Origin of the sequence: Neisseria sp. 27098_8_112 (assembly GCF_041433235.1) — a bacterium.
Classification (GTDB): Bacteria; Pseudomonadota; Gammaproteobacteria; order Burkholderiales; family Neisseriaceae; genus Neisseria.
The window spans coordinates 1-114,142 of record NZ_JAPWBB010000002.1 but is presented as its reverse complement, the minus strand read 5'-3'; the positions used below and the strand labels follow the sequence as shown (position 1 = coordinate 114,142).

The following is a 114,142-nucleotide window of genomic DNA, read 5'->3' as shown; positions in this document are numbered from 1 at the left end:
CATGTCGTCTTTTTTTGTAGGGTTTGAAATGAAAGTTTTTGGCGCATGATACCTGAAACTCTGTGTTTTTGTGAGAAAATATGCGCTTTCGGTATTGGAAGACAGTCAGACGGCCGGTAAGCGGCTGTCTGACGGAAACGGTATGAGTGTGAAAGAACGGTATCAAGAGACGGAAGTTTTTTCTTTGGATTATGAGGGCAGGGGTGTTGCCAGAGTTGGTGGGAAGACCGTATTTATTGGCGGTGCACTGCCTGGGGAGCGTGTAACGTTTGTCATACATAAAGAGAAAAAACAGTTTGCAGAGGCTCAAGTTGAAAAGGTTTTGAAGGCTTCTTCCGAACGTGTCGAACCAGCCTGTTGCTATTTTGATACATGTGGCGGCTGTTCGCTTCAACATGTTTCTTTCAGAGCGCAAGTTGCGTTAAAGCAACGGATTTTGGAAGAACAGTTGGAACGGATAGGTAAGGTCAAGCCGGAAATAATTTTACCTCCTTTATATGGTTACTCCTGGTATTATCGCGATAGAGCGCGTTTAAGTGTTTCGGTGGATAAGCAAGGCCGTCTGAAACTCGGTTTTCAGGCCAAAAAAAGCCATGATGTTATCAATATCCGCCATTGCCAGATTTTGCCTAAACATGTGTCCGATAGATTGCCTGATGTCCGTAATTTGCTGCAAAAGCTGCATGATGATGGTGTAAAAGTGAAATTTGTTGAGTTTTATTGCGGAAAAAATGTGACGGTGCTCAACATTCGTTTCGTAAATCAACCGTTTGGACAAATATTAAGCGAATTGCGTAATTGGTTTGATAAGATATTGTCGGGTACTGAAAAGGCATGGCAAATATGGTTGCAAGATCATGCTGAGTCCTTGCCGTTTTACCCTGAGAGCGCGCCTGCTCTGAACTATACTTTTGCTCAATTTGATGTGGAAATGCCTTACAAACCCGGTGATTTTACGCAGATTAATGCGCAATTGAACGAAGTGATGGTGGCAAGGGCTGTCAGACTTTTAAACCCTCAAAAAGGGGAGCGGATTGCCGATCTGTTTTGCGGTTTGGGAAATTTTAGTTTGCCGCTGGCAAAAAGTGGCGCATCGGTTGTCGGTATTGAAGGTGCCGATTATTTGGTCGATAGGGCAAGGGAAAATGCACGCCTGAATCGTTGTGCCGAGAATATGACGTTTTCTGTTGCAGACTTGTTCGATACCGATGAAAAGACTGTTGAGTCGTGGGGGCAGTTTGACAAGATGTTGCTGGATCCTCCGAGAAACGGGGCTTATGCTGTTGTCAAATCGCTACACAAGCCGTTTTTGCCTCAGAAGATAGTGTATGTTTCGTGTAATCCATCAACATTTGCACGAGATGCCGGTGTCTTGGTTGATAAGGGCTATAAGTTTAAGGTGGCGGGAATCATGAATATGTTTGCACAAACCTCGCATGTTGAATCCATTGGTGTGTTTGAGTTGTAAATTGGTATCAAGTCCTTTATGTGGGTAGGGTTTCTAATGTAAAAATGGGTGCGTTCATGTTATCATCATTCGTTTGGGGAATGAATAACGTTGAAGTTGCGTGTAAAGCAACAGATGTTAATAAATGCAGTTTGCAGCACAAGACTGGGAGGTGTTCTTGAACTATCAACTTTTAACTATTTTTTTGCTGGTGCTTTTTTTGCTGGTGTTGGTTTTTGTTCGTCATAAACAAAGTAACAATTCAGACAAACAAAGCGCGCATGCATCAAAAAGCGGCCGTACATCTGCTGCTCATACAGCCTCCTCTGAGGATGGAAACGACTGGATTGAGAAAGTCAACCAGACAGTTTCCAATGCGGATAATCAAGACTGGGAATGGGGCGGAAGCGGCTCAAACGATGCAACAGCTTCTGTTTCCGCACAAGAAGTGGATCCGCTGACCGAATATCAGGTTTATAAACAGTTTGGCTATGAGAGCAAAGCAGCAGAGTCTTTGGCCGGTTATCTCAATACTTTGGAAGACGGCGCTCCGGAAAAGCTGGTTCATGAATTAATCGGTTTGAATCTGCGGGTCGGTAATATCGACATGCTGGCGGATACACTTGAGCGTCATAGTGCCTCACTTTCAGAAGACAGCGTAGCCGAATACCTGAAAGCCGGTCTGGCTTTGGACTCTACTAACCTGCGCCTGCGTGTTTTTGCCGAGCGTTATCTCGGTTGGAATATGCAGGAAGTCGATCGTCAAATTGGCGAGCAAAGCGGTTTGGAAGTTGCTTCCGACGGACATATTGCCTTTGAGAACGATTCGGTTGAACGTATTGTCGTTCCTGGTATGGGCAAACATGCGCCTATCGTATTAGGTAAGAAAGATTTTGGCGAAATTAGCCCTGAAGAGATGGGTGCGGTTATTGGTTTTGCCAAACCGGAGCGCAGTGCAAAAATCCTGAAAGACAAGATCAGCTACGAGACTGCTTTGCATCAATACAATAAAGCAATCCAAACTTCTGCGAAGCCTGCTGGTCTCATTATCGATGCCTTGCGTCTGGATTATCAGAATGAAGAAGTAGGGCAGTTTGCCAAGCATCTGTGGAAGCTTTACCACTCTCTGGGTCAATATGGCCGTCAAGTAAAAGAACGTATGCTTGGTTGGGGTTATAGCCTTGGTTATCACGAAATTTTTGATGATTTGGAAAAAGGGCCGTCTGAACAGCAAATTAAAGAGATTGGCTTGAAACGCGGTTATATCCAGCCAAGTTCTTTGCAGATGAAAGCCAAATATCGTGAGTTGGTTCAAAAAGACTCTTCAGTCATCAGCGCGAGCTCTTCACCTGCAGATGAAGCCGTGAAAGAAGTCGAATCTTTGTTGGCCTATGGTCAGTTGGATTTGGCCATCGGTACTTTGGAACAGGCTGTTTTGCAGTATCCTCAAGAATCGCAGTTGTACATTATCTTGTTTGATTTGTACGAACGCGTTGAAGATTGGGGACGTTTGGAACAATTTCTGCGCTTGTTGCGTGAGCGTGTTGTCAGCCTGCCTGAAGAGGTTGTCTTGGCAATGAGCCGTCTCTTGCAACGAATGAACCAATATTCAAAAAAATAAGATAATCGTAGAAAGTACGAGTGATGAATAATCATTTACCAAAAATTAAAACCATACGGGTTATGTTACAGGAGATGGGTGAGCAACAGCAGGCGGTATTCCGTATGGCATTTAAAATGCACAATACGACGAATTACGTCATCGTTTCCCCTGATTCTGATGAAAAACCGGATTTGGTATTGGTTGATACCGATACTCCGGCAGGTGTAGAAGCTTGGAAAGAGTCGAAGAAAACTTATCCGGAAGTACCTGTGGCTATGTTTTCTTCCGAGTTGCCGACAGTAACGACTCCTTATTTGGCTAAGCCGGTCAAATTTGATACTTTGTTTCCTGTTTTGCGCAGCCTGGCTCAAGGCGGTAATGTTTTTGAGCCGTCTGAGCAACAAGCGGCTGAAGAGAATAAAAGACAATCAAATTCCGATGGCACTAGAAAAGCAACCATTCGCCGATTTAATCCAAATAAAGGCTTGTTGGGCGCGCTGAAATTTGCCAGTCAAGGACATCAAGATGTTGCTGTCTTGCATGAAGGCAAGCCGATATTAATCGTGTTTCCTAGTATTCAGCGTGTACTGTTGACAGTCAGTGCCAATGAGTTGGAGAAATTGTGTAAGAACGATAACTTGGCTGTCGTGTGTAAGGCTGTTCCTGATAATCCTCAATGGAAAGAAAAAGCCAAAGTCACCATTATGTCATGCTTGTGGCAAATGGCTATTTGGACTGCATCAGGCCGTCTGATTTATCCGATGACGCCGCAAACTGTTTTTACACTCAAGCGGTGGCCAAACTTAACCCGTTTGGCACATGTTCCGGAATCTATGCGTCTGTCGGCATTTCTGACAAAAACGTCTGTTAATCTGAACATCCTCTATAAAGTTATGCCTTTAGAAATGCCTGATATTTTGAACTATTTATCGGCAACATATATGACCGGCTTTTTGGCGACAGATACAGAGTTTGCAACTGATGCGAACAATACGCCTTCATTGAACGAACAGATTGATGTGAATAGCAAAGACGTACCTGAAACAGCAATGAGCAAAGAGGCTCAAAAAATTGCCGGTCCGTCGAAAGAACAACCTCGCGGCCTGTTGCAACGCCTGATGCGTAAGTTGCTGGGTAAATCGTAAAGGACACGTCATGAAAGAAAATAAAATTATCTTTACCGGTCCTGTTGGCGTAGGTAAAACCACTGCAATTTCAGCTTTATCTGATGAACCACCGGTTCAAACCGATGCATCCGCATCCGATATGACACTTGTCCGCAAGGGGTACACGACTGTAGCGATGGATTACGGTGTCATTCATTTGGATGAGGAAACCAAGGTCCATCTTTATGGTACGCCTGGTCAGGAGCGTTTTAATTTCATGTGGGAAATTCTGAGCCAAGGCAGTATGGGTTTGGTGCTTCTTTTGGATAATACAAGAAGCAATCCATTGAAAGACTTGCAATTCTTCTTGGATGCATTCCGGGAATTGCTGAAAAAAGCGCCTTTGGTTGTAGGGGTAACGAAGATGGATATCCGATCCTTACCAAGCGTGGATGTTTATCAAAAATATTTAGCACAGAATAATTTTAATGTACCGGTTTTTGAGATTGATGCGCGTCGAGAAGACGATGTAAAACAATTGGTTACTGCCATGTTGTTCTCAATTGACCCCGGATTAGAGGTATAAGATGGAAGCGACACTTTCTTTACAAGCAAATTTATATCCTAAGATTACACCGGCGGGTGCGTATTATGCTGTTTCAAATGATACGCCCAGTGCCAGCAGAACTTTATTGTATGGCCTGTTGCGTGCAGAGCCGTCTGAAACCATCAGCAGCGAAAAAATCTTGGCATGGGCGGATACCAGCGACATCAATACTGCTTTGAACCTGCTGTATCGCCTCCAACGCTTGGAATTTTTGTATGGTGATGAAGAAATCAGTACAGACGATATCCATTTGACTGACGAGCAATTGCCTACATTGTTGGAACAGTTGTCCAATTCTGGCAAGGCTTTATTGGCTGATGAAAATGGTTTGTATTTTGCCAATGCCAATTTCCATCACGAGGCTGCGGAAGAGTTGGGCCTTTTGGCGAGTGAAGTAGCCAAAATGGAAGACAAACACCGTCTTTTGATTCGCAATAACCTGCATATCAATAATAGTGCATGGGGTATTTGTGATCCTTCAGGCCAAAGTGAATTGACCTTTTTCCCCCTGTATATTGGCATGACCAAGCTGATTTTGGTAATTGGCGGAATGCCTGACTTAAATAAAGAGGCTTTTGTTACTTTGGTTAAAGTGCTGTACCACCGATACGGCAGCCGTTGATTTTTGCCTGACCGATATTTATTTTAGAATGGAGCGACTATGCAACAACTATTAATCTCTGTATTAAGCGATTTGAACAATACCTCTGCTGATATCACTGCTTCTGCAGTTATTTCTACAGACGGCCTGCCGATCGCAACCATGCTGCCTTCCCACCTGAATGCAGACCGTGTAGGTGCGATGTCGGCAACGCTTTTGGCATTGGGTAATCGTTCCGTACATGAGTTGGCTTGCGGTGAGTTGGATCAGGTAATGGTTAAAGGTAAAAATGGCTATATTCTGTTGAGTCAAGCAGGTGAAAATGCAGTGTTGGTATTGATGGCAAAAGAAAGCGGTAAATTGGGCTTGATTTTGTTGGATGCGAAACGTGCGGCCAAACAAATTGCTGAAATCTTATAAAGTTTTATAAATTAAAAAGATATAAAATATTTTTGTTTTTATATAGATTGTTGCTTGACAAGTTTCTGATATTTTCTATATAATTCTATCTTTGATTCCCCGATAGCTCAGTCGGTAGAGCGACGGACTGTTAATCCGCAGGTCCCTGGTTCGAGCCCAGGTCGGGGAGCCAAATTTTAAAACCACCATCTTGTATGGTGGTTTTTATTTTATCTATTTATTGGTATTTTAAACATATTAATAATGCGTGGTGAGATGGTTGCAGTTAATGCTTTAATTTTCAGACGGCCTACCAGCATATTTAAATATCTCATTTATTTTTTTAAGCTATACATAATATTTATAGAAGAAATAATATCTTATTGTTATCTATGGAAAACGCACATACATTACATTCTTCACCACGCTTTCGGTTCGCATTAAAAAATGCGGCATGGCATTTGTTGATTAGTCTGATTTTGGCAGGATTGGCCGCTTTGTTGGTATTTGGAGTTTGGTATCCTTATCCGTATGCCGAACTGACAGGCGGATTGGCTTTATATAAACTGGTTATTTCAGTAGATATTGTTTGTGGCCCGTTGCTGACTTTGATTCTTGCCAGTCCGAGCAAAAAACTTAAAGAGAGGATTGTTGATTTTTTCTTAATCGGCATGATTCAGCTGGCTGCTTTAATTTACGGTTTGTACAGCGTATCTCTGGCGCGTCCAGTGGTTGCCGCATTCGAAACCGATAGGATGAATGTGGTAACTGCTGCAGAAATTGATGTAAATGATTTGAGCCATGCTCCGAAGGATTTGCAGGATTTATCTTGGTTTGGCGTACGCCGTGTTGGATTGCGTGAAGCGATGAGCCCGGACGAAGCTAACCAAAGCCTAGATTTGTCTTTGAAAGGCATTGAACCGAGTATGAGGCCTTCTTGGTGGTTGCCAGATTCGCAGCAAGAGCGTGAGAAAATCCGTAAGGCAATGAAACCGTTGTTTGTTTTGGCAAAAGCCCGTGGTATGAATGAGGACTCAATTTTGGAAAAGGCTTCGCTGAGAAATGATGGGAAAGAGTTGTATTTCTTGCCATTTACCAGTGCACGAAGTAAAGAATGGGTTGTGATATTGAATGATCAGACAGATTTCTTGGGTTATGCGCCGATTGATGGTTTTATCAAGTAAGAAAAGGCCTTCTGAAAGCTGGTAAGTGATGGTATAGGCTGTTTTTAAAAGAAAATATGCTGTCAGATTTTGCCTTTCTTTCGTCAAACTGATAAACTGTTTGCCATTGTTGTTGATCGAGGCATAAATTTTTCATGAAAGACGCAGAGCAGAGTAGTTGTTATACCGCTTCTTTCTCTTTATTTATGCCCGAAATTTGGCAGTCTGTCCGTTTTAAGCGGAACGGCTGCCTTTTTGTATTTTAAAGGAACGCAATCATTATGAATTTCAGTTGGTTGGCCGAGCCGCATACTTGGATAGGCTTTGCCACGCTTCTGGTTTTGGAAGTTGTTTTAGGTATTGATAACCTTGTTTTCGTAGCGATTTTGGCAAACAAGGTCAAACCGTCGCAACGGGATAGGGCGCGGATAACAGGCTTGGGTTTGGCTGTCGTTATTCGGATTTTCATGCTGGGCTTTATGGCGCACATCATGACACTAACGCGTCCTTTGTTTGAGCTGGGTGGTCTGGAGATTTCCGGTAAAGACATGATTATGTTTGCCGGAGGTATTTTCTTGCTTTATAAAGCGACTACCGAGCTGCACGAACGCCTTGAAGGCCACAATCAATTTGCTGTTGCTGAAGGGCAGAAGAAGCATTCTTCTTTTTGGGGCGTTGTGGCGCAAATCTTGATTTTGGATGCGGTTTTCTCTATCGATTCTGTTATTACGGCAGTGGCGATGGTGGATCATATTGTGGTGGCAATGGGTGCAGTGGTTGTGGCGATGACTGTGATGATTTCTGCCAGCAAACTGTTGACTGCCTTTGTGGACAAGCATCCAACCGTTGTGATGTTGTGTTTGGGTTTCTTGTTGATGATTGGTTTCAGCCTGATTGCGGAAGCCTTCCATTTCCATATTCCGAAAGGCTATTTGTATGCAGCGATCGGCTTCTCGATTTTGATCGAGCTGTTTAATCAGGTTTCGCAAAAGAATGCCCGCAAAAATGACTACATCAGCACTTCTTGGCGTAAGCGCACCGCTGAAAATGTGTTGGGCATGATGGGTATCCGCGAAAGCATTTTGGCAAAAGCAGGCGATAATGGCGGCGATGACGAGCATTTTGAAGAAAACGAAAAATCCATGATTCGCAGCGTACTGACTTTGGCGGAGCGTCCGATTATGGGCGTGATGATTCCGCGTCGGGAAATCGAGAAATTGGATATTTCCCAAAGTCGGGAAGAACAAAATGCGCAATTGAAAAATACGCCGTATAGCCGTTTGTTGGTTGTCGGTAAGGCAGGTGTAGATGAGCCTTTGGGCTATATCAGTAAAAAAGATTTGCTGAACCAGCTGCTTGAATCGGGAGAAATCAATATTCAGACGGCCTTGCGTCAACCATTGATTTTGCCAGACAGTACGACGGCATTGAATGCGATTGAATTATTCCGTCAAAGCAGCGCGGATTATGCCTTGGTGGTGGATGAGTTTGGTGCGGTGTTAGGCATGGTAACCATGAAAGATTTGTTGGAAACCATTGCCGGGGAATTCCCCGAGGAATTCGAGCGTGAGGAAGAAGAAGCTGCTCCAGCTAGTCAGGATGAAACGCTGTCTGTGGATGGTGCATTGGAGTATGTGGAATTGGCTTCTCAGTTAAATCTGCCTGTTCAAGAGGAAGACGCGGACTTTCATACCGTTGCCGGCTTGATCATGGAAGAATTGCAAAGTATTCCTGATGTGGGCGATTTCATCGATTATCACGGCTGGCGTTTTGAAGTGGTTGAAAAAGACGGACAACGGATTGCCCGTGTGAAAATCAACCGTTTGCCGGAAGAAGAATAAGTAAAGTCTAATATAGTAAAGGCCGTCTGAAAATGTTCAGACGGCCTTTTTATTTATTCAACTTTAGTTGCCATAATGTCCTGAGCCTAAAATCCGGTGTGAATGTGCGCCGGTTGCATAGTGGGGATTGCTCGGAACTTGATTGCACCAACAGGCGGCAAGCCAGGCAAAAGCGGCAGCTTCGACCCATTGCGGGTCAAGATGGAGCTTGGCTGTGCTGTGCAATTTGGTGTCGGGAGAAAACAGGGTTTCCAAGTCTTGCATCAAAACCGGATTACGGATGCCGCCGCCGCAGATATAAAGATTATGAATTGCCGGAGCAGCTTGTTTGGTCGCATCAAAAATGGTTTGTGCAGTATAAAAGACCAATGTGCGTATCACATCTTCCGGTTTTTCATTACCTTTCAGACGGCCTTGAAGCCAGCTTAGAGAAAACAACTCTCGGCCTGTACTTTTCGGATAAGGGCGGCTGAAGTAAGGATGGTCGAGCAGGGAAGCGAGCAGGTCAGGGAGGATTTTGCCTTGTGCGGCTTTATACCCGTTTTTGTCGTAAGGCTGCTGCCAAATATGTTGCATCCATGCATCCATCAGCATATTGCCGGGGCCGGTATCGAAGCCGAAAGAAGGGCTGTCGGGCGGGAGGATACTGATATTGGAAATACCACCAATGTTGAGTACGGCGCGGGTTTCATTCGCATCTTGAAACAGCGCTTCGTGAAAAGCAGGGACGAGGGGCGCACCTTGACCGTTGCAGGCAAGGTCGCGGCTGCGGAAGTCACCGACCGTGAAAATGCCGGTCAGTTCGGCTAACAGGGAGAGGTTGACCAGTTGAATGCTGTAACCGTGTTCAGGCGCATGGCGGATGGTTTGTCCGTGGCAGCCGATCGCGGCAATGTCTTTGGCCGACAGGTTTTGTTCTGCCAATAGTTGCTGGACGGTTTGGGCGTATAGGCGGCTGAGTGTTTGCGCCAGGATATTGCTTCTGTGCAATTCATTTTCGCCTATGTCTTGCAGTGCCAACAATTCTTGGCGCAGGCCGTCTGAATAGGGTAGAAAGCTGTGGGCAAGGGCGCGTTGCCATTGCTTGCCCTGCATTTGAATCAGTACGGCATCGGCACCGTCCATGCTGGTTCCGGACATGATGCCGATATAGTATTGGGGTTGCATTTCGGTTACAGAAAGAGAAGGTAAAACGACATTTTAACGCCTTTTGACGTTTTTACGGGAATTTCGGCATTTAATGTAAATAGTTGGTGCAAGAAAGATTACAAAAAGGTTAAAATAACGCGACTCAACATGTTTTCCAAAAGGAAACTTTCCATGGCTCAAACTCAGTCGAGTGCGAACTTGAAGCTGATTAATACGGTTTTTGCCGCTATGCTTGTGAGCATGGTCGGCTATTTTATTTATTGGGGCCTGGGTTATACCCACTACAACCACTCCGGCCTGTTTATCCTTGCTACCTTTTTCGGCGTCTTTATGGCGTTTAATGTGGGTGGTAACGATATTGCCAACTCTTTCGGTACAAGTGTCGGTTCCGGCACTTTGACCATTCCGCAAGCCTTGCTGATTGCGGCAGTATTTGAAGTCAGCGGTGCAGTGATTGCCGGCGGCGAGGTAACAGATACCATCCGTAAGGGTATTGTCGATTTGAATGGCATGCATCTGGATCCGATGCAGTTTGTCTTTATTATGATGTCTGCGCTTTTGGCTGCAGCATTGTGGTTGCTTTTTGCATCGCGCAAAGGTCTGCCGGTTTCTACGACACACGCCATTATTGGCGGTATTGTCGGTAGTGCCTTGTGTATGGCGGCATTGAACGGTGTGGATTCCGTTGCGCTGATTCAATGGGACAAGTTGGGCGAAATTGCCTTGTCTTGGATTTTGTCTCCGGTATTGGGCGGCATCGTTTCCTATCTGTTGTTTTCACGAATTAAGAAAAACGTTTTGGACTACAACTCTTGGGCCGATAATACGCTCAAAGGCATCAAGTTGGAGAAGAAAGCCTATAAAGAAGAACACCGCCTGTTTTTTGAAGCCTTGAGTGAATCTGAAAAAGTCGAATACGCCACCAAAATGGCGCACGATGCCCAAATTTATGATGAGCCGGACTTTGATCCCGAAGAGTTGCAGTCTGAGTATTATCGCGGTCTGTACCGCTTTGACAGCCGTAAGGGCGAAGTGGATTCTTACAAAGCCCTGCATTCTTGGGTGCCGTTTATTGCTTCTGTCGGCGGCATGATGATTGCGGCCATGCTGATTTTCAAAGGTCTGAAAAATCTGCATTTGGGCATGAGCAACGTCAACAGCTTCCTGACCATTTTCATGATCGGCGCGGCTATTTGGATGGGTACGTTTGTATTTGCCAAAAGTTTGAAACGCAAAGATTTGGATAAATCGACTTTCCAAATGTTCTCATGGATGCAGGTATTTACCGCCTGCGGTTTTGCATTCAGCCATGGTGCGAACGATATTGCCAATGCGATTGGTCCGTTTGCCGCGATTATGGATGTGCTGCGTACCAACAGCATTACCGCTCAAAACGCCGTGCCGCCAATTGCCATGTTGACTTTCGGTATCGCTTTGATCGTCGGCTTATGGTTTGTCGGTAAAGAAGTGATTAAAACCGTAGGCACCAGCTTGGCAGAAATGCACCCAGCGTCAGGCTTCTCAGCCGAGCTTTCTGCTGCCGCCGTCGTGATGGCCGCATCATTTATGGGCTTGCCTGTTTCCAGTACCCATATTTTGGTGGGTGCAGTTTTGGGTATCGGCTTGGTTAACCGCAATGCCAACTGGAAATTGATGAAACCGATCGGCCTTGCTTGGGTTATTACCTTGCCTGCCGCTGCCGTTTTGTCTGTTGTCAGCTATTTGGTTTTGCAAGCCGTGTTTTAATTGATTATTTTATTTCAAAAGGCCGTCTGAAAGATATTTCAGACGGCCTTTTCTTATGTTCATTAAGAGGAGATTTTGGTTTGTTATGAACAAGCAAAGCTATTTTTAATCAGCCTACTATAAGGTTAAGACAGTAAAAAAGCCCCCAATTCATCGACGTTAAAGATGTCGTATTGAATTGGGGTCTCTATTTATTTAGTGCAAGCCTTATCAGGCCGTCTGAACATTATTCGGCAGCTTCGTTGGTCTCAGCTTGTACAGGAGCCGCTTCTGCTTCTGCAGTAGCCTTAGCGGCTTGGCGTTCGGCTTGTGCAGCCAATGCCTGTTGAACGGCTGGGTGCTGTTGGGCGATGGTTTGTTCTTCTGCGCTGACTTCGCCTTTGAAGCGGTTGTTCAAGTCAAAACGTTTGCCACCGCGAGCCAGGGCTTTCAGATAGCGCGGACGGCGGCAGTGGTTGGCCAATACGCGTGCAATCAGTGCAGGGTCGTATTGGGGCAGGGCGGCAACCAAGTCTTGGTCGATGCCGACGGCCAACGGTTTGAATCGTTTGAATACATCATATTTGCCGTAAATGTGGTCGGCAATCATGTCTGTCTGTTTTTTCTTGCTCATAGTTTGGACGGCAGATTTCAGCGCAGCGCCCAAAGCGGTTTCTTGTGCCATTGCGGTTGTATTCCTCTAATATAAATCCGTATTTTCGTCATACGGCAATAAGGTGCTATTGTAGTATAAAGACTGTGATTTGGCTAAATTTTTCTGAGAATATTCAGAAATAAACGGTTATTTTTCCAATTTGGCAATATCTGGCGTATCAACCACTACGTCGGCATTTTGTGCACGATGGCGTAAGGCGTGGTCAATCAATACCAATGCCAGCATGGCTTCTGCAATCGGAGCAGCGCGTAATCCGACGCAGGGATCGTGGCGGCCGTGTGTGGCAAGTTCGACAGGGTTGCCCTCTATATCAATACTGCGGCGCGGTGTGGCGATGGAACTGGTCGGTTTGATGGCAATATTCACATGAATGTCTTGTCCGGTACTGATACCGCCCAAGATGCCGCCTGAGTGGTTGGATAGAAAACCTTGAGGCGTGAGCTCGTCGCCGTGCTCGCTGCCGCGTTGCGTTACGCTATTAAAACCTGCGCCGATTTCCACGCCTTTGACGGCGTTAATACCCATCATGGCATAGGCAATTTCTGCATCGAGGCGATCAAAAACCGGTTCGCCCAAGCCGACAGGGACGTTGGCTGCTTCGATATGAAGTTTTGCGCCGATAGAATCCAATGCTTTGCGCACGCTGTCCATATAGTTTTCTAAGTCTTCAATTTGGCTTTGGTTTGCGGCAAAAAAAGGATTTTGGGAAATATATTCGTAACCTTCAAACTGGATTTCTTTTTCGCCGACTTGGGTAACGTAGGCGGTGATTTCCGTGCCGAATTTTTTTTTCAGCCATTTTTTTGCAACTGCTCCGGCGGCAACGCGGGCAGCGGTTTCTCGGGCGGAACTTCTACCACCGCCGCGATAGTCGCGTGTACCGTATTTGTGCCAGTAGGTGTAATCGGCATGTCCGGGGCGGAAGCTGGTGGCGATATTGCCATAGTCTTTGCTGCGTTGGTCGGTATTGCGGATTAGGAGGGCAATGGGTGTACCGGTGGTTTTGCCTTCGAATACGCCGGAGAGGATTTCGACTTGGTCGGCTTCGCGGCGCTGGGTAACGTGGCGGCTGGTGCCGGGTTTGCGGCGGTCAAGGTCAAGCTGGATATCCGCTTCGCTCAATTCTAATCCGGGCGGACAGCCGTCAATGATGCAGCCCAAGCCTGCGCCGTGGCTTTCGCCGAAAGTGGTAACGGTAAAGATTTGTCCGAAGGTATTGCCTGCCATAGGGATACTCTTTTGAAATTGGGTTTGGAAGTTTTTTGCTTATTTGGATAATTCTCAGGCCGTCTGAACAGTGAAACGAGAATCTTTGACTTCGTTGTCACATCTGTTCAGACGGCCTTTTGAGATGACTGCTTAGTTCAATTTACCGTGGCACTGTTTGTATTTCAGGCCGCTGCCGCAAGGGCAGGGATCGTTGCGGTGAACAATCAGGCCATTTTGTGCAAGCGCTTCAGGGCTGAAGTCTGTGCCGTCAGGATCGAATGCTTCGGTAACCAAATCGGTTTGCGATTGACCGAGCAATTCTTCCATATCAGGCGCATCGGAGTGGACGGTTTGAACATCGCTGACGCTTTGTGCGGCAGTGTGGTCGTATTCACTGTTGCGCTCGATTTGAACGGCAGTCAGTAAAGCGGCAATGTTTTGTTTGATACCGCGCCACAGGTTTTCAAACATGGCGAAAGCTTCGCGTTTGTATTCCTGTTTCGGATTTTTCTGAGCATAGCTGCGCAGATGGATACCTTGGCGCAAGTAGTCCATAGCGGCGAGGTGTTCGCGCCATTGGTTGTCGATAACTTGCAGCATAACATTGCGTTCGAAGTCTGACATAGCCTGTTTGCCGACCAATTCGACTTTTTCGGCATACTCGTCTTCGATGCGCTTGATGAGGCGTTCTTTAATGTCTTGGTTGTCCAAAGTGCTGTCTTCTTTCAGCCAGCCTTTAATATCGACATGGAGGCGGAAATCGGCGGCAAGTTGGTGTTCCAGTGCCGGAATGTCCCATTGTTCTTCCATGCTGTCAGGCGGGATGTGGTAATCAACCAAGTCGCTGATAACGTCGGCGCGGATTTCGCGGGTCAAATCGCTGACGTCTTTGCTGGTCAGGATTTCGTTACGTTGATGGTAAATCACTTTACGTTGGTCATTGGCAACGTCATCGTATTCCAAAACCTGTTTACGCATATCGAAGTTGCGGCCTTCGACTTTACGTTGTGCGCCTTCGATTTGACGGGTCAGCAGACCGTGTTCGATGGCGACGCCGCGCTCAGGTGCCAGGCGGTTGAGGATGGCGGCGGCACGGTCGAGTGCAAAGAGGCGTAGCAATGGGTCTTCAAACGACAGATAGAAACGGCTGGAGCCGGGGTCGCCCTGACGGCCGGCACGACCACGCAACTGGTTGTCGATACGGCGGCTTTCATGGCGTTCTGTACCGATAATGTGCAAACCGCCTGCGGCCACAACTTGGTCGTGTTCGGCTTGCCAACCGCTTTCAAGGGCGGAAATTTGCGCTTGTTTTTGCTGTTCGCTCAGGGTTTCATCGGCGTGGATGGCTTCGATTTGATGTTTGAGGTTGCCGCCCAAGACAATATCGGTACCGCGGCCGGCCATGTTGGTGGCAACGGTAATCGCGCCGACTTTACCGGCTTGAGCCACAATCAATGCCTCGCGCTCGTGTTCTTTGGCGTTCAGAACGTTATGCGACAGACCTGCTTTATGTAATAAGTCAGAAACCAGTTCGGAGTTTTCGATGCTGGTTGTACCGACCAAAACCGGTTGGCCGTTTTTATGGCATTCGGCGATATCTTTGACAACGGCTTCAAATTTTTCTTCGGCTGAGCGGAAGATTTGGTCGTTGAAGTCTTTACGTTGGACAGGACGGTTGGTCGGGATGATGACGGTTTCGAGGTTGTAAATGCTTTGGAACTCGAAGGCTTCAGTGTCGGCCGTACCGGTCATACCGGACAGTTTGCTGTACAGGCGGAAGTAGTTTTGGAAGGTAATAGATGCAAGCGTTTGGTTTTCGCGTTTGATTTCTACGCCTTCTTTGGCTTCAACGGCTTGGTGCAAGCCTTCGGACCAGCGGCGACCGGCCATCAGACGGCCGGTGAATTCGTCCACAATCACGATTTCACCGTCTTGAATGACGTAGTGTTGGTCTTTGTGGAACAGGGTGTGCGCACGTAATGCCGCCATGAGGTGGTGCATCAGGGAAATATTGGCGGCAGAGTAGAGCGAATCGTTTTCCTGTAATAAGCCCATTTGGGTCAGGATTTGCTCGGCGTGTTCGTGACCGGCTTCGCTCAGGATAACTTGGTGTGCTTTTTCATCTACCCAGTAATCACCTTCGCCTTCTTCGGTTTCTTGGCGGATAAGGTGGGCTGGAACGGCATCCATCACGCGGTAGAGCTGGATGTTGTCATCTGCCTGGCCGGAAATAATCAGCGGCGTACGTGCTTCGTCGATCAGAATGGAGTCCACTTCGTCGACAACGGCAAAGTTCAATTCGCGCTGAACTTTGTCGTATTGGTCGGTAACCATATTGTCGCGCAGGTAGTCGAAGCCGAATTCGTTGTTGGTGCCGTAAGTAATGTCGGCACCGTAAGCGGTTTGGCGTTCGAAAGGTTGCAAATCGGCTACGATCACGCCGACGCTCAAGCCTAAGAAATTGTACAACGGCTCCATAATGCCTGCGTCACGGGAGGCGAGGTAGTCGTTGACGGTAACGACGTGTACACCTTTTCCTGACAATGCATTCAGGTAAACGGCAAGGGTGGCCACCAATGTCTTACCTTCACCGGTACGCATTTCGGCGATTTTGCCGTTGTGCAGGACCATACCGCCGATCAGTTGTACATCGAAGTGGCGCATGCCCAATACGCGGCGGGATGCCTCACGGCAGACGGCAAAGGCTTCAACCAAAATATCATCTAGCGTTTGTCCGTCAGCGAGGCGTTGTTTGAATTCGGCGGTTTTGGCCTGTAAATCTGCGTCGCTCAACGCTTTCATCTGTTCTTCGAGTGCATTGATTTTAGCAACGGATTTACGATATTGTTTCAGCAGGCGGTCGTTGCGGCTGCCGAAGATTTTCTTAGCAATGTTTGTCAGCATGAATAATTCCTGCGCCTTGATATAATAGTGGGCGAAATTGGGATTTTAACACAAGCGCTTGTATAACGCGGTAATGCTGTTTGAAATAAAGGTGGTTTTGCTGTATTTCAATTGTAATTATTTGGTTAACTTACTGAAAGGCCGTCTGAAATATATGGATTTAGCACAATTGGGCAAGCGCGACCACTTATTGGCGGGCTTGTTGCAACAATCGCAACAATGGCAGAAATTGGATGCAAAAATCAAAACGGTTTTGCCGGCCAACCTGCATCCGCATTTTCAGACGGCCTGTATTGAAGACGGAAGACTGGTTTTGCTGGCCGCCAACAATATGGCTGCTTCGCGTTTGAAAATGATCCTGCCTGCCATGTTGCCCAAGTTGCAAGCATTGCATGACGGAATACGGGAGGTGGTGGTCAGGGTGGTCCCCAAACCTCCTCCTCAGCCGAAAACCAACAGCTTGCGATTGAGCGAGGCTGCTTTGGACAGCTTCGATGCGGCTGCGGCCAAATTGGAAGGCAAGCATCCCGAATTGGCAGCGGCATTGGCAGAATTGGTACGCAAGCACAGCCGCTAAAATCATGCCGAATGAGATTATGGTTAATAAATGTTAAAACTTATTTCATTTGACCGATAGCATCTAATACTAAAGAAATACGACCTAAACAGTAACTGTTTTCTTTTAGGTAAACTGATGTAAACTTGGCCTGAAATTTTGATTTCGTGTGAAGTTTGTAGCAAAATAACGTCTGAATTTCTTATCACTCTGCGTGAATAAGTTTAAGTTTGACATTTGCCTTTGTTAATATATTCGCGCGGGTTCTATTAATAGAACTTAACAAGACTCTCATCATTAGGAGATACATCAATGAAAGCTTATCTGGCTCTGATTTCCGCTGCCGTTATCGGCTTGGCTGCATGCTCTCAAGAAGCTGCAAAACCTGCTGAAGCACCTGCTGCTTCCGCTGCTTCTGAAGCTGCTCCTGCAGAAACTACTGCACCTGCCGATGCCGCTCCTGCCTCTGAAGCTGCTCCAGCCGATGCTGCCGCTGCTCCTGCTGCCGGCAACTGCGCAACTACTGTTGAAGCCAACGACGCTATGCAGTTCAACACTAAAGAAATCCAAGTAAGTAAAGCTTGTAAAGAATTCACCATCACTTTGAAACACACTGGTACCCAACCTAAAGAAAGCATGGGTCACAACATCGTCATCGGTAAAGCCGAAGACATGGACGGTATTTTCAAAGACGGTGCCGGTGCTGCTGCAACTGACTACGTTAAACCTGACGACGCACGCGTTGTTGCCCACACCAAACTGGTTGGCGGCGGCGAAGAAGCTTCCCTGACTCTGGATCCTGCTAAATTGGCCGGCGGCGAATACAAATTCGCTTGTACCTTCCCAGGTCACGGCGCTTTGATGAACGGTAAAGTTACTTTGGTTGACTAATCCGCCTCAAGCTCGAAAACAGACAGCCTGCCTTGTGCAGGCTGTTTTGTTATAATCTGGAAACATTAATTTAAGAATAAAACCTCAAAACCATGAATCCGTTTGAAACCAAAAGCGTTACTTTTGCCGAACCCATTGAAATGCTGTACGCCTGCCACGGCAAAGTGCGCCGTTTCTGCAATCAGGTTGCCATGTTGTCGGACTATATCGCCGAAAACGGCTGCAATCAGGTTGTTTTGCAAACCATTCGCCAAATTGCCCAGTATTTCAACGTTGCCGCGCCGTTGCACCATGAAGACGAAGAAGAAAACTTCTTTCCGCTTTTGTTGCAATATGCGCCGCAAGCTCAAGAAAGCGTTGACGAGCTGTTGCGCCAACATGTCAGTCTGCATAGCAACTGGGACGGCGTAGCAGCTGAATTTGCCAAGCTTGAAGCAGACAATGCCTATATTCCTGATGCCGAAGCATTCAAACGTTTTGTCGCAGGATATGATGTTCATCTGGCGATTGAAGAGCCGCTGTTTGATATGGGCAAAACCTTTATCCCCAAAGAAAAATTGACCGAAATCGGCGAAATTATGGCCGCACGCCGCCGCAAATAAGGCCGTCTGAAACAATCGTCTTAAGGAATACACTATGCTGACCCCAAAAAGTTGCGATTTGTTCAATATCCCTTTTTTCCAGTTTTCCCAGCTTAAAAAATACCAGCCTGAAAGCATTCCGCAAATCAAGGCAGACTATAAAGAAAACTGGCAGGTATGGCAGCAGCTGATCCAGCAGGTTGCCGCCGAATTGGGTGCACCGTTCGCGCCGCCGCATATCGAACGCTGGTGTAACGGCTGGCAGGTACGCGCTCATTTCTTTGCGTATTTCAAATACGAACAATATAAAAATTCCGCAGCGATTTTATCGATTTTGCTAAATCGCCGCCGTTTGAGCGTCAGCTTGGACTGGCATTGCTATAAAGCCGATGTTTCCCCCATTGCACTGCCTGATTACAACCGTTGGCTGGATAATTTTGACACTGAAAAATACGCTTCATTCGATATGTGGCACGGTGCGGAAAGCGAATATGATGATTATCGTACCATCTCCCAACAAAGCGACGGCGATAGAAAGCTTCGAGACGACAAAGATTTCTTCTGTATCGGGAAACACATCGAACGCGATGATTTGGGCAAGCAGGATGTCGCGAAATGGATAGTGGAAACAGTGGAAGACTTACTGCCGCTGTATGAAGCTTGCCATGGAAAATAACTCAGAATACCGAAAGGCAGACTGCCCATTCAGTATATTCAAATGAACTCAAGGTCGTCTGAAAATCATATTCAGAACGTTTCAGACGGCCTGTTTCTCAAAGTGAACAAATATGACCGAGACCCAATCCCTAGAGCTTGCCAAAGCGCTGATTTCCCGCCCATCCGTTACGCCGGATGATCAAAACTGCCAACAGCTGCTGGCCGAACGCCTGCAAAAAATCGGTTTTGCCGTAGAAGAGCTTCATTTTGGCGACACCAAAAATGTTTGGTTGCGCCGCGGTACGCAGGCTCCGGTGTTCTGCTTTGCCGGACATACCGACGTCGTGCCAACAGGCCCCGTTGAAAAATGGGATTCGCCACCGTTTGAACCGACCGAGCGTGAAGGCCGTCTGTATGGCCGCGGCGCGGCGGATATGAAAACCAGCATTGCCTGTTTCGTTACCGCCTGCGAGCGATTCGTTGCCGAATATCCCGATCATCAAGGCAGCATTGCGCTCCTGATTACTTCCGACGAAGAGGGCGATGCGCTGGACGGTACGACCAAAGTCGTTGATGTGTTGAAAGCGCGCGGCGAGTTGATTGATTACTGTATCGTCGGCGAACCGACTGCCGTGGATAAACTGGGCGATATGTTGAAAAACGGCCGACGCGGCTCGTTGTCGGGCAATCTGACCGTCAAAGGCAAGCAAGGCCATATTGCCTATCCGCATTTGGCAATCAATCCCATGCATACTTTTGCCCCGGCCTTGTTAGAGTTGACACAAGAAGTCTGGGACGAGGGCAACGAATACTTTCCGCCGACCAGTTTCCAAATTTCCAATATCAACGGCGGCACAGGCGCGACCAATGTGATTCCGGGCGAGCTGAACGTCAAATTCAATTTCCGTTTCTCTACCGAGTCCACCGAAGAAGGGCTGAAACAACGCGTTCACGCCATTTTGGATAAACACGGTGTGCAATACGATTTGCAGTGGTCTTGTTCAGGCCAACCTTTTCTAACCCACGCGGGCAAACTGACCGATGTGGCGCGCGAAGCCATTGCCGAGATTTGTGGCGTTGAAGCTGAATTGTCCACTACCGGCGGCACTTCGGACGGACGCTTCATCAAAGCCATTGCCAAAGAACTCATCGAGTTAGGCCCGTCTAACGCGACCATCCACCAAATCAACGAAAACGTACGTTTGGAAGATATTCCGAAACTGTCGGCAGTGTATGAAGGTATGTTGAAACGTTTGTTGAAGTGAAAAAGGCCGTCTGAAAAAGTAGGATATTAGCCTGATAAAATGGTGTATATTTTTCTTAAGTAATACTGCGATAACAATTAGTTGATAAGGAGAAAAATTGAAGTACGATAATTTTTTCTTTCCTGCAGATGATCTGGCTACTAGTTGCCGTTTTTATCAAGATGTACTGGATTTGCCCGTTAAATTCGACTTTTCCGAAAGCGGTATGGTTGCTTTTCGGGTGGGCGAAGAAGAAGCTGCTATTATTCTTAAAGAGCGGAAAAAATTTCCTAATATGACGCCTGCCGTGTGGATTGAAGTGGATGATGTGCGGGCGAAGTATGCGGCGTTACAGGGTAGAAATATCCGTTTTCTAAGTGAACCTTTCCGTATTCGTACCGGATGGGCTGTGGAATTTTTTGATCCGTCGGGTAATCGTTTGGGGTTTGTTGATTATCGGGAGTAAATGCAGATGATTACTCTGCCTTCTTTAGATGCGCTTCCAGCAAAGTGGAATGAAATCCGAGAACTATTGGAAACAGACTTTTCCGCCGACCTTGAAGCCCTGATACACGAGCGGTTTACGGAACACAAAGCCAAGCAGTTCGAGCAGGATTTTATTGACTGTATCGGTTGCGCGCCTGAAGAATATGTCCGTATCCGCCGAGCTATCCGACTGTTGGAAACGCGTTATCCTGAAAGTCCGCACGAACTGACTGCGGCTGCGGTTGCTACGCCGTTGGGCGAGATGTTGGCGGTGTTCGGCAGTAAGGGTTTGTGTCTGCTGGAATTTGTCGGGCAGAAGCATATGGAACAGGAAATCATGGCTGTCCAAAAAGCTTTGCACGGGCAGTTTATTTTCCAAGAAAATGAGCAAACGCAACTTTTACGCCAAGAATTGGATTTATACTTTCAAGGCCGTCTGAAAGTTTTTGCGACACCTTTGGAAACGATAGGTACAGCTTTTCAGCAGCAGGTGTGGAATGCGCTGCTGACCATTCCTTACGGCGAAACGCGCAGCTACAAGGAGCAGGCGCAGCAGTTGGGTAATCTTAAAGCCATTCGCGCTGTTGCCGCTGCAAACGGGCAGAATAAGGTGTCTATCTTGATTCCCTGTCACCGCGTTATCGGCAGCGACGGCAAGCTGACCGGCTACGCAGGCGGTTTGAATCGCAAACAATCGTTGCTTGCTTTGGAGCGAGGCGAGGTTCAGACGGCCTTGTTTTGATAGAGGATAAGGGGCTGCACTATTAGCAGGCTTCGCACGTTAAAAAAAATTGAGCAGCAGAAGGTCGGTGGAAGCCCGACGAAATCTGCATGGAGAAAAATGTTGGGCAACGCCCACGCTAGAAAAAAGAGAAATAAGACATGAGCCTGAAAAACCGCCATTTTTTAAAACTTTTGGATTTTACGCCGGAAGAAATCACTACCTATCTTGACCTTGCCGCCGAATTGAAAGCTGCTAAAAAAGCAGGGCGCGAGGTGCAGCGGATGCAGGGAAAAAACATTGCCCTGATTTTTGAGAAAACATCAACCCGCACCCGTTGCGCGTTTGAAGTGGCCGCGCGCGATCAAGGGGCAGGGGTAACTTATCTGGAGCCGTCTGCCAGCCAAATCGGGCATAAGGAAAGCATTAAGGATACGGCGCGTGTTTTAGGGCGGATGTTTGACGGTATCGAATATCGCGGTTTTGGACAGGATGTGGTGGAAGAGCTGGCCAAGTATGCAGGCGTGCCTGTGTTCAATGGTTTGACCAACGAGTTCCACCCGACCCAAATGCTCGCTGATGCGCTGACGATGCGCGAGCATAGCGACAAGCCTTTGAACCAGATTGCGTTTGCCTATGTCGGCGATGCGCGGTACAACATGGCCAATTCGTTGCTGGTGTTGGCTGCGAAACTGGGCATGGACGTGCGTATCGGTGCACCGAAAAGTTTGTGGCCGTCTGAAAACATTATCGAGACAGTGCAGGCTGTTGCCAAAGAGACCGGCGGACGGATTCTGTTGACGGAGAATGTGCAGGAAGCCGTGAAAGGCGTGGATTTTATCCATACCGATGTGTGGGTCAGCATGGGTGAGCCTAAAGAGGCGTGGCAGGAACGTATCGATTTGCTGAAAGATTACCGAGTTACGCCCGAATTAATGGCCGCGGCTGAAAATCCGCAAGTCAAGTTTATGCATTGCCTGCCTGCTTTCCATAATCGTGAAACCAAAGTCGGCGAATGGATTTATGAGACATTCGGCCTGAATGGTGTGGAAGTAACGGAAGAAGTCTTTGAAAGCGAAGCCAGCATCGTGTTTGATCAGGCAGAAAACCGGATGCATACGATTAAAGCGGTGATGGTAGCGGCATTGGGCGATTGATTGTTACGCTCAACATTGCTTACTGCTTGATTTAATAGAGATTGAATAAAGGCCGTCTGAAAGAAAGACTTTCAGACGGCCTTGTCGTTTGCTGATAAGGTTTATTGCCAAATTAAAACCTTAGGTTCCGGGGTAACTTGATAGCCTTCTTGACGCAATAGTTCGATTAAGCCTTTTTCGCTGGGTAAATGGGCAATACCGACGGCAAAGAGGGTGCTTTGTTTGGCGGATTGCTTGCGGATTTCAGGCAGCCATGCCAAGTTGCGGCGGATCAGGAGGTCGTTTTTCAGCCAATCGGACATGGCTTTGGCGTACTTGGTATCAACAAGTTTGAGGGTGCGTTGTTCGGTTTCTTCCAAAAGTGGAATGAGTTCTTCAAAGCGGCCGCCTGAATAGGCTTGATGGAGTTTTTTGATATCTTCTGTTTCTTCTTTATTGGTTTTAATGCTGGCTTTCAGAAAGTTGAGCATGGTTTCTTCAGGCTGGGCTTTGAAGATCGCGGTAACATCGTCCAAGCTTTCTAATGAACCACGCGGTTTGTTGATATTGACTGCTGCGTTGGTCAGCAACATATCTGCACCGGTTTCTGCGCTATATCCTTGGGGAAATGCGCTGCCGGCAAAAACCAATGCTGCCCACGGGTGGAGTTTGTCGGCAATTCTGGCGATGGGTCGGCTTTCTTCATTTTTTGAATAGATTTCTTGTAAAAGACGGAAATCTGCTTTGCCAAGCTTGCGGCTGAGCGGTTCGGTACTCATGACTTCTTTGAAGTATTTTTGATACATTTTTTTTGTTTCCGGACTGCTGTCCGGCAATGCGTCAACTTCTGTGGTCAGTTGGTTGGTGGATTGCAACAGTTTGAGGGCATCGGAAGACAAGGTCTGATTGGTTTTCCCCATGTGGATGGTGCCGAACAGATAGGAGTCTGGTTGGCCTTCTTTGCTGATTTTCCAAACATTGCTGGTCAGTTTAGGCTGCTGCCAGTTAAGTTCGGCAGGTTTGCTTTCGGGTGAAGTTGCAGCGGGTTTGCAGGCGCCCAGGGTGAGGACAGTCAATGGTACAAGCAGGCAGGCAAGCAGTTTTTTCATGTTTTTCCTTATTGTGGTGTGCGGTAGGCAAGGGCAATTTAGAAATCGAGCAGGTTTTGAACCGGATATTCGCCCGTGTCGGGCTTTTCTGTTTTGCGGTTGCGGATTTTGGCTTTCCTGAGGGATAGAAGGTGCATGACTTGATGCTTTTGGCTGTCGGTCATCTGGAGCCAGTACAAGCGCTCTTCCCGGCTGCGCAGGCAGCCTTTGCAATAACCTTTGGCATTGGCTTCGCAGACGCCGATGCAGGGGCTGGGAATGGGGAAAAAATCAGGTTGTTCCATATTTTAAAAGCGTTTGAGACAAGAGACCGGACAAACCAAAATTGCAGACTGCATTCGTATTTGTCTACACACGATCGGTGTATCCAGCAGGGTTCCTAATATCCAATTGAGTTGATCATTTCAATAAGTTTATATCTGCCACCCTAGGCATAAAAAACCTAAGAGAAACCATAAATATATCGCAGAAGAGGTCAGTATCTTCCCTATTGTCAGATTTTTCCAATAAAACCCAAGTAAGAACATTATAAAAATTAAAGGAATTCCAATATAAATATAATATTTAAGCGAACCTAATTCACTGAACACGTTTATAACAGAATAGAGACCGATAAATCCACCTGACCAAAAAACAATTATTGCCGGCCCTAAAAAAATAGCCGTTATTAAATGAGGGAGCAGTATGATTTTTATCCATTCTTTATATTTGTTGTTCATTTTAATCTCAATTACTGCAATGGTATCGTATCGATTCAAATGGGGGGAGCAAAGTATACAGTAACATCTCCAAGAGCAATTACGGTATGTTTGACAGAATCATGTTTTAATACATATTTGGAGTTCCGCTATATTTTGATTTTCAGACAACCTATGTTCAGCCCCAACTATCTGCATTTTATGACTTAATCAGTTTGCGCAAAGACTGATTGTTGTATTTGATATCGGCAATCAGCCGGTCATATTGGTGCATTCTACGGAGCGAGCGGGTAATCAGATAGACCGAGAAAATAATCAAGCTGATGTTCATCAGACTGACCAGTACGAGCAAAGGCCAAACATCAACGGCCTCGTACCATTTCGATGTCGCAATCAGCGCACTGAAAATAGACAAAGGGAGTGCGAAAACGGCAATGCCCGTACGCATGATAGCAAGTGCCGTGCGTTTTTCAGCAAGGAGAAGCTGTACTTGATTGATGCTGAGGATATCGTTTTGCTGTTCGGTAACCATAGGATACGCGCCTATACAAATTAACTTTGAATTCTGATAAAGCGGAAAGTATGGTTTTATGTTACCCGAAAGTATTGAAAATAAAAACAAAGGTCGTCTGAAAATTTTCAGACGACCTTATATATTGCGTTCCATCAGGGGCGCATATTCTTAATTCTTGTAAAGCCCCTTAACTCTAGCCAGTGAAGGGGCTTAATCATGTTTATTTTCTATACCGTCAATCCCGAACCCTTATCTTTCCCGAAAGCATACATCTTGAAAGTGTTCAGGGATAAAGACAACGAATCCCAATGCATCAAAACAGTTTGTTTCCCTATCCGCAATCCGACTTTGAAACAAAAAACCGAAAACGAAGCGTATGAATGCGGCAGATTGTTTGTAAAAGAACTGATGGATAAGGAATGCAACCGTGAAAGCCTTGGAATATAAAGCCGTGGCGGTAGGCGCAGACATGGCGGCCGCGTCAGCGGACGGCAAGGCTGCGACAACCGCCGAAGGCTGCCCCCCTAGGCTAATAGGGGGGGAGCAAAATAAAACCCCTAATCCGAAGGGTGCGGAAAAATCGGATAACCAAGATTTTAAGTTTGAATATTTCAGTCATTTCGTATCGGATGGAAAAGGCAAATTCATTGAAATACCGTTAAGAAGAGGAAGGGATGACGGCGCATTTATTGACCAAATCACTTTTACGATTCACGAAGACAGTTTGCCGAAAGTAACAGGCAAAGGATTGGTATCCGATACGGAATTTGTTGTGAAGTATAGCGAGCTGTTAGAAGAAATTTTCGGTTTTGGCATTACCCAAAAATTACCGTTCAAAGGAAAGTTTTTCTATAAAAGCTGTTACCAACTAGGCCCGGATAACGTCGAATATGGCAAGGTTCATTATGGCGGTCAGCGAGAAACAATGCTAGTTGAATTGAATGGTACAGGTTGTCAGGCTGCTATACCCGGTTGGGAAAACCGACTGTATGAGTTTTTAAGTAAGTGCATACGTCCAAAAATTACCCGTGTTGATGTGGCCCATGATTTTTTTAACGGCGAATACACACCCGATCAAGCATTACTTGATCATGACAACGGTCATTTTGACGTTCATAACATGAGGCCTAAAAGCGAATGTCGAGGTACTGCATGGCGCAATGATGATGGTAGCGGCAAAACCTTTTATGTAGGTAAACGCGGCAATTCAAAATTCACTCGCGTTTATGAGAAAGGAAAACAATTTGGCGATGTCAATAGTCCATGGGTCAGGTTTGAAACTGAATTTCGTGCGGGCGATATAGAAATTCCCTTAGATGTTTTGCTTTATCCCGGTTCGTATCTTGGCGGTGCTTATCCGATATGTACGGCGATATTCAAAACAGAAGCCAAGCGGATGGATGCCAAGACAGAAACAGTAAATTTATCTTTCGATCACAAACTGTTCCATGCGCGTAATCAGGTTGGAAAAATGGTTAATTTCCTCCGCGATATAGGCTGGGATGATACAAAAATCGTCGATGAACTTGTAAAAGGCATTGAAGGTTATCCCAAAGGGTTACAACCTGAACAATACGATTGTAGAGATCAGACACAAAAGATTCAGTATATACACGAAGAGCAAAAAGCAATTGATGATTTGAACATGCAAACATTACTTGATGATTTGCTTGATGAGAAAGAAACCGCATTCCCACAAGATAGGGAAAAACAACACATTAAAGACATCGAACTCGAAGAGAAAATTATTTCAAATTTTTTAAACAAGTAAAGGAAATTCAAAATGTTTGAGCAAAGCCAAGTAACCACGTATTCAGCAACCCTTTTGGGAGCAAAACAATTCAAAGGCGAAATCGACGGTAACAAAATCGATTCTTGCACTGTTTTGGTAGCCAGCCCTATGCCTTCAAACGGCAATGCCGTAGGCTTTACCGCGGCAAGCATGAAATTTGGCGATAGCCATAATTTCGACAAGCTGAAAAATCTTAAATTCCCATGCGCGGTTGACGTAACCGTTGCAATGGAATCAACAGGTAAAGGCCTTGTTCCAAAATTGCTTGATTTCCAAGTTAAAGGCGCAGCGCCCAAAGCCTAAGAAAGGCTGAATCATGAGTAAGTATCAGCAAAAATTTATTGTACAAGAACTCGAAAACCATGAATTTATCTATCCCGATCCATTCGGCGATATTGGCTTTACGCCTAACATTAAATCTGCCGGTCAATATGAAAGTTATGAAGATGCTTTCAGTTCGGCGATTGAAGAAATCGGCGGCGAATTTTTAATTTTTAGTTTTTATACAAAAGAAGATTAAGTTTAAGAGGCTCGGCGGGCGGTCTCTAAAACCTTCACATAGCCCGCTAACACATTTTTTTAAACATTTCGTTAAGGAAAACATCATGAAATTGATGAACACTTGCCGTAAATACGGCGCAAAACTGGCCGTTGTTGCCGCAGCTCCTCTGGCTTTCGCTACTCAAGCATTGGCCGAAGTACCTGAAAGCGTTAAAACCGACTTGGCTACTGCCAAAACTGACGCATTATCCGTTGCGGCCATCGTACTGGGTATTATCGCTTCAATCTTTGCTATCCAGCTGATCCGCCGCGTATTGCGCTAATTTGAAGCATATTTCAGACGACCCCTTAAAGGTCGTCTGAATACTAATTGACATGAGTATTTAATAATGGGCTACCAAGTCGGAAATAATTGTTATGCAACCCGTCAGGATGCCGAAAACGTCTATTTCAGTTTAGTGCCTCCCAAAATTGGCGATGACGGAAAGCTATATCAGCTCAATTTTAATAAGTTTGGCTGGAAATATGGGGAACAGATTTTAAAAGCTGAATTGCCAGAATGTAACCCAATAGACAGCATGAAGGACGGATCCTATATAGGCTGGTCAGTTGTTGCCATCATGGCAGCGGTTTGGGGTATTAGGTTGATATGGCAGAAATTAAGGTAAAACCATGATGGATTTTTATTTTTATCTAGGTGTGTTTGTTCCGGTCGTGGTGGGCTGGATGATTTTTAAATAGGTAATGATATGGAAGATGATTTTGAGTATGAACAAGGAGCTAGTTATGGCGGGGCAGATTATGGCTTCGGTGACTTTATGGAGCCTGACTCTGATCATGAAACGCATGAAGAGTATATGGATAGGGTTTGGTCAGATGGTTATGACCAACATCAGGATTATTTAAATTTCCTTATTGATGCCGGTCTTATGCCTGAAGATAGTACGGTTGAAGACATGATAGACAGTGGTTATGGTTCGTTTTAATGAAGAAGCGATATAATCTAACTTTCAGCAACCATTACGAAAGTTAGTATTATGTTTATTAGAATTTTTAATCTTGTTTTTGTTCTTCTCTATTTATTGTATTTTTTAAATATTATTTTTATTCCTAATGAAATTAGATATTTCATGATGGTATCTTATCTAGTTATAAATTTATTAGGTTTTATTCAAAATAAATTTAAATCTAATAATAAATTATCGGATAACGATGATTTTTATTTAATGAATACAAGTCCAAAAAAACCGAGTCCATCAGATCCTGATATGGTTAAGTTCATGGCTGATTTAAATAGATCTATAGAAGAGAAGAAGGAAATAGAAAAAGTACGAAATGAATAAATTAATTTTGTTTTTCTTCTTTTTTTTGGGAAGTTCTTATTTATTTGCTGGCGATATTAATATTAAAGGTAAATCAGTTACTTATAATGGTCAGCATACAGCACACTGGGATAAGCAGCCTTGGAATAGGTCTGTTTCTGATAATCTATATCGTAAATTTCAAACGGAAGCTATGAAGGCTCGCTATGAAGGGTATTTGGCAAAACAAACTGTAAATGCAACGGTTGAAGCCCAAGTATCCCGAAAAGCCGTCCTTTCTGGCGCATTCGGTCTAGTTAAAAGTGGCGCAAAACTAGCCGTTTCAAGTCGAGGCAATCTCTACATAGGCGGCGCACTGCTTGCCTACGAAGCTTATCAAGCTGTTAAATCCCCAATTGAATCTGCTGGCTACAAATATGATGAAAAATCTGAAGAATTCCTTAAATATTGGGATAATAAATTGTGCATTTGGGATAGAAGGGGCGAATATCCAAATGAAATATATAAAGAATATGAATGTACAGGTGTTGATTCTTCAATCATCAGAGCATATAAACTCGGAGGAAAAAGTAGGTCTGAAGCAGAATTTTTGATGCAATCGAAAATGGAAGCGATGGCTAATAATTATTGGCCTGAACGTAGGCAATATTTAGTTGATGATGGCAATAAAGAATATCTTAAATATAATGTTAGTAAATGCTTATTCGATTTAAACGGCGGAAGTTGTTCAGTTTCAAATGGTAGTGATTCACGTAGCTCTATTTCTTTCAAATTGAAAGAAGGTACATTCCCTACAGTCTTGGATTCTCAAGAATTCCTAAAAATCGCAACCCCATCAATAGATAGTAACCCCACGCCATTTGTAGAAGGCACAGGCAAACCAGAATATAACGAAAAAGTATCAGTCCCTGCCGGTACTGTTGTAACAATTGGCCCTGTCACTCCCGAAAACGGTAAACCGGTTCAAATTACCATAACTTTCGGCAAAGACTCCAACGGCAATACAACGGCAGAAGTCGCAACTACTCAACGTCCTGATTTGACACCGGGCGGATCTGAAGCACCCAATACAAAGCCTGATCCAGATCCTGCGCCTAATCCTGATGGAAAGCCCGATAAAAAACCTGATGATAAGCCTGATAAACGTCCAGATGATAAGCCTGATCCGGATGATGATCCATCTGATAAAGATAAAAGAAAAGAAGATAAAAAAGATGACAAGAAAGAAGAATCAAAAGGCTTACTTTGTAATGTTTTCCCTGACATATTAGCTTGTTCAGAAAAAGGCGATGTAGAGGAACAAGAAGAACCTTTCAAAATTCCTCATACAAATAACGATACAACATTTAGCCCTGATTTCTTTCTACCCGATAATGGTGTTTGCCCTGCTCCAAGAACTGCAACCTATTTGGGCATAACCACGGAATTTAAATATGACATGATTTGTAATTTTGCCGAAATGATCCGATTCCTTGTGATTGGTATCGCTGCGGTAGCAGCAGCATATATCATGTTTTCAAGTAGAAAGGATTAAAGCATGAAAGCTGCGTTTTTCGCCATATTACAAAGGCTATTAACCTATATTGTTGCAAAAGTATTTATTGCCCTTGGCATTAGTTTTGTAACTTATACAGGTTTTACAGTTGGATTAGGTTTTATAAAAGACTACGTAAAAAATCAGTTCAACTCAATGCCGTCAGACATTCTTCAAATTGTCATGATGGCAGGTTTCGGCCATGCATTAGGTCTGATATTCGGTGCATTTGCATTTAACGTTGCCATGCAAAGTATCAGCAAACTATCCTTTATTCCAGGGGGAAAAGCTAAGTGATTATTTTACAAACTGGTGTACCAGGTAGCGGAAAAACTAGCTCTGTCGTCAATATGCTTATGACAGACGAAAGCTACACACATTTTACTGATAAAGACGGAGTAAAGAAAAAACGTCCATTGTTCGTCAACGGCATTCCTGAATTGAAGATAGAACATGAAGAACTTACAGATGAACAAATTAAAGAAAAGCCATTTCAAGATTTTCTCCCTTATGGCTCGCTCGTCATCATAGACGAAGTGCAAAGGCTGATGGGCACACGTTCAGCAGCTTCAAAAGTACCTCCATTTATAGAAGCTTTGGCATTACATCGACATCATGGTTTAGATATTGTCCTGATTACTCAACATCCAAGTTATCTTGATAGTTTCGTAAGAAAGCTCGTTCAAAGGCATATGCACGTTTCAATCAAGCCAGTGGGACGTAAGCTTTACGAATGGAACGAATGCGTTGACCAGCCCGATAGCAGCGTAAATATTGCTAAAGCCATTGAGCGGACGTTTGTAGTTCCTAAAAAGTCTTTTGGCATGTACAAGTCTGCTGAAGTGCATACTAAGCCGAAACGTCGCATTCCCAAAAGCCTGATATTCGTTGTCCTGTTTATTCCCCTTTTAATAGGCTTCACGCTTTACACGATAAACAACATGAGCAAACGATTTAGCGCGGATGAACAGCAAACAACGTCAACAATAGCCGCATCCGATGTAGATGGCGTAGAACCAAAAACTAGTCCTGCGACTGCCGATATAGGGCAAAATCTCAAACCTGAAGATTTTGTACCTACACTCGTCGAAAAACCCGAAAGCAAACCCATCTACAACGGCGTCCGCCAAGTCAAAACATTTGAATACCCTGTTGGCTGTGTCGATGGCGGCAAAAGCGGATGTACCTGTTACTCAAGCCAGGGCACACCGCTGAAAGAAATCACAAAAGTCATGTGCAAAGACTACGTCAAAAATGGCTTGCCGTTTAACCCGTACAAGGACGAGCATCAAACCGTACAACAGCCACAAACAGCACCGCAGACAGCCTACGCGCCTGAAAATGGACAAGTGCTTACGATGGGCGGTAAAAGCCCTCAAAATCTGATGTATGACGGCTATGTTGAAGCAGGCGAAACAACAGGATTCCAAAACGGTGCAAAGGTCGGCAGTTAAGAGATATTTATTTAATTGTTGATGTAGCCTAAGCGGAATCAACGGTTAAATAAATATCAACGGGGTGCGGGAACTCCCGCCTTTTTGAAATTGGGTAAATTAAATTGAAACCTGTAAATCGTTTTAATTAAGACGGTTTACAGGTTTTTGTTTAAGCGCAAAACAAAAGCCTGGGCGGTTTAGACAGTATAACGACCAGAGTTAAAAACTGAGGAAAAGATATGTCGAACCGTCCAATTACCTTAAAGATTGAATATCATCATAGCCGTATCAGGCTGAATAAATAAGGAAAATGAAATGAATGTAATAGGTTTAGACGTATCTAAAGACACGATAGACGCAACATTGATTACAACTAAAGGAAACAAAGACTATATAAAAATATCAAATAATACAGAAGGATTTGAGAATCTGATTAATTGGATAAAAACAAAAAGAATCAGAAAAATTGCCATAAGTATGGAAGCAACAGGCATTTACTACGAACAGGCGGCAGAATATTTGAGCGCACTCTATACCGTTTATGTAATTAATCCCTTGAAAATAAAAGAATACGCAAAAAGTCAGTTTAGCCATACCAAAACAGACAAAGCAGATTCAAAACTTATCGCCGAATTTGCAAACCGACACTTAGACAAACTGACACCGTTTAGGCCGTCTGAAAATCCAATACTCTATAAGTTGGTTAATCTGCTGCAACAACTCAAGGAACAGCAAAAAGAAACACAAAACAGGTTGCATACTGCAAAAGACATCTACATAAAATCAACCCATGAAGCAATCATAGAACTACTTGAAGAAAAAATAGATCAGACATCAAAGCGGATAGATGGCATGATAAAACAGAAAGAAAGCCTAAATATCGAATATCAAAACCTGCAAATCATACCGGCAATAGGAAAAGAAACCGCAGTGATCCTACTAAGACACTTGACAGATAAGAATTTTGAAACAGCGAATAAATTTGTAGCCTTTGCCGGTCTAAGTCCAAAAATTGAACAATCAGGGACAAGTGTCAATAAAAAAGGCAGATTGAGCCGATACGGACACCGCCAATTAAAACGGGCTTTGTTTATGCCTGCCCTTGTTGCCTACCGCATGAATGCATTTCCTCAACTTGTAAGCAATTTGGAAGCGGCAAAAAAGCCTAAGATGATAATCATTGTTGCACTAATGCGGAAATTGGCAAAAATCGCCTTTTATATACACAAGACTAAAAAACCGTTTGATAAAGCGCGTCATCAGACGGTTTAACAATTTCATACAAAACAAAACGGCTGTAAAAACAGCCGTTCTTTGTCGTTTCTGTTGAAAATGCAATAACTAAATACCTATTAAAAACATAAACATAAGAAATTAACTTATTTTAATAATTGACAGGCCAATATATCATCTTTTCCATTCCTGTTTATACGGTTTGTGAGTATTTGGCTTTGGTTTCTTTATGGCGCAAATGGTAGTCGAATACCATGGCGATGTTGCGGATCAGGAAACGGCCCTTCGGTGTAACGGTCAGACCGTGCGGTTTGAGACGAACCAGACCGAGGGTTTCCAGTTGTTTCATGTCTTCCAGCTCGACCGCGAAATAACGGCTAAACGGAATGCCGAACACGCTTTCGTAAATTTGATAATCAAGCGAGAAGCGGCACATCAAATCTTGAATGATGTTACGGCGCAGGATGTCGTCTTGATTAAGCTGGTAGCCGCGCATGATGGGCAGGTGTCCGGCGTCGAGTGCTGCGTAATAGGCATCGATGTCGCGCTCGTTTTGGGAGTAGGTGCTGCCGATTTTGCCGATAGAGGACACGCCGATCGCCACCAAGTCGCAGTCGGCATAGGTCGAGTAGCCTTGGAAGTTGCGTTGCAGGAAGCCTTCTTTGAGGGCGATGGAGAGTTCATCGTCAGGTTTGGCAAAGTGGTCCATACCGATGAAAACGTAGCCGCGCTCGGTCAGGGTTTGAACGCAATATTGCAGCATATCGAGTTTTTCTTCGCTGCCGGGGACGACATTGGTGTCGATACGGCGTTGCGGTTTGAAGATATGCGGCAGGTGGGCGTAGTGGTAAAGGGCAAGGCGGTCGGGATCGAGGGATAAGACCGTATCGATGGTGGTTTTGATGCTTTCGGTGTTTTGGTGCGGCAGGCCGTAAATCAAATCGACGCTGACCGATTTAAACCCGGCTTCACGCGCGGCATCAATCACTTCTTTGGTTTCTTCATAACTTTGAATGCGGTTGACGGCTTCCTGCACTTTAGGGTCAAAGTCTTGAATACCGACACTCATGCGGTTGAAACCGAGTTTGCCCAGTTTGAGGACGGTTTCGCGGCTGACTTTGCGCGGGTCGATTTCGATGGAGTATTCGCCGTTGGGAATCAGCTGGAAGTATTTGCGGATCATGTCGAATACGCGTTCGAGTTGGTCGTCGCTCAGGAATGTGGGCGTGCCGCCGCCGAAGTGGAGTTGTGCAAGCTGGTGTCGTCCGCCCAAATGCGGTGCCAGCAACTCCATTTCTTTTTCCAGATATTGGATATAGGCATCGGCACGGCTTTTGTCTTTGGTAATGATTTTGTTGCAGCCGCAGTAGTAGCAGATGGTATTGCAGAAGGGGATGTGGATGTAGAGCGAAAGGGGTTTGTTGAGCGCGCCCATGTTGCGCAGGTTTAAAGCTTGGATATATTCGGCTTCTTTAAAGCCTTCATGGAAGCGGTCGGCGGTCGGATAGGATGTATAACGTGGACCGCTTGATGGCAAACTGGCAATCAATTCGCGGTCGAATTCCGGTAATTCATTGTTTGTGTTGGTGTTATTTGAGATGGGGATGATTTTCATGGTCGGGGCTTGTAGTATGAAGTAAGGAAATTAGGGAAAATTTTAGTCAAAATTTCGATAGTTTGGTAGAATGCCTCATAATGATATGCCGACTTTGACATGGGTCAATAGTTATTCGGCTTAATCAGGGATTGAGAGAACTAAGCAAATTAAAGGTGCGTTATGGCCACACACAATGCAACACATCAAATGAAAACCTTGTGTTCCACATGTTCTTTACGCGAGCTGTGTTTGCCTGTAGGACTGATGCCTAACGAATTTTCACAATTGGACGCGGTTATTCGTCAAAGCCGCCGTCTGAAAAAAGGTGAATACCTGTTCCGTGCCGGCGAGCCGTTTACCTCTTTGTTTGCCATCCGTGCGGGCTTCTTTAAGACAACAGTCGCCAGCCAAGATGGACGAGATCAGGTAACCGGCTTTTTTATGTCGGGCGAGCTGATCGGTATGGATGGGATTTGTTCCCATATTCACAGCTGTGATGCTGTGGCTTTGGAAGACAGCGAGGTATGCGAGCTTCCGTTTACACATATTGAAGAACTCGGTCAGGATATTCCCAGCCTTCGTTCTCACTTTTTCCGCTTGATGAGTCGTGAAATTGTCCGAGATCAGGGCGTTATGTTGCTTTTGGGCAATATGCGCGCTGAAGAGCGATTGGCAGCATTCTTGCTCAACCTGTCTCAGCGACTCTATTCACGAGGCTTCGCCGCCAATGATTTTATCTTGCGGATGTCGCGTGAGGAAATCGGCAGCTATTTGGGGCTGAAGCTGGAAACAGTCAGCCGCACCTTGTCTAAATTCCATCATGAAGGCTTGATTTCGGTTGAACACAAGCACATCAAAATCTTAGATGCGACAACCTTGAAGAAAATGGTTTCCGGTTGTTCGCACGCTATCTGAATCTTAGGCCGTCTGAAATATTTCAGACGGCCTTTTAACAAGAATTAAAGAATAATTGTTAAGTTACGCAAGTTATAGTCAGATATTAAATTGAAAAATCTTCAACAACCGGCGTGTACAGAATGCGGTCGACTACTTCTCTGGTCAGTTTCGGTGCAAACATCTGGATAAAGTCATACGCGTAACCGCGCAGGTAAGTATCCGAGCGTAAGGCTATCCAAGTGGGCGACGGTTCAAATAAGTGCGCCGCATCAATCAGCTGTAAATCTTGATCAACCGCGGGATCGTACGCCATTTTGGCCATCAAACCAACGCCCAAGCCTAAGCGTACATACGTTTTCAATACATCCGTATCGGCAGCCGATAAGGCAACATCAGGTTGCTCGATATGCGCTTTATTAAATGTACGCGCGATACTGCTGCCGGAATTAAAAGCAAATTCGTAAGTAACCAGCGGAAAAGAAGCCAAATCTTCAAGGCTTAAAGGATTGCGGCAGTCCAAAAGAGGGTGGTCGTGTGGAACAATGACGGCATGATTCCATTCATAGCAGGGCAGCTTGCCCAACTCAGGATGATCGTCAATGCGTTCAGTAATAATTGCCAAATCAGCTTCGCCGCTGCTGACCATTTGCGCAATGGCAGAAGGGCTGCCTTGTTTGATGGTCAAATTGACCTTGGGGTAGTTTTTCACAAATTCCGCAACGATTTTAGGTAATGCATAACGCGCTTGGGTGTGCGTCGTGGCAATGGTCAGCGAGCCGCTGTCGTGATCGGTAAACTCGCTGCCGATATTTTTAATGTTTTGTACATCACGCAAAATCCGTTCTGAAATCTCTAATACGGCTTTGCCCGGTTGCGAAACGGAAACCACACGCTTGCCGCTGCGGATAAAAATTTGGATACCCAATTCTTCTTCAAGCAGGCGGATTTGTTTGGAAATGCCGGGCTGGGATGTAAAAAGCGCATCGGCAGCCTCGGAGACATTCAGATTGTGCCGGTAAACTTCAAGGGCGTAACGTAATTGTTGCAGTTTCATGGTGACAGTATCGGATACGTTGTTATTGTGGATTTTGTGCGACAAACGGTCTGTAATTTAACATATTTTGCCCGGTTTTGCCCCGAGTTTTGAAAATGGTTGTTTTTAATGAAAATATCTTTTAATGATATGAAAACAGGAAATTCAGGAAAGAAGAGGGAAAGGGGTTTTGTTGTTTTTGTACAACTTTAGGTAGGTGAATTGTCTGATTTTGCCCTAAATTAATGACACAAGATTGATTTTTCGGCATGATTAACTACTAGGAAGCAGGCACTTCATGATTGTTTGAAGGCATCGAGTATTGACAGTTTGCCTTGCGCTTCTTTATAGTGCAACCTGATATATCCGATTTGCCGCTGTTTTGATACTGCGGCCTGTATATTGGTACTTTGCAGCGGTTGCTTTCCTAGTCCGCCGCATAACAATTTGATGAGGGAATAAAATGACCAAACAGCTGAAATTAAGCGCATTGTTCGTTGCCTTGGTTGCCTCTGGCACCGCTATGGCCAGCGAAGCGCACACCAAACACGGTTACACCGTAAGCAGCCAATCTCAAGAAATCGTCCGTAACAACTACGGCGAATGCTGGAAAAACAGCTACTTCGACAAAGCTACCGAAGGCCGTGTTGAATGTGGTGACCGCGAAGCAGTTGCTCCTGTACAACAAGCTCCTGAGTATGTTGATGAAACTGTTTCCCTGTCTACTAAAACTCTGTTCGGCTTCGACAAAGACAACCTGCGTCCTGAAGCTCAAGAAAACCTGGACGCTTTGGCTCAACGCCTGAGCAACAAAAACGTAGAAACTGTACGTGTTGAAGGTCACACTGACTTCATGGGTTCTGAAGAATACAACCAAGCTCTGTCTGAGCGTCGTGCTAACGTAGTGGCTAACTACTTGGTAGGGCGTGGCGTTGCTTCTAGCAAAATCTCTGCAGTAGGTTTGGGCGAATCTCAAGCTCGCATGACTGCTACTTGTGAAGCTGAAGTTGCTAAACTGGGCAAAAAAGTTTCTAAAGCTAAGAAACGTGCTGCTCTTATCGCTTGTATCGAGCCTGATCGCCGCGTTGACGTTAAAATCCGCAGCGTTGTTACTCGTCAAGTTGCTCCAGGCCAAACTATCGAAGGTCAAGGCGAATTGCCTGCTACTGATGAAGGTTGGATCCCAGCTCCTTACAATGGCGTTCACGGTTACGCTAAACCTTAATCGGTTTGTGAAAAATGCCCTGCGATATGCGGGGCATTTTTTTATGGCTTGTATTTGAGTAATCAAGATAATTCGTGATTTCAAAATAAGAAGGGCCGTCTGAAAGATTTATTTTCAGACGGCCTTTTATTAAAACAGTTTAGTTTGGCCTAGGCCATTTCCATACGCACATGGCTGCCAGTATCGTACAGATTAAAAAGATAATACTGGATAAGCCATGCCAAATGCCGAATGTACCGCCTACTAGAGACAAGAGCCAGTTATCCAGCCCGTACTTGTGTGCCTCGATAACCGGCGTAACCAAAAGATGGTTGCAGGCTAAGAGTAGCCAAAGCACCAAGATCCACCAAGAAAGTGAGGCCAGCGGTTTTCTTAAAAAGGCATAGGCTGCGCCAAAAATAACTAAGCCACATAGTGCTGTAATCGCAAATAAAATGCCGGCAATTTCTCCTGCCTGCATTTTGGGCAGGATGCGGAACAGGATAGGGGCAGTAACATAGCCTGCTGTCAGCTGCATACCAAGCCACATGGCGGCAGCGGTTTGGATAATTTTGTACAGTAGATTCATTATGCTTCTCCTGGGAAGATTTCACTTTCTTTGATTATGGTGTTTTTAGATACAACAAAAGGCCGTCTGAAAATGTTTTCAGACGGCCTTTTGTTTATTTAGATATATTGTACGGCAATGATGTCATATTCACGCACGCCACCGGGTGCTTGAACTTCTGCAATGTCGCCTTCTTCTTTGCCGATTAGGGCGCGGGCAATGGGGGAGCCAACGTAGATTTTGCGTTCTTTGATGTCTGCTTCATCTTCACCGACGATTTGGTAGGTAACTTGTTCTTCAGTTTCCAAATCTTCCAGTGTCACAGTTGTGCCGAATACGATTTTGCCTTCGGCGTGGATTTCGGCAGGGTTGATGATGTGCGCCATAGAGAGTTTGTGTTCCAACTCGGCGATGCGGCCTTCGATAAAGCCTTGACGCTCTTTGGCGGCTTCGTATTCTGCGTTTTCAGACAAGTCGCCGTGCGAACGTGCTTCGGCGATGGCTTCAATGACTTCTGGACGTGCTACGCTTTTGAGGTGTTGAAGTTCTTGTTTCAACAATTCTGCACCACGGACGGTCAAAGGGATTTTTTGCATTGAGTTCTCCATGAAAGCATGATGATGCTTTTAAAATTTTATCCGGCCACACGCGGTAGCCGGATTGGAAATAAAAATACAAGCCGCCAAAGCTTGGCGGCTTGATGAATAAATAAGTAATGCCTGTATTCTACCAAATTCTGCCGAAACCGCAATGATTAAAACGGATTTTCAGTAAAGTGTTGTTTTCTGTCTATTTTGTTTTTTCAGACGGCCTGAAAACTAAATATTGAAGTATTTCAAAGCTGCATGGGAAAAACGGTTTCTTAAATGAATGTTTTTGATTAAAATGTCTGATGCTAATTCGTAATAATTAGTCTGCTTTAACTATATAAAGAGAATATATGGAAACAAAACCAACTTCCCAAAATGAACAACAGGCTAACCGCCGTTATTTGACTGTTTGGCGATGGCATTTTTATGCCGGACTTTTGGTTGAGCCGTTTTTAACTCTGCTGGCTGTTACAGGGTTGGGAATGCTGCTATTTGCCAATATTACCGGTAAAGAAGGCGAGCGGATACATGTTACGCCGCAGGCAGTGGTTCAGCCTTTGTCGGCTCAGGCTGAAGCTGCCAGACAGTTTGTGAATCCGGAAACTGCCTCTGTGGTGCAATATATTGCGCCGCGCGCAGATGATATGGTTGCCGTATTCCGCGTAAACAATGACGATAAAGCCACTATGGTTGCTGTTGATCCCTATACAGCAAAAGTTGTGAATACGATGCCGCGCGGGCAAGGCTGGTATCACACGATGGATGAAATTCACGGCGATATTATGCTAGGGGCGACAGGTGACTACCTGTTGGAAACCGCTGCGTCGCTAACCATCATCATGATTGTGACCGGTATTTATTTGTGGTGGGTAAAACAGCGTAGTCTGAAGGCTGTTTTTTTGCCTAAAGCAGGCAAAGGTCGTTCTTGGTGGCGCAACCTGCACGGTGCATTTGGCTCTTGGGTTTCTTTGATTTTATTGCTGTTCTGCCTGTCGGGCGTTGCTTGGGCAGGTATTTTGGGCGGTAAAGTGGTTCAGGCGTGGAGCCAATTTCCTGTGGGTAAATGGGGTGTGGAGCCTAATCCGGTATCTTCTGTACCAACCCATGGTGATGTGCTGAACGACGGTAAATCCAAAGAAGTGCCATGGATTTTGGAACTGACGCCTATGCCGGTTTCTGGTACGACAATGGGCGAAAACGGTATTAATCCGAGTGAGCCGATGACGTTGGAGACGGTTGACCGCTTTGCGCGCGAAATTGGCTTTAAAGGTCGCTATCAGCTTAATTTGCCTAAGGGTGAGACCGGTGTATGGACGCTGTCACAAGACTCAATGAGTTACGATATGATTAGCCCGACTGCGGATCGTACGGTACACATTGATCAATACAGTGGCAAAATCCTGGCTGATATTCATTTCGATGATTACAACTGGTTTGGTAAATTCATGGCGGCAAGCATTGCTTTGCATATGGGTACACTGGGCTGGTGGAGCGTGCTGGCGAACGTTTTGTTCTGCTTGGCGGTCATCTTCATCTGCGTCAGCGGCTGTGTGATGTGGTGGAAACGCCGTCCTTCAGAAGCACATGGTTTGGTTCCTCCTGCACAGAAAATCAAATTGCCGGTATGGTGGGCAATGGCTGTGCCACTTCTGATTTTGGCTGTGATTTTCCCAACAGCCATTGCCGCAATCGCTGTTATTTGGATTTTGGATACACTGTTGTTGTCGCGTATTCCGACATTGGCAAGATGGTTTAAATAACCGCCTGATGTGATTAAAGGCCGTCTGAATCTTTTGTTTTAGACGGCCTTTTGTATAAAGGTTAAAAGAGGTAGGGAAGTTACGATTCTGTTTAAGTTTATGCGTGAGATGTGTTTTGTGATTAGCTTGCAGGATTGTGTAAGAAAGACAAGGAGTTTTTGTATAAAAACAAAAAACCCACTTCATTGAAGTGGGTTTTTGATGAAGGCTATTAACCTTTGCGAGCAGGCAATTTTTCTTTAATGCGAGCTGCTTTACCGGTCAGGCCGCGCAAGTAGTACAGTTTGGCGCGACGTACGTCACCACGGCGTTTAACTTCGATTTTTTCTACGGTAGGAGAGTACAGTTGGAAAGTACGTTCTACACCTTCGCCGCTAGAGATTTTGCGAACGATGAAGTTGCTGTTCAGGCCACGGTTGCGGCGAGCGATAACAACACCTTCGTATGCTTGCAGACGGCTGCGAGAACCCTCAACCACGCGTACAGATACGACAACGGTGTCGCCTGGAGCGAATTCAGGGATTTCTTTGTTCAAGCGAGCGATTTCTTCTTGCTCTAATTGTTGAATCAAGTTCATTTGTTTTTCCTAAGTTATGATTGGATTTCCTGTTGCTCTTGCAAGATTTCTTTTAAGAGGCGGGATTCCTTTGGGATTAAACTGCGCTTTTCCAATAAATCAGGTCGGCGCTCTAAAGTGCGTTGTAGAGATTGTTTCAATCGCCACTCGGCAATCAAGCCATGATTTCCTGAGCGTAAGACATCGGGAACGATCATGCCTTGGAATTCTACGGGTTTGGTGTAATGAGGACAGTCTAAAAGGCCGTCTGAAAACGAGTCTTGTTCGGCTGACTGTATATCGCCCAATACACCCGGAACCAATCTTAAGACGGCATCCATCAACATCATGGCGGGTAATTCGCCACCCGAGACGACAAAGTCGCCAATGCTGATTTCTTCGTCCACACTGCTTTGTAGCAGTCTTTCATCTATGCCTTCATAGCGTCCGCATAGAAGAACAAGATGGGGCAGTTCGGCAAGTTCTGCGGCTTTTTTATGTGTCAGCGGCTGACCTTGCGGACTGAGATAAATTACTTTGGCAGGTTTTTGCGCGTTTGCTTTGGCTTCTTCAATTGCCGCTTGAAGCGGCGGTGCCATCATAATCATTCCCGGACCACCTCCGAAGGGGCGGTCATCAATATAGCCAAGTTTGTTGTCGGCAAATTTTCGGGGATTGATGGCTTGAAACTGCCAAAGATTTTGTTTTCTTGCTCTGCCTGTAACGCCATATTCGACAATGCTGTCGAACATCTCCGGGAAAATGGTGATGGCTTGAATCAGCATCAGTAGTCCAAACCCCAGTCGGCGATAATGGTTTTGCTGTCGGTATCGACAGATTCGATATAGTTGGAGACAAAGGGAATCAGGACTTGTCCGTGTTCGCCTTTAATCATCAAAACATCATTTGCACCGGTTTCCATCAGGTTGCTGACTTTGCCGAGGACGATGTTTTCTTTATTGATGACGGTCATGCCGACTAAATCTGCCCAGTAGTATTCGTCTTCCTCAGTAGGGGCGAATGACTCTCTGGGGATTTCGATGGTATAGCCGCGCAAGGCAAAGGCTTGGTCGCGATCGTCTATACCTTCAAATTTGACCTGAAGTTCGCCATTGACAATTTTACCTGCCTCAAGCACAACATCCAGGGTTTTGCCATCCTTGCACAACTGCCACTCTGGGTAGTCCAGCAGGCTGTCGGTATATTCGGTGTTGGCGGCAATTTTAAGCCAGCCTTTAATGCCGAATACGCCTTTGATGTAGCCCATGGCTACCCGTTTTTGAGTGTCTGTCATGGTCGTTTTAGCTGATTAAGCAGCGATTTTTTGCTCTTTAATCAGTTTGGCAACTGCGTCGCTAACTTTTGCGCCTTGAGCAACCCAGTGGTTGATGCGGTCTGCGTCGAAACGTACGCGTTCTTGTTTTTCGTTGGCAACGGGGTTGTAGAAACCTACGCGCTCGATGAAGCGGCCGTCACGACGGTTGCGAGAGTCAGTTACGACTACGTTGAAGAAAGGGCGGTGTTTTGAGCCGCCGCGAGCCAAACGGATAACTACCATTTTGAGTCCTTTTGAAAAATGCGGATATATAGAAACCGCTAATTTTAGGATATTTCACACGGGTTATGCAAGTTTTTATTTGTTTTTGTTGCTGTTTTGCCATTCGATCAAATCGAGGCCGGCTTGATACAGGCCGCGGTCGGTTTCCGATGGGGTGACGGTAAATCCTGATTTTTCAGCGAGTTTGAGCATCGGTGTGTTTTCTTTGAGGATTTCCGCATTCATGGTTTGGTAACCTTGCTGTGTGGCAGTTTGGATAATGAGGCTCATCATTTTGCCGGCCAAGCCGGTTTTGCGTGCTTCAGGCGCTAAAGTAATGCCGAACTCGCACTCATTGCGATTGATGCGGCTGTAGCGGCTGACTGCAACAATACGGCCGTCTGAAGCGAAGGCTGCCCATGCACATTCGGTATGGAAATCGGGACGGGTCAGCCGTGCGAGTGTGGGCAGCGGCAACTCGTTGGTATGGGTCATGAAGCGCGTATAGCGGTCGGTCGCGGGTAATTGGCGGACAAATTTTTGTTTGGCTTCGGCATCTTCAGGCTCTAGTGCGCGGATGTGCAGTGTGTTGCCGTCGGGAAGGGTAAAGGTCTCGGTTTGGCTCGGATAGGGTGCGAGTACGTTTTGTATCTCGGGCGTTTCAGTTTTAGGGTGCAGCAGTTCGGACGCAGCTTCGCCGGTGTTGCGTAGAAACTCGGCTGCGGCCGGATTTTTTTGTTGGAGGTAGGCGGCGGCACTTTGCATTTTAGCGGCGGCCTGTTCTAAGGTTTGGACCGCTTTTTTGGGGATTTTGGTTGTTGGTGCAACAGGTTTTTCTACGATTTCGGGAATGATGGCGCTGCTGTATTGGCTGCCGTTGTAGTTGAGGATAATGTCGCCGATATGCTGGTTGTTGTGGATAAGCGTGTTTAGGGAATGCAGGAATTGATTGAGAACGGACGTGTTGTCGAGTTCTGCAAATTGGCTTAAATGCTGGATATCAAGCGTGGTAAAAGGAGGTAATGAGGCTTCGGTTTGGCCGTTGTAATGGGCGGTAAGGATGTTGTCGTAAATGGCATGGCGGCTGAATCGGAATTGGACGGCATTGTGTTTTTGGGTTTGGCACGGAGGCAGGTATAGGGCTTCCGCCATTAGTTCGGTTTGGCCGGACGCAATGGCTTTATCGATACTTTTGCTTTTGGGTGTTTTCAGACGGCCTGTTTTTACTGGAGCAGGGGTATTTTGCACCTGTTGCAAATAGGCGGTTTGATTGCGGAAATAAAGTGTCAGCAGGGCTTCTTCCGGCGTGTTAAACCTAGTCAGACCGTCTGAAAAACGATAGCTGACGAGAATGGGCTTGCTGGTTTTTTGTGCCAAATTATCCAGAGTTTGATGAATGCTGTACGCATCCGGCGTATCTGGCGAAATAATGCCGAGTAGGGCTTGAGTATGAGGATTTTGTAATTGTTCGAGCGCCAGGCGGTGGATGCGTGCAGGCGTGGGGTTGCTGCCGATGCAGCCTTGTCGGATGGATGGTACATCGGTTGGAAGGTTGAGGGTCAATTGGCAGGCATCGGCGGTGCTGCGCAGCCATTCTATCGGCGTATCGGACAATATGGTGGGGTGGGTAATGACGGGAATGCCGGAAAGGTGGGCTTTTAGGGCTGCTTCCAGTTCGGCGTTATTGAATACCGGTTGGAAATTGCAATGGCGGCTGAGGCTGCGCAGGATGGCTTTGTCTGTGTCGTCGGTGTAGTGTGTGGACAACAGGATAAGCGGAGTGTGGCGTGTAAAGTGGCGGATGGCACTGAACAGCTCGCGTTGGTTTTCGGCCGGATTATAGTGGATCACGGCAACTTTGGTATGGCGGTTGTGACCGAAGCGGTTGAGCCAGTCGGCGGATGTGGTGGGGCTTATATCATAGTTGAGGCTGATGTGGCGTGATACGCCTTGGTGTAGCGTATTCAGCAGGTGGTTGATGTTGCGGCTGGCGGTGCTGTGGCCGGTTAGTAATGCGATATGGCCGGCCGGATAGTCGGTTTGGGTGCCGATATTGAGGTTGAGTGAGGGGAGTTGGATGCCTGCGCTGTTGCACACGGTAATGTTTAATTCGTCACCGTGATATTTTTGAATGATGGAACGGGCGTTTTTGCAGGATTCGGGTGGCAGATTTTCCCAATCTTGAATCAGGATAATGTGGCGCAGGTCTTTTTTACGGCAGGCTTTGAACAGCGAGTCGTAATGGTCGGGGGGGATAACGGCAACAACCAAATCGGCTTGGCCCGGGATTTTACTGAGGCTGGAGTAGGAGGGAATACCTGCGACACTGCTGTGTCGAAGATTGACGGGGGTGATTTTGCCTTGATATGAGGAACCGAGCAGGTGGCTGAAAATGCGTTCGCCAAGGCTGTGCGGACGTTCGCTGGCGCCGACGAGGATGATGTGTTCAGGCATGAAGAAGTAGCCGGTTTGGACGGTTGCACTCATGATGGTTCCTTATTTGTGTTTTTGGCCGTCTGAAAAGTTTCAGACGGCCTTATTTTTAGACTTCTTTTTTGTCTCCGGCTTTCTTTTTGGGAAGGATAAAACGCATCCTCAGGCCGTTGGGTTTGACATTTTCAGCAATGATTTTACCGCAGTGTTGTTCCATAATGTGCTGTGTCAATGCAAGCCCTAAACCTGTACCGGGTTTGTGTGCGCTGGAGTCGGCGCGATAAAAGGCAGTGAAAATATGCGAAAGCTGCATTTCATCGACACCAGGCCCGTTGTCGGTAACATCGATAATCCAGTTTTTGCCGTCTTGTCCGATATGGGTTTGAATGGTGCTGCCTTCCGGACTGTAATTGATGGCATTGCGGATCACGTTGTCAAAGGCACGGTATAGATAGCCTTCGTTGGCGCTGACTACGGCATTTTCAGGGATTTTTGGGTCAATGCTCAGGGTAACGCTTTGGTTGTTTTGGTGGGCAATGCTTTGGTTGTCCTCAATCAAGTTGGTCAGGAAAGGAACGAGTTTGAGGTTTTCTTTTTCCAAAGGAATATTGGAAGTTTCCAAGCGAGAGAGGGTCAACAATTCGCCGACCAAAGTATCCATGCGCACCAGTTCGCCTTCAAGGCGCTTGAGATATTGCTCTTGTTTCTGCGGCTGAGATTGAATCAGGCCGACAATCGCCTGCATACGCGCCAGCGGCGAACGCATTTCATGCGAAACGTGGTGGAGCAGGTGGCGCTCTTTGGCAACAAGTTTTTCAAGCTTTTCGGCCATTTTGTCGAACTGTACGGCAAGGTGGGACAATTCGTCGTCACGGTCGTCAACTTGTTGGGAAATGCGGGTTTCAAGTTCGCCGTTAGCCACTCTGTCCATGCCGCCACCTAAAATTTTAATAGGCTTGGTGATGTTGTTGGCAAGGATGTATGCCATCAAGAGCCCCACAACGATGATAAAAGACAGAATGATAAATTCGTGCCAAATAGGCGAAAGCGGCAAGCCGGGAATGAAGAGCGGGCTAGGGAGGCGTTGAGCCTGATGATTGTCCCAGCCTTTAATAAAGAAGAGGTATTCTTCGCCGAAACGGTCGTATTCGATGTGTGCCAAATCAGATTCGGGGTTGTTGATGGCAAAGATACGGGCGCGCTCAATGGAGAGGCTGTCGATGTTTCGGCCTAAAATATCTTTTTTATCGTCGCCGGTAATCACATAAACGGCATTGGAAACCGGATTGTTTTTCCATTCGGAAAGAATTTCGCGCGCACCGCTGTCTCCGCGTGAGTTGAATGCGGAAATAATGCTGCTCATCAATGTGGTTTCGATGGTGCGGCGTTGGTTGAATTGGTTTTCGGCAAGGGTGTTTTGTACCAGCCAAAATGAAAAACTCGCCACAAAGATTGCGCAGACGATGACTGCGCAAAATGTGGCGAAGATGCGTTGAAACAGTTTCATTGATCTGTTTAATCTTTAATTTTTAACAAACAGGTAGCCTAAGCCGCGTACAGTTTGAATCAGGGAAGCATCGCCCAATTTGTGGCGGATGCTGGAGATGTGTACGTCGATGCTGCGGTCAAATTTAGCCAGTTTGCGGTCGAGTGCCTCGATAGACAGGGTCTCTTTGCTGACAACTTGTCCGGCGTGGCGCATCAAAACTTCGAGCAGATTGAACTCGGTGCTGGTCAATTCAAGCGGAGTGTCTTTGATGCTGGCTTGGCGTTTGGCAGGGTAGAGGACAACGTCGCTGACAGAAATGCTGTTAGGCGCGTTGTTTTGTTCGTTGCTGTGTTGTGCACGGCGTAAGATGGCGTTGATACGCGCCAAGAGTTCGCGCGGTGTGCATGGTTTCGGTACGTAATCGTCCGCACCCATTTCCAAACCGATAATGCGGTCGATGTCGTCACCTTTTGCAGTCAGCATGATGATGGGTACAGTGCTTTGGGTGCGTACGTTTTTCAAAACGTCCAAACCGTTCATTTTAGGCATCATGGAGTCTAATACGACGACATCGTATTGTCCGGTCAGAATTTCTTGAACGCCGGCTTCGCCGTCAGGAACGCTGTGGACGTTGAGGCCTTCGGCAGTCAGGTATTCGGTCAGCAATTCGGTCAAGAGGGCATCGTCATCTACGAGTAATACGCGACTCATGGAATTTCCTTTTCGTGATTGTATGCGCCGTGGCACTAAATAGGCGGTGCGGCGATTAAAATAGAGTTGTATTCAATCTTAACATGCAATCTGCTTTTGTTGATAGCGTAATTTTCTGTGCTTTTGCGCTTTTTTGCATAGAAACTTGTCGCTCTTTACATTTTCAGACGGCCTGTAAGGACAAACTGACAATTGAGTGAGTTTTGTTTAGGGTTTATCACATGATTGGGCAGTTTGGTGTTTCGGTGCATTGATGAAATCTTTGCAATCGGACAAAAGTTTGGGCAGCAGAGGGGCGAATACCGGATGGCTGCGTATTTTGTCGGCGTAGAAATACATCATATACGGGTAATAATATTGCACTGCCTGCATCCATTGCGCACCTTCTTCTTTTTTGCCTTGTCGGTATAGGTAGAGACCGACTTGATAGGCGCTGGAGTAGGGGCGGTAGGTCAGGGCTTTGAGTGCGGCTTCTTCTGCCCACGGGCGGATGTAGGTATCGGTCGGGTCTGCACGTTTGCTCAAGCTCAAATCGGCGTAATAGGCAAGCATGGGGCTTTCTTTGGAAAGTCGTTGCAAGCCGTCGATTTTGTTTTGAACCGTTTGCTGATCATCGGTTTTCCCTACACGGCTATATTGGGTCAGATTTTGATATTCCCAGCTGAGGTTTGCCATGCCGATTAAAATCGATAAAGCAGCTATACCGCCTACCCATTGTCTGATTCGGGTAGATAAAAGGCCGTCTGAAACATCTTTCGGATAAGAGGGTGTCAACGACAGAATCAGGCTGAATACAGTGAGGAAGTAGATATACCAAAGAGGATATTCAAGCATGCTGTGGCAAAGGCTGACGGAGGTGGCAGTCAGTAAAAACAGGGAAGCTGGCGTTTGGTTGCGTCCCGATAGTCGCCATACGGCTGCAAGCAGGGTTAAGGTTGCGAGCAAGGTGCCGGCAATGCCCATTTCGGACAGCAACTGCATGACGATATTGTGCGAATGGGTAAACAGTACGCCGAGGATATTGTTGGGGAAATATTGTTGCTGGGCATTGATCAGAAAGGTTTGCTGGGCAAAGCTGTTCCAGCCATGGCCGAACCAAGGTGCGGATTTAAAGGCAATCCATGCTTTGCTCCATTCGATTTGGCGCATGGAGCCTTCAAAGCCGCTGGTGCCTGCTCGTTCGACAGCGGTTTCGTATTTGATGTTGCCAAACAAATCCAACAGGCTGCCCATGCCGAATTGGAAAGCGGCGGCCAGGATGGCGGTCAGAAGGAAAATGCACAGTGCGCGTTTGTGTTGGAAACAGGTACGCCAAAACCATAACGGCGTAATCAGGAATAGGGCGGCAATGTAGCCTAAGATGGTGCGCGAGTTGACAAGGCCGAGGGTCGCAGTCAAAGCCAATACGAACAGAAAACCTGCTGCATTGGATATTTTGCGCACCGTCCATAAATAGGATGCCGCCAAAATGCCCCACATTAAATAATGTCCCAAATGATTGCGCTGGCCGAGTTGGCCGTTTACGGTGCCGTTGCTTCGGGCAATAATGCCGTTCAACCACTCTACGTTGGACCAGCCTTTAAATTGCAGCCAGACGATGGCGACCTGTATGGTTGCCCCTATCAATAAAGACCAAGCAAAGATACTGACGACACGTTCCTGTCCGTAAGCTGCTACCCAGCCTCGCACCGACCATGCGCCCAGTGCCAAAATGACAAAGGTCCAGGCAGTAATATCGCTCATGCCGGGGTAGGTGGAATGCATGAGGCGCGCTTGGAGCGACCAAAATGCGGCCATGGCAAATAAGCCGATACTGAGTGCAGGGAGGCGAATATTCAGCAGGCCTTTGTGTGCGCTAATCAGTGTCAGTACCAATGAGCCGCTCAGAGAGATGGCTTCTAAATAAAAGCTGGGCAGTGGGCCGACTCGGTAGAGTGAGAGAAAAGGGACGGCGCAAATCCAAAGAAAACTGAGCCATAAAGGCCAAAAGGTTTTTACTGAAGATTCAGTCAGGCCGTCTGAAAGTGTGTGGTAGGTCATTTTGATGTGTGTTTTTGTTGTTTGATAAATGCAAGGCAGCCGAGGAAAAAGGCAATACACAATAATACGGAAACGGCGGCGCAAATCCGGCTGGCGACGGCTGTGTCTGCCAGGCGCATACAGGCTTCGGCAAAGTAAATCAGAATCAGCATGGAGCTGTATTGATAAGTGTAGATGCGTTTTTTCAAAATGCCGGTCAACGGCAGGCACAGGGGCAGGGCTTTCAGGGCCAGCCATGAGCCGCCTTCGCGCAATGGAGCGATCCACAATTCCCATGACAAGGAAAGCAGAATCAGCAGGATAAGGCTTATGGAAGTTGCAAGATAAGGTAATGGGGAGCGTGTATTGTTCACAATATTGAGGGCGTAAAGCCGTACTGGAAAACTTAAAATTATACCGCTAAAAAGGCAGGGTAAGCCAAGAATATTGCTTAAAGATGCTGAAGAAAGGATTTATTGTTTTTTCTTCAAACGAATGAAACTTTATCTTGTTTTATAGTCTTATTAATATATATATTTAATAAAGATTGTGTTATTATTATAGACGCTTTATCTCAGGAGGATAGAAAACCATGAATCGCGTTGCTGATGTTATCCGTGATGATATTAAAGTAATGACAGCCTATCAGGTTGCCGATTTGCCGGAAGGTTTTATTAAGTTGGACGCCATGGAGTGTCCGCATCATCCTTTCGCCGGGTATGAATCTTTATTATCGGAATGGGCGGACTTGGCAAAGCAGGCACCGATTCATTTGTATCCCCATACTGCCAAGAGCGGTATTTATGGAGAATTGAGGGAGGTTTTCGGTATTCCCGATAAGGCGGAAATCGCATTGGGCAACGGCTCCGACGAGCTTATCCAATTTTTGACTATGCTGGTTGCCAAACCAAATGCGCAGGTATTGGGTATTGAGCCAAGTTTTGTTATGTATCGTCATAATGCCGTGCTTTATGGCATGGAATATGTCGGCGTTCCCTTAAATCCGGATTTCTCTTTAAATCTTCCTGCCGTTCTGTCTGCGATTGAGCAACATCAGCCGTCATTAATTTTTATTGCCTATCCCAATAACCCTACCGGCGTGTGCTTTAAGCGGGAAGAAGTGGAGGCGGTTATTCGTGCGGCTACCGGCATTGTGGTTGTTGATGAGGCATATGGAGCGTTTCATCATGACAGTTTCCTTCCTTGGGCGGGAGAAGTTGAAAACCTGGTTGTAATGCGCACCATCAGTAAAATCGGCTTTGCAGGCTTGCGGATGGGATATGCAGCGGCAAGTCCAAGCATTATAGGTGAACTGGCCAAAATCCTTCCGCCTTACAATATGAATCAATTAAGCTTGGCAGCGGCAAAATTCTCATTGAAACATCATCCAATCATTCAGCAAAACATTGATACATTAAAAAACGAGCGTTCGCGCGTGCTGAATGAATTGTTGAAATTAAACCGTTTGGAAGTTTTCCCGAGCGAAGCCAACTTTATTACCGTTCGCGTTCCTGATGCGAACGAGTTGTTTGAAACATTGAAGCAAAACCGCATACTGATTAAAAAACTGCATGGCAGCCATCCGCTTTTGGATCAGTGTGTCCGCATAACCATAGGCTCGGCAGCGCAAAATGATGCCGTCTTGGCGGTTATTAGAAACCTTTACCCCAATCTTTGATTTCAAGGAAACTACCATTATGAACAAAGCTCAACTGCATTTGACCAATTTTCTGTTACTGGTTGAAGAAGCCGGCTCATTAACCAAGCTTGCACGTGCGTGCGGTTATGAAAACTCCGCCTCTTTGTCTCAGCTCAAACGCCGTTTGGAACAACAAGCAGGCGATGAGTCTGCACGCGGCATTCGTCCGAGCCTGGCTGCGAAGTTGGAATCCGGTATGCGCAAACGCAAAGGCTGGCTGAACCGTGACCACAGCAAAGACCAAGAAAAAGCAGCAGCGGTTGAAGCGGCGCGTTTGGAAAAACAAACTGTCGAAGCAGTCGAAGCTGGTGTTTCAACCGAAGGCCGTTTTGTTACCGTTACCCGCAATACCTGCGAAACCCAAATTACCGTCAGCCTCAATCTTGACGGTACCGGCAAATATCGCTTGGATATCGGCGTTCCTTTCCTTGAGCATATGCTTGCCCAAGTGGCGCGTCATGGTTTGATTGACTTGGATATTACCTGCAAAGGCGATTTGCACATTGACGACCATCACACGGTTGAAGACATCGGTATCGTGGTGGGTCAGGCCCTGAAACAGGCGCTTGGCAATAAAACCGGCATTACCCGTTACGGTCATGCCTATGTTCCTCTGGATGAAGCGTTGAGCCGTGTGGTTATCGACCTTTCCGGCCGCCCTGGTTTGGTGTACAACATCGACTTTACCCGCGCCCTGATCGGCCGTTTTGATGTTGATTTGTTTGAAGAATTTTTCCACGGCCTTGTGAATCACAGTATGATGACCTTGCACATCGATAACTTGAGCGGCCGTAATGCACATCATCAAGCCGAGACCGTTTTCAAAGCCTTCGGCCGCGCTTTGCGCATGGCGGTCGAATACGATCCACGCATGATTGGTCAAACGCCTTCTACCAAAGGCACGCTGAGTGAAGAATCTGTTCAAGAAGAAGCGGAAGCCGCGTCTGAAGAATAAGGCATCGTGTGAATGAATAAAGGCCGTCTGAAACCGATCGGGATTTCAGACGGCCTTTTATTATTTGTCTTGTATGGTGGCAATATTTTGTTTTAAACCATCTTTTGCTACAATCATTCTTATTATTATATTAATCATTAAATGTTTTCAGACGGCCTGAGGAGAAGCAATGAAAGTAGCGATTGTCGATTATGGAATGGGAAACCTGCACTCAGTATTGAAATCTGTTCAGGCGGCGCAGGTCTTGTCCAAGCAAAATGCCGAGGTTTATCTGACTTCGCGGCCCGAAGAAGTGATGGCGGCGGATAAGGTTATCTTTCCGGGGCAGGGCGCCATGCCGGATTGTATGTCGGCGTTGAAGGCAAGCGGTTTGGGCGAGGCGGTTTCAGACGGCCTGAAAAACAAGCCGTTTTTTGGAATTTGCGTAGGTGCGCAATTATTGTTTGAACACAGCGAAGAAGGCGATACAGATGGTTTGGGCTGGTTTGAAGGGCAAGTAAAACGGTTTTTGCCCAATCAAACCGATGCACAGGGAGGCCGTCTGAAAGTGCCGCATATGGGTTGGAATACAGTGCGCCAAACCCGTCCGCATCCTTTATTTCAAGACATTGGGCAGAACGAGTATTTCTATTTTGTCCACAGCTATTATTTTGCACCGAAAAATGAAGAGATTGTTTTAGGCGTCAGCGAATATCCGAGTGAATTTGCCTGCATTGTCGGTAAAGATAATGTGTTTGCCACACAGTTCCACACGGAAAAAAGCCATCAGGCAGGATTGCTGCTGCTGCGTAATTTTTTAAATTGGCAGATTTGAGGTTTTTAACATAAATCTGCTAAAAATCGCTAATTTGTGTAAAATATACTGAAATTGAATAGAGGAGAAAAAAATGCTGTTGATACCTGCCATTGATTTGAAAGAAGGACGCTGTGTTCGCTTAAAACAAGGCTTGATGGAGCAGGCGACGGTGTTTTCCGATTCGCCGGCAGAGATGGCGTTGCATTGGCGCAATCAAGGCGCACGCCGTTTGCATTTGGTTGATTTGAACGGCGCATTCGCAGGCGTTCCTCAAAATTTTCCGGCGATTAAAGAAATTTTGGCCGCCGTAGCCAAAGATATTCCGGTACAGCTTGGTGGCGGTATCCGTGATTTGGGCACCATTGAAAAGTATTTGGATTTGGGGCTGACCGATGTGATTATCGGTACGGCCGCGGTAAAAAATCCTGAATTTGTGCGCGAAGCATGTAAGGCATTTCCGGGTCAGATTATCGTCGGCTTAGATGCCAAAGACGGTATGGTGGCGATAGACGGTTGGGCAACGGTAACGGAGCATCATGTCGTCGATTTGGCCAAGCGTTTTGAAGACGATGGCGTCAACAGCATTATTTATACCGATATCGGTCGCGACGGCATGATGAGCGGCGTGAATATCGAAGCTACTGTCAAATTGGCCCAATCCGTGAATATCCCGATTATCGCTTCCGGCGGCTTGACGAATTTGGACGATATCCACGCATTGTGTGCCGTTGAAAAAGAGGGTGTGAGCGGTGCGATTACCGGCCGCGCAATTTATGAGGGAAGTATTGATTTCGCACAGGCACAAAAACTGGCCGATTCTTTGGCTTAAGTGTGTCGGATTATGCGGATAAGACCTTTCAGGCCATTAAAACGCAGCGGCTGACGCAGCACACAAAAATGCACTCAAAGGGATTGCCTGTATAGGTCATGGGTTTATATCTGTTTGAAATAATTATAAAAACAACCCAATCGATATTTTATTAAGGGATTAGTATGCTTGAAGCGTTTGTTTTGGGTTTTTGGATTATCTGGTCATCCGACCGCGAAGTGTATCCGCTAAGCGAAAGTTTGTGGTTTACACTGATTGCAGTAATACTGCGACAGCTGACGGCGTTTGATTTGCCGATTATCGATACCTATTGGATGATTTTCAATGGGATAGTGTGGGCATTTGCCGGTTTGATTTTTTCCATCGTCGGCCGCATCGACAGCAATTTCATTATTTCCTGTGTTTTGGCGATGATAGCCGGCATTGGTTATTTTCAGCTGTTGCAACATTTGCCGGATTGGTTGGGCAAATTTTTGGCCTGACGGTTTCAGACGGCCTGATAACGGATAAGAGGTATTGAGTATGGCATTGGCAAAACGAATTATTCCTTGTCTGGATGTAAAAGACGGTCGCGTGGTAAAAGGTGTCAACTTTTTGGGCTTACGCGATGCAGGCAATCCGGTTGACGTTGCCAAACGCTACAACGATGAAGGCGCGGATGAGTTGACCTTTTTGGACATCACTGCTTCCAGCGACAATCGCGACACTATTTTGCACGTTATTGAGGCAGTCGCATCACAAGTTTTTATTCCATTAACAGTCGGCGGCGGTGTGCGTACGGTTGCCGATATCCGTCGTTTGCTTAATGCCGGTGCCGATAAGGCCAGCATCAATACGGCTGCCGTAACTAATCCTGATTTGGTCAACGAAGCGGCCGGTTTTTTTGGTTCGCAAGCGATTGTTGTTGCCGTGGACGCCAAAGCGGTCAACCCTGAAAACACCCGTTGGGAAATCTTTACCCATGGCGGACGTAATCCGACCGGTTTGGATGCGGTGGAATGGGCTGTTGAAATGCAGCGGCGCGGTGCGGGCGAGATTTTGTTGACCAGTATGGATCGGGACGGTACCAAGCAAGGTTTCAACCTGCCTCTGACACGCGCGGTCAGCGAAGCGGTCGATATTCCGGTCATTGCTTCCGGCGGCGTCGGTTCGGTTCAACACTTGGTGGACGGCATTAAAGAAGGGAAAGCCGATGCGGTATTGGCCGCCAGTATTTTCCACTTTGGCGAAGCGAGTATCCGCGAAGCGAAACTGGCTATGCGTGAAGCAGGAATCGAAGTGCGTTTGTGATTGCTATCCAAAGGCCGTCTGAAAATATGGGAGAAAAACGCGAATGTCGAACATAAATGAAACGCTGCTGAATGCCGTAAAATTTGATGAAAAAGGTTTGGTTTGCGCGATTGCCCAAGATTGGCAGACACACCGTGTGCTGATGGTTGCATGGATGAACGCCGAAGCCCTGCAAAAAACCGTAGAAACCGGGTTTGCCCACTATTACAGCCGTTCCCGCCAAAAACAATGGATGAAGGGCGAAGAGTCAGGGCATACGCAAAAAGTACACGAATTGCGCTTGGATTGCGATGGCGACGCAGTGGTCATGCTGATTGAACAAAATGGTGGCATTGCCTGTCATACAGGGCGCGAAAGCTGTTTTTACAAAGTTTGGCGAGACGGCGCATGGCAGACAGTCGATGCCGTGTTGAAAAATGAAGAAGCGATTTACGGACATAAACATCCTTAAGGCCGTCTGAAAGAAAATAAGAGAAACCGACCATGACCGATACTATCCTTACCCAAATTCAAAACGTCATCGATTCGCGCAAAGGCGGCGATCCCGATGCCTCTTATGTTGCCCAACTGCTGCACAAAGGCGAAGACAAGATTCTGAAAAAAGTCATCGAGGAAGCGGGTGAAACCTTGATGGCTTCTAAAGATGGCGGTGGCGAACATTTGGTTTACGAAGTGGCGGATTTGTGGTTTCACACCATGGTTTTATTGGCGCATCACGGATTGCGCGCCGAAGATGTGGTCAACGAGCTTGCGCGCCGTCAAGGTTTGTCGGGATTAGTGGAAAAAGCTTCTCGCAAAGAATCTTGAATTTATATTACAATCCCGTATTTGACCTGTTTCAGAATCCGTCTCTTGGGGCAAAAACGATTTCCCTTTTTTGGTTGAAACTCGTTACGCCCGTTTTCAGACGGCCATTGGAGCCATTATGGATAATTGTATTTTCTGCAAAATCGCAACCAAAGATATTCCGGCACAAACCGTTTACGAAGACGACGAGATGCTTTGTTTCAAAGACATCCGTCCTGCCGCGCCGGTGCATCTGCTGCTGATTCCGAAAGTGCACTTCGATTCACTGGCACATGCCACTGTCGAACATCAAACCCTGTTGGGTAAAATGATGTTGAAAGTTCCTCAAATCGCCCATGAGGCAGGTTTGACCGACGGTTTCAAAACCCTGATCAACACAGGCAAAGGGGGCGGACAAGAAGTCTTCCACCTGCATATCCATATTATGGGTACGCCCGCATAATTATTATCTCTTTTTAAATTAAACAAATTCAAGGATTTATCATGGGTAGCTTCTCTCTCTGGCACTGGATTATCGTACTGATTATCGTCGTTTTGGTATTCGGTACCAAAAAATTGCGCAACGTCGGCAAAGACCTCGGCGGTGCAGTGCATGACTTCAAACAAGGCCTGAATGAAGGTACAGACGGCAAAGATGCCAAAAAAGACGAAGTCATCGAACACAAAAAAGACGAAGACAAAGCATAATCCATGTTTGATTTCGGTTTGGGCGAATTGCTGCTGGTCGGCGTTGTCGCCCTGATAGTGTTAGGCCCCGAACGTCTGCCGCAAGCCGCGCGCACGGCCGGGCGTTTGGTCGGCAAATTGCAAGGATTTGTCAACAACGTCAAGCAGGAACTCAACACTCAGGCTGAGTTGGACGAATTGCGCAAAGTGAAGCAGGAATTTGAAACCGCTGCATCTGAGTTTCGCGACGGTATAAAAGACTTGGGCAATGATGCACAAAAAAATCTGAGCGATATTTCAGACGGCCTCAAGCCGTGGGAACGCCTGCCCGAACAAAAAACGCCAGCTGATTTTGGTGTGGACGAGTTCGGTAATCCTCTGCCTGATTTGGCGCCAAGCAGCACTGAAAATGAAAGTGCGGCCCAAGTTCCTGAAGAGGGTGGGGCAGCGCAAACTCAAGAGCCTGTCGGGGCTGAAAATGCCGAGTCCGAGCAAGACCGCGCTTGGCGTGAGTATTTGACCGCATCGGTTTCCCCCGCACCGACGGTTGAAGTCAGCTATGTCGAAGCCCCTATCGCCGATGTTCCTCCGCTGCATACGACATCTCTGCGTAAGCAGGCGATGAGCCGCAAACGCGATATGCGCCCGAAATTCCACGCCAAGCCCAAACTGCGCGTCCGTAAGTAAAAAGTGAGTCAACCGGTGTCCGAACCTCAACACGAACAACCCGTCCAACCGCTTATCGAGCATCTTCTCGAGCTGCGTCGCCGTATGATGTGGATCGTCATCGGTATTGTTGTCTGCTTTTTGGGTATGATGCCGTTTGCCCAGCAGCTCTATACCTTTGTTGCCGAACCATTGATGGCCAATCTGCCTAAAGATACCAGCATGATTGCGACCGATGTGATTGCGCCGTTTTTTGTGCCGGTCAAGGTTACTTTGATGGCGGCGTTTCTGCTGTCGTTGCCGCACACGCTGTATCAAGTCTGGGCGTTTGTCGCCCCGGCTTTATACCAAAACGAAAAGCGTTTGATTACGCCGCTGGTGTTGTCCAGTGTGACGCTTTTCTTCGTCGGTATGGCGTTTGCTTATTTTCTGGTATTCCCAGTGATTTTTAAATTCTTGGCCGGTGTAACCCCTGTCGGCGTCAATATGGCGACCGACATCGACAAATACCTGTCCTTTATTTTGGGCATGTTTGTCGCATTCGGAACGACGTTTGAAGTTCCTGTCGTTGTGGTGTTGCTTGCCAAAATGGGCATTGTTTCGACTGAACAGCTTAAGAATGCGCGTCCGTATGTGATTGTCGGTGCGTTTGTCGTGGCCGCAATCATCACGCCGCCTGACGTAATTTCTCAAACCCTGCTTGCTGTTCCGCTGATTCTGCTCTACGAAGCAGGCATTTGGTTTAGTCGTTTTGCCAAAGTGAAAACGCAGCAGGAAGATGAAGATACACCGCAACCACCGGCAGAAGTTTAAGAATTAAGGCCGTCTGAAGAATTTTTCAGACGGCCTTTGTTTGTATCATGGCACTTTCAGAGTTTTTAAGAAAAAGTATGATGAATGTTCGGGAAATCGTAAAATATTACCGCCCCAAATTCTTTTGATGTGACTAAAAATTTCGACCGAAGATTTTGCCTCAATCGAAGCAGTAATGCGTATGAAGCCGACCGCGAAAAAATAAACCATTTTTTGAGAAAATTTATTTTGTTTTTTGTTTCACTATTTGCAACTCTTTTTCACTTTTTAAAAAGCGACGTCACCGTCGCTTTTTATTTTACTAATTACATATGACCAGCTCGCCGCTTGTTTTACCGGTTTTGTCTCTGCCAACCGTATAGGCAAGCTCAAGCTGTGTGATGCGGAAGTCTTTGAACAACTCCCTTATATCTATAATTTGCGAGAATCAGGCGGGTTTGCTCGTCTAATTCGATCGGTGCGGGTGCAGTTGCTTCGTTAAATTCACTAATGCCTCGTCTAGGCCTGCCAAGCTCGCCTGCATGTCTTCTATTTCGGTTTGCAGGTCTGCAATGGTTTCGCGGCGTTCGGAAATGCTCGGCAATTCTTCGTTTCCCCATTTTGAACCGATGGCGGTTTCAATGGTTTGCATAATTCGGCTGTGAACCGCATCGGGGACGAAGTAACAAAGTGTGCTTAATGTACGGTCTTCTCCATGGCTGAAAAAATTGCCTGATAAGAATTCGCCGTGTGCCGCGCGGAAGCCGGAGAAAATCCAGTTTTCGCGCAATGTACCGTATTCCTTTCTGCCTATTGTGTGGGTTTCAAGCTCATTTAAAGGCATATTGTTGTAACTCGGTATTTTAATCGCGGCGTTTTCGCCGAAACCGCGCCGTTCGCTCGTCAAGAGGTCAATCAAAATCTGTTCTGCCTGTTTGCTCTCGGCGGCAATATGTTCTTTCAGTAATAGGCTGAAATCCGTCTTGCTTACGGGCATATCGCGCAAGCGTTTGATTTCGCTTTTCAGTTTTTCAATTTGCCCCGCCACATCTTCACGTTCCTTACGGATTGCGGCGGCCTGATTTTGAAAGGCTTGTAGTGCAGATTTTGCAGATTCAATGGCTTTTGTTTTGTTCATGGTGTTTGGTCTTTCATCGGTAGTTCGTCAAATGAATACAGGCTTTCACGGCCTGATAATAGGTTACATCGGGATGTTGCTTTTGATATTCTCGGGCTAAATAATCCAGCTTTTGCGATTCGTTTTGGAAGATTGGCAGTTTGGATTCGGAAAAATCAATATCCATTTCAAATGTGATGTATGGTGTGGATATTTCAGAAAAATTCAGCGGTTCCATACCTTTAACAGCTGGATTATTCAAAAAGGCAATGTGATTCAGTTTTAGGCCGCTGGGAAAGGGGTCAAACCCTGCTGAAACGTGCCTATACATGCCTTTTCTTACCATGCTCAACAATTCTGCAGTAATAAAGGCATTGGCATACAGATTTTTGCCGTCAAATTCCAATTCATGAACTAGTCCAAGCGTCTTTAACCCTTTGGGGAATTTCCCAATTTCGCGGTATTCGCCATGCCCGATAAACAAAGCGGCGCGGCCATTGGTGCGGCTGTTGTGTTCGTCGGCAATATCTTTCAGCATTTGCGCGGAAAACTGGCGACGCCGTCCTTTAGAATCCCAGTGCGTTCCCACACGGAAAATCTGAAAGCGTTTCAGAGATAAATTCATTTCAACCTACTTTTAAAATTCGGTAGACTTGTTGCAATGAAATACCGTATTTAGAGGCTAATTCACCACGCGAATAATTACCTGTTTCAAAATCGGAAATGATTGAAAGACGGCGTTCTTCGGACGAATTTGAATGCCCGCTTCTAAAGTAAATCAGTTGTCCGCCAAAGGTTTCAGATATGCCGTCCGAAACGGCCAAAGCTGCCGCAGCAACAACCGATTTAGGAACGGCGCGCTGATTTAAAACTTCGGTTACTTTATCGGCAATGTAGGTTAAAACTTCATCACCTTTGATATTTGTTCTTGATTTACTGCCCATTTTCAAATTCCTGTTTTGAGAATTAAAGTTTCCCCGCCGCCTGTAATATTCAAGCCATGAATCGGGTAGATGGCCGCTGCATTTTTGTCAGAATGCCTTGCCACTAATTTATTAATACAAATTAAAATCCGCCAAAGGCTTATTCTTTTAATCTATCCCTATCTTCTGAAATCATCGGATAGTCAGTTGTTCGATTGGGGGTACAAAAAGCGTATTGCCGGAATTCCTAGAGAATCAGCGCAATGCGCTTTTTCTCTTTTATTTCAAATAAAAATCCAAGCGTTCGCGCAATGCCGAATTTAATGATTGCCCATTGTCGTATTCGCTGAATTCAACGCATGTTTCAGGCATTTCCGCAAAATCCAAAGCGTGAACAAACAAAGCACGGTCACGCGGCATCAGGCGGCCTTCCCGTATCAGGTTCTCAACAAATTCCGCATTATCCGCATGCAGTTTGCCCCATTTTTCCCTTGCCTGTTTGTCATGGAAAGCCGCTAATTCCGCCTGTGCTGTTTTAGCCCGAATTTCCGCTTCACGTCGGGCATTTTGTGCTGCTTCTAAGTAGTTGTTCATCAAAATTTCCCTTTCCTATCGCTACTTAACGCATATTAAAGCGATATTCAGGCGATTGCGTTTTAAAGCGCATTAAAAAAACAGCCCATACCGTTTTCAGGTATGGGCTGTTTATACAATCCGGATTATTCGCAATTCCAAGACAGGCTTTGTTCCAGTGTTTCGGCGGCAAAATGCAGCGTGTTGAATAACTGTTCTTCCCGCTTGTCGCCGCCGTGTGAATAGCAGGACATAGCCGCCAACATATCGGCAATATGCGCTATCTGCTGGTATGCCGCTTCATTCAGCTTGTAAATATTATTTTGGCCGTCATACAGGCATTGCGGCGCATCGGAATCTTGGAAGTTTTTCAGGGTATCGGTTTGAGAGGTTTTCATGATATGGCCTTTCTATTCTTATCGGTTGATACCGCCTTTCCGTTCCTACGCGGTGGGGCGGCAGACAAAGGGCAAGGAGTAGGAAACCGGCAGAATAGAACCGGTGGGCAGATGCCCGCCTTGCCCCTGCCTACCATAAGAAAAAGGCACACTAGGGGAAATGCAAACGTAAAAAATCCGCATCTTGTTTGGGCTGAAGCCAAACCAATCAGGCGGTGTTTGCCTATTCTGTATCAGCTTCCTACGGCTGGCTGCTCTATTGAAAGCAGCGGGTTCATTATTATGCGCTTGCGCTGAAAAGTCAAGCGGTATTTTGCAGCAAATTTGAAAACGCTCGCTGGAGAACGTTTTGGGGAATGTTTGGGAGGCAAATATTTGCCGACGTCGGCAAAGATTCAAATGCGACGATGCCGTCGCATTTCGTTTTACCTGCAACTTTTTCTGACGTCAGCAAAAGTTCAAATGTATAACGCTGGTGTTACGTTTCCTGATTTGGCTGTAAGTATGCAAAACGGACGCTGGCGTCCGTTTTGATACGCCAATCAAAACAAATTACCCGATGTCGGCACATTTGACCTGTTTGCCTTGTATTTTTGGAACTGCTTAAATCCGCCGTTTTCAGGCCTGTTTGCATTCAGACGGCCTAAGTTGCGTTTTGTACATTTCCCATCGGTCAGGCGCGTTCCTGACCGACTTAAAAACGATTTTGCCGTCGGTTTCGGATTGCAAATCGAAAAGGAAAGCGCAAAAGTTGCGCCGGTGCAACTTTTGCTTATCTCAAACGGCTGTTTCACGCGTCTGAAGCGAAACCGCATTCAAGTTTTTAGCCGTGAAAATTTTCCGACGTCGGAAACTTTGGGCAATCTATTTTAAAAATGGACGTCATGTCCATTTGTAGGCTGTGATTATTGTCGGAAATTACCATCCGGCGGGTATTTGTCCAAATGTGCCGCCGGCGGCACATTTCAAATATACCAAGATGCCAAAATGCACGCCGGCGTGCATTTTAGGAAACGGTTTTGCTCTTGCAACCATGTTGTTACTAATTTTCGCATTACTTTTGGTATATCAATCTTTCCCGACGTCGGGAAAGATTGGGCGGTAATCCGCCAAAGTTGCGATGTCTCAACTTTTGAAATATCTGCGCATTCGCATATCGTTCAGGCAGGATTTTTAAGAATTGCCGACTTTGGCAATTCTTGCCCGGCAAAATGGACGATACCGTTCATCTTCAAAAAATACATAAAAATATCCGGTTCGTAGATGTCGGCGAAATTTCCAAAATTCCTGACGTCAGGAATTTTGGAAAAGTAACGACGTCGTTACTTTTGATATATCGTCTTGGAAGTCAATCTTTCCCGCTGGCGGGAAAGATTGAAAAGCGACGCCGGCGTCGCTTTTGAAGCCAAATTCAATAAGTATTTGATTTTTATATATCCAAATGTCCTGACGTCAGGACATTTGGAAAAAACCGCTTCAAAACGGTCGACGTCGGCCGTTTTCAAATGCGACGACGTCGTCGCATTTGCTGCCGAAATATCCAAAACAAAAGTTCCGACGTCGGAACTTTTGCAAAAGGCCGTCTGAAATCGGGGCTGTTACCGTCTTTCAAATGTGACACCAGCGTCACATTTGACATGTTTGCCGTGTATTTTGGGAAAACTGCCTAAATCCGCTGTTTCAGGCCTGTTTGCATTCAGACGGCCTGTTTGCTTTTTTAAAGAGTATTAATGTTTGCCAGAATATGGCTGACTTATATTTGTCCCGTTGTATTAATACCCATTAAAGGAACAGACATGAATCAAATGCAGGTAAAAAACGAAGCGGCAAACATCCAATCGGTAAAATTGGACTACCCTATCCGTATTCACACGGCAAACGGTGAAAAACTGTTGGAATCGTTGCCCGTCCGCCGTTTGACCGTGGGCGATTTGCGCGCGGTTGCCGGTTTGAAAACCGATGCGGAACAGGAACTGGCCATGATGACTCGTATTACGGGCTTGGTGCCGGAAGACTTGGATTTGCTGGATTTGGCCGATTATCAGAAATTGCAGCTCTTTTTTCGCAATTCCGCAGGTGGAACCGGCGGAACTGAATAAAGCGGTTTCTGATTTGGCGTGGTGGTACGGTTGGCCGCCTGAAGTGATGTACCGCATGACTTTAGCGGAATTTAACGGCTGGCTGGAACAGGCAACGCGCCAAATCAAAGCAGGATATGTGAAATCATGATGTTTTCGGGCGGTTGGCGATAGCCAATGCGCCCGAAAATACTATGGAGAACAGGTAGGCAGCCAAAGCGGTTGCCGGAGATGCGCAGATTAAGGCAAACAGGCCGATAAAGACGGCAAAAACAGCGGAGAAAACAGGGCTGGCCGCATCAAACAGGCCTGAAAATATCCAGATAAACAGTCCGGCATTGAAAAGGCAAAAGATTACCTTGCCTGTGATTTCGACATAGTCGGAAAAATCCAAAGGCAGATTGTCTGTTTCGGTATGGCCGTCTTCAAACTGATGTTGTGTTGTCATGATTTTGCCGTCCTTTCCATCAATTAATTTTCCAAACAGGAAGCTGAAATGTCAAGTGAATTAGCAGTCAGTGTTGTTATCGGTGCGGGTATCCGTGCAGGTTTTTCTTCAATTTTCGGACGTGCGAAGAATACCGTTAAGGAATTGGGAAGCGAAATCCAAAACGTAACACGCAAGCAGGAATCTTTGGGCAAGTCTATTGCCAAAGGTTTGGCAACCGGAAAAAGCAGCTTAGGGGCGATGCGCGCCCAATACGATTTATTGGGCAAGTCCATTGAAAAAGCGCAGGCAGCTCAAAGAAAGCTGAATATTGCGCTTGGAAAGCAGGAAAAAGCCAAGGCATACCGAAGCGGCTTGCGAAGCGAGATGATGGATACTGCCGGTCATGGGGCGGTTGCCGCTGCACCCATTATTTCGTCGGTCAAAATCTTTCTGAAAGAAGAATCTGCCGAAACCGATTTAAAAATGGCCATGCAGAAATCAAACGGCAGTTTTGGTGCATTTGAAACGGTTCGCAGGGAGGTCGTGAAACTGGGAAAAGAATTGCCGGGAACAACCGCAGATTTCTTCCGCCTTGGAAAGGCTTTGAAATCCCAAGGTTTATCAGATTCTTTGCTGACAAACGGAGGTTTGCATACATCTGCAAAGCTGAATACCGTGATGCAGATGAATCAAGAGGAAGGCGGCGCGTTCTTTGCTAAATTGATTGAAGCGCGGGGGTTGAACGAAAGTGAATTTGCCAAAGCCGCAGATATAACGCAGCGGGCTTATTTCGGTTTCGGCATGAATAAAGAAGACATGTTCGAATCGATGAAATACAACGCGCCAACGATGAATATGCTGAATCTCAAAGGATTGGGCAATTATGAAAAGATGATGGCCATCGAAGGTATGGGCGCACAAGTCGGATTGGAAGGCAGCCAGTTCGGTACAAATTTTTCCATGATGCTTGACCAAATGGCAGCAGGACCGAAACAGCTTGCTATGGCCAAAAGCGGTATGAAAAAAATTGCCAAAGATATTTTGGAAAAATCCAATGTTGATTTTGAATTTTTCGATAAGTCAGGAAAATTCAAAGGCTTGGAAGGCATGATTTCAGAGTTGGAAAAGCTAAAAAAAATCAAACAGGAACAGGGAGACGAAGCCGCTTCAATTGTGGCTGACGAATTGTTCGGAGCGCAAGCAAAACGGACGGCCTTAACTATTGCTGAAAAAGGTCGTGCCGGTTTGGAAGCGAATCTGAAGCTGATGCGTGAACAGGCCGATTTAGATTCACGGATTGCCACGAAAACCGCAACTTTAGGGGCTGCTTTGGAAAGTTTGGGCGGTGTGGCCGAACATACGGCGGCTATTTTCGGCAGTGCTTTTGCACCTGATATTCAAAAATTTGCCAAAACCGCACAGGATTTTTTGGAAAATACTTTCCAGCCATGGCTTCAGCAAAACAAAGAACTGATTAAAACAGGCGCGGGATTATTTGCAGGTTTGTTTGCAGGGAAATTGGCTGTTTTAGGCCTTGCCTACGGGTTTAGTATGCTGATGATGCCCGTTCGTTCAGTAGGTATTGCCTTTGCCAAATTAAGTGCTTCATTCCGTCTTGTTCAACTAATGCGATTGGGTAAAGTCGGAAAAATGCAGATGTTTTTAAGAATGTTCGGAATGTCTGCCAAAACAGCAGCAAAAGCAAGTTCTTTGCTCTCTGCAACATGGCGCGGTGTGCTTTCCGTCGGTTCCCGTTTCCTTGGGGTCTTTAAAGGATTAGGTACTGTTTTAATGCGCGGATTGCCGTTGTTTAAAGCATTTGGACAAGGTTTGCTTGCCGGTTTTGGCGGCATGTTTAAAGTTTTTGGAATTTTTGCGCAAACAGTCGTTTTGAAACTGGTAAGATTTTTGCCTATGTTGAGTAATGCCTTTTTGATGTTGGGGCGGACATTATTGATGACACCGATCGGATTGGCATTTACCGCAATGGCAACAGCTGCATATTTGCTTTATACCAATTGGGATAGTGTTGTCGGCGGTGCTAAATTATTGTGGCAGGATTTAGGGAACTTGGTAGGAAATGTTGCCAATTCGGTAAGTATGTTTTTTAGTGCTGCATGGACAAATATTCAGGCTTTTTTCAGCAGTGGCATAGTGAACATATCTGCCCAAATTCTGAATTGGTCACCTATTGGATTATTTTATCAAACCTTTGCCGCCGTACTGAATTGGTTTGGCGTGACCTTGCCCGCAACATTTACCGGTTTTGGGCAAATGTTGATTACCGGTCTGATTAATGGAATTAAAGCTAAAGCAGCAGAAGCCATTGCGGTAATGAAGAATTTTGCGGCAAGGCTTCAGTCAGGATTTACCATTCCCAACAGAATACATTCCCCAAGTCGTGTATTTATGCAGTATGGCGGCTTTTTAATGGACGGCCTGAATATCGGATTAAAACGAGGGCAAACTCAACCTTTAAGCCAAATGAGCCGTTTATCAAACAAACTGCAAAATAGAATTGAAAATGCCGATTTGTCAGAAACTGCACTTCGATATTCTCAATTATCACAAGCTAGGCAAGATAAAGAAGCGGGCATACAAGGGCAAAGTATAGGTTCAAATGCTGTTACTATCTATTTCAACCCGACATACAATGTGAACAGTCAGAATTTTAATCCTAATGAAGCTGCAAAAATGACGATGCGTGATTTTGAAGATTTAATGAAACGCTATCAACACGACTTACAGCGTCGAGCTTACTAAAAATGACAAAGATGGAGCGGACAGCGATGGAGACAAAGCCGGCGCGCCCCTACCTCCCCATCAACGGCAACGGCGAACTCCAACCGGACGCCGAACGCCGAATCCTAGACATCGCCATCGCCGCCCTCAAAAAAGGACTCTGACAACAAAAAACGGACGATAAAAAACCGTCCGTTTTTTGTTTCACTATTTGCAACTCTTTTTCACTTTTTCCATCCCGCCTCATCCCCCATCATCCCACTTCTTCCCATTTATCTCATCATTCCTATATATTTATCTCATTGGGTTTCATGCGTAACAGTCCCTCATGCGTCTGGCTGGGCAATTTACGTGACTGGATGACGGAGCAGGAAAAAAACGGGGAAAAATATTCCATCGTTACTTGTTCCGCACTCAAGCATCACTATCGCGATATTCTGCGTGGTGCGGAAGGGAAGGTGGCTTTTATTCATCTGACTCCGCCTCAAGCAATCAATCTTGAACGTATGCTGTCGCGTCAGGGGCATTATATGAAAGCCGGAATGCTGGATTCGCAGCTGGAGATTTTGGAAGAGCTGGGTGCGGATGAGTACGGCGTTAAAATTGACAATCCGGGTTCGCCTGAAGCCGTTGAGGCAGATATTGTGAACTGGGTGAAAGCGCAAGGCTTGATTTAGTAATGATCAGAAATGGAAAGGCCGTCTGAAATATTTCAGACGGCCTTTTTCGATGGGATTTAGAATGTTTTTTGCGAGTCAAGCAATAAGGTAACCGGCCCATCATTGCAAAGGGAAACCTGCATATGGGTTTGGAATCTGCCGGTTTCGACAGTTAATCCATGTTCGCGTAGAAGTTGTGCAGTGTATTTATAAAGTTTATCCGCTTGTTCGGCAGGGGCAGCATTGGAGAAGGACGGACGGCGGCCGCTGCGCGCATCGGCGTAAAGAGTAAATTGGGAAACCAATAATATCGAGCCGCCGACATCTTTGAGCGATAAATTTAATTTGCCGTTTTCGTCTTCAAAGATACGCAGATTGGCGGTTTTGTCTGCAATGTATTTGGCGTCTGTTTCTGTATCGGTATGGGTAACGCCGAGCAATATCATAAATCCGTTGTCGATTTTGCCGCAGGTTTCGCAGGAGTTTTCGGACAAAACGTCAACTTTGGCTTGGGTAACTTTTTGGATAACAGCGCGCATGATGTTTTTGAATAAAAGAAGTTTGTAAAAAAGGGCGTAAAAGACACGCCCTTTGGGTTGGAGTATGGTTTCAGATGGCCTGAAACCATTGAATCAATTTACGGATTAATGCCGTTTTCTTTTAAGATGCGTTCGATCTGATTCTCGACTTTTTCTCGTTTGACAGCTTGGGCAATCTGATTGCGCACCAGTTCAAAAGGTTCGGCATTAGGATTACGCTCTACTGCGCTGAGTTTAAACAGATAAAAACGGTTTTCCATCTGAATCGGCTCATGTGTTACATCGCCTCGGTTCATGTTGGCAAAAGCGGTAGCCAGTTGAGGAGGAAGCTGCTGTGGAGAGATGAAGCCATCGAACTCTTGTTCGGGGTTAGGATAGCGTTTCATCAGTTCTTCAAATGACAAGCCTTTGAGCAACAGTTCTTGCGCGGCTCGTACTTCGTCGGCTGAAGCAAAGCTGACTTGTTGCAGCTTGATAATGCGTGTTTGCTGGTCGTAGAAGCGGCGCAACTCGGCATCGTCAACTGCGGTTTGACGTTCTAGATAAGCAGCGTATTGGTTGGCATAGAACTCAGCTTCAACGTTTTTAAACTGATTCTGCACTTCTGCATCTTTGTCCAAACCGGCTTTGATGGCTTCATTTTTCAAAATTTCCAAAGTCTGCAAACGTGTAACCACATCTTTGCGGATTGCCTGACCATCGGGTTTGGCAGTCTGGTTGGGATGTTGATCGGCCTGTCTCAATACTTCGGCGACCATGCTGTCGATACGGGCGGGATCGATATCAGGTGCTTTGGCGGTTGCTAAGCTCACGGTTGACAAGGCGAGGATAGCCAAAACGGCAGTTTTGGGCTTGATGTTCATGTGAGTTCCTTATTGCCCGCCGTTATCACGGCGGGCACGTTATATTATTTGTTGACTTTGATGCTGGCTTTTTTCAGCAATGATTGAATGGCCGCATCAACACGGGCTGCCTGTAAGTCGTTGCCAATCTCGTTTTTAGAGGCTTCGTAAGAAGGTACAGTAACGTTACGACGGTCATTGACGTAGAAAACGGCGTACAAATTACCGTTTTGCAGTGGAGTTTTAGTGTACGCACCTTTTTTCAGGTCTTTGATAGCTGCGTAAAGCGGAGGCGCTGATTCTTGCAAATCTTTAAGCGGGACATAAGCTTTAGGGATGCCGCCGGCTTTTTTGGCCGCTTCGTCAATTGAGTATTGGTTCAATACTGAAACAAAGCTTTTTTTCGCGTCCAAATCGGCAATGGCTTTTTGGGCATTGCTGCTGCTGTCGGTTAAGATTTCACCCAGTTGGACTTCCTGAGTACCTTTATAGAAGTTGCTGAAGTCGTTGTAAGCGGCTTTGACATCTTTTTCTTGAACAGGATATTGACGGACGATATGCGCCGCGAAAGCTTGGCCTAACAAATCATTTTCGAAAACTGCCCATTCGGTTTTGAATGTGGCTTTTTTATCTGCGCCTTGCTTGGCGGCATCAGCACGCGCTTGTTCCAATGCTGTTTTGAATTCTGCGCTTTGATCCAGTTTTAATTTTTTGGCTTCTTGGGTAACAACAGTGCTGATAACTTGGCGTTCAGTCAGCATTTGACGCAATTCAGGAGTGTCTTGAACGTTCGGGTTGCTGGCGCGTACGGAAGCAACTTGGTCATCGATAACGCTGCTGTCGATGGCTTGGCCGTTGACAGTAACCAAAGTTTGGGCAAACAGGGTGCCGGAAGTCAGGGCAAGTATCAAGGCTGAAGCAAAGTAGGTTTTTTTCATCGTATTTCTCTTTATAAATAATGATTGGAAATCAAAGTTTGGGCAGTAATCTTAATGGAAGTATTCGTCCGGCGTGGCCGCTTTGATGCTGAGCGCATGAATCAGGCCGTCTGAAAACAAGTCCTGCAAAAGCTGCTTAATCATACGTTGCCGCTGGAGGCGGCCAATGTTTTCAAATGCGTTGCTGACCACCAATATCGCATAATGCCCGCCGCCTTTATTGCCGGCATGGCCGGCGTGCAGATGGCTCTCATCTTCAAAATTGAAGAACTCAGGCTCAAGTGCCTGCAGGCGTTCTTCAATCATTTGACGCATATTGCTCATTTGAACACGGCTTTAAAGGGTTTGATCAAGACTTCGGCGTATACGCCGGCATCGACGTAAGGGTCTTGTTCGGCCCATTCTTGTGCGGCGTCTAAAGACTCAAATTGAGCCACAATCAGGCTGCCAGAAACGCGTTCCGGATTATCTGGTAAAGGATTGGGGCCTGCAGTCAGCAGACGGCCTTGCGCTTTCAATTCTTCTAAGCGTGCTAAATGAGCAGGGCGTGCTGCCATGCGTGCTTCGTGGACATCTTCGGCATCAGTGGCCAAAAGCATGAAATATTCCATTATTGATTCTCCTTAGGCTGGAAACGCATCAGATACATACCCTGTGCGATGGAAAAAATGATTGTGAAACCCAATGTGCCGAACAGTTTGTAATTGACCCATTGGTCTGGAAAATACGTAAAGACAAAGAGATTGGCAGCTCCCATAAAAATCAGGAAGCCAATCCATGCATAAGTCAGGCGCGTCCATACAAAATCAGGAAGCTGCATTTCTTTACCCATCACGGCTTTTAGCCCGTTTTTACCGGCAAGATGACTAAACAGCATGACGATTGCGCCGATCCAAAACAGAACGGTCGGTTTCCACATGATGAAGCGGTTGTCTTTTAGCAAAATCGTTGCACCGCCAAAAAAGACAATCAAAATCAGGCTGATCCATTGCATGGTGTCCAGCTTGCGGTGTTTCCAAAAGGTCAGCGCAGCTTGGACAATGCCGACTACAACCGCAACAGCCGTTGCGGCAATCATGTCTTTGGTGATGATGTATGTAATGAAAAATAAGAATACGGCGAATAAGTCGCTCAAAACTTTCATATGTTAATGATGAAACTAATTGAGTAAATGCTAATCATACAGGCAGATGTGTTTTTTTGCACCTTCCCTCATGACTTTAATGCCGCATATATTTATATAAAATATTTGTTTTGGGTCGGAGAAATTTGTAAAAAAGAAACACAAGCATGCAAAAGTAATAGATTTACCAAGGAATTTCAGGCTGAATGTCCTGTATTGCTTGGCAGAAATGGGTTAAAAATATATCATGACGTAATATCTAGTAAATATATGGTTAAATGCGCGCACATTGGTTAGTACCATAATTTCCGAACAGGGGATCAGTTTTGAAAAAACATCACAATATTAAATTAATTACAGCTTCTATCGCTTTAATGACATCGATCAGTGCCTCTGCAGGTTTGGGTGGCTTGAACGTTCAATCTCATTTGGGTGAGCCTTTTACAGGCAGTATCACTGTGACTGGCGAAGAAGCTCAGGCTCTGCTTAATGGCGGTAAGGCCACTATTTCAAATGGCAATTTGCGCGCGGCGGTACGCAAATCAGGCGATAAGGCAGTCGTTACCATCCGCTCTTCTAAAGCCATCAAAGATCCTGTTTTGGTTTTCCAAGTAGGTGTCGGCGCGCAATCGCGTGAATACACCGCTATTATCGATCCGGCTGGATATGATTCTAAAGATGCTGCATCTGTTCGTATCCGTCCGGCTACTGAATCTCAATCCTCCGAACCGACACGCAATGCCCAACAGCCTGCAACTAAAAACAATAAAGCAGCAGGTAATCAGATAGCTCAAGCGCGTAAGGATGTGCAGCGTAAGGTTGAGAAAAAACAAGTTCAGACGGCCTCTGCTAAAAACGACACGGCCTCACGTTCAGGCAGACAGCATTTGGTGCGTACGGGTGAAACCCTGATTGCCATTGCGTCCAGCATCCGTCCGCAAGGTATGACCCTGGATCAAACCATTCAGGCTTTGGTAAATGCCAACCCGGATGTGTTTATTGATAACAATGCCAACCGTATGTTGGCAGGTAAAGTGTTGAATATTCCAAACCGTAGCGAATTGCAACGCTTGGCTGCTTCTGCTCCTGTTAAAACCAATACAGCAGCAGAGAAAGGCAATGAAACTGCCAATGCAACAGAAGCCAAAACAGAAAAACCTGTTGCTCAGCCTGAGGCTCAAACTGAAGCCCAGGTTAAAGATGCTGGCGTAAATACACAGCAACAGGAAGAAGTAAAACAAGCTTCAGCTGAACAAACAGAACAAGCAGCATCTGCAGCGGTTAATGAAAACGCCGCATCGACTGTTCCTGCGTCCGATGTTCAAGACGTTATGGCTTCTGATGTTCAAGAGAATGTAGTGGCTTCTGAGCCTGTTGCAACCACTGATTCTGTCGCGGAGCAAACAGAAAGCGAATCAGACGGCAATTTATGGAAATGGTTATTGGCAGGCGGTGCAGCTCTTATTGCTGCTTGGTTGTTGTTGAAAGCTGCCGGTAAACGTAAAGACGAGCCGGAAGCGGCACCTGTAAGCCGTAAGGATGAAGAGAAGGCTGTACGGAAAAATGTTGCCGCTTCAGCTGCTGCGGTTGCTGCAACTAAAGTAACGCCGTCTGAAAAAACTCAAGACGGTCTGTTTATCGAAGATGATTTTGAAGATGATGTGGTTATCAATGAGGTAGAAGAATCCTCCAATATTATTGATGATGTCAAACTTGATTTGGGTAAGATTGACAATAGTCAGGCAGGTATTCTTTCAGGTGCAGTAACGCATGATGTTGAGACAGAGCAACGTCGCCATGCTGATTGGGACAATATCGAATCAACGGAAAGCGTGTACGAGCCTGAACCAGAAAATCCGTATCAGCCAGTATCTGTTGTTATGCCGGAACGAAATGAAGAGCCGCTAGAGTTTACAGTAGAAACGCCTGAAAATTCAGACGACCATGCACTGCCATTTGATGTGAAACAAGATCAGGATGTGCAAATTCAAGAAACCAAAGAAGAAGTAGAGAAAGAAGAAGCTGCTTCCGAGTTTGTGATTGAAGAAGGTGCATTGGAATGGGGAGCTGAAGATGTTTCAGTAGCCGCCGATAAAAGCAATAGTGAAAGAGGCTTTGTTTCAGAATCAGTCGGAATAACTGCCCCGTTTGAAGCTAAATATGATTTGGCTAAGATGTATATTGAAATCGGTGATCCTGAAGCAGCTCGAGAAACATTGCAAGGGCTGATTGAAGAGGCTGAAGGCGATATTCTGCATAAAGCCCAAAAACTGATGAAAGAACTTGGCGCATAAGTGCCAGTCAAATGAAGATGCCGTTTCAGACGGCATCTTTTTTATGGTAAATTAAAAAAGCAAGATTTTGGCTGAGTCTATTGTCAGTTGAGTAAGATTTCAGCTCTATATGATGGTTGAAAATGAAGGCCGTCTGAAATACAAAATGGAGGCGTGTGTTGATCACGCCTTTTTAATATTTGTTGCTTGAGCGTAGGCAACAATATCAATTTACAAGAAGTATAAGAAATGACTGAACAAGTAAATACAACAGGGCATCTGGTGCAGCGCTGGGCTTTGACCCTCTCTTATGACGGTAGCCGTTTTTATGGTTGGCAAAAACAGGCTGGGGATTTGCCGACTGTTCAGACGGCCTTGGAGCAGGCATTGTCTTCAATAGCAGGGGAGCAAATTAATACTATTGTTGCGGGAAGGACGGATACGGGTGTGCATGCAACTGCCCAGGTAGTGCATTTTGATACATCAGTAAGCCGTCCAGAGCAAGCATGGGTGCGAGGTGTCAATGCTCATTTGCCTGATGGTGTTGCTGTGTTGGTTGCGCAAAAAGTTGCACCTCATTTTCATGCCCGATTTGATGCTTATGGTCGGCATTACCGTTATTTGCTGGAATCATCTCCGGTTCGTTCTCCGTTGTTGGTCGGCAGGGTGGGGTGGACGCATTTGAAATTAGATTTAAATCTAATGAGGCAGGCTGCTGCCTTATTGGAGGGTGAGCATGACTTTTCCAGCTTTCGAGCGGCCGAATGTCAGGCGAAATCCCCTATAAAGACACTATATAGTACAAAGATTAGTGGAACTTCTCGTTATCTGTGCCTTGATTTGCATGGAAATGCATTCTTGCATCATATGGTACGCAATATCATGGGCGCATTGGTATATGTAGGAAGTGGCAGGATCAGTGTGGATGAATTTCAGTTAATCTTTCATGCAAGAAGCAGATTGAAAACACCTCCGACTTTTATGTCTGACGGCCTGTATTTAACAGGCGTTGATTATCCCGATGAGTTTGGGGTGGTAAAACTGCCTCTGCCTGAGTGGATGGATGTTTCGGGTAATGTTTTTCAGACGGCCTAATTGACGGATTGTTGGTATAAAAGCAACAAAATAGCGTGATTGATGTGTAAATTAATAAAGTGTTGTAAAAATGCACAATTGGTTTTAAAAGAAATTTATCATTGATTTTAAATAATAAATTTCCTTTTTGGGGCTGTGTTTCCCTTTGCTGGGTTTCAGGGGTAGTGGGGATGGATTGAATAAAGTTTGTTTTTTTAGAGAGGAGCAATTATAGTAACAGTCATGGAATCGCTGATTCCAGCGATAATGTAAGCCTAAGCGGATTGTCTGGTCTGCTTAAGTTATTTCTTCACAATAGAAAAGGAATACAGCAATGAAAAAATCTCTGATTGCTCTGACTTTGGCAGCTCTGCCTGTTGCAGCTATGGCTGATGTGACTCTGTACGGTCAAATCAAAGCCGGCGTTGAAATTTCTAAAGTAAAAGAAGGTAAGACTACTTCTAAAACTGCTACTGAGATTGCTGACTACGGCTCTCGCATCGGTTTCAAAGGCCACGAACACTTGGGTAGCAACCTGAATGCTATCTGGCAAGTTGAACAAAGAACTTCTATCGCCGGTGGTGACTCTGGTTTCGCTAACCGTGAATCTTTCTTGGGTTTGGAAGGCGGTTTCGGTAAAGTTCGTGCCGGTAACTTGAATACTGCTCTGAACGACAGCAGTGACAGCTTTGACCCTTGGGAATCTAGTGCAGCTAACGAAGATGCTCTGCAATTGGGTAAAATCAAACGTGTAGATTCTCGTAAAGTATCTGTACGTTACGATACCCCTGTATTTGGTGGTTTCAGCGCAAGCGTACAATACCAACCACGTGACAATGCTAACCCTGCCGACAAAGGTGTACATGCCGTAAAAAGTCGTGAATCTTACGACTTGGGTCTGAACTACGAAAACTCTGGCTTCTTCGGTCGCTATGCTGGTTCTTATGCTAAACGTGCTGACTTGACTGATGATTACTTGGAAGTATTCAACCACAATAAAACTTTGGCTGCTGGTACTTACAAAGATCACCAAGCACACCGTCTGACTGCTGGTTACGATGCTAACAACCTGATGGTTGCTGTTGTAGGTCAATACGAAGGTTTCAAAGCTGACGTAGCTGGTGCTAAGAAAAACGAACGTGTTGAAGTTGGTGCAACTGCTGCTTACCGCTTCGGTAACGTAACTCCTCGTGTTTCTTACGCTCACGGTTTCAAAGCTAAAGAAGAAGGCATGAAACAAAAGAACAGCGCTTACAACCAAGTTATCGTTGGTGCTGACTACGACTTCTCTAAACGTACTTCTGCCCTGTTGTCTGCCGGTTGGTTGAAAGAAGGCAAAGGCGACTACAAATACGAGAAAACTGCTGGTACTGTTGGCCTGCGTCACAAATTCTAATCTGACTTAAGATTAGTCTGAAAAAAGAGCCTGTTTTATACAGGCTCTTTTTGTTTGTGTGGAAAATATATTTTGTTTTGAAAGAATGGAAGGTTAAAGTTTTTAGATTATTTTCAGACGGCCTATTGAAATTAAAATCGAATCTTTGTATTCTGCTTTAATATATGCTAAATAGAATTTTGGGAATTGTTTTGAGTATTATTATAAATAAATTAACAATATAATAAGATTTGTTGAATCGGGTTGATTTTACTGTGTTTCATGTCTGCTAAAGATGGGATTGTTTAATATAGTTCTAAAGTATTATTAGCATGTAGAATTTGGTTTTAAGATTTGTAAACTTGATTTTAATCAAATTATTGCCGATGGATGATTCATATAATATCAGTGTTTAGAGTATCGATATATCGGGAATAGCCATGTCCTGCCTTGAAGTAAAGTGTTTAAGTGGCATTTGGAAACGAATCCTTATGCTGTTTGCTGTATTTTTCGTGATGATGGTAAGCTTGCCTGCTTACGCGGAACGCTTGCCTGATTTCTTGGCAAAAGTTCAGCCGTCTGAAATTTTCCCAGGTGCTGACCGCTACGGTAAGCCTGAAGGTAAGCCTTTGGTTGCTCGCGTATACAAGGGCGAAGAGCAGCTTGGCTTGGTTTATATCACGACTGACGTGGTCAATACGCGCGGTTATTCGAGCAAACCGATCGATACGATGGTTGCCTTGGCCAATGATGGCACTATTGCCGGCGCAAAATTGGTTGAACACCATGAGCCGATTATGCTGATCGGTATCCCACAATCCCGTGTCGATAAATTCATTGACAAATATATCGGCTTAAATTTTATTAAAAACCCGCCTCAACCAGGTGTTGCACCGGGGGATATTATTAGTGGTGCGACTGTAACCCTGATGGTCATCAATGACAGTATTCAGCGCTCTGTTAAAGCAGTAATCCATCAATATCATTTGGGTACAGATAAAGCAGTTCAAGCCGGTACGGCAGCTGCTTCCGGCGAACAGTCTGCCGAACCTGCCGTTCAGACTCGTCCACGTCGTGTTGCCAATCAAGACAAACAAGATATCCTGTCATGGAATGCGCTTTTGGAACAAAAAGCCGTCGGCCATCTGCATATTTCTATCGACGAAATCAATAAACTGTTTGAGAAAAGCGGTAAGGCAGGTGTGGCAGATCATGCGGAGCAGGGTGATGGTAATGATACATTTATTGATCTGTATGTTGCCTTGGTCAGCCAACCTTCCATCGGTAAAAGCCTTTTAGGTGAAGCAGGTTGGAACAACCTGCAAAAACGATTGAAACCTGGCCAAGAAGCCGTGATGGTGGCCGGCGAGGGTCGCTATTCTTGGAAAGGTTCGGGTTATGTCCGCGGCGGTATCTTTGATCGTATTGAAATGATTCAAGGCGATACCAGCTTCCGCTTTACCGATGCGCAACATGAACGTGTAGTTGCTTTATCCGCCGAAGGTGCGCCTGCATTTAAAGAAGTTTCTTGGTTCACTATTCCCGAAGGTGTGGAATTTGATGGTGCTGAGCCATGGCGTTTACAATTGATGATTCAACGCGTATTGAGCGTAAATGATAAGGCATTTGTAACTGCCGATTTGGATTATGAATTGCCAAAAGGCTACTACGTTGACGATCCTAAAGCACCGCCGGTTGAAATTAGTGCACCGGTTGAGCCGGTGGCTGCGGCAGCCTCTGCTCCGGAAGAAAGTACAGGTATTGCAGAAGATGCAACAGCTGAGGAAGGTGTATCCAACCAACTTTGGAAACAGGTTTGGAAAGCCAAACAAGGTCAAATCGTGGTTGTCGGTATTGCTTTGACAATTCTTCTGTTGGTATTCCTGTTCCAAGATTGGATTGTCCGTTACGAAAAATGGTATGACCGATTCCGTCTCTGTTTCCTGACCTTTACGCTGTTTTATATCGGCTGGTATGCTCAGGCACAATTATCGGTAGTGAATACTTTGACGTTGTTCTCAGCTGTTTTGACTGAGTTCCACTGGGAATTTTTCCTGATGGATCCGCTGGTATTCATTCTGTGGCTCTTTACAGCGGCGACCATGCTGTTGTGGAACCGCGGTACATTCTGTGGATGGCTGTGCCCTTTCGGTGCATTGCAAGAGTTAACCAACCGTATCGCTAAAAAATTGGGTATGAAACAAATTACAGTGCCACACTTGTTGCATACCCGTCTGAGTGCGATTAAATATGTAATTTTCTTCGCTTTGTTGGCAATTTCCCTGTACGATTTGGGTACGGCTGAAAAATTTGCTGAAATTGAGCCTTTCAAAACTGCAATTATTTTGAAATTCATGCGTGAATGGTGGTTTGTTCTGTTCGCCGCCGCTTTGCTGATTGCAGGCTTGTTCATCGAACGTTTCTTCTGCCGTTATCTGTGTCCTTTGGGTGCAGGTATTGCATTGCCGGGCCGCTTCCGTGTGTTTGATTGGCTGCGCCGTTATAAAATGTGCGGTAACCCATGCCAGATTTGTACACACGAATGCCCAGTACAGGCAATCGCACCTGAAGGCGACATTCATCCGAACGAATGTATCCAATGTCTGCATTGTCAGGTAATGTATCATCACGATACGCGTTGTCCCCAAGTAGTGGCAATGAATAAGAAAAAACAAAAACAAGCGGCGGCAAAAGCTGAACAGCATGATGCTGCAGCGACGCAAAATGCCCAAGAACAAGTCGTCCAGTTTGTTAAAAAAGAATCGGCAATCAGTGTCGATAAATAGTAATTTATCAATAAAAAAGAGGGCTGTATCGGCAGCCCGACTTAGAAAATTTTTTATCGGCAGGCCGTCTGAAAAATCGGCCGCCGGATTTTATCCAAGGAGTGTCGTATGTCAGACGAAAAATTAGAACAAAACGGCTTAAGCCGTCGTTCATTCTTAGGTACTGCCGCTGCTTCCGGTGCAGGTATTGCCGGTGCCGGTTTGTTGGGCTTGGCCGGTTGCTCTAACGGCGAGGGTGATAAAGCTGCTGCTTCCGGTGCTGCACCTGCCGAAAAAGCCGCTGCTCATTCTGCCGAGCCGGGTAAACAAACTTCCGAAGTCGGTCCAGGCGAGCTTGACCAATACTACGGTTTCTTGTCAGGCGGTCAATCAGGCGAAATGCGCTTGATCGGCGTACCTTCTATGCGTGAGTTGATGCGTATCCCTGTGTTCAATATGGACAGCGCTACTGGTTGGGGTCGTACCAACGAGAGCCTGCGTATTTTGAATGAAAAAATTACGCCGGAAACCCGTAAATTCCTGCAAGACAGCGGTCTGCGCTGCTACCCTAACGGCGACTTGCACCACCCGCACTTGTCTTTTACCGATCAAACTTACGACGGCCGATATGCATATGCCAACGATAAAGCAAACAACCGCGTTTGCCGTATCCGCTTGGATGTGATGAAAACCGATAAAATCGTTGAAATTCCAAACGTTTCAGGTGTTCACGGTCTGCGTCCTCAACGCTATCCGAAAACTGGCTACGTATTTGCCAACGGTGAGCATATCGTTCCTGTTGACGGCGTAGGCAAATGGGATGATCCTAAAACTTGGAATGCCGTTTATACTGCAGTTGATGGCGAAACCATGGACATCGCATGGCAAGTATTGGTAGACGGTAACTTGGACAACGGCGATGCCGACTACCAAGGTAAATACTCTTTCTCTACCTGCTATAACTCTGAGCGCGCTCTGACTGTACAAGGTGCATCTTCTAACGAACAAGACTGGTGTGTGGTATTTAACCTGGCCGCCATCGAAGAAGGCATCAAAAAAGGCGACTTTAAAGAAGTTAACGGCGTGAAAATGTTGGACGGTCGTGCGGAAGCCAACTCTCCATACACTCGTTACATCCCAGTTCCTAACTCTCCTCACGGCTGTAATGCAAGCCCTGACGGCAAATACATTATGCTCAACGGTAAACTGTCTCCAACCGTTACCGTATTGGATGTCAGCAAACTGGATGACTTGTTTGCAGGTAAAATCAAAGAGCGCGATGTTGTCGTAGCCGAGCCTCAACTGGGTCTTGGCCCATTACACACTGCATTTGACGGTCGCGGCAATGCCTATACTACATTGTTTATCGACAGCCAAATGGTGAAATGGAACATCGACGATGCGATTAAAGCCTATAAAGGCGAGAAAATCGATCCGATCAAACAAAAACTCGACGTTCACTATCAACCGGGTCACAACCACACTACTATGGGCGAAACCAAAGAAGCCGACGGTAAATGGTTGGTATCTTTGAACAAGTTTTCTAAAGACCGCTTCTTGAATGCCGGTCCTTTGAAACCTGAGTGTGACCAATTGATCGACATCTCCGGCGACGAAATGCGTCTGGTGCATGACAATCCGACTTTTGCCGAACCACACGACTTGTGCTTGGTTGCCGCGTCTAAAGTGAACCCAAGCAAAACTTGGGACCGCAAAGACCCATGGTTCTGGCAAGAAGCTTTGGAACAAGCTCAAAAAGACGGTGTTGAGCTGGAAAAAGCTGCCAAAGTCGTACGTGAAGGCAACAAAGTACGCGTGTACATGACTGCCGTTGCGCCTGCTTACAGCGTTCCTCAATTTGAAGTGAACCAAGGCGACGAAGTTACCGTATATGTAACCAACGTTGAGACCATTGAAGACTTGACTCACGGCTTTACTTTGGAAGGTTATGGCATTGCTATGGAGATTGGCCCGCAAGCTACATCTTCTGTAACCTTCAAAGCTGTCCGTCCAGGTGTACACTGGTACTACTGCCAATGGTTCTGCCACGCATTGCACATGGAAATGTCTGGCCAAATGATTGTTAAACCAAAATAATTTCGGTTTGATGATTTAATTCTTCAGGCCGTCTGAAAAACATTCTTTCAGACGGCCTTTATAGCAAAGTTGTTTGTCGGCCGATATGGCCACAAAATGAAAGCCATCATCAGACAGCTTTGCTATAACACCAAAATACCTGTTTCCGCATCGGTTTATCATGCGGCAAGCAGGCCGTCTGAAACAGAGATATGATTATGACGCACACACAAATCCATCGTTCCAAATGGCAACGTGCCGCACTCGTATTGCTGCTTGGCAGCATGGTTCAAACGGCCTTTGCCGCAGTCATCAACGTATCCGCACAAGACAATCTCAATGATGCTTTGGCGCGCGCCCAAGCCGGCGATACGCTCAAACTTGCCTCCGGTACATACAAAACCAAACTCTATATCGACAAACCCATTACCATCGAAGGCCCTGCTGACCGTTCCGCCAAGATTGTCGGCGACCGGAGCGGGAGGACGGTTGCCGTTCATGCGCCTGATGTAACTTTGCGCAATCTGACTGTTTCCCATTCCGGCATGAGTTTGCCGGTAATGGATGCCGGTATCTATTTAGAAGAGACGGCAACGCGCGCGCTGGTGGAGCATAACAACATCATCGACAATTCTGTCGGCGTGTATATTCACGGTGCGGCAGAATCCATGGTGCGGGAAAATAAAATCATCGGTGATGCAACCCTGCGCGTCAACGAACGCGGCAACGGTGTAACCGTCTGGAATGCGCCCGGTGCGCAAGTGGTTGATAACGATATTTCCAAAGGCCGTGACGGTATTTTTTCAAATACCAGTACTCATAATACCTACAAGGGCAACCGTTTTAGCGACTTACGCTTTGCCGTCCATTATATGTACACCAATGACAGCGAAGTCAGCAATAATATCTCCGTCGGCAACAACATGGGTTATGTGCTGATGTTTTCCGAACGCCTGAAAGTGTATGGCAACATTGCCGTTGGCAGTCGCGACCAAGGCATTATGCTCAACTACGTCAATTATTCCGAAATTCACGATAATGTGATCAACAAGGCAGGCAAATGCGTGTTTGCCTACAATGCCAACTACAATAAAATTTTCGACAACCATTTTGAAAACTGTCAAATCGGTATTCACTTTACCGCGGCCATTGAAGGCACAAACCTGTTCAATAATTCGTTTATCAACAACGAAAGCCAAGTCAAATACGTCAGCACCCGTTTCCTTGATTGGGGCGAGGGTGGTCACGGCAACTATTGGAGCGATAACAGCGTCTTTGACCTTGACGGCGACGGCTTCGGCGACAGTGCCTACCGTCCCAACGGGATTATCGACCAAATCATCTGGCGCGCACCCGTCGCCCGGTTATTGATGAACAGCCCTGCCATCAGCATTGTCAAATGGGCACAATCGCAATTTCCCGCCATCCTGCCCGGCGGCGTAATTGACAGCAAGCCTTTGATGAACCCTGTCCGCAATAAAACGACAACCAAATACGAAGCCATGAAGGACGAATTGCTGCATGAAGCAAAAACGCACCAATCCGAATGGGGTAATGCCGAAAACGGTGCGCTGACAGGCGGAAATGCCAATATGTAACCTTTCAGACGGCCCAATATCAAAGGCCGTCTGAAACATTCACTAGAGGAATATCCATGAGCAGTACCAACCACGTTGAATTAAGAAACGTGACCAAGCAGTTTGGCAGCCAAAAGGCCGTCAACCAAGTCGATCTGGTTCTCAAGGCTGGCGAGAGCGTCGGCATGGCAGGACACAACGGTGCAGGCAAATCTACCATTATGAAGCTGATACTCGGCCTGATTACGCCGACCAAGGGCGAAGTGATGCTTTTGGGAGAGCCGACCGGCAGTAAAGCAGGGGCGCAGCGTCGCAGCCAAATCGGTTACCTGCCTGAAACGGTTGCATTGCACCCTTCATTGACCGGTATCGAAACCATGGATTTCTATGCCAAACTTAAAAAACAGCCCCTGAGTAAAAACCGCGAATTGCTCGAGCGTGTCGGCATTTCCCAGGCCGCACGCCGCCGCGTCGGCACTTACTCTAAAGGTATGCGCCAACGCCTCGCTTTGGCACAAGCCTTGTTGGGCGAGCCTAAAGTTTTATTGTTTGATGAGCCGACTACCGGCCTTGATCCGGCTTCGCGTCAAATGTTTTATGAAGTTGTGCGCGAACTCAATGGGCGCGGCGCAACCGTATTGCTCAGCACCCACGCACTGGCCGAGCTTGACGGCCACGCCGACCGCATCATCGTCATGAAAAACGGTGTGAAAGTTGCCGACGGCAGCATGGATGAGTTGCATGTTCAAAGCGGCCTGCCGCTGACCGTCAACGTCCGCTTGAAAGAAGCGCGCCCGTTGAGCGAGCGTTGGCATCCACTTTCAGACGGCCTGTCATACCAAGCGCAATGTAAAGCAGAAGAGCGCATGGCTCTTTTGAGCGAATTGGGTGATTTGGGCAGTCTTGCCTACATTGATATCCACACGCCTACACTTGATGATATGTACGCGCAATTCTTGAAGAGGGAAGACGTATGAACCCCGTTTGGATTATTACCGGCAAAGAAGTCCGAGACAGCCTGCGCAACCGTTGGGTTCTTGCCGCCGCGCTTTTGCTTGCCGCATTGGCACTGTCATTAGGCTTTCTCGGCAGCTCGCCTACCGGTTCGGTCAAGGTTGATCCCTTGACGGTAACCGTAGTCAGTCTGTCCAGCCTGTCTATCTTCTTGATTCCGCTGATTGCGATGTTGCTCTCTTATGATGCACTGATCGGCGAAATTGAACGCGGCACGATGGCGCTGTTGTTGAGCTATCCGATTTCGCGCAACCAAATCCTTGCCGGCAAATTTATCGGCCATCTCATCATTCTTGCACTTGCCACCACGGCAGGCTACGGATTGGCGGGCATTACCCTCCAGCTTGCCAACGGCGGTTTTGATATTGCCGCATGGCAGCCTTTCGCCCTTTTGATTGCTGCCAGTGTGATTCTTGGCGCAGCCTTTTTGTCCATGGGCTATTTGATCAGCGCAAAAGTTAAAGAACGCGGTACCGCCGCCGGTATCGCCATCGGCGTATGGCTGTTTTTTGTCGTTATTTTCGATATGGCGCTTTTGGGTGTTTTGGTTGCCGATACCGAACAAGTCATTACCGCGCCTGTAGTGGAAACCGTTCTTCTGTTCAACCCCGCAGACATTTATCGCCTGCTGAACCTGACGGGTTACGAAAATACAGCCATGTATGCCGGCATGGCGGGTTTGAGCGAACAAATCAGCCTGAGTATGCCTGTTTTGCTGACGGCTCAGGTATTATGGGTTATCATTCCTTTGATTTTAGCCGCCTGGATTTTCGGAAAGCGACAAATATGAGAAAAATATTATTGACAACCTTCACACTCATCGCATTGGCAGCCTGCAGCAAGCAGGACAACAGCCCTCCGCCTGCGCCCCAACAAATCAGCGACAGCGCAGTGGGTCATTACTGCAGCATGAATTTGACTGAACACAACGGCCCTAAAGCGCAAATCTTCTTGAACGGCAAACCTGAAAAACCAGTTTGGTTTTCCACCATCAAGCAGATGTTCGGCTACACCAAGCTGCCTGAAGAGCCGAAAGGCATTCATGTCATCTATGTTACCGATATGGGTAAAGTCAAAGATTGGGAAAAACCCAATGCTGACGCCGAATGGATAGATGCGAAAAAAGCCTATTACGTTATCGAAAGCAGCTTTATCGGCGGTATGGGTGCGGAAGACGCGCTTCCGTTTGCCGACAAGGCTCAGGCTGAAAAATTCGCCAAAGAAAAAGGCGGCAGAGTAGTCGGTTTTACAGAGATGCCCGACAAATACATTTTTAAATAAAACAACCAATAAAGGCCGTCTGAAACTGTTTCAGACGGCCTTTGTGTTGGAAGCTGCCGATTGATGATTTAATGAATGCGGCTTTCAATGTAAAGATAAAAAATCCAAGGAATACTTTATGTCCACCCCTTTAACGCGCCGCCGTTTCCTTGCCATCGCCACCACACTTGCCGCTGGTGTCGGCATTCCCTTTGCCATTAGCCGCAGAACCAATCAGCCGACTCATCCGGCCAGCCTGAATCAAGAAGAGCAGCCAGTTATTTGGAGAGGTATTGCGTTGGGTTCGGGTGCGGAGTTGCGTTTGTTCGGCGTTGAGCGTAAGCAGGCGGAAATATTGGTCAACAAAGTATTGGCAGAAGTTTCACGATTGGAAAAAATCTTCAGCCTGTATCGGGATGACAGCCTGATCAGCCGTTTAAATCGAGAAGGCCGTCTGAAAAATCCGCCATCCGATTTTTTGCAGCTGCTCAGCATCAGCCGAGATATCCATCAGCTGACGCAAGGTGCATTTGATCCCAGCATTCAACCTTTGTGGAATCTGTATGCCGACCATTTTAGGCGAAACCCCAAAACCGAAACGCCGCCATCCGAACGCAGTATCAAAGACACGCTCAAATTAGTGGATTTCAACAAAGTCTATTTTGATACCAAAGAAATCCGTTTTGCCCAAAAAGGCATGGGCTTGTCGCTCAACGGCATTGCGCAGGGCTATATCACTGATAAAGTAGTCGAATTGTTAAAGCAGCAAGGCGTTACCCAGGCATTGATTGATATGGGGGAAATTTACGGCTTTGATAATGCCAACCAGCGTGAGTGGAATGTCAGCATTCGCAATCCCGACCAAGAAGACCAAATCCTGACTACCATTGCCATGAAAAATCAAGCCTTTGCCACATCGGGCGGCTATGGCACGGTAATGGACGAAGCTGGCAAATTCACCCATCTTTTTGATCCGCGTACAGGCGGAAGCCAACCGCGTTATAAAAGCATGAGCGTCATGGCGGAGAGTGCGGCGGTTGCCGATGCTTTTTCTACCGCATTTTCCATTATGGATGAGGCGGCCATCCGTACTGCGGCTCAAGTTAAAAAGGCACAGGTTTGGCTGGTGATGCCGAATAATGAATTGAAGAAGATTGGAGGTTGAGGAGAAGGGCGCCTTGTCTGCTATTTCGGCTATGTGTATAGGATAGGGAAGACTAAATTATTGAAATAATGGAGGATAAAAAAGAAGGGCTGCCCAAGGGGGCAACCCTGAAACTCTTGCAGCTGGGAGTAATTAGCAAGAGATTACGACACTTAAAACAAAAATTCACTTATTTCAAAGCACGAAGCTTTAATATCTAAGCAATACGGTTTCAACCGCTCAAACCCCTTCGATACGGAGAAACACAACATACATGGGAAAATCCGACAAAGCGGTTTCAAGCAATTCAGATGAACGGTCTGTAATGCAGATAACCGGATGTCTTTGGATGAACGGTATAATATCAGGATAAACGGAACATTACTAGTGAATATTATAAAAAAGTAGAATAATTTCTTTAGCGATTGATTTTATTGAATAAAAACATGAAATTTTATTGAACTTTTTTACAACATATTGATTTGGTTTTAAAAAGGGAATTATGTAAGTGTTTGGCGTTAATCAAAAAACTTGTTTTGAGCTTTGAGAAGAGATAAGCAATAGAAAAAGGCCGTCTGAATGTTCAGACGGCCTTTTTTCAAAAAGTTACTTATTTGGTTGCAGAAGCAGTAGAAGCAGCTTCTGCTTGAGCGCCTGCAGCTGCGTTCTCACCCCATGCAGCAGGATATTTATAACCGGCAAAGCGTTTTTGTGAGTAGGCTTTGAACTCGTCAGAGTTGTAGGCTTCGGTTACATCTTTCAGCCATTGGCTGTCTTTGTCGGCAGTGCGGACGGCAGACCAGTTAACGTAGGCAAAGCTTGGCTCTTGGAACAGGGCTTCGGTCAGTTTCATGCCGCTGCTCATGGCGTAGTTGCCGTTAACGATGGCAAAGTCAACGTCGGCACGGCTGCGCGGCAGTTGGGCGGCTTCAAGTTCTACGATTTGGATGTTTTTTGGATTTTCGGCAATATCGTTTTTAGAGGCAGTCAGCGGATCAACGTCGGCTTTCAGTTTAATCCAGCCCAATTCGTTCAACATAACCAATGCACGGGCAAAGTTGGATGGGTCGTTAGGTGCAGAAACGCTGACGCCGTCTTTCACTTCGTCCAAAGATTTCAGTTTGCCAGGGTACAAGCCCAAAGGTGCGGTCGGTACTTGGAAGGCTTCAACGATGTCCAGTTTGTGTTCTTTTTTGAAGTCGTCCAGATAAGGTTTGTGTTGGAAGATGTTGATGTCCAATTCGCCTTCAGCCAAAGCAAGGTTGGGGCGCACATAGTCGGTGAACTCGATCAGTTTGACTTTATAGCCTTTTTTCTCCAAAGCCGGTTGGATTTGGTCTTTTACCATATCGCCGAAGTCGCCGGCAGTTGTACCGAAGACGATTTCTTTTTTCTCTGCACCGTTGTCGGCAGAAGAAGCTGCAGAAGCAGCAGGCGCGCTGTCTTTTTGACCACCGCAGGAAGCCAGTACGATGGCGAGCGCAGCGGCTGAAAGGGTTTTGAAGAATGTGTTGGTTTTCATATTTTGCTCCTGATGGATGATAAAACGGTTTCAGACGGCCTCAAGCTGCCGCCGTTAAAAAAAGAGGGATTGTAAATCTATTTTAGGAATATGAGGATGTTTTTTGTAAATCTATTTGGAATATATATATCCTAATATGTTCTAAACAGATAATAGGCCGTCTGAAAAATAGTAAGTCCATTTCAAACGGCCTGGTTTAATTAACGTTTGTCCAGTTTGCGTGCCAATCTGTTGCCGATACTTTGAATCAGGATAACGAGTAAAACCAGGATGGCGACGATGAAGATGATGACTTCCATTTGATAGCGGTAGTAGCCGTAACGGATGGCAAGGTCGCCCAAGCCGCCGCCGCCAATCATACCTGCAGCCGCGCTGTACGACAGAAGGCCGATAGCCAGTACGGTAATGCTGGAAACCATACCTGCGCGCGCTTCATTCAAAAGTACTTTGCAGATGATGCTCATGGGTGAGGCACCCATTGCGGAGGCCGCTTCAATCACGCCTTTGGGTACTTCGCGCAGGTTTTGCTCGACCAGACGGGCGAAGTAGAACAGGCCGGATACGCTCAATACAAATGAGGCGGCAATCGGGCCGATGGTCGTGCCGATGATGGCGCGTGTAATAGGAATCATGGCAATCATCAGGGTGACGAAAGGGTATGCGCGTATCAGGTTGACAATGTTATCCAAAAACAAATTCAGCTGTTTGTTGTAGTGCAACTGATGACTTGATGTCACAAACAGCAATACGCCCAAAATCGTACCGAAGATAACGGCGAAAGTAGTCGATAGGCCGACCATAATAAAGGTTTCGCCCAAGGCTTGGATAATTTCGCCTTTCATGCTGACGATGGTGTCAACAGCACTTTCAAATGTCAAATTTGCCATATTAGTCCTCTCGAATCAGCTCTTGCCCGATTTTGGATTGGGCATGGATTTGGTTGCCGTGTACTTCAACGATTTCCAGCAGACGGCCTTTGTCCAAGAGGGCGGCACGGTCGCACAGGCGGCGGATAACGCTCATTTCGTGGGTAACGATGACGATGGTTACGTTGAAACGTCGGTTGATGTCTTCCAAACACTTCAAAACGCTGCGCGTAGTGGCAGGGTCGAGGGCGGAAGTGGGTTCGTCGGCGAGGATGACTTGAGGTTGCGGAGCCAGCGCGCGGGCAATGCCGACACGTTGTTTTTGACCGCCGGAAAGTTGGGATGGGTAATGGTTGGCACGGTCTTGCAAGTCGACGATTTCCAGACATTCTTCAACACGCGCTTGGATTTTTTTAGACGGCCATTTGGCAATTTCTAAAGGGAAGGCGACGTTTTCGGCAACGGTACGGTTGCTTAATAGGTTGAACTGTTGGAACACCATACCGATATTTTGTCGGGCGTGGCGCAGTTGCGTGGCGTTGAGCGCGGTCAGCTCTTGGCCGCATACGCTGACGGTACCTGTATCCGGACGTTCCAATAAATTAATCAGGCGCAGCAGGGTGGATTTACCTGCGCCGGAATAGCCCATTAGGCCGAAGATTTCTCCCTGTTTGATTTCGAGGCTGGTCGGCTCGACGGCGACAAAGTCTTTGTTGTCGCGTGTTTGATAGTGTTTGGAGACGTGATCCAGAATAATCATGGTTTATCCGTGTTTTCTTTAATTCGTGTGGCCATCAGGGTGTGCAGACGGCGGTTGTCGGCGCGTGCGACGGTAAATTGCAGGCTGCCGATGATGACTTTTTCGCCGCGTACGGGCAGATGTCCCAACTCTTGAATGACCAGGCCACCGATGGTGTCGGCTTCTTCGCTGCTGTATTCCGTGCCGAAGAAGGTGTTGATGTCTTCAATTTCGGTAGCCGCGTGGATGCGCCAGCGTTCGGAAGAAACGGCGTGGATATTGTCGGCGCTGTCGTCTTCGTCAAATTCGTCTTCGATGTCGCCGACGATTTGCTCGATGATGTCTTCAAAGGTGACCAGACCGGATGTGCCGCCGTATTCGTCGATGACAATCGCCATGTGGTTGCGTTGTTCGCGGAACTCTTTTAAAAGGGCGGTCAAAGATTTGCCTTCGGGTACGAAAACGGCAGGGCGCAAGACGGATTTCAGGTGGAACTGCTCGGGGTTAAACATATATTTGAGCAGGTCTTTGGCGTGCAAAATGCCCAAAACTTCGTCTTTGTCTTCGCCGATGACGGGGAAGCGAGAATGGGCGGTTTCGATGACGTAGGCCGTGATGCGCTCGATGCTGTCGTTCTCTTTCAATACGTTCATGCGGCTGCGCGTAATCATGGCATCGCGCACTTCCAGCTCGGCAAAGTCCAATACTTTTTCCAGCCGGGTCAGTGTGTCGGCGTCAAAAACTTCCTGCTCGTGCGCTTGGCGCAACAGGGTCAATACGTCTTCGGCGGAGTCGGGCTCGCCGGCAAGTCGGGAGATCAGGCGTTCGAAAAACTTAGGTTTCGACTGCGTACCGTCCATTTTAATATTCATCCTCTTGGTAGGGGTTGGGGAAACCTGCCGCCAGCATCAGGCGGATTTCTTCGGCTTCCATTATTTCGGCTTCATCGTCTTCGATGTGGTCGTAGCCCATCAGGTGTAAAGTACCGTGTATGGTCAGGTGGGCAAAATGCTGCTCGGGTGTTTTGCCTTGTTCGGCGGCTTCTTTCAAAACCACTTGCGGACAAATCACCAAATCACCATACAGGCCGTCTGAAAACTGGTCGGGCAGGATTTCGCCTTCGTTGAGCGCGAAACTCAATACATTGGTGGCGTAATCTTTGCCGCGGTAGTCGCGGTTGTAAGCGCGGGCTTCTTCTTCGTCCAGAAGAATCAGGCTGATGTCGGCGCGGCGGTATTCGTTTTTTAAGGCAGACCACGCCCAGCGGTAGAAGTCGTTCTCTGAAGGAAGGTTGGCGGCGGAAGAAGCGTTTTCAAAGTTCAGATGAAAACGTTGCCGCTGTAAGGATAAAAAAGGATATTGTTTGGCGCGTTTCATGTTGTCCGGAAAATTTGGTTTTTAGACGTAAATATAACATATTCACCCCCATGCCGTCTGAAAAACCGCCCAAAATATGATAGACTTCATGCCGTTTTCCATCTTTCAGGCAACCATTATGAACCCGAAAAAACTCGTTATCGCCAGTCGCGAAAGCCTGCTTGCCATGTGGCAGGCAAAACACATCCAAGGCCGTCTGAAAGCCCTGTATCCCGATTGCGAGGTCGAGATTTTGGGCATGACCACGCGTGGCGACCAGATTTTAGACAGAACTTTGTCAAAAGTCGGCGGTAAAGGCTTGTTTGTCAAAGAGTTGGAACATGCTTTGTATGACGGTCGGGCCGACTTGGCCGTGCACTCGATTAAAGATGTGCCGATGGATTTGCCTGAAGGTTTCGCGCTTGCAGCCATCGGCGAACGCGCCAATCCGTTTGACGCGTTTGTGTCCAACCAATACGCGCGTTTGGAAGAAATGCCCAAAGGCGCCGTCGTCGGTACATCCAGCCTGCGCCGCGAAGCCCAGTTGCGCGCGCGCTATCCGCATTTGGTTATCAAACCTTTGCGCGGCAATGTGCAAACCCGTTTGTCCAAACTTGATAATGGCGAATACGACGCGATTATCTTGGCCGCCGCTGGTTTGCAGCGTCTGGAGTTGGACGAACGCATCCGCATGATTTTGTCGGAATCCGACAGCCTGCCTGCCGCCGGACAAGGCGCATTGGGTATTGAAATTGCAGCGCATCGCGAAGATTTGTACGAAGTCTTGAAGCCGCTAAACCACGATACCACACACGCCTGCGTTACAGCCGAACGCGCTTTGGCGCGCGCTTTGGGCGGAAGCTGCCAAGTGCCGCTGGCCGCATATTGCACTGAAGAAAACGGTTTGCTGACCTTGCTCGGCTTGGTCGGTCATCCTGACGGTTCGGTTATTTTGCAGGCAGACGCGCAAGCCCCAGCCGAATACGCCGATGCTTTGGGTCGCGCTGTCGCCAAAAAACTGGCAGATGATGGTGCGGAAGAATTGATTGCCGCCGTATTGCAAGAACAGGCTTAAAACAGCATAGATTATTTAAAAAGGCCGTCTGAAACTTTCAGACGGCCTTTGTTTTGTTGATGCTTAAGGATTCATAATCCGCGCAACCAAAGCTTTTTCTTTGCCCTGCATATTGGGAATTTTGACCTGAATGCCGTTGCCTGGGGCGACATCGACAGGCTGGCCTTTGCGGGTCATTTGTTCCAATTTGATGGTTTGGTTGCCGCTCGGGTGAATGATTTCGAGTGAATCGCCGACTGCAAAGCGGTTTTTGACTTCGATGGTCGCCCAGCCGTTTTCATCAATTTCGGTAACGTGGCCGACATATTGGCTTTGTTTGGCGATGGAGTGGCCGTTCAGGTAGTTTTGGTAATCCTGAGTTTGGTGGCGCTCGAGGAAGCCGCTGGTGTAGCCGCGGTTGGCAAGGCCTTCGAGTTCGCTCAACAGACTGTAATCAAACGGACGGCCTGCAACGGCATCATCAATCGCTTTGCGGTAAGATTGAGCCACGCGTGCAACATAATAAAGCGATTTGGTGCGGCCTTCGACTTTGAGGCTGTCCACGCCGATTTTGGCCAGTTTCTCAACCACTTCAATGCCGCGCAGGTCTTTGGAGTTCATGATATAGGTGCCGTGTTCGTCTTCCATAATTGGCATCATTTCGCCCGGACGGTTGGACTCTTCAATCAGGAAAACTTTGTCGGCGTAGGGATGGCGTTTTTGACCGTTAATGCCTTCAAAGTTTTGGTTGGCTTCTTCTTGGGCTTTTTCAAAGTTGAAACCTTGCAGAAGTTGGGCGTCGCCCGCATCGCTTTCAGTGGCGTTGTGAACTTTGTAGTCCCAACGGCAGGAGTTGGTGCAGGTGCCTTGATTGGGGTCGCGGTGGTTGAAGTAGCCGGAGAGCAGGCAGCGGCCGGAGTAGGCGATGCACAATGCGCCGTGAATGAAGACTTCGAGTTCGATGTCGGGGCATTCTTGGCGGATTTCGGCGATTTCTTCCATGCTCAATTCGCGCGACAGGATGATACGTTCGACACCGATGTTTTGCCAGAATTTCACGCCCCAGTAGTTGGTGGTGTTTGCCTGTACAGACAGGTGAATCGGCATTTCCGGCCATTTTTCGCGCACGGTCATGATCAAACCCGGATCCGCCATAATCAGCGCGTCGGGCTTCATGGCAATCAAAGGCTCCATATCAGAAACAAAGGTTTTGAGTTTGGAGTTGTGCGGCAGTGTATTGACGGTCAGGAAGAATTTTTTGTTGCGCTCGTGCGCTTCTTTAATGCCTTGCTCGAGAACGTCGAGTTTGGCAAATTCGTTGTTGCGGGCACGCAGGGAATAACGCGGGCTGCCGGCGTAAACGGCATCTGCGCCGTAATCATAGGCGGCGCGCATGCGTTCGAGGCCACCTGCTGGCAATAAGAGTTCGGGTGCTTTCATGTTTTATGCTTTTTAAAATGTTTTCAGACGGCCCTCAAGGAAAGAGGGAAGGCCGTCTGAAAGATGTTTGAAGAATGGGCGGATTATCCGCTGTTTTTGTGTTTCGGTCAATTTTGTGTCGGGTTTGCGCTTTGTTTTTTATACGGAAAATGTCCTGTATGTGCAAAGGCGAAAAGGGGCTGCAATTCATTGGAAATGTAAAAAAAGCAGGGTTGGGCGGAATAATTTAACAAAAAACCGTTCAAGCAATGTATTTTCTTGTAAAATATCAAGCTTCATTTTAAAAAATATTCGGATTAGTTACCGATTTTGACCGACGGAAGGGTTATGGATTTTCGTTTTGACATTATTTATGAATACCGCTGGATGTTTTTTTACGGCGTGTTGACGACGCTGGGGCTGACGGTGGTTGCAACGGCAGGCGGCTCGATTTTGGGTTTGCTGCTGGCATTGGCGCGTTTGATTAATCCGGAAAAAGCCGGTGTGCCGATGCGTGCCTTGGCTTGGGTTTTGCGTAAGATTTCCTTTTGGTATGTGACGCTGTTTCGCGGTACGCCATTGTTTGTACAAATTGTGATTTGGGCTTATGTTTGGTTCCCATTTTTCGTTCACCCGGCCGACGGTGTGCTGATTAGCGGCGAAGCAGCCGTTGATTTGCGCCGTTCTTATGGTGCGTTGATTGCCGGTTCTTTGGCGTTGATTGCGAACTCGGGTGCGTATATTTGTGAGATTTTCCGTGCCGGTATCCAGTCGATTGATAAGGGCCAAATGGAAGCTGCGCGTTCTTTGGGTCTGACCTATACTCAGGCGATGCGTTATGTCATTTTGCCTCAAGCGTTGCGCCGTATGTTGCCGCCATTGGCCAGTGAATTTATTACTTTGTTGAAAGACAGCTCATTGTTGTCGGTCATTGGCGTGGCTGAGTTGGCTTATGTACAAAGCACGATTACCGGCCGCTATTCTGTCTATGAAGAACCGCTTTATACAATCGCGCTGATTTATTTGGTGCTGACAAGCTTTTTGGGTTGGGTATTCCTGCGATTGGAAAGCCGTTACAATCCGCAACACCGCTAATCGGTTTGAATAAAAAAAGGAAGACTTTTTCAAGTCTTCCTTTTTTTATTTGCCGTCAATGTTTCAGACGGCCTTGAATCAGAATGCTTCGCCGACTTTGACACCGCCTGCGATGTCTTTAGGCGTTGCCAGTTTGGCAGTTGCTTGTTGGGCGGCTTGGAATGCTTCGGTTGCCATGATGTCGGCAGCTTCTTGTACGGTCAATGTATTGGCCATGTATTGCCAACGTGCTGCCAAGTCGGCGTTTGCCGGTGCGTGGAAACCGTCTCGCAATTCATCTACCAAGTCAGGGCGGTTGCACACCAGTACAATATCACAGCCTGCTTCAAAAGAAAGGCGGGCGCGTTCTTTAATACCGCCGACACCGCATGCGCCTTCCATGGTCAGGTCGTCTGAAAAGATAACACCGTTAAATCCGATTTCTTGGCGCAGGATTTGTTTCAGCCATTTTTCGGAGAAGCCGGCAGGTTGGCTGTCGGTTTGAGGGTACACGACGTGGGCAGGCATGACTGCGGCCATACCTGCTTGGCTCAATGCTCGGAAGGGGATAAGGTCTGCGGCTTCTAGCTCTTCGCGGCTGCGTTCGTCGCAAGGCAGGACGTGATGGCTGTCGCCTTCGACAAAGCCGTGGCCGGGGAAGTGTTTGCCGCAAGATTTCATGCCTCCTTTGTTCAGGCCTTTTTGCAGGGCAAGGGCAAGCTGGGTAACGATGTTAGCATCGCGGTGGAAGCTGCGGTTGCCGATGACGGCGCATTGACCCCAGTCTAAATCCAATACGGGCGTAAAGGATAGGTCGATACCGCAGGCGGAAAGTTCGGTTGCCAAAACCCAGCCGACTTGTTCTGCTTGGGCGCATGCTACTTCTTGGCCTTCGTTGTCCCAAATTTCGCCCAATACGTTCATGGCCGGCAGGCGGGTGAAGCCGTCAATAAAACGTTGAACCCGTCCGCCTTCGTGGTCGACGGCGATGATGAGTTCAGGTGTACGGACGGCTTTGATTTCTTGAACCAAAGCTTTGAGCTGGGAAACGTTTTCAAAGTTGCGGCGGAACAAAATAACGCCACCGACGGCAGGGTCGAGCAGGCGTTGTTTTTCTTCTTCGGTCAGATGATAGGCGGCGACGTCGGCCATGACTGGGCCACGTGGAAGATGAGGCGTATTCATTGTTTTGTCCTGAATAATGTATATATTGGATAATCGTTATGTTCAGACGGCCTGAGAGTGTAGGAATATCTCAGGCCGTCTGAATATTGGTTTTGAATTAGGCAGTTGCTTTTTTCTTGTCTTTTAAGATGAAAATCAACACAACCATCACGATGCCGGTTACCACAAAACCTAAAGGCGCAGAGCCGGTCATGCCCAGTGCGAGGTAGCCTGTGGCGGCAGACGCGGCTACGGTCAGCGCGTAAGGGAATTGCGAGGTAACGTGGTCGATGTGGTTACAGTGTGCGCCGGTAGAAGAGAGGATAGTGGTGTCGGAAATCGGCGAGCAGTGGTCGCCAAATACGGCACCGGCCATTACGGCAGACATGCAAGGGATAATCAGCGAAGGTTCGACTTTGACGGCCATAGCGGCGGCAATCGGCAACATGATGCCGAATGTACCCCAGCTTGTGCCGGTAGCGAAGGCCATCACACCTGCGAGCATGAACAAAATCACGGGCAGGAAGCCTGCGTGGATATTGCCTGCCACTAAAGTGGAGAGGTATTCGCCGGTGTGCATCTCGCTGACAACGGTGCTGATAATCCATGCCAAAATCAAGATGGTAATGGCACCGCGCATAGAGATGATGCCCTGCCAAATGGCTTTAGGGTAATCGCTGGTTTTGATGGTACCGATGGTGCAGAGGATGACAGCCAATACGCCGCAAGTACCGCCGAACACGAGGGAAGTATTTACATCGGTATTTTCAAACGCGCTGAGCAAAGAGAAGGTTTCAGAAGCTTGTGCGCCAGTGTAAATCATGGCGGAAACAGTGGTAACGATCAGTACCAAAACCGGCACAATCAGCGCGAATACACGGCCGTTGGGATGGCCTGTTTCAACGGTTTCATCATGAATTTCGTTCAAAGCGGCGCGTTCCAAACGGGCCATGGAGCCGATGTCGAAGGAGAACCAAGCTACGACAAACACCATAATCAACGCGAAGACGGCGTAGTAATTCATCAGGCTCATGGCCACGAATGCGCCCATCGGTGTGTAGTCTGTGATGTTGTAAGTCACCAAAAGGCCTGCCAAAGTAGCGATAATCGATGCGCCCCAGCTGGATACCGGCATCAAAACGCACATCGGCGCGGCAGTGGAGTCAAGGATATAAGCCAGTTTGGCGCGGGAAACTTTGAATTTGTCGGTCACAGGGCGGGCAATCGCACCGACGGCAAGACTGTGGAAATAGTCGTCAATAAAGGTAACGAATACCAGACAAGCAGTCAGCAGCTTCGCACCGCGACGGCCTTTGATGTGCTGTTTTGCCCAATCGGCAAATGCTTGGTTACTGCCGGAATGCGTCAGCAGGGAAGTGAAAATCCCCAAAAGCACCAAAAAGAGCAGGATTTTGGGTTTGCCCAAAGACCAATCGCCGTCCGCCCAAGTCAGGCTGACCGCCATGTCTTTTAAGTGAATCAAGGCATCGAGTGGATTACCGCCTACCAGCAGGAATGAGCCGACGATAATGCCGACACCGAGGGACAGCAATACACGGCGCGTGGCAATGGCCAAGGCGAGCGCAATGGCTGCCGGGACGATGGATAAAATAGAATTTGAATAATTAATAAGTTGCATAATTATATTGTATATAAGCGGTGAAATATTTTCAGACGGCCTAAACTGGAAGACGGATAACAAAATACCCACTGCCTCTGACAGATGGGTATTTTATCATTTAACACATCATCATGCCGTCTGAAAAATTGGACTACTGCAGATTTAGCGCGAGGAACAAAGTATTGCCTTCGCGTTGTACCAAAAGCGGTACGTTTTTGCCTGCGCTTTCCAATGCGCTACGGAAAGTGGATTCGTCATTGACGCTGATTTGGCTGACGGCAATGATTTCGTCGCCGCGTTTGAGGCCGGCACGTTCGGCCGCACCGCTAACGCGCAGAACGATTAAGCGTTGTTTGCCATCTGCGTTTTCAACCTGCAGGGTAACGCCTGCGTTTTCAACGGTAAATCCGTCATGGCCACCTTCGTGTTGCGGGTGTTCGGCTTCTTTTGCAGAAGTTTCCGTTTGTTCGGCTGCACTGCCAAGTTTGACTTTGACATCGGTTTGTTTGCCACCGCGCCAAATGCTCAAAGTAACTTCTTTACCCGGCATCATCGAGCCGACCATGACTGGCAAATCGCTGGAGGCGCGGACTTCTTCACCGTTTACGCTGCGGACAATATCGCCGACTTGCAACCCGGCTTGTTGTGCTGCGCTGTTCGGCATGATTTTGGCAATCAGTGCACCACTTGCTTTGTCCAAACCGAAAGATTTGGCCAAATCATAAGAAACTTCTTGAATAACCACGCCTAATTGACCGCGTTGGACTTTGCCGTTGGCTTTTAATTGATCAGCCACATTCATGGCAACATCAATCGGAATAGCAAACGAAATGCCCATGAAACCGCCGCTGCGGCTGTAAATTTGCGAGTTGATGCCGACTACTTGGCCGCGGAGGTTGAATAGCGGGCCGCCTGAGTTGCCGGGATTGATGGCAACATCGGTTTGGATGAACGGCGTGTAGTTTTCATTCGGCAGGCTGCGGCCTTTGGCGGAGACGATGCCGGAGGTTACACTGTTGTCAAAGCCGAAAGGAGCGCCGATGGCGGCTACCCATTCGCCCGGTTTCAAATCTTTCGGATTGCCGATTTTGACAACCGGCAAGTCTTCTTGCGGCTCGATTTTTAAGAGGGCAACGTCGGATTGAGCGTCTGAGCCGACCAGTTTGGCCGTGTATTCGCGTTTGTCGTTGAGCAGGACTTTGATATTGCCCATGCCGGCAACCACGTGGGTATTGGTCAGGATATAGCCGTCTTTGCTGATGATGAAGCCGGAACCGAAATTCAAATCGTCGCTTTCAGTATCTTCTTGCGGCATATCGGGCATATTGGGAACAAGGCGCTTGAAGAACTCGTAAAACGGATCGTTGTCGGGGAATTGGCTCAGGTCCATGCTATGGTCGTCATCCGGTGTAGCAGTGCGTTTTGCTGGTGTCGCTTGAATATTGACGACGGCCTGTCCTTCGTTTTGCACCAGTTGGGCGAAGTCGGGCAACAACATACCGACTTTTCCGTCATCGGTATTGGTTTCTATGCGTTGGACGAGTTCTTTGTTTTCGTCTTTGCTGAAAAAGGTGCTGACTTTGTCGCAACCCGAAAGAAGGGAAGCTGAGAGGACAGCAAGGGCCAGATATGTGTTTGTTTTAATATGCACGAAAGTTCCTTTTGCCGGTGCCTATTATATTGTCGGCATGCGTTTGAGCCGGCAGGCAGTTTTATTGTTTGAATGATGTTTAAATGTATAAGGTAGGATTTTTACACTTTAATGGTTTTTTTTCAAGCATTTCATTTTAAATGAAAAAATGATAATTGGGATTTTATTGTTTTAAGGCCGTCTGAAAGCTTTGGAATATGACCTGTCGGTCGGTTCACTTTTTTCAGACGGCCTTTAAATTGTGGTCAGTCGTGTTGATCCAAATGGTAGATCTGCGCCACGGCATCGATTAATTCGCTGTTGTCCGAGCCCGCTTTATTGAGCGTGCGTGTCGGAGAGTGGAGCAGTTTGTTGGTCAACTGGATGGAGAGGCGTTCGAGGACATCCTCGGCGGATACACCTTTTGCCAGTTGCTTCATGGCATTTTCCAATACTTGGCGGCGCGCTCGTTCGCCTTCGTCGCGTAAGGCGCGGATAAGCGGAACGCTTTGGCGGTTTTTCTGCAGGCGGATAAATTCGCTGACCTTTTCTTCCACCATGCTTTCAGCTGCCGCTGCTGCCTTTTTGCGCGCATCTTTACCGCTTTGGACAATGTCCATCATGTCGTCTACGGTATAGAGATATGCGTCTTCTAATTCGCCAACTTCGGCTTCGATATCGCGCGGAACGGCCAAATCCAGCAGGAAAACAGGCATGTTGTGGCGTTTTTTCAATGCGCGTTCGACCATGCCTTTGCCGACGAGGGGCAGTTGGCTGGCAGTGGAAGAAACAACCACGTCGTAATCGTGAAGAATATCGGGTAATTCGTTCAGCAGGCAGGCTTCGGCGTTGACACCGAGTTTGTCGCACAATTCCTGCGCACGCTGGTGTGTGCGGTTGGCAACGGTAATGAGCTTGGGATTTTTGGCGGCAAAATAAGTGGCTACCAGCTCAATCATTTCGCCTGCGCCGATAAAGAGGACGTTCAGATCGGAAATGGAAGGGAAGATTTGCTCTGCCATTTTGACCGATGCAGAAGCCATGGAGACGGAGTTCTCGCCGACAGCAGTGTCGGTACGCACTTCTTTGGCAACGGCAAAGGTTTTTTGAAACAGGGCGTTTAAGTGGGTGTTGATGCTTTCCTGTTCTTGTGCAACGCGGACAGCATCTTTGATTTGACCGAGAATTTGCGGTTCGCCCAAGACCATGGAGTCCAAGCCGCAGGCGACACGGAAGGCGTGGCGGACGGTTTCATTATTATCTAAGGTATAGAGGTAAGGGCGGATTTCTTCGGCAGGCAGGTCGTGATATTGCGCCAACCAGTCGATGATTTTTTCGGTTTCGCCGACGCAGTAAAGCTCGGTGCGGTTGCAGGTAGAAAGAATAACTGCTTCTTCCGCCGCCTCACTGCGCGCGAGGTTGGACACGGCATCCGGCAGATTTGCAGCTGCAAATGCCAGTTTTTCGCGTATGCTCAAGGGCGCGGTTTGATGATTGAGTCCGACGACGGTAAGTTGCATGGTTATGGTATGACTGGGTAGTGTGTGTGGTGGGTATTATAGCTTAAGTGGGCTTTAAAATGAATGTGTTGGGGGAGAAGATGCAATGAGGGTTGCCATCGAAAAGGCCGTCTGAAAAGATTCAGACGGCCTTTTTATAATGAAAGGCTTAAACGGCTTCTGCTTCTTCTGCCAATAAACCGCGCAGTTTTTGCATGGCTTTGGCTTCGATTTGGCGGATGCGTTCGGCAGATACGCCGTATTCTGCTGCTAATTCGTGCAGGGTCAAACCGCCGTCGTCTTGTAACCAGCGGCTTTCAACGATGCGGCGGCTGCGGTCGTCCAATTGCGCCAAGGCATTTTGCAGACCTTCGGTTTGCAGGGCGTAGTGGGCCTGTTTGGACAACTGGCGGCTAGGCTCTGCATCGTGATCGGCCAACCAGTCGATAGGGGCGAAGTTGTCTTCGTCATCGTTGTTTTCTGCCATGATGCCGATGTCGTGACCGGTCATGCGTTGCTCCATTTCCAAGACTTCGGACAATTTGACGCCCAAATCGTCGGCGATTTCTTGCGCTTCTTTTGGAGACAAAGCATTCAAGTTTTTACGCATGCTGCGCAGATTGAAGAACAGTTTGCGTTGCGGTTTGGTGGTGGCAACGCGGACCAAACGCCAGTTGCGCAAAATGAATTCGTGGATTTCGGCTTTAATCCAATGCACGGCAAACGAAAATAGGCGCGCGCCGCGACTTGGTTCGTAGCGTTTGACGGCTTTCATCAGGCCGATATTGCCTTCTTGAATCAGGTCGGCTTGGTTGAGACCGTAGCCGTCGTAGCCGCGTGCAATGGATACGACGACGCGAAGATGCGACAGGATAAGCTGTTTGGCGGCGTTAAGGTCGCCTTTTTGTTGACGTTCGGCCAGTTGTGTTTCTTCTTCGGCGGTAAGCATGGGAATGCTGTTGACAGTATGAATGTATTGCTCGAGGCTACCGTTGCCGCTGTGGATAACAGGTAATGCAAAAGCTTTATTCATGAAGGGTGCCTTCCTTGATTGGGCCGTCTGAAGACGGCTTTTTGTTTATTGTGTGACAAGCAGTATAACACTGCCTGTGGTTTGTTTTGTTATGGGTTGGATTTTTTCTGTAAATTAACGATAGATTCAATAGTTTTTACTGCTTGAATCGCAAGGGTTGATTGTCTTAGAAAATTTGAGTGATTTGCTAGGTTTTGGCTAAGTATATTACAAACATTTCTGTATGTAAATAGTTTTGGTGATAAAAAAGACCTTGTATAACAAGGTCTTAAAAATTTTTTATTCTGGTTTTTTTCCGGCCAATCAGGATAAGGAATACGCCGATAACGGCCAAAATGCTGATAAGCCATGTTGAGCCGCCTGCTTTCATATAAGGCGTTTCGCCGATATAGCCTTTGACGTGGCCTTCGAGGACGGTTTCCGTATTCGGTTGGGCTTCGGCAACAATCGTACCTTTAGGGGAAATAATGGCGGTCGCGCCGGTATTGGTGGCGCGAACCATGTAGCGGCCCAGTTCCATTGCACGTGCTTGGGATTGTTGAAGCTGCTGATACATGGCATTCGATTTGCCGTACCACGCCATATTGCTGATGTTGGCGAGCAGGGTAGAGCGTTTCGCCGTTGCGATGAGTTCGTCGCCGAAACCGTCTTCATAGCAGATATTGAAGGCGACTTTTTGATCTTTCATCACCAAAGGCGCCTGGTTGTCGCCACCTTTTTGAAAGTCGGCCAAAGGCATATCCATCATTTTATAGAGACGCTCGGTAATGGTGGGCAATGGCTTGTATTCGCCAAATGGAACGAGGTGGTTCTTGGCGTAGTAGGGGATGACATCGGAAGTGCTGTTGTGATATTCGCTCAAATTGATGACTGCATTTTCGTAGCCGTTGCCGTCGGGCGTATATTGGCTGATGCCGATGGCCAATGCGCTGCCGTTGCTTTGCGCTTGCTCGGCGAATTGTTCCAAGATACCTTCGGGCAGGTCTTGCCGCATCAGCGGCAGGGCGGTCTCGGGCAGGATGACGATATCGGCACTGGTCTTGCTGATTTGTTCGTAGTATTTCTGAATGGTCGGAATGATTTGTTCTTCTTTCCATTTCAGATTTTGTTCGATATTGCCTTGAATCAGGGCAACCGTGCTGGTGCTGCCGTCGGGGCGGGTGTATTCCGTTTGTTGGGAAATGTAGCCGACGGAGCAGAGCGCAACGATAAGGAATAAGGGCAGCAGGCGGTGTTTCAGACGGCCATGGTTGTCAATCAGCAACACCAGCCATGCGCTGAGGAAAGCGGTTGCCAGCGTGACCATGTGAATGCCGCCCAAAGGCGCGAAACCTGCCAATGGGCTGTCTTTGATGATTTGAGAATAGCCGATTGCGCCCCAGCCGAATCCGGTCAGGAAACGTTCGCGGGCAAATTCTGCCAGCGTCCATAAAATCGGCAGCAGGAGGCCGGTTTTGGCCCAGCGCGACAGGTTGCATTTTCTCCACACCCAAAAACAGATGGCTGGATAAAGCGCAAGAAACGCCGGCAGCAGGAAGGTGAGAGGGATGGCGTATGAATCGGGCAAACCTGAAACATCATGCAAGGCAGTGTGTATCCAATAAAACTGCGCCGTATAACCGATTAATCCGAACAGATAGGCAGTCATGACGGCAAAGCGCGGACGTAATTCAATCAGGCGTATCAGCGCGCCAAACAACAGCGGCATCAGCCAGAAATGATAATAGGGGGCGAAAGTGAACGGTGTCGCGGCGGCAATCAAGATGACCAGCGGCCAGTACAGTAGCGGATGTTGCCAATATTGTTCGAGTTTACGGAAAATATTCATGCTTTAAATGGTATTGAGGCCGTCTGAAAAGTTTTCAGACGGCAGGGAAACAAAATCAGTCTTTTTGAAACAATTTCATTGCAGGCAGGACGATTGCGCAAGCCAATGCACCGGCGGCTACTCCGACCACCAGATTGGCGATATGTTCCATTATGCCGCTGTCCCAATGCTGCGCGTGGAGGAAATCGTGCAAAAAGCCAAGGTTGTGGGCGATCAGTCCGCCGCCGACCAAGAACATCGCCAGCGTGCCGACAATACTCAAGCCGCGCATAAACCAAGGCATAAATGAAATCAAACCGCGTCCGATACCTTGCACGGCGGCGCTTTTTTGGCGCATCAACATCATACCGAGGTCGTCAAGTTTGACGATAATGCCGACCAAACCATAGACCAATGCCGTCATGCCTACACCGATGGCGGCCATCACCAAAGAACGCGTCATCAGGTCATATTTTTCAACAACGCCCAGCGCGATAATGATGATTTCGGCGGAGAGGATGAAATCTGTACGGACCGCACCTTTAACTTTTGTTTTTTCGTCTGTGACTTCAGGCTCGGCATTGTGTCCGTCTTCGTGTTCATTGCGGTGCAAGAATTTGTGCAGCAGTTTTTCCACGCCTTCAAAACACAAATACACACCGCCGATCATCAGCAAGGGCGTAATCAGCGCAGGCAGGAAAGCGGAAAGCAACAGCGCAAGCGGCACCAGAATCAGCTTGTTGACCAGAGAGCCTTTTGCCACCGCCCAAATAATCGGCAATTCGCGCTCGGCGGATACGCCGGTTACTTGATTGGCGTTGAGCGCCAAATCGTCACCGACCACGCCGGCGGTTTTTTTGGCGGCGACTTTGGTCATCATCGCTACATCGTCTAAAACGGCGGTAATGTCGTCCAAAAGCGTGAAGAGAGAGGCGAAGGCCATAATGTTGTCCGGATAAAATCAAATAAACGCGCGATTATATATGAAAATTCAGTTGCTTGAATGTTTTTCAGACGGCCGTTGACGGAAATTAACCAAAGGCCGTCTGAAAATGCTATTTCGGCGTATAACGTCCCGCCATGGCTTTATACACCATATTTTCGTATTTTAAGGCTTCATAGCGTTGGTTCAGCAGGTTTTGAGCCGAGCTGTATTCTGAATTCAAAGCCTCCAGCCAGTCTTTCAACTCGTTTTTACCGTGTTGGTAGCGCACTTGGTAGTAGCGGCTGTTTTTCTTGTCCAAGGCGTAACGCTGCTCTTGGTTGTTGAGCGCGGCTTGGGCGTTTTGGTAGGCGAGGTAGTTGGTGTTGACTTCGTTCAGCGCGGTGGTCAGGGCTTTTTCAAAGTCGAGTTTGGCGCTTTCGAAATTGGCTTGGGCGGTTTTGTCTTTCCATTTCATGGTCTGCCAATTGAGGAAAGGCAGATTGATGGTGGCCGAGCCGCCCAACATGGGGATATTGAACGTACTTTTCGCTTTATCGGAAGAAGTACTCAAACTTGCGCCCAAAGTAATCGACGGATACCAACTGCGTTTTTGCGCGTTGACCGATTGTTGTGACGCTTGCAGGCGGTATTCGGCGGCGCGCAGGTCGGGGCGGTTGGCCAAAACGGTAATCGGTACGTCCAAGTTTACACCTTTGACCGGCAGCAGGCGGAATTGTGCCGGATCGGCGGCCATGTTTTCAGACGGCCTTAAATTCAACAAATTACGCAAAACCTGTTTTTGCGTATCCAAATTGTTTCGCAAAGACAGCAGGCTGTTTTCCGCGCTCAGCAATGACTGTTTGGCTTGGGTCGGCTGGCTTGAGTCGGCTCGGCCGTAGCGGAACTTGGCATTCGCAATGCGGTTGATTTCCTGATATTGCTTCAGCAATTTTTGCGCCAACTCGATGGCTTCGTTCAGGTAGGCGATATTGAAATACGCATCGGCGACATTATTAATCAAAGTCAGGCGTGTGTTGGCCATGTCTTCATGCGTGGCTTGGTATTCCCATACCTGCGCATCGGCAGTGGCACTGAGTTTGCGCCACAAATCCAATTCGTAGCTCAAGCCAAGCTGGCTGCTGAAGGTATTGCCGTGGCTACCGGTTTTCAGGTTTTTAGAAGCGTTTGCGCCCAACGAGCCACTGAATGAAGGCACCAAATCCGCACCCAAAATATTGGCTTGATACAAAGCTTTGTTGACGCTGATGGCCGCCTGTTTCAAATCGACATTATTCGCCAACGCCTGCTCCATCAGCGCGTTGAGCTGCTGGCTTTGGTAGATTTCCCACCAATTGCCGTTGACATCGTAGCGTTCGGCAGTTTCCGCCGCGCTCATGACTTGGCCGGTTGCTTCCAGCGTCAGATTCGGATTGGCTTTGGGTGCAGCACACGCACTTAGGGCAAGGGCAACAGCCAATGATAAGGCTGCTTGGGAAAAAGGTTTCGTCTTCATAAAAAATCTTTCGGGTAACAGCATTTCAGACGGCCCTAAAATAATAGGCCGTCTGAAACATAATCAATCCTGAGCCAGCGCATCAATCGGGTTGAGCTTGGAAGCTTTGTTGGCAGGCATAAAGCCGAACGCGACGCCGATGGCAGTGGAGCAGACAACTGCGCCGATGACGGAAGTCATGGAAATGCTCATCGGGAAGTCGGTGACAAAGTAGTTGAACACCAGGCTGATGCTTGCGGACAACAATACGCCTGACAGGCCGCCGATGATACAGATTAAGACGGCCTCAATCAGGAACTGTTGCAAAATATTGTTGCGGCGTGCGCCGATTGCCATGCGTACGCCGATTTCTTTGGTGCGCTCGGTAACGGAGACCAGCATGATGTTCATCACGCCGATACCGCCGACCACCAAAGAGATGACCGCGATGGAAGAAATCAGCAGCGTCATGGTGCCGGTTGTACTTTCAACCATTTCTTTGATGCTGTCGCTGTTGTTCATAAAGAAGTCTTCTGTACCGTGGCGTGCTTTCAGCAGCTCGGTCAGGCTTTTTTCGGCAACCTGTGTGTTGGCATCGTCTTTGATTTTGACAACGATGGAGTTGGTATGGCTCTCGCCGGTAATTTGGTGCATGACCGTTGTATAAGGCGACCAAAGCATCAGTGAGTCAGAGTTGCCGAACGAGTTGTCATCCTTTTTCATAATGCCGATGACGGTTAGCGGGCGTTTTTTGAAAAGGATGGTTTTGCCTAAAGGATTAACGCCTTCGCCGAAGAGTTTGGTTTTGGTGTTTTGGTCGATAACGACGACTTGGGCATCGGTTTTTACATCGTCATCATCAAACAGACGGCCTTCTTCCAATTTCAAACCGCGCACGTCGAAATATTGTTCGCCTACGCCGTAAAGCGAGGAGGTCAGGTCGGTGTTGCGGTAGGTTAAGGTGCCGCCGGAGTTGGTTTGAGGGGTGGCAGAGGCGACGTAGCTTTGTTGGCTGATGGCTTTTGCGTCATTAATTGTCAGTGTCTTGATTCGTCCGCTGCGGCGGTCGCCAAAACCACGGCCGGGGAAGATGCTGATGGTGTTTGTGCCCATCGAGTTGATGTCTTCCAGGATTTTTTGTTGCGAGCCATTACCTAAGGCTACTACCGATACCACCGAAGCGATACCGATGATAATCCCCAGCATGGTCAACAGCGAACGCATTTTGTGCGCCATAATCGCCTGCACAGACATTTTGAATGCTTCCATAAATTGGTCGTAATAAAACGACCAGGAAGCTTTTTCTTTAATCCTCTCCACTTTGCTGGGCGGGATATCGGGATTTTTAGACGTATCCGAAATAATCTGACCGTCGCGGATTTCGATGACGCGGTTTGCGTTTGCCGCAATGCCCGGATCGTGGGTGACCATAATCACGGTATGCCCGTCTTCGTGCAGCTTATGGATGATTTCCATCACGTTTTTACCGCTGGCGGTATCCAATGCGCCGGTCGGCTCGTCGGCAAAGATGATTTCGCCGCCGTTCATCAACGCGCGGGCAATCGAAACGCGTTGTTGCTGACCGCCGGAAAGTTCGCTGGGTTTGTTGCCTTCTTTATTTTGTAAACCCAAATCGCCCAACAGTTTTTCCGCACGTTCCGCACGCTCTTTACTGTCCATGCCCATATATACGGCAGGCAGGGCGACGTTGTCTCGGGCGGTCAGCGAGCTTAACAGGTTGTAACGCTGGAAAATAAAGCCGAAACGCTCACGGCGCAAAGCCGCCAGCTCATCCGGCTGCATTTGCGATGTTTCGATGCCGTCGATTTGATAAGAGCCGGAAGTGGCGGTATCCAGACAGCCTAAGATATTCATCAGTGTCGACTTACCCGATCCGGACTGGCCGATAATCGCCACAAAGTCGCCTTTCTCAATAGAAAGGCTGACATCTTTCAATACGTGCACACGGTTTTCACCGCTACCGAAAAAACGGTTGATATTCTTACATTCGATTAAACTCATAATCTTTCCGGGCGAAAAATAGAAATACAGGAACTAAGGCCGTCTGAAACACAGCCAAATCTTTCAGACGGCCTTAATCAATCAGCGAGGAGGGCCACCACCCATCATCGCGCGTTCACTGCTCTTATTCTTTTCATCTGCGCTCATTTCAGAAACGATCACTTTTTCGCCTTCTTTCAAGCCGCTTTTGATTTCGGTATTCATGCTGTCTTTCAAACCGACGGTTACTTCGCGTTCTACCGCTTTATTGTCTGCGCCCAAAATGCTGACATAGGATTTGCCGTTATGCTTTTTCACGGTCAGCGTCGGTACCAGTAAGACATTCTTCACGCCGTTGATTTCGATCGTGTTTTGAGTGGTCATACCGATGGAAAGTTTGCCTTCGGGATTCGGTACCAGTGCGCGGGCATAGTAGTAAATCGCATTGGAAGTCGTGTCCGTGCTGCTGGTGTAGCTGCCCAAAGACATGGTGGTCAGGCCGGGGTCGACACTGTCTAATTTCGCTTTAATCGGGGTGTCCGGCTCGGACAAAATGGTGAACGAAATATCCTGACCGGCTTTGACTTTCGTGATGTCGCCTTCGGCAATCTGCATTTTGTTTAACATAGTTTCCAGATTTGCCAACTGGATAATGGTCGGCGTAGATTGCGCCGCATTGACGGATTGACCTTCTTCAACAGGAATGGCGACCACGGTGCCGTCCATGGTGGCGGTAATCCGCGTGTGGCCCAGTTCGGATTCGGCTGTATTGATGGAGATTTTTGATTGTTTGATGGCGGCCTTCAGTTCGGCGACATTTGCTTTAGCTACGGCTAAAGAGTCTTGTGCAGATTCCAAGTCTTCCTTGGAAGTTGCCTGTTCTTTCCATAAGGCAAGTTCGCGTTTATATTTTTTCTCAGCACTGGAAAGCGCGATTTCGGCAGAAACCAATTTTGCCTGATAGGTTTCCAGTTTGGATTTTTCGGTATTTAAGGTATTGATCTGATTGGTTGAGTTGATTTCTGCAATCAGATCGCCTTTTTTAACTTGTTGGCCCAGTTTCACATACAGTTTTTTAATCTGGCCTGAAGCCTCCGCGCCTACGGATACCAAATTGGAAGGTGAGATTTCGCCGGTTGCCGACACGGTTTGACGGATATCGCCGCGTTTGACCACTTCTGTAATAAAAGAAGACTGAGGCTCAGGCTTCATTAAAGACCAGCCGCCGAAAGCCGCAGCCACGATAACAGCCGTACCGGCCGCCCACTTGAAAACTTTAGACATATAAAAAGAACCAATTCAATAAAATAACGTCGCAGACAAGCAATAAATGTATGTTGGAGACAAAAAAACAACTGGATTTTACTGTAAAGACCAAGGCCAACCAAGAGACGGTCGGCTTAAATTTAAGTTTAACTTATTGAAATAAAAAATAAAAGGTTGAAAATATTTTTCAGAACTTGTACCTCGTTTACATAAATTCCCAAACTTCCTCCGAATCTGAACATTTAAGCTGCAAGAAAACGACTATAATATTTATGTCTTATTCCAATTATTAACGACACAAATAAAATGAAACACCAACAAGGCTTCACGCTTATCGAGCTGCTGATAGTCGTTTTGATTGCAGCCATTATTGCTACCATCGCCTATCCGTCTTATCAAAACTACATCCGCCAAACGCGTCTCGCATCCGTCCGCACACAGATGCTGCATAACGCCCAACAGCTCGAACGCTATTACACTCAAAAAAGTACATTTGTAGGGTTTCCTGCTGAAAATTTACAGCAGAATCAATATTTCAATATTAGTTTTTCCGAAGGTACGGCTTCTATGCCTAATCCTTCCGATTCAGGTTATATTTTGAAGGCGGAACCCAACAAAGAAACCAACGCTAATGAAACCTGTACCGTTTTTTACAACGGCAGCGGTATCATCTGGGCAAGCAGCGACAAGCAAAACTGTCCCGGTTATGAAATGCCAAAATCAGAATAAATCGAGAAATATAAAAGGCCGTCTGAAATTCAGACGGCCTTTTTGATGGTTTGGCTGCATAAGCACATTAACTTAAACAGGGCAAAGATCGGTAATCTCGACCCGATGCGAAGTCAATTTTAGCCTTTGCGGCGCGGTTCGTCAGGGCGGATGCGGGAAGCCAGTTGGTCGAGGATGCCGTTGACGAATTTATGGCCATCGGTGCCGCCGAAAGTTTTAGTAACTTCGATGGCTTCGTTGATGATGACAGGATAGGGGGTCTCAGGCATGGTGCTCAGCTCATGGCAGGCAACCAGCAAAACGGCGCGTTCGATAGGGCTGAGGTCTTTTTCGTCGCGGTCGAGCAGGGGACTGATTTTTTCCATGTATTCTTCGGCATGGGTTTGTGCGCCGAAAAACAGTTTGTTGAACAGCTCTTCATCCATATTGGATGTTTGGGACAGTTCGTGGATGTTTTTAGCGATTTCAGGAGCGGCGGTTTTGTTGATGCCTGCTTGATAAATGGCTTGTACGGCAAGCTCGCGTGCGCGGCGGCGTGGGCTTTTCATGGGTATTCCTTGTGAAGAGAGTGCCGATGGTTGTCGGCTGAATATTGAATGATTCAGACGGCCTCAATATCATGATTGAGAGGCCGTCTGAAAATATGCGGTATCCAATACGGGGAGAAGTTTATTCTTCGTCGTCTTCGTATTGTTCTGACAAAAGATGGTTGACCAAGTTGGCACATTCTACGGCAACTTTGGCAGCATCGGAGGCTTTTTCTTCGATGCGTGCAACGGCTTGTTCGTCGTTTTCAGTCGTCAGGATGGCGTTGGCGATAGGGATGTTGTAGTCAAGGGCAACGCGGCTGACACCTGCGCCGGACTCATTGGATACCAATTCAAAGTGGTAGGTTTCGCCACGAATGACAACGCCGATGGCAATCAGGGCATCGAATTGTTCGGATGAAGCAAGGTTCATCAGCGCGATAGGTACTTCAAGCGCTCCGGGAACGGTGGCAAGCGTGATGTTGTCTTCGGATACGCCCAATTCTTTCAAGGTGCGGCAGCAAACTTTGACCATTTCGCTGCCGATTTCGTTGGTGAAGCGGGCTTGAACGATGCCGATGCGCAGGTTGGTGCCATCGAGGCGTGGTTCGATAATGTTCATGATGATTCCTTCAGTATTTGTGAAATAGGGATTCGGCTCGGTTTCAGACGGCCTTGTTATAAAGTAGGTCGTCTGAAACGAAATAGGGATGGGTTATTCTTGCGGCTGCCAATCGGCAACGGCTTGGAACTCGCCGTCTTCGTTCAATTCCCACGCGCTGCCTTCTGCTTGAGCCAGCAGGGGCGCGATGTCGGGATTGTCTGCGGTAATGGCAGAGAGGCTGACAATGCTGAAATTGTCGGGATTGTCGGTGTATTCGTCAGTTTCGTCGCCGCTGAAAATACGCCAGCCGCTGTCGTTTTCAAATACGGGGGCTTCGCGGTAGAGGAAGCCGACGGGCTCACCTTGTTCGGCAACGGTGTTGGTGACGATGCAGCGGTCGAGCGCTGCGGCCAATGCTTGGGCAAATTTGTTCATGGAGTTGACAAAGAGATGATTTGGCATGATTTTACACGATTCGCCGCTTTTCCGCACGGATGTGTGCAGGGACGGTTTGATGGTACAATGTCGGCAAGTGCCGTCAGGTTTGAACATGACGGCTTTTGATTGTTTATCGGCTTGAGGGACGCAAGAAACAATGAGCCAAAATAAAAAAGTTGCCGGTGTAGCCTTTTTATTTTGTTTCACTGCGGATGAGGCGTATTTTCGGGCTGTTTTTTTGAAAGTATGGAATGAAACCTGATTTGCTCAAACAGCAGGTGCATCGAGCGATTCAAAAGCGGCTGGGCTATGAGTTCCGCAATATGGAGCTGCTTCAGCAGGCTTTGACCCACCGCAGCTACAATGCCAAACACAATGAGCGTTTTGAATTTGTCGGCGATTCGATTTTGAACTATTCCGTGGCGCGGATGTTGTATGACGCGTTTCCGAAATTGTCGGAAGGCGAGTTGTCGCGGATGCGCGCGGCTTTGGTAAATGAAGGTGTATTGGCTGAAATTGCGTTGGAAATGAATGTCGGCGACGGTTTGTATTTGGGTGCCGGCGAGTTGAAGAGCGGCGGTTTCAGACGGCCTTCGATTTTGGCCGATGCGATGGAGGCGATGTTTGCGGCGGTCAGCTTTGACGCGGATTTTTCTGCAGCGGAAAAAGTGGTTCGCCATTTGTTTGCAGAACGCGTGAAACGTGCGGATTTGAATATCGGCAAGAAAGACAGTAAAACCGCTTTGCAGGAAGCCTTGCAGGCACGCCGCTTTGCCCTGCCGAAATACCGAATCGAAGAGCAGGCGGAGCAGACGGCTGATGCGATGTTTGTGATTTCCTGTGATTTGGGCGAACTCGGTTTCATCTGCAATGCACGCGGCAGCAGTCGGAAAGTGGCCGAGCAAAAAGCGGCATGTGAAGCCTTAGAATGGTTGGAACAGAAGTTTCCTTTGAAAAAAGCTAAAAAATAATATTTCAGACGGCCTTTGAGAAAATGCAAAGGCCGTCTGAAACAATCAAGAAAGTCATATAAATGGATATCGAAACCTTCTTACAAAACGAGTCGCAACACCCGACAGATTATCGTTGCGGCTTTGTGGCCATCGTGGGTCGACCAAATGTCGGCAAATCCACGTTGATGAACCATTTAATCGGTCAGAAAATCAGTATTACCAGTAAAAAAGCACAAACCACGCGCAACCGTGTAACAGGTATTTACACCGACGACACGGCGCAATTTGTGTTTGTCGATACGCCGGGTTTTCAAACCAATCACCGCAATGCTTTGAACGACCGTCTTAATCAAAACGTAACCGAAGCGTTGAGCGGCGTGGATGTGGTGGTTTTTGTGGTGGAAGCCATGCGCTTTACCGATGCCGATCGCGTGGTGTTGAAGCAGTTGCCTAAACATACGCCTGTGGTATTGGTGGTCAATAAAATCGATAAAGATAAAGCCAAAGACAAATTTGCGCTTGAGGCTTTTATCAATGAAGTGCGCCAAGAGTTTGAATTTGCTGCCAGTGAGGCAGTCAGCGCGAAACATGGCCTGCGTATTGCCAATCTGTTGGAACTGCTCAAGCCGTATCTGCCGGAAAGTATCCCGATGTATCCGGAAGATATGGTGACGGATAAATCCAGCCGATTCCTGGCGATGGAGATTGTGCGCGAAAAATTGTTCCGCTATTTGGGCGAAGAGTTGCCGTATGCGATGAATGTTGAAGTGGAGCAGTTTGAGGAAGAGGAAAGCGGACTGTTCCGCATTTATATCGCAGTGTTGGTTGATAAAGACAGCCAAAAGGCGATTTTGATTGGTAAGGGTGGGGAGAAATTGAAGAAAATTTCTACTGAAGCCCGCCTTGATATGGAGAAATTGTTTGATACCAAAGTCTTTTTGAAGATTTGGGTAAAAGTAAAGTCCGGTTGGGCAGACGATATTCGTTTTCTGCGCGAATTGGGTTTGTGATTTAATGTGTTTGAATAAAGGCCGTCTGAAAAACTTTCAGACGGCCTTTTGTTTGATCAAGCCAATAATTCAGCCAGGCGTTTGACGATTTCATCTGCTGCTTGGCGTTTCGATGTTTCCGGAAATGAGGTTTCGGCAAGGTCATCAATAATGGTGATTTGATTGGTTGGCTTACCCATGGAAACAGAGACTTGGTTGGCCACCAGCATCGGTACATTTTTGCGCAAACGTTTTGCCCGAGCAAACTCCAAAACTTGATGGCTTTCCGCAGCAAAGCCGACGCAGAATGGTCGAGAAGGCGGGGCGGCAACGGATGCGAGAATGTCTGGATTTTCCGTCAGCTCGATAACCGGAGGCTGATTGCCGTTTTTCTTCAGTTTCTCGTTACTGCTGTTTTTGACTTTGTAGTCTGCAACGGCTGCAACGGAAATAAAGATATCTTGTTCATGGATATAGCGGTGAACTGCCTGATACATGGCTTCTGCGCTGACAGCCTGTTCAGAATGAGTTAAGCCTGCGGGCAAGGCCGTCTGAATTTGACCGTAAATCAGCGTGACTTTCGCTCCGGCAGCACGGCACACACGCGCTAAAGCCATGCCCATTTGTCCGCTGGAAATATTGGTAATGCCGCGGACAGGATCGATGGCTTCAAATGTTGCGCCGGCTGTAATCAGAACTTTTTTGCCGCTCAGTAGCTTGGGTGTCCATAAATCCTCTAGCAAATCTGCCAGATCAACCGCTTCGACCATTCTACCTGTACCTGTTTCGCCACAAGCCTGTTCGCCATTGTTTGGGTAAAACACAGTAATGCCGTCTGAAACCAGTTGCTCAATATTGCGTAGGTTGGCAGGGTTGTTCCACATTTCGACATTCATTGCAGGCGCAACGGCCAAAGGACATTTTCTGGCTGCGGCCAAAGTAGTCAGTAGGTTATCGGCCAATCCGTTGGCAATTTTGGCAATTGTATTGGCAGTTGCAGGTGCAATAAGAAATGCATCGGCTTCGCGCGTCAGATTGATGTGCGCCATGCCATTATTGGAAGCGCCTGAATAGGTATCCGATAAAACAGGATTGCCGGTTAAAGCTTGGAAAGTCAGCGGGGAGACAAATTCTGTCGCAGAATCTGTCATCACCACTGATACAGAATATCCTTGCTTTTTCAGCAGTCTGACCAGTTCGCAAGATTTATACGCCGCAATACCGCCGGTAATGCCGAGGAGAATGTGTTTGCTCATAAATAACGGGTTCATGAAATGAGATATAGGAATCAAATCAAATTAGATTTGTTCGATGTTGATTCTGGCCAGTTTTGCTTTAATCGCATTACCATATCTCTTTGGTAAGAATGCTGAAACCGCTCCATTTTTCACTTCAGTCACATAACTGCAGACTTTAAATTCAGGAACAACATTGAGCGAGTAGTCCGGATTGACTAAAGGTGAAGCACTGGAGTACAGCGTCCATCTTGCCAGGCTGCCGTCTTCATAATCAGTCGTTGCGTTAAAGCTGGTAACCCCTTCGCTGAAAGCGATTTGATAATTAGAGTAGAACTCGCCGGGAATTTTGTGTGCATTACAGAAATCAAATAATCTATCATGTGCAAACAGATTCTGACGGATATAGGCCCACAATTCTTTTTCTAGAAAATCTTGGTCGGCAAAATGTCTGGAAGGGTAGCCCTCATCGACAAAGTTTTGAATTCTTTCCTGTATATCTGGGACTGCACCTGCTTTAGCCCCCCACATACCCGCAAGAATCAGGGCAGTATGCGAGCCTGAGTCGCGAATAGTGTGGAATAGGGTGCCACTTTTTATCCATTCGGATACGGCTGCAGCATCACGATAGCAAATAATAGAATCTGCATCACGGAAAATAACGTATTCAACCTCGGGATCATTAATGGCAAGAAAGCGCCACATCGTACCCGGCCAGTTGTCCAACGGTGCGCCAACCCTAATTACTTCTGCTCCGTTATTTCTAAATCGTTGAATAGCTTCAGCCGATACAGAATCGTCGACATAAAAACGACATGTCCAACCGGGGAAAAGTACAGGAGCAAGCTGGGTATTTAAGACGGCAGGCTCAATATATTTGGAATTATTGCCAAATAAAGAAAAGGAGATAATCCGTTTGCCGTTTTTTGGAGCTGGTGTCGGAATGATTTCATGTTCTAGGTCTGGGATGGCTTTATCTTTTAGAACCAAAGCTTGATGACCGTAACACCCGGTTTTTTCCCAATTATCTAGAGCGCCGTAAGCATGGGCAAGTAAATCCAAAGCAGGAATATAGGTGCTATCCAGCTCTAGCGTTTTCATTTCAGCCTCAATGGCTTTTTCCCATTTCAATTGCTTCAGATAGGCATAAGCAACTTTATGATGAAATTCGACAGATTGGGGATTGAGAAGGCAAAGAATCTCGGCACGTTTTAGCGCTTCCTCGTAATTTTCCTCTTCGATAAAAGAGTGATATGCTTGTTCAAATTTTTGTTGAATCTTTTCGTTGCTCATAATAGGGACTATTCTAAATTTATGATTGTTTTATTAGAGAAAGTAGAGATTGTAAGAGTAGATGGGACTAAAGCGCCAGTAATATAGAGATATAGGGTGTTTGAATGTAGCAATTAAGAGCAAAGCCGCAGGACTATTTATCTTAGGGTATCTGGTTCATCTATTGAACGATAAAATTCAATAAATTTAAATTATTTAAATACAAATAGTTGTGAAAAATTTTTAATTTTTTTGAAATTGGGTGTTGACTG

General features: G+C 46.9%; 116 protein-coding genes, 1 tRNA gene and 1 pseudogene (1 of these 118 cut by a window edge). 64 read left to right on the top strand and 54 right to left on the bottom strand.

Annotated features, from left to right (window positions below; all coding sequences use genetic code 11):
• Positions 1-3 carry the 5' portion of a L,D-transpeptidase gene (locus O3682_RS02150; RefSeq protein ID WP_371508192.1) on the bottom strand. 1,059 nt of this gene lie to the left of the window's left edge, so only the first 3 of its 1,062 coding nucleotides appear in the window; it begins with the start codon at positions 1-3; its stop codon lies beyond the left edge, outside the window.
• Between the two features lie 139 nt (positions 4-142).
• Between O3682_RS02150 and rlmD the strand changes: the two genes are divergently transcribed.
• The 9 genes from rlmD (at position 143) to O3682_RS02105 (ending at position 8,767) form a co-directional block, all read left to right on the top strand.
• Positions 143-1,468, top strand: a complete 1,326-nt coding sequence (gene rlmD / locus O3682_RS02145; RefSeq protein WP_371508191.1) for a 23S rRNA (uracil(1939)-C(5))-methyltransferase RlmD — start codon at positions 143-145, stop codon at positions 1,466-1,468.
• A gap of 124 nt (positions 1,469-1,592) precedes the next feature.
• Positions 1,593-3,068 carry a 23S rRNA methyltransferase gene (locus O3682_RS02140; protein ID WP_371508190.1) on the top strand — a complete coding sequence of 492 codons (1,476 nt, stop codon included), beginning with the start codon at positions 1,593-1,595 and terminating at the stop codon, positions 3,066-3,068.
• 23 nt (positions 3,069-3,091) lie between these two features.
• A complete protein-coding gene (locus tag O3682_RS02135) occupies positions 3,092-4,195 on the top strand; it encodes a response regulator (RefSeq protein WP_070584882.1) in 1,104 nt (367 codons plus the stop codon).
• A gap of 10 nt (positions 4,196-4,205) precedes the next feature.
• The gene (locus O3682_RS02130; RefSeq protein ID WP_003748733.1) at positions 4,206-4,742 is read left to right on the top strand and encodes a GTP-binding protein; all 537 of its coding nucleotides are present in this window, start codon (positions 4,206-4,208) and stop codon (positions 4,740-4,742) included.
• 1 nt (position 4,743) lies between these two features.
• On the top strand, positions 4,744-5,385 hold the full coding sequence (locus O3682_RS02125; RefSeq protein WP_070646666.1) for a peptidase M23: 642 nt from the start codon (positions 4,744-4,746) through the stop codon (positions 5,383-5,385).
• Positions 5,386-5,424: 39 nt separating this feature from the next.
• Positions 5,425-5,784, top strand: coding sequence for a roadblock/LC7 domain-containing protein (locus tag O3682_RS02120; RefSeq protein ID WP_070460119.1), 360 nt, complete (start codon positions 5,425-5,427; stop codon positions 5,782-5,784).
• A gap of 96 nt (positions 5,785-5,880) precedes the next feature.
• Positions 5,881-5,956 (top strand) — tRNA-Asn (locus O3682_RS02115).
• Between the two features lie 199 nt (positions 5,957-6,155).
• On the top strand, positions 6,156-6,947 hold the full coding sequence (locus O3682_RS02110) for a fimb protein (RefSeq protein WP_371508189.1): 792 nt from the start codon (positions 6,156-6,158) through the stop codon (positions 6,945-6,947).
• Between the two features lie 260 nt (positions 6,948-7,207).
• Positions 7,208-8,767, top strand: coding sequence for a TerC family protein (locus tag O3682_RS02105; protein ID WP_371508188.1), 1,560 nt, complete (start codon positions 7,208-7,210; stop codon positions 8,765-8,767).
• 63 nt (positions 8,768-8,830) lie between these two features.
• Here O3682_RS02105 and O3682_RS02100 read toward each other — a convergent pair whose 3' ends face one another.
• Positions 8,831-9,934, bottom strand: a complete 1,104-nt coding sequence (locus tag O3682_RS02100) for an anhydro-N-acetylmuramic acid kinase (protein WP_371508187.1) — start codon at positions 9,932-9,934, stop codon at positions 8,831-8,833.
• Between the two features lie 153 nt (positions 9,935-10,087).
• Between O3682_RS02100 and O3682_RS02095 the strand changes: the two genes are divergently transcribed.
• Positions 10,088-11,662: an inorganic phosphate transporter gene (locus O3682_RS02095; protein WP_063069138.1), complete on the top strand. Its 1,575-nt coding sequence runs from the start codon at positions 10,088-10,090 to the stop codon at positions 11,660-11,662.
• Positions 11,663-11,888: 226 nt separating this feature from the next.
• Here O3682_RS02095 and O3682_RS02090 read toward each other — a convergent pair whose 3' ends face one another.
• From O3682_RS02090 to secA, 3 genes are all read right to left on the bottom strand, one after another.
• The gene (locus O3682_RS02090) at positions 11,889-12,326 is read right to left on the bottom strand and encodes a ProQ/FINO family protein (protein ID WP_070825960.1); all 438 of its coding nucleotides are present in this window, start codon (positions 12,324-12,326) and stop codon (positions 11,889-11,891) included.
• A gap of 117 nt (positions 12,327-12,443) precedes the next feature.
• Positions 12,444-13,544 (bottom strand): chorismate synthase, encoded by a 1,101-nt coding sequence (gene aroC / locus O3682_RS02085; RefSeq protein ID WP_371508186.1) that lies wholly within the window; start codon positions 13,542-13,544, stop codon positions 12,444-12,446.
• Between the two features lie 132 nt (positions 13,545-13,676).
• Positions 13,677-16,430: a preprotein translocase subunit SecA gene (secA, locus tag O3682_RS02080; protein ID WP_371508185.1), complete on the bottom strand. Its 2,754-nt coding sequence runs from the start codon at positions 16,428-16,430 to the stop codon at positions 13,677-13,679.
• Positions 16,431-16,584: 154 nt separating this feature from the next.
• Here secA and O3682_RS02075 point away from each other — a divergent pair, with 154 nt between their 5' ends.
• The 8 genes from O3682_RS02075 to argF all read left to right on the top strand — a co-directional run bounded on the left by O3682_RS02075 (position 16,585) and on the right by argF (position 22,723).
• Positions 16,585-17,007, top strand: coding sequence for a DciA family protein (locus O3682_RS02075; RefSeq protein WP_371508184.1), 423 nt, complete (start codon positions 16,585-16,587; stop codon positions 17,005-17,007).
• 291 nt (positions 17,008-17,298) lie between these two features.
• Complete coding sequence (azu, locus tag O3682_RS02070) at positions 17,299-17,877, top strand: azurin (protein WP_003748712.1); 579 nt, start codon at positions 17,299-17,301, stop codon at positions 17,875-17,877.
• A gap of 92 nt (positions 17,878-17,969) precedes the next feature.
• Entirely contained in the window at positions 17,970-18,479 is a 510-nt protein-coding gene (locus tag O3682_RS02065; protein ID WP_070584903.1) for a hemerythrin domain-containing protein, read from the top strand.
• 34 nt (positions 18,480-18,513) lie between these two features.
• Positions 18,514-19,134 (top strand): glucose-6-phosphate 1-dehydrogenase family protein, encoded by a 621-nt coding sequence (locus O3682_RS02060; protein WP_371508183.1) that lies wholly within the window; start codon positions 18,514-18,516, stop codon positions 19,132-19,134.
• Between the two features lie 112 nt (positions 19,135-19,246).
• Positions 19,247-20,380, top strand: a complete 1,134-nt coding sequence (gene dapE / locus O3682_RS02055; RefSeq protein ID WP_371508182.1) for a succinyl-diaminopimelate desuccinylase — start codon at positions 19,247-19,249, stop codon at positions 20,378-20,380.
• Between the two features lie 97 nt (positions 20,381-20,477).
• Entirely contained in the window at positions 20,478-20,825 is a 348-nt protein-coding gene (locus O3682_RS02050; RefSeq protein ID WP_128581240.1) for a VOC family protein, read from the top strand.
• A gap of 6 nt (positions 20,826-20,831) precedes the next feature.
• Entirely contained in the window at positions 20,832-21,587 is a 756-nt protein-coding gene (locus tag O3682_RS02045) for a methylated-DNA--[protein]-cysteine S-methyltransferase (RefSeq protein ID WP_371508237.1), read from the top strand.
• Between the two features lie 140 nt (positions 21,588-21,727).
• Entirely contained in the window at positions 21,728-22,723 is a 996-nt protein-coding gene (gene argF / locus O3682_RS02040) for an ornithine carbamoyltransferase (protein ID WP_371508181.1), read from the top strand.
• A 101-nt stretch (positions 22,724-22,824) separates the two neighbouring features.
• On the opposite strand, the gene O3682_RS02035 is transcribed toward argF, so the two are convergent.
• The 3 genes from O3682_RS02035 to O3682_RS02025 all read right to left on the bottom strand — a co-directional run bounded on the left by O3682_RS02035 (position 22,825) and on the right by O3682_RS02025 (position 25,041).
• On the bottom strand, positions 22,825-23,811 hold the full coding sequence (locus tag O3682_RS02035) for a TraB/GumN family protein (protein ID WP_371508180.1): 987 nt from the start codon (positions 23,809-23,811) through the stop codon (positions 22,825-22,827).
• 38 nt (positions 23,812-23,849) lie between these two features.
• Complete coding sequence (locus O3682_RS02030) at positions 23,850-24,095, bottom strand: DUF1289 domain-containing protein (RefSeq protein ID WP_371508179.1); 246 nt, start codon at positions 24,093-24,095, stop codon at positions 23,850-23,852.
• Between the two features lie 613 nt (positions 24,096-24,708).
• Positions 24,709-25,041, bottom strand: a complete 333-nt coding sequence (locus O3682_RS02025) for a hypothetical protein (protein WP_049331146.1) — start codon at positions 25,039-25,041, stop codon at positions 24,709-24,711.
• Between the two features lie 198 nt (positions 25,042-25,239).
• Between O3682_RS02025 and O3682_RS02020 the strand changes: the two genes are divergently transcribed.
• The 12 genes from O3682_RS02020 to O3682_RS01965 all read left to right on the top strand — a co-directional run bounded on the left by O3682_RS02020 (position 25,240) and on the right by O3682_RS01965 (position 32,880).
• The gene (locus O3682_RS02020) at positions 25,240-25,470 is read left to right on the top strand and encodes a hypothetical protein (RefSeq protein ID WP_108700225.1); all 231 of its coding nucleotides are present in this window, start codon (positions 25,240-25,242) and stop codon (positions 25,468-25,470) included.
• A gap of 22 nt (positions 25,471-25,492) precedes the next feature.
• Positions 25,493-26,794 (top strand): replication initiation factor domain-containing protein, encoded by a 1,302-nt coding sequence (locus O3682_RS02015; RefSeq protein ID WP_371508236.1) that lies wholly within the window; start codon positions 25,493-25,495, stop codon positions 26,792-26,794.
• 12 nt (positions 26,795-26,806) lie between these two features.
• The gene (locus tag O3682_RS02010) at positions 26,807-27,118 is read left to right on the top strand and encodes a hypothetical protein (protein WP_049336679.1); all 312 of its coding nucleotides are present in this window, start codon (positions 26,807-26,809) and stop codon (positions 27,116-27,118) included.
• A gap of 13 nt (positions 27,119-27,131) precedes the next feature.
• Complete coding sequence (locus O3682_RS02005) at positions 27,132-27,335, top strand: hypothetical protein (protein ID WP_049336678.1); 204 nt, start codon at positions 27,132-27,134, stop codon at positions 27,333-27,335.
• A gap of 85 nt (positions 27,336-27,420) precedes the next feature.
• Complete coding sequence (locus tag O3682_RS02000; protein ID WP_070843453.1) at positions 27,421-27,639, top strand: major capsid protein; 219 nt, start codon at positions 27,421-27,423, stop codon at positions 27,637-27,639.
• Between the two features lie 66 nt (positions 27,640-27,705).
• Entirely contained in the window at positions 27,706-27,984 is a 279-nt protein-coding gene (locus tag O3682_RS01995; RefSeq protein ID WP_293192424.1) for a hypothetical protein, read from the top strand.
• An 81-nt stretch (positions 27,985-28,065) separates the two neighbouring features.
• Positions 28,066-28,302, top strand: coding sequence for a hypothetical protein (locus tag O3682_RS01990; protein WP_004464486.1), 237 nt, complete (start codon positions 28,066-28,068; stop codon positions 28,300-28,302).
• Between the two features lie 144 nt (positions 28,303-28,446).
• The gene (locus tag O3682_RS01985; RefSeq protein WP_371508178.1) at positions 28,447-28,659 is read left to right on the top strand and encodes a hypothetical protein; all 213 of its coding nucleotides are present in this window, start codon (positions 28,447-28,449) and stop codon (positions 28,657-28,659) included.
• Complete coding sequence (locus tag O3682_RS01980; RefSeq protein ID WP_371508177.1) at positions 28,652-30,172, top strand: IgG-binding virulence factor TspB family protein; 1,521 nt, start codon at positions 28,652-28,654, stop codon at positions 30,170-30,172. Before O3682_RS01985 ends, O3682_RS01980 begins: the two co-directional genes overlap by 8 nt.
• Positions 30,173-30,175: 3 nt before the next feature.
• Positions 30,176-30,469 carry a DUF2523 domain-containing protein gene (locus tag O3682_RS01975; protein WP_049337051.1) on the top strand — a complete coding sequence of 98 codons (294 nt, stop codon included), beginning with the start codon at positions 30,176-30,178 and terminating at the stop codon, positions 30,467-30,469.
• On the top strand, positions 30,466-31,626 hold the full coding sequence (locus O3682_RS01970) for a zonular occludens toxin domain-containing protein (protein WP_371508176.1): 1,161 nt from the start codon (positions 30,466-30,468) through the stop codon (positions 31,624-31,626). Before O3682_RS01975 ends, O3682_RS01970 begins: the two co-directional genes overlap by 4 nt.
• A 297-nt stretch (positions 31,627-31,923) precedes the next feature.
• Positions 31,924-32,880 (top strand): IS110 family RNA-guided transposase, encoded by a 957-nt coding sequence (locus tag O3682_RS01965; protein ID WP_371508175.1) that lies wholly within the window; start codon positions 31,924-31,926, stop codon positions 32,878-32,880.
• 154 nt (positions 32,881-33,034) lie between these two features.
• Here the strand turns inward: O3682_RS01965 and hemN are convergent, their stop codons facing one another.
• Entirely contained in the window at positions 33,035-34,456 is a 1,422-nt protein-coding gene (hemN, locus tag O3682_RS01960; protein ID WP_371508174.1) for an oxygen-independent coproporphyrinogen III oxidase, read from the bottom strand.
• A 162-nt stretch (positions 34,457-34,618) separates the two neighbouring features.
• Here hemN and O3682_RS01955 point away from each other — a divergent pair, with 162 nt between their 5' ends.
• A complete protein-coding gene (locus tag O3682_RS01955; protein WP_039862092.1) occupies positions 34,619-35,353 on the top strand; it encodes a fumarate/nitrate reduction transcriptional regulator Fnr in 735 nt (244 codons plus the stop codon).
• Between the two features lie 85 nt (positions 35,354-35,438).
• Here the strand turns inward: O3682_RS01955 and O3682_RS01950 are convergent, their stop codons facing one another.
• Positions 35,439-36,389 (bottom strand): CysB family HTH-type transcriptional regulator, encoded by a 951-nt coding sequence (locus O3682_RS01950; RefSeq protein ID WP_070607370.1) that lies wholly within the window; start codon positions 36,387-36,389, stop codon positions 35,439-35,441.
• Positions 36,390-36,831: 442 nt separating this feature from the next.
• On the opposite strand from O3682_RS01950, the gene O3682_RS01945 reads away from it, so the two are divergent.
• Positions 36,832-37,593: an OmpA family protein gene (locus O3682_RS01945; protein WP_371508173.1), complete on the top strand. Its 762-nt coding sequence runs from the start codon at positions 36,832-36,834 to the stop codon at positions 37,591-37,593.
• A 139-nt stretch (positions 37,594-37,732) separates the two neighbouring features.
• Here the strand turns inward: O3682_RS01945 and O3682_RS01940 are convergent, their stop codons facing one another.
• Positions 37,733-38,161 (bottom strand): DUF4149 domain-containing protein, encoded by a 429-nt coding sequence (locus O3682_RS01940; protein WP_314513618.1) that lies wholly within the window; start codon positions 38,159-38,161, stop codon positions 37,733-37,735.
• 98 nt (positions 38,162-38,259) lie between these two features.
• A complete protein-coding gene (greA, locus tag O3682_RS01935) occupies positions 38,260-38,736 on the bottom strand; it encodes a transcription elongation factor GreA (RefSeq protein WP_101755904.1) in 477 nt (158 codons plus the stop codon).
• A 344-nt stretch (positions 38,737-39,080) separates the two neighbouring features.
• Here greA and O3682_RS01930 point away from each other — a divergent pair, with 344 nt between their 5' ends.
• On the top strand, positions 39,081-40,490 hold the full coding sequence (locus O3682_RS01930; RefSeq protein ID WP_371508172.1) for a PepSY-associated TM helix domain-containing protein: 1,410 nt from the start codon (positions 39,081-39,083) through the stop codon (positions 40,488-40,490).
• Positions 40,491-40,701: 211 nt separating this feature from the next.
• On the opposite strand, the gene rplS is transcribed toward O3682_RS01930, so the two are convergent.
• From rplS to O3682_RS01885, 9 genes are all read right to left on the bottom strand, one after another.
• Positions 40,702-41,067: a 50S ribosomal protein L19 gene (gene rplS, locus O3682_RS01925; protein ID WP_003679470.1), complete on the bottom strand. Its 366-nt coding sequence runs from the start codon at positions 41,065-41,067 to the stop codon at positions 40,702-40,704.
• Positions 41,068-41,081: 14 nt separating this feature from the next.
• Positions 41,082-41,831 carry a tRNA (guanosine(37)-N1)-methyltransferase TrmD gene (gene trmD / locus O3682_RS01920; protein ID WP_128582212.1) on the bottom strand — a complete coding sequence of 250 codons (750 nt, stop codon included), beginning with the start codon at positions 41,829-41,831 and terminating at the stop codon, positions 41,082-41,084.
• The gene (gene rimM, locus O3682_RS01915) at positions 41,831-42,340 is read right to left on the bottom strand and encodes a ribosome maturation factor RimM (protein WP_371508171.1); all 510 of its coding nucleotides are present in this window, start codon (positions 42,338-42,340) and stop codon (positions 41,831-41,833) included. The genes trmD and rimM overlap by 1 nt, the downstream gene beginning before the upstream one ends.
• A gap of 15 nt (positions 42,341-42,355) precedes the next feature.
• On the bottom strand, positions 42,356-42,604 hold the full coding sequence (gene rpsP, locus O3682_RS01910; protein ID WP_003684452.1) for a 30S ribosomal protein S16: 249 nt from the start codon (positions 42,602-42,604) through the stop codon (positions 42,356-42,358).
• A gap of 75 nt (positions 42,605-42,679) precedes the next feature.
• Complete coding sequence (locus O3682_RS01905) at positions 42,680-45,070, bottom strand: bifunctional acetate--CoA ligase family protein/GNAT family N-acetyltransferase (RefSeq protein WP_371508170.1); 2,391 nt, start codon at positions 45,068-45,070, stop codon at positions 42,680-42,682.
• A gap of 55 nt (positions 45,071-45,125) precedes the next feature.
• Positions 45,126-46,523, bottom strand: a complete 1,398-nt coding sequence (locus tag O3682_RS01900) for a HAMP domain-containing sensor histidine kinase (RefSeq protein WP_371508169.1) — start codon at positions 46,521-46,523, stop codon at positions 45,126-45,128.
• A gap of 15 nt (positions 46,524-46,538) precedes the next feature.
• Positions 46,539-47,216, bottom strand: a complete 678-nt coding sequence (misR, locus tag O3682_RS01895; RefSeq protein ID WP_003748666.1) for a two-component system response regulator MisR — start codon at positions 47,214-47,216, stop codon at positions 46,539-46,541.
• A gap of 207 nt (positions 47,217-47,423) precedes the next feature.
• Positions 47,424-49,256, bottom strand: a complete 1,833-nt coding sequence (locus O3682_RS01890) for a PglL family O-oligosaccharyltransferase (RefSeq protein ID WP_371508168.1) — start codon at positions 49,254-49,256, stop codon at positions 47,424-47,426.
• Positions 49,253-49,609, bottom strand: a complete 357-nt coding sequence (locus tag O3682_RS01885; protein WP_049336736.1) for a DUF2069 domain-containing protein — start codon at positions 49,607-49,609, stop codon at positions 49,253-49,255. Before O3682_RS01885 ends, O3682_RS01890 begins: the two co-directional genes overlap by 4 nt.
• A 218-nt stretch (positions 49,610-49,827) precedes the next feature.
• Between O3682_RS01885 and hisC the strand changes: the two genes are divergently transcribed.
• The 12 genes from hisC (at position 49,828) to tatC (ending at position 57,756) form a co-directional block, all read left to right on the top strand.
• The gene (gene hisC, locus O3682_RS01880; protein WP_371508167.1) at positions 49,828-50,913 is read left to right on the top strand and encodes a histidinol-phosphate transaminase; all 1,086 of its coding nucleotides are present in this window, start codon (positions 49,828-49,830) and stop codon (positions 50,911-50,913) included.
• Positions 50,914-50,932: 19 nt separating this feature from the next.
• Positions 50,933-51,889, top strand: coding sequence for an imidazoleglycerol-phosphate dehydratase HisB (gene hisB / locus O3682_RS01875; protein WP_371508166.1), 957 nt, complete (start codon positions 50,933-50,935; stop codon positions 51,887-51,889).
• 169 nt (positions 51,890-52,058) lie between these two features.
• The gene (gene hisH / locus O3682_RS01870) at positions 52,059-52,703 is read left to right on the top strand and encodes an imidazole glycerol phosphate synthase subunit HisH (protein ID WP_371508165.1); all 645 of its coding nucleotides are present in this window, start codon (positions 52,059-52,061) and stop codon (positions 52,701-52,703) included.
• A 73-nt stretch (positions 52,704-52,776) separates the two neighbouring features.
• Positions 52,777-53,514, top strand: a complete 738-nt coding sequence (hisA, locus tag O3682_RS01865; protein ID WP_070606856.1) for a 1-(5-phosphoribosyl)-5-[(5-phosphoribosylamino)methylideneamino]imidazole-4-carboxamide isomerase — start codon at positions 52,777-52,779, stop codon at positions 53,512-53,514.
• Between the two features lie 164 nt (positions 53,515-53,678).
• The gene (locus O3682_RS01860; RefSeq protein ID WP_003748653.1) at positions 53,679-53,996 is read left to right on the top strand and encodes a hypothetical protein; all 318 of its coding nucleotides are present in this window, start codon (positions 53,679-53,681) and stop codon (positions 53,994-53,996) included.
• A 40-nt stretch (positions 53,997-54,036) separates the two neighbouring features.
• A complete protein-coding gene (gene hisF / locus O3682_RS01855; RefSeq protein ID WP_003748652.1) occupies positions 54,037-54,804 on the top strand; it encodes an imidazole glycerol phosphate synthase subunit HisF in 768 nt (255 codons plus the stop codon).
• Between the two features lie 43 nt (positions 54,805-54,847).
• Positions 54,848-55,255 (top strand): phosphoribosyl-AMP cyclohydrolase, encoded by a 408-nt coding sequence (hisI, locus tag O3682_RS01850; RefSeq protein ID WP_371508164.1) that lies wholly within the window; start codon positions 54,848-54,850, stop codon positions 55,253-55,255.
• 32 nt (positions 55,256-55,287) lie between these two features.
• Complete coding sequence (locus O3682_RS01845) at positions 55,288-55,611, top strand: phosphoribosyl-ATP diphosphatase (protein WP_003679440.1); 324 nt, start codon at positions 55,288-55,290, stop codon at positions 55,609-55,611.
• A 118-nt stretch (positions 55,612-55,729) separates the two neighbouring features.
• Positions 55,730-56,053, top strand: a complete 324-nt coding sequence (locus tag O3682_RS01840; RefSeq protein ID WP_150537292.1) for a histidine triad nucleotide-binding protein — start codon at positions 55,730-55,732, stop codon at positions 56,051-56,053.
• Positions 56,054-56,094: 41 nt separating this feature from the next.
• A complete protein-coding gene (gene tatA / locus O3682_RS01835; RefSeq protein ID WP_003679438.1) occupies positions 56,095-56,298 on the top strand; it encodes a Sec-independent protein translocase subunit TatA in 204 nt (67 codons plus the stop codon).
• A gap of 3 nt (positions 56,299-56,301) precedes the next feature.
• Positions 56,302-56,964: a Sec-independent protein translocase protein TatB gene (gene tatB, locus O3682_RS01830; protein WP_371508163.1), complete on the top strand. Its 663-nt coding sequence runs from the start codon at positions 56,302-56,304 to the stop codon at positions 56,962-56,964.
• Between the two features lie 15 nt (positions 56,965-56,979).
• On the top strand, positions 56,980-57,756 hold the full coding sequence (gene tatC, locus O3682_RS01825) for a twin-arginine translocase subunit TatC (protein ID WP_154953210.1): 777 nt from the start codon (positions 56,980-56,982) through the stop codon (positions 57,754-57,756).
• A gap of 445 nt (positions 57,757-58,201) precedes the next feature.
• Here tatC and O3682_RS01820 read toward each other — a convergent pair whose 3' ends face one another.
• The 5 genes from O3682_RS01820 to O3682_RS01800 all read right to left on the bottom strand — a co-directional run bounded on the left by O3682_RS01820 (position 58,202) and on the right by O3682_RS01800 (position 60,746).
• The gene (locus tag O3682_RS01820; protein WP_371508162.1) at positions 58,202-58,873 is read right to left on the bottom strand and encodes a hypothetical protein; all 672 of its coding nucleotides are present in this window, start codon (positions 58,871-58,873) and stop codon (positions 58,202-58,204) included.
• 13 nt (positions 58,874-58,886) lie between these two features.
• Positions 58,887-59,477 carry a phage protease gene (locus O3682_RS01815; RefSeq protein ID WP_371508161.1) on the bottom strand — a complete coding sequence of 197 codons (591 nt, stop codon included), beginning with the start codon at positions 59,475-59,477 and terminating at the stop codon, positions 58,887-58,889.
• 1 nt (position 59,478) lies between these two features.
• Positions 59,479-59,796 carry a Mor transcription activator family protein gene (locus O3682_RS01810; RefSeq protein ID WP_371508160.1) on the bottom strand — a complete coding sequence of 106 codons (318 nt, stop codon included), beginning with the start codon at positions 59,794-59,796 and terminating at the stop codon, positions 59,479-59,481.
• Between the two features lie 258 nt (positions 59,797-60,054).
• Positions 60,055-60,369 carry a hypothetical protein gene (locus tag O3682_RS01805; RefSeq protein WP_070749309.1) on the bottom strand — a complete coding sequence of 105 codons (315 nt, stop codon included), beginning with the start codon at positions 60,367-60,369 and terminating at the stop codon, positions 60,055-60,057.
• A 125-nt stretch (positions 60,370-60,494) separates the two neighbouring features.
• On the bottom strand, positions 60,495-60,746 hold the full coding sequence (locus O3682_RS01800; protein ID WP_371508159.1) for a hypothetical protein: 252 nt from the start codon (positions 60,744-60,746) through the stop codon (positions 60,495-60,497).
• Between the two features lie 1,796 nt (positions 60,747-62,542).
• On the opposite strand from O3682_RS01800, the gene O3682_RS01795 reads away from it, so the two are divergent.
• The gene (locus O3682_RS01795) at positions 62,543-62,845 is read left to right on the top strand and encodes a phage tail assembly protein (protein WP_371508158.1); all 303 of its coding nucleotides are present in this window, start codon (positions 62,543-62,545) and stop codon (positions 62,843-62,845) included.
• A complete protein-coding gene (locus O3682_RS01790; protein ID WP_070749304.1) occupies positions 62,823-62,975 on the top strand; it encodes a GpE family phage tail protein in 153 nt (50 codons plus the stop codon). The genes O3682_RS01795 and O3682_RS01790 overlap by 23 nt, the downstream gene beginning before the upstream one ends.
• Here the strand turns inward: O3682_RS01790 and O3682_RS01785 are convergent.
• Positions 62,970-63,272: a hypothetical protein gene (locus O3682_RS01785; RefSeq protein WP_060974900.1), complete on the bottom strand. Its 303-nt coding sequence runs from the start codon at positions 63,270-63,272 to the stop codon at positions 62,970-62,972. The genes O3682_RS01790 and O3682_RS01785 overlap by 6 nt on opposite strands.
• A gap of 48 nt (positions 63,273-63,320) precedes the next feature.
• Between O3682_RS01785 and O3682_RS01780 the strand changes: the two genes are divergently transcribed.
• Together O3682_RS01780 and O3682_RS01775 are read left to right on the top strand one after the other, a co-directional pair.
• Entirely contained in the window at positions 63,321-66,017 is a 2,697-nt protein-coding gene (locus O3682_RS01780; RefSeq protein WP_371508157.1) for a phage tail tape measure protein, read from the top strand.
• A 314-nt stretch (positions 66,018-66,331) separates the two neighbouring features.
• Positions 66,332-66,673, top strand: a pseudogene (locus O3682_RS01775) (gluconokinase, GntK/IdnK-type); the annotation flags it as partial.
• A 59-nt stretch (positions 66,674-66,732) separates the two neighbouring features.
• On the opposite strand, the gene dtd reads toward O3682_RS01775, so the two are convergent.
• The 6 genes from dtd to O3682_RS01745 form a co-directional block, all read right to left on the bottom strand.
• Entirely contained in the window at positions 66,733-67,194 is a 462-nt protein-coding gene (gene dtd / locus O3682_RS01770; protein WP_371508156.1) for a D-aminoacyl-tRNA deacylase, read from the bottom strand.
• A 98-nt stretch (positions 67,195-67,292) separates the two neighbouring features.
• On the bottom strand, positions 67,293-68,057 hold the full coding sequence (locus O3682_RS01765; protein ID WP_371508155.1) for a peptidylprolyl isomerase: 765 nt from the start codon (positions 68,055-68,057) through the stop codon (positions 67,293-67,295).
• A gap of 44 nt (positions 68,058-68,101) precedes the next feature.
• A complete protein-coding gene (locus tag O3682_RS01760) occupies positions 68,102-68,974 on the bottom strand; it encodes a peptidyl-prolyl cis-trans isomerase (protein WP_371508154.1) in 873 nt (290 codons plus the stop codon).
• Positions 68,975-69,025: 51 nt separating this feature from the next.
• Positions 69,026-69,298: a BolA family protein gene (locus tag O3682_RS01755; protein WP_371508153.1), complete on the bottom strand. Its 273-nt coding sequence runs from the start codon at positions 69,296-69,298 to the stop codon at positions 69,026-69,028.
• Positions 69,295-69,585: a YciI family protein gene (locus tag O3682_RS01750; RefSeq protein WP_004519663.1), complete on the bottom strand. Its 291-nt coding sequence runs from the start codon at positions 69,583-69,585 to the stop codon at positions 69,295-69,297. The genes O3682_RS01755 and O3682_RS01750 overlap by 4 nt, the downstream gene beginning before the upstream one ends.
• Positions 69,585-70,118: a septation protein A gene (locus tag O3682_RS01745; RefSeq protein WP_371508152.1), complete on the bottom strand. Its 534-nt coding sequence runs from the start codon at positions 70,116-70,118 to the stop codon at positions 69,585-69,587. The genes O3682_RS01750 and O3682_RS01745 overlap by 1 nt, the downstream gene beginning before the upstream one ends.
• A gap of 353 nt (positions 70,119-70,471) precedes the next feature.
• On the opposite strand from O3682_RS01745, the gene O3682_RS01740 reads away from it, so the two are divergent.
• The 10 genes from O3682_RS01740 to O3682_RS01695 all read left to right on the top strand — a co-directional run bounded on the left by O3682_RS01740 (position 70,472) and on the right by O3682_RS01695 (position 84,676).
• Positions 70,472-72,391, top strand: a complete 1,920-nt coding sequence (locus tag O3682_RS01740) for a motility hub landmark protein FimV (protein ID WP_371508151.1) — start codon at positions 70,472-70,474, stop codon at positions 72,389-72,391.
• 228 nt (positions 72,392-72,619) lie between these two features.
• Positions 72,620-73,465, top strand: a complete 846-nt coding sequence (gene truA, locus O3682_RS01735; RefSeq protein ID WP_371508150.1) for a tRNA pseudouridine(38-40) synthase TruA — start codon at positions 72,620-72,622, stop codon at positions 73,463-73,465.
• A gap of 313 nt (positions 73,466-73,778) precedes the next feature.
• A complete protein-coding gene (gene porB / locus O3682_RS01730) occupies positions 73,779-74,840 on the top strand; it encodes a trimeric porin PorB (protein ID WP_371508149.1) in 1,062 nt (353 codons plus the stop codon).
• 470 nt (positions 74,841-75,310) lie between these two features.
• The gene (locus tag O3682_RS01725; RefSeq protein ID WP_371508148.1) at positions 75,311-77,605 is read left to right on the top strand and encodes a 4Fe-4S binding protein; all 2,295 of its coding nucleotides are present in this window, start codon (positions 75,311-75,313) and stop codon (positions 77,603-77,605) included.
• A 108-nt stretch (positions 77,606-77,713) separates the two neighbouring features.
• Positions 77,714-79,681 carry a TAT-dependent nitrous-oxide reductase gene (nosZ, locus tag O3682_RS01720; RefSeq protein WP_036493194.1) on the top strand — a complete coding sequence of 656 codons (1,968 nt, stop codon included), beginning with the start codon at positions 77,714-77,716 and terminating at the stop codon, positions 79,679-79,681.
• Positions 79,682-79,878: 197 nt separating this feature from the next.
• A complete protein-coding gene (locus O3682_RS01715) occupies positions 79,879-81,258 on the top strand; it encodes a nitrous oxide reductase family maturation protein NosD (RefSeq protein WP_371508147.1) in 1,380 nt (459 codons plus the stop codon).
• A gap of 56 nt (positions 81,259-81,314) precedes the next feature.
• A complete protein-coding gene (locus tag O3682_RS01710) occupies positions 81,315-82,214 on the top strand; it encodes an ABC transporter ATP-binding protein (RefSeq protein ID WP_049331188.1) in 900 nt (299 codons plus the stop codon).
• Complete coding sequence (locus O3682_RS01705) at positions 82,211-83,041, top strand: ABC transporter permease (RefSeq protein WP_036493197.1); 831 nt, start codon at positions 82,211-82,213, stop codon at positions 83,039-83,041. Before O3682_RS01710 ends, O3682_RS01705 begins: the two co-directional genes overlap by 4 nt.
• A complete protein-coding gene (locus O3682_RS01700; RefSeq protein WP_371508146.1) occupies positions 83,038-83,532 on the top strand; it encodes a nitrous oxide reductase accessory protein NosL in 495 nt (164 codons plus the stop codon). Before O3682_RS01705 ends, O3682_RS01700 begins: the two co-directional genes overlap by 4 nt.
• Positions 83,533-83,650: 118 nt before the next feature.
• Positions 83,651-84,676, top strand: coding sequence for an FAD:protein FMN transferase (locus O3682_RS01695; RefSeq protein ID WP_371508145.1), 1,026 nt, complete (start codon positions 83,651-83,653; stop codon positions 84,674-84,676).
• A gap of 589 nt (positions 84,677-85,265) precedes the next feature.
• Here O3682_RS01695 and O3682_RS01690 read toward each other — a convergent pair.
• The 5 genes from O3682_RS01690 to ybeY form a co-directional block, all read right to left on the bottom strand.
• Positions 85,266-86,177 (bottom strand): MetQ/NlpA family ABC transporter substrate-binding protein, encoded by a 912-nt coding sequence (locus O3682_RS01690; RefSeq protein WP_371508144.1) that lies wholly within the window; start codon positions 86,175-86,177, stop codon positions 85,266-85,268.
• Positions 86,178-86,377: 200 nt separating this feature from the next.
• Positions 86,378-87,064 (bottom strand): methionine ABC transporter permease, encoded by a 687-nt coding sequence (locus O3682_RS01685; RefSeq protein WP_128582233.1) that lies wholly within the window; start codon positions 87,062-87,064, stop codon positions 86,378-86,380.
• Position 87,065: 1 nt separating this feature from the next.
• Positions 87,066-87,803 carry a methionine ABC transporter ATP-binding protein gene (locus O3682_RS01680; RefSeq protein WP_049322796.1) on the bottom strand — a complete coding sequence of 246 codons (738 nt, stop codon included), beginning with the start codon at positions 87,801-87,803 and terminating at the stop codon, positions 87,066-87,068.
• Positions 87,800-88,642 (bottom strand): CorC family transporter, encoded by an 843-nt coding sequence (locus O3682_RS01675; RefSeq protein ID WP_371508235.1) that lies wholly within the window; start codon positions 88,640-88,642, stop codon positions 87,800-87,802. Before O3682_RS01675 ends, O3682_RS01680 begins: the two co-directional genes overlap by 4 nt.
• 1 nt (position 88,643) lies before the next feature.
• The gene (gene ybeY, locus O3682_RS01670) at positions 88,644-89,159 is read right to left on the bottom strand and encodes an rRNA maturation RNase YbeY (protein WP_070826620.1); all 516 of its coding nucleotides are present in this window, start codon (positions 89,157-89,159) and stop codon (positions 88,644-88,646) included.
• A gap of 118 nt (positions 89,160-89,277) precedes the next feature.
• On the opposite strand from ybeY, the gene hemC reads away from it, so the two are divergent.
• A complete protein-coding gene (hemC, locus tag O3682_RS01665) occupies positions 89,278-90,213 on the top strand; it encodes a hydroxymethylbilane synthase (RefSeq protein ID WP_371508143.1) in 936 nt (311 codons plus the stop codon).
• 63 nt (positions 90,214-90,276) lie between these two features.
• Here hemC and trhP read toward each other — a convergent pair whose 3' ends face one another.
• Positions 90,277-91,632: a prephenate-dependent tRNA uridine(34) hydroxylase TrhP gene (gene trhP, locus O3682_RS01660; protein ID WP_371459868.1), complete on the bottom strand. Its 1,356-nt coding sequence runs from the start codon at positions 91,630-91,632 to the stop codon at positions 90,277-90,279.
• A gap of 327 nt (positions 91,633-91,959) precedes the next feature.
• Here trhP and O3682_RS01655 point away from each other — a divergent pair, with 327 nt between their 5' ends.
• Positions 91,960-92,706, top strand: coding sequence for an amino acid ABC transporter permease (locus O3682_RS01655; RefSeq protein WP_371508142.1), 747 nt, complete (start codon positions 91,960-91,962; stop codon positions 92,704-92,706).
• A gap of 78 nt (positions 92,707-92,784) precedes the next feature.
• On the opposite strand, the gene nagZ is transcribed toward O3682_RS01655, so the two are convergent.
• The 10 genes from nagZ to O3682_RS01605 form a co-directional block, all read right to left on the bottom strand.
• A complete protein-coding gene (gene nagZ, locus O3682_RS01650; RefSeq protein WP_371508141.1) occupies positions 92,785-93,870 on the bottom strand; it encodes a beta-N-acetylhexosaminidase in 1,086 nt (361 codons plus the stop codon).
• Between the two features lie 97 nt (positions 93,871-93,967).
• Complete coding sequence (locus tag O3682_RS01645; RefSeq protein WP_371508140.1) at positions 93,968-95,488, bottom strand: Na+/H+ antiporter NhaC family protein; 1,521 nt, start codon at positions 95,486-95,488, stop codon at positions 93,968-93,970.
• 133 nt (positions 95,489-95,621) lie between these two features.
• Positions 95,622-97,121 (bottom strand): DegQ family serine endoprotease, encoded by a 1,500-nt coding sequence (locus tag O3682_RS01640; RefSeq protein ID WP_371508139.1) that lies wholly within the window; start codon positions 97,119-97,121, stop codon positions 95,622-95,624.
• A gap of 245 nt (positions 97,122-97,366) precedes the next feature.
• Positions 97,367-98,620 carry a glutamyl-tRNA reductase gene (gene hemA / locus O3682_RS01635; RefSeq protein WP_003684306.1) on the bottom strand — a complete coding sequence of 418 codons (1,254 nt, stop codon included), beginning with the start codon at positions 98,618-98,620 and terminating at the stop codon, positions 97,367-97,369.
• Between the two features lie 148 nt (positions 98,621-98,768).
• Positions 98,769-99,632: an RNA polymerase sigma factor RpoH gene (gene rpoH, locus O3682_RS01630; protein WP_371508138.1), complete on the bottom strand. Its 864-nt coding sequence runs from the start codon at positions 99,630-99,632 to the stop codon at positions 98,769-98,771.
• A 268-nt stretch (positions 99,633-99,900) separates the two neighbouring features.
• Positions 99,901-101,460, bottom strand: a complete 1,560-nt coding sequence (gene lnt / locus O3682_RS01625; RefSeq protein WP_371508137.1) for an apolipoprotein N-acyltransferase — start codon at positions 101,458-101,460, stop codon at positions 99,901-99,903.
• A 55-nt stretch (positions 101,461-101,515) separates the two neighbouring features.
• Complete coding sequence (locus O3682_RS01620; RefSeq protein ID WP_371508136.1) at positions 101,516-102,382, bottom strand: DUF808 domain-containing protein; 867 nt, start codon at positions 102,380-102,382, stop codon at positions 101,516-101,518.
• Positions 102,383-102,494: 112 nt separating this feature from the next.
• Positions 102,495-103,877, bottom strand: a complete 1,383-nt coding sequence (locus O3682_RS01615) for a TolC family protein (protein WP_371508135.1) — start codon at positions 103,875-103,877, stop codon at positions 102,495-102,497.
• A gap of 63 nt (positions 103,878-103,940) precedes the next feature.
• Positions 103,941-105,878 carry a MacB family efflux pump subunit gene (locus O3682_RS01610; protein WP_371508134.1) on the bottom strand — a complete coding sequence of 646 codons (1,938 nt, stop codon included), beginning with the start codon at positions 105,876-105,878 and terminating at the stop codon, positions 103,941-103,943.
• Between the two features lie 81 nt (positions 105,879-105,959).
• Positions 105,960-107,141: an efflux RND transporter periplasmic adaptor subunit gene (locus O3682_RS01605; protein ID WP_371508133.1), complete on the bottom strand. Its 1,182-nt coding sequence runs from the start codon at positions 107,139-107,141 to the stop codon at positions 105,960-105,962.
• 288 nt (positions 107,142-107,429) lie between these two features.
• Between O3682_RS01605 and O3682_RS01600 the strand changes: the two genes are divergently transcribed.
• Positions 107,430-107,852 (top strand): type IV pilin protein, encoded by a 423-nt coding sequence (locus tag O3682_RS01600; RefSeq protein WP_371508132.1) that lies wholly within the window; start codon positions 107,430-107,432, stop codon positions 107,850-107,852.
• A 119-nt stretch (positions 107,853-107,971) separates the two neighbouring features.
• On the opposite strand, the gene nusB is transcribed toward O3682_RS01600, so the two are convergent.
• From nusB to O3682_RS01585, 3 genes are all read right to left on the bottom strand, one after another.
• Positions 107,972-108,400, bottom strand: a complete 429-nt coding sequence (gene nusB / locus O3682_RS01595; RefSeq protein WP_049350952.1) for a transcription antitermination factor NusB — start codon at positions 108,398-108,400, stop codon at positions 107,972-107,974.
• 121 nt (positions 108,401-108,521) lie between these two features.
• Positions 108,522-109,001 (bottom strand): 6,7-dimethyl-8-ribityllumazine synthase, encoded by a 480-nt coding sequence (ribH, locus tag O3682_RS01590; protein ID WP_036493252.1) that lies wholly within the window; start codon positions 108,999-109,001, stop codon positions 108,522-108,524.
• A 93-nt stretch (positions 109,002-109,094) separates the two neighbouring features.
• Entirely contained in the window at positions 109,095-109,418 is a 324-nt protein-coding gene (locus O3682_RS01585) for a DUF2185 domain-containing protein (RefSeq protein WP_371508234.1), read from the bottom strand.
• 254 nt (positions 109,419-109,672) lie between these two features.
• Between O3682_RS01585 and rnc the strand changes: the two genes are divergently transcribed.
• Entirely contained in the window at positions 109,673-110,392 is a 720-nt protein-coding gene (gene rnc, locus O3682_RS01580) for a ribonuclease III (RefSeq protein WP_371508131.1), read from the top strand.
• Between the two features lie 62 nt (positions 110,393-110,454).
• On the top strand, positions 110,455-111,384 hold the full coding sequence (era, locus tag O3682_RS01575; RefSeq protein WP_036493257.1) for a GTPase Era: 930 nt from the start codon (positions 110,455-110,457) through the stop codon (positions 111,382-111,384).
• Between the two features lie 56 nt (positions 111,385-111,440).
• Here the strand turns inward: era and coaBC are convergent, their stop codons facing one another.
• A complete protein-coding gene (gene coaBC, locus O3682_RS01570; protein WP_371508130.1) occupies positions 111,441-112,619 on the bottom strand; it encodes a bifunctional phosphopantothenoylcysteine decarboxylase/phosphopantothenate--cysteine ligase CoaBC in 1,179 nt (392 codons plus the stop codon).
• 42 nt (positions 112,620-112,661) lie between these two features.
• On the bottom strand, positions 112,662-113,891 hold the full coding sequence (locus O3682_RS01565; protein ID WP_371508129.1) for a tetratricopeptide repeat protein: 1,230 nt from the start codon (positions 113,889-113,891) through the stop codon (positions 112,662-112,664).
• Between the last annotated feature and the right edge of the window lie 251 nt (positions 113,892-114,142).

Excerpts from the sequence above, each read along its gene's own strand:
- nusB (WP_049350952.1), bottom strand. The coding sequence starts at position 108,400 with ATGAAAAGCCCACGCCGCCGCGCACGCGAGCTTGCCGTACAAGCCATT.
- O3682_RS02045 (WP_371508237.1), top strand. The coding sequence starts at position 20,832 with ATGATTACTCTGCCTTCTTTAGATGCGCTTCCAGCAAAGTGGAATGAA.
- O3682_RS01680 (WP_049322796.1), bottom strand. The coding sequence starts at position 87,803 with ATGATTATTCTGGATCACGTCTCCAAACACTATCAAACACGCGACAAC.
- O3682_RS01725 (WP_371508148.1), top strand. The coding sequence starts at position 75,311 with ATGCTGTTTGCTGTATTTTTCGTGATGATGGTAAGCTTGCCTGCTTAC.
- O3682_RS01705 (WP_036493197.1), top strand. The coding sequence starts at position 82,211 with ATGAACCCCGTTTGGATTATTACCGGCAAAGAAGTCCGAGACAGCCTG.
- trhP (WP_371459868.1), bottom strand. The coding sequence starts at position 91,632 with ATGAAAGCACCCGAACTCTTATTGCCAGCAGGTGGCCTCGAACGCATG.
- dapE (WP_371508182.1), top strand. The coding sequence starts at position 19,247 with ATGACCGAGACCCAATCCCTAGAGCTTGCCAAAGCGCTGATTTCCCGC.
- O3682_RS01655 (WP_371508142.1), top strand. The coding sequence starts at position 91,960 with ATGGATTTTCGTTTTGACATTATTTATGAATACCGCTGGATGTTTTTT.
- trmD (WP_128582212.1), bottom strand. The coding sequence starts at position 41,831 with ATGCTGATTCAAGCCATCACCATTTTCCCGGAGATGTTCGACAGCATT.
- O3682_RS02025 (WP_049331146.1), bottom strand. The coding sequence starts at position 25,041 with ATGGTTACCGAACAGCAAAACGATATCCTCAGCATCAATCAAGTACAG.
- O3682_RS02060 (WP_371508183.1), top strand. The coding sequence starts at position 18,514 with ATGCTGACCCCAAAAAGTTGCGATTTGTTCAATATCCCTTTTTTCCAG.
- O3682_RS01845 (WP_003679440.1), top strand. The coding sequence starts at position 55,288 with ATGACCGATACTATCCTTACCCAAATTCAAAACGTCATCGATTCGCGC.
- hisI (WP_371508164.1), top strand. The coding sequence starts at position 54,848 with ATGTCGAACATAAATGAAACGCTGCTGAATGCCGTAAAATTTGATGAA.
- O3682_RS02125 (WP_070646666.1), top strand. The coding sequence starts at position 4,744 with ATGGAAGCGACACTTTCTTTACAAGCAAATTTATATCCTAAGATTACA.
- era (WP_036493257.1), top strand. The coding sequence starts at position 110,455 with ATGGATATCGAAACCTTCTTACAAAACGAGTCGCAACACCCGACAGAT.
- aroC (WP_371508186.1), bottom strand. The coding sequence starts at position 13,544 with ATGGCAGGCAATACCTTCGGACAAATCTTTACCGTTACCACTTTCGGC.
- rpsP (WP_003684452.1), bottom strand. The coding sequence starts at position 42,604 with ATGGTAGTTATCCGTTTGGCTCGCGGCGGCTCAAAACACCGCCCTTTC.
- misR (WP_003748666.1), bottom strand. The coding sequence starts at position 47,216 with ATGAGTCGCGTATTACTCGTAGATGACGATGCCCTCTTGACCGAATTG.
- O3682_RS01750 (WP_004519663.1), bottom strand. The coding sequence starts at position 69,585 with ATGGAATATTTCATGCTTTTGGCCACTGATGCCGAAGATGTCCACGAA.
- O3682_RS01745 (WP_371508152.1), bottom strand. The coding sequence starts at position 70,118 with ATGAAAGTTTTGAGCGACTTATTCGCCGTATTCTTATTTTTCATTACA.
- ybeY (WP_070826620.1), bottom strand. The coding sequence starts at position 89,159 with ATGAAACGCGCCAAACAATATCCTTTTTTATCCTTACAGCGGCAACGT.
- O3682_RS01900 (WP_371508169.1), bottom strand. The coding sequence starts at position 46,523 with ATGAAACTGTTTCAACGCATCTTCGCCACATTTTGCGCAGTCATCGTC.
- O3682_RS01600 (WP_371508132.1), top strand. The coding sequence starts at position 107,430 with ATGAAACACCAACAAGGCTTCACGCTTATCGAGCTGCTGATAGTCGTT.
- ribH (WP_036493252.1), bottom strand. The coding sequence starts at position 109,001 with ATGAACATTATCGAACCACGCCTCGATGGCACCAACCTGCGCATCGGC.
- dtd (WP_371508156.1), bottom strand. The coding sequence starts at position 67,194 with ATGCGCGCTGTTATCCAAAAAGTTACCCAAGCCAAAGTTGACGTTTTG.
- hisB (WP_371508166.1), top strand. The coding sequence starts at position 50,933 with ATGAACAAAGCTCAACTGCATTTGACCAATTTTCTGTTACTGGTTGAA.
- rplS (WP_003679470.1), bottom strand. The coding sequence starts at position 41,067 with ATGAACTTGATTCAACAATTAGAGCAAGAAGAAATCGCTCGCTTGAAC.
- O3682_RS02020 (WP_108700225.1), top strand. The coding sequence starts at position 25,240 with ATGTTTATTTTCTATACCGTCAATCCCGAACCCTTATCTTTCCCGAAA.
- O3682_RS01905 (WP_371508170.1), bottom strand. The coding sequence starts at position 45,070 with ATGAGTGCAACCGTCCAAACCGGCTACTTCTTCATGCCTGAACACATC.
- O3682_RS01955 (WP_039862092.1), top strand. The coding sequence starts at position 34,619 with ATGGCCACACACAATGCAACACATCAAATGAAAACCTTGTGTTCCACA.
- O3682_RS01965 (WP_371508175.1), top strand. The coding sequence starts at position 31,924 with ATGAATGTAATAGGTTTAGACGTATCTAAAGACACGATAGACGCAACA.
- O3682_RS01615 (WP_371508135.1), bottom strand. The coding sequence starts at position 103,877 with ATGAAGACGAAACCTTTTTCCCAAGCAGCCTTATCATTGGCTGTTGCC.
- O3682_RS01985 (WP_371508178.1), top strand. The coding sequence starts at position 28,447 with ATGATGGTATCTTATCTAGTTATAAATTTATTAGGTTTTATTCAAAAT.
- O3682_RS01740 (WP_371508151.1), top strand. The coding sequence starts at position 70,472 with ATGACATCGATCAGTGCCTCTGCAGGTTTGGGTGGCTTGAACGTTCAA.
- O3682_RS02140 (WP_371508190.1), top strand. The coding sequence starts at position 1,593 with ATGCAGTTTGCAGCACAAGACTGGGAGGTGTTCTTGAACTATCAACTT.
- O3682_RS01950 (WP_070607370.1), bottom strand. The coding sequence starts at position 36,389 with ATGAAACTGCAACAATTACGTTACGCCCTTGAAGTTTACCGGCACAAT.
- coaBC (WP_371508130.1), bottom strand. The coding sequence starts at position 112,619 with ATGAGCAAACACATTCTCCTCGGCATTACCGGCGGTATTGCGGCGTAT.
- O3682_RS01975 (WP_049337051.1), top strand. The coding sequence starts at position 30,176 with ATGAAAGCTGCGTTTTTCGCCATATTACAAAGGCTATTAACCTATATT.
- O3682_RS01780 (WP_371508157.1), top strand. The coding sequence starts at position 63,321 with ATGTCAAGTGAATTAGCAGTCAGTGTTGTTATCGGTGCGGGTATCCGT.
- O3682_RS01860 (WP_003748653.1), top strand. The coding sequence starts at position 53,679 with ATGCTTGAAGCGTTTGTTTTGGGTTTTTGGATTATCTGGTCATCCGAC.
- azu (WP_003748712.1), top strand. The coding sequence starts at position 17,299 with ATGAAAGCTTATCTGGCTCTGATTTCCGCTGCCGTTATCGGCTTGGCT.
- O3682_RS01610 (WP_371508134.1), bottom strand. The coding sequence starts at position 105,878 with ATGAGTTTAATCGAATGTAAGAATATCAACCGTTTTTTCGGTAGCGGT.
- O3682_RS01820 (WP_371508162.1), bottom strand. The coding sequence starts at position 58,873 with ATGAACAAAACAAAAGCCATTGAATCTGCAAAATCTGCACTACAAGCC.
- O3682_RS01695 (WP_371508145.1), top strand. The coding sequence starts at position 83,651 with ATGTCCACCCCTTTAACGCGCCGCCGTTTCCTTGCCATCGCCACCACA.
- O3682_RS02090 (WP_070825960.1), bottom strand. The coding sequence starts at position 12,326 with ATGGCACAAGAAACCGCTTTGGGCGCTGCGCTGAAATCTGCCGTCCAA.
- O3682_RS01760 (WP_371508154.1), bottom strand. The coding sequence starts at position 68,974 with ATGAAAAAAACCTACTTTGCTTCAGCCTTGATACTTGCCCTGACTTCC.
- O3682_RS01585 (WP_371508234.1), bottom strand. The coding sequence starts at position 109,418 with ATGAACAAATTTGCCCAAGCATTGGCCGCAGCGCTCGACCGCTGCATC.
- O3682_RS01990 (WP_004464486.1), top strand. The coding sequence starts at position 28,066 with ATGGAAGATGATTTTGAGTATGAACAAGGAGCTAGTTATGGCGGGGCA.
- tatA (WP_003679438.1), top strand. The coding sequence starts at position 56,095 with ATGGGTAGCTTCTCTCTCTGGCACTGGATTATCGTACTGATTATCGTC.
- O3682_RS01715 (WP_371508147.1), top strand. The coding sequence starts at position 79,879 with ATGACGCACACACAAATCCATCGTTCCAAATGGCAACGTGCCGCACTC.
- O3682_RS01645 (WP_371508140.1), bottom strand. The coding sequence starts at position 95,488 with ATGCAACTTATTAATTATTCAAATTCTATTTTATCCATCGTCCCGGCA.
- argF (WP_371508181.1), top strand. The coding sequence starts at position 21,728 with ATGAGCCTGAAAAACCGCCATTTTTTAAAACTTTTGGATTTTACGCCG.
- O3682_RS01980 (WP_371508177.1), top strand. The coding sequence starts at position 28,652 with ATGAATAAATTAATTTTGTTTTTCTTCTTTTTTTTGGGAAGTTCTTAT.
- O3682_RS02000 (WP_070843453.1), top strand. The coding sequence starts at position 27,421 with ATGAAATTGATGAACACTTGCCGTAAATACGGCGCAAAACTGGCCGTT.
- rpoH (WP_371508138.1), bottom strand. The coding sequence starts at position 99,632 with ATGAATAAAGCTTTTGCATTACCTGTTATCCACAGCGGCAACGGTAGC.
- greA (WP_101755904.1), bottom strand. The coding sequence starts at position 38,736 with ATGCAAAAAATCCCTTTGACCGTCCGTGGTGCAGAATTGTTGAAACAA.
- O3682_RS01805 (WP_070749309.1), bottom strand. The coding sequence starts at position 60,369 with ATGAACAACTACTTAGAAGCAGCACAAAATGCCCGACGTGAAGCGGAA.
- O3682_RS01890 (WP_371508168.1), bottom strand. The coding sequence starts at position 49,256 with ATGACCTACCACACACTTTCAGACGGCCTGACTGAATCTTCAGTAAAA.
- tatB (WP_371508163.1), top strand. The coding sequence starts at position 56,302 with ATGTTTGATTTCGGTTTGGGCGAATTGCTGCTGGTCGGCGTTGTCGCC.
- O3682_RS02015 (WP_371508236.1), top strand. The coding sequence starts at position 25,493 with ATGGCGGCCGCGTCAGCGGACGGCAAGGCTGCGACAACCGCCGAAGGC.
- O3682_RS01840 (WP_150537292.1), top strand. The coding sequence starts at position 55,730 with ATGGATAATTGTATTTTCTGCAAAATCGCAACCAAAGATATTCCGGCA.
- rnc (WP_371508131.1), top strand. The coding sequence starts at position 109,673 with ATGAAACCTGATTTGCTCAAACAGCAGGTGCATCGAGCGATTCAAAAG.
- O3682_RS02100 (WP_371508187.1), bottom strand. The coding sequence starts at position 9,934 with ATGCAACCCCAATACTATATCGGCATCATGTCCGGAACCAGCATGGAC.
- O3682_RS01800 (WP_371508159.1), bottom strand. The coding sequence starts at position 60,746 with ATGAAAACCTCTCAAACCGATACCCTGAAAAACTTCCAAGATTCCGAT.
- O3682_RS02065 (WP_070584903.1), top strand. The coding sequence starts at position 17,970 with ATGAATCCGTTTGAAACCAAAAGCGTTACTTTTGCCGAACCCATTGAA.
- rimM (WP_371508171.1), bottom strand. The coding sequence starts at position 42,340 with ATGACAGACACTCAAAAACGGGTAGCCATGGGCTACATCAAAGGCGTA.
- O3682_RS01710 (WP_049331188.1), top strand. The coding sequence starts at position 81,315 with ATGAGCAGTACCAACCACGTTGAATTAAGAAACGTGACCAAGCAGTTT.
- O3682_RS01765 (WP_371508155.1), bottom strand. The coding sequence starts at position 68,057 with ATGAACATCAAGCCCAAAACTGCCGTTTTGGCTATCCTCGCCTTGTCA.
- O3682_RS01945 (WP_371508173.1), top strand. The coding sequence starts at position 36,832 with ATGACCAAACAGCTGAAATTAAGCGCATTGTTCGTTGCCTTGGTTGCC.
- O3682_RS01690 (WP_371508144.1), bottom strand. The coding sequence starts at position 86,177 with ATGAAAACCAACACATTCTTCAAAACCCTTTCAGCCGCTGCGCTCGCC.
- O3682_RS01940 (WP_314513618.1), bottom strand. The coding sequence starts at position 38,161 with ATGAATCTACTGTACAAAATTATCCAAACCGCTGCCGCCATGTGGCTT.
- O3682_RS01565 (WP_371508129.1), bottom strand. The coding sequence starts at position 113,891 with ATGAGCAACGAAAAGATTCAACAAAAATTTGAACAAGCATATCACTCT.
- O3682_RS02030 (WP_371508179.1), bottom strand. The coding sequence starts at position 24,095 with ATGGAACAACCTGATTTTTTCCCCATTCCCAGCCCCTGCATCGGCGTC.
- hemC (WP_371508143.1), top strand. The coding sequence starts at position 89,278 with ATGAACCCGAAAAAACTCGTTATCGCCAGTCGCGAAAGCCTGCTTGCC.
- O3682_RS02130 (WP_003748733.1), top strand. The coding sequence starts at position 4,206 with ATGAAAGAAAATAAAATTATCTTTACCGGTCCTGTTGGCGTAGGTAAA.
- O3682_RS02110 (WP_371508189.1), top strand. The coding sequence starts at position 6,156 with ATGGAAAACGCACATACATTACATTCTTCACCACGCTTTCGGTTCGCA.
- hisC (WP_371508167.1), top strand. The coding sequence starts at position 49,828 with ATGAATCGCGTTGCTGATGTTATCCGTGATGATATTAAAGTAATGACA.
- O3682_RS01785 (WP_060974900.1), bottom strand. The coding sequence starts at position 63,272 with ATGACAACACAACATCAGTTTGAAGACGGCCATACCGAAACAGACAAT.
- O3682_RS01605 (WP_371508133.1), bottom strand. The coding sequence starts at position 107,141 with ATGTCTAAAGTTTTCAAGTGGGCGGCCGGTACGGCTGTTATCGTGGCT.
- O3682_RS01620 (WP_371508136.1), bottom strand. The coding sequence starts at position 102,382 with ATGGCCTTCGCCTCTCTCTTCACGCTTTTGGACGACATTACCGCCGTT.
- O3682_RS02010 (WP_049336679.1), top strand. The coding sequence starts at position 26,807 with ATGTTTGAGCAAAGCCAAGTAACCACGTATTCAGCAACCCTTTTGGGA.
- O3682_RS01675 (WP_371508235.1), bottom strand. The coding sequence starts at position 88,642 with ATGGACGGTACGCAGTCGAAACCTAAGTTTTTCGAACGCCTGATCTCC.
- lnt (WP_371508137.1), bottom strand. The coding sequence starts at position 101,460 with ATGAATATTTTCCGTAAACTCGAACAATATTGGCAACATCCGCTACTG.
- O3682_RS01700 (WP_371508146.1), top strand. The coding sequence starts at position 83,038 with ATGAGAAAAATATTATTGACAACCTTCACACTCATCGCATTGGCAGCC.
- O3682_RS01755 (WP_371508153.1), bottom strand. The coding sequence starts at position 69,298 with ATGAGCAATATGCGTCAAATGATTGAAGAACGCCTGCAGGCACTTGAG.
- porB (WP_371508149.1), top strand. The coding sequence starts at position 73,779 with ATGAAAAAATCTCTGATTGCTCTGACTTTGGCAGCTCTGCCTGTTGCA.
- O3682_RS01815 (WP_371508161.1), bottom strand. The coding sequence starts at position 59,477 with ATGAATTTATCTCTGAAACGCTTTCAGATTTTCCGTGTGGGAACGCAC.
- nosZ (WP_036493194.1), top strand. The coding sequence starts at position 77,714 with ATGTCAGACGAAAAATTAGAACAAAACGGCTTAAGCCGTCGTTCATTC.
- hemA (WP_003684306.1), bottom strand. The coding sequence starts at position 98,620 with ATGCAACTTACCGTCGTCGGACTCAATCATCAAACCGCGCCCTTGAGC.
- O3682_RS02120 (WP_070460119.1), top strand. The coding sequence starts at position 5,425 with ATGCAACAACTATTAATCTCTGTATTAAGCGATTTGAACAATACCTCT.
- O3682_RS02005 (WP_049336678.1), top strand. The coding sequence starts at position 27,132 with ATGAGTAAGTATCAGCAAAAATTTATTGTACAAGAACTCGAAAACCAT.
- nagZ (WP_371508141.1), bottom strand. The coding sequence starts at position 93,870 with ATGAATACGCCTCATCTTCCACGTGGCCCAGTCATGGCCGACGTCGCC.
- hisA (WP_070606856.1), top strand. The coding sequence starts at position 52,777 with ATGCTGTTGATACCTGCCATTGATTTGAAAGAAGGACGCTGTGTTCGC.
- O3682_RS01685 (WP_128582233.1), bottom strand. The coding sequence starts at position 87,064 with ATGGCAAATTTGACATTTGAAAGTGCTGTTGACACCATCGTCAGCATG.
- hisF (WP_003748652.1), top strand. The coding sequence starts at position 54,037 with ATGGCATTGGCAAAACGAATTATTCCTTGTCTGGATGTAAAAGACGGT.
- O3682_RS02095 (WP_063069138.1), top strand. The coding sequence starts at position 10,088 with ATGGCTCAAACTCAGTCGAGTGCGAACTTGAAGCTGATTAATACGGTT.
- O3682_RS01795 (WP_371508158.1), top strand. The coding sequence starts at position 62,543 with ATGAATCAAATGCAGGTAAAAAACGAAGCGGCAAACATCCAATCGGTA.
- O3682_RS01930 (WP_371508172.1), top strand. The coding sequence starts at position 39,081 with ATGGAAACAAAACCAACTTCCCAAAATGAACAACAGGCTAACCGCCGT.
- O3682_RS02075 (WP_371508184.1), top strand. The coding sequence starts at position 16,585 with ATGGATTTAGCACAATTGGGCAAGCGCGACCACTTATTGGCGGGCTTG.
- hisH (WP_371508165.1), top strand. The coding sequence starts at position 52,059 with ATGAAAGTAGCGATTGTCGATTATGGAATGGGAAACCTGCACTCAGTA.
- hemN (WP_371508174.1), bottom strand. The coding sequence starts at position 34,456 with ATGAAAATCATCCCCATCTCAAATAACACCAACACAAACAATGAATTA.
- secA (WP_371508185.1), bottom strand. The coding sequence starts at position 16,430 with ATGCTGACAAACATTGCTAAGAAAATCTTCGGCAGCCGCAACGACCGC.
- truA (WP_371508150.1), top strand. The coding sequence starts at position 72,620 with ATGACTGAACAAGTAAATACAACAGGGCATCTGGTGCAGCGCTGGGCT.
- O3682_RS01995 (WP_293192424.1), top strand. The coding sequence starts at position 27,706 with ATGGGCTACCAAGTCGGAAATAATTGTTATGCAACCCGTCAGGATGCC.
- O3682_RS02135 (WP_070584882.1), top strand. The coding sequence starts at position 3,092 with ATGAATAATCATTTACCAAAAATTAAAACCATACGGGTTATGTTACAG.
- rlmD (WP_371508191.1), top strand. The coding sequence starts at position 143 with ATGAGTGTGAAAGAACGGTATCAAGAGACGGAAGTTTTTTCTTTGGAT.
- O3682_RS02105 (WP_371508188.1), top strand. The coding sequence starts at position 7,208 with ATGAATTTCAGTTGGTTGGCCGAGCCGCATACTTGGATAGGCTTTGCC.
- O3682_RS01810 (WP_371508160.1), bottom strand. The coding sequence starts at position 59,796 with ATGGGCAGTAAATCAAGAACAAATATCAAAGGTGATGAAGTTTTAACC.
- O3682_RS02035 (WP_371508180.1), bottom strand. The coding sequence starts at position 23,811 with ATGAAAAAACTGCTTGCCTGCCTGCTTGTACCATTGACTGTCCTCACC.